Here is a 112,861-nt window from a genome sequence, read left to right as displayed (position 1 = left end):
AACTCGTCCACGCCCTCGGCCAGATCATCAGCGGCCTTCCGGACGCCTTTCCCCGCGCTGAGCCAGCTCTCCGGGTCGAATATCAGTACCCCCGCATGGGCCAGATCGTCGGCGGCGATGTTCCTCATCTCCATGATCTACAGCAACGGCTCGCAATCACTAATGGAGCATCTACGCCGACGGATGGCGGGGCCGCCTTCACTGTCAACCGACAAGGCTCGATGCAGTGGTGGTTGATGCGCGTTCGGCAACGTTGCACCCCCGCCGATGGCGAGCGCCTTGGGGACCAGACGAAGCCGCGACTTACATTGCCCCTGCTGAACAAAGAGCTCGTTCGACCAAAAGCCGATGGGTTTGCAGTTCCATCCTTCGAATGGGCATGTCTGGCCGGTATCGATGCGCTCAGAGTAGGTGGGGTAAGTGTGGACGAAGGCTCAGCCGCCTGCGGCCGTCTCCCGGGTGGGGCTGGCGCGTGGGCCGGAGCGCCAACTCCCGTGACCGCGGCTACGGAGAATCCTGTACCCACAAGAACTGTGCGGAGGCGCATATTCAGCATCCTCCTTTCAATAAGGCAGAAATGCGAGGCAAGCGATCCCCATATCGGATGTCGATGTCGTCGCCCGGGACGAATGCCACATAAATGCACCATTTATACAGCCGGTAGGATCACGAGTCAATGCCCACTGGTCCGGTCGCTACTTGACCGTAGTCCTCACCCATGTGACCGCCCCGACTGCCGGAAGTGCGGCTACACCGCCGACCTCGCGAGGCGACGAGGCCGCATGCGCCGGGTGCCGGCGTGGCGGTGTGGAGACGGTTCCCCAGCTTGCCCGCGTTCTTGCCGGGCTGCTGCTGCGTCTGAGCATCGCCGAGGGATGTGCGCTGGGCGAGGGGCCCTGCGGGTCCAGCGCGGACGTCACCCGCCGGTTCACGACGGGGGCGTACTAAATCCCATCCGGGGGTTCTGGGTGTCGCCGAGTACGTCGTCGTGGCGGACGCAGAGGAACCGCACTGTGTCATCACTCGCGTTCAGGTGTACTGAGCGGGTGGAACCCTGCCCGATCTTGCTAACGGATTTGCCAGCAACGGCTCTGGATGATCGTGGACAGCCATGGAGATCCCGGAGCCGAGGACCTTCCACGCAGGCGCCGAAGTCAGGTCCGGACGACCGTGGACGAGCTGGACCCCTCTTGTAACAGAAGGTCAGGGGTTCGATTCCCCTCGTCGGCTCTGCAACCGGAAGGCCCGAACAGGCATTACGCCGTCAGGGGTCTTCCGCTTTTCGATCTTCAACCGGTGTCTTCGGCGTCTTTGGGAGCCACCGGTGACTGTTTCCCCAGGTGAGCGCTGGATATGGCTTCGGTTGCGGCGCGCCGGTCGCCTTCCAGCAGGTGTCCGTAGATGTCCTTGGTGATCGCGATGCTCGCATGGCCGAGGACTTCGGAAACGACGTAAAGCGGGGTGCCTTGAGCCAGCATGAGCGAGGCGCCGGAGTGGCGCAGCTCGTGTGGATGCCAGTGGCCGAGGTCCGCCTTCTTGGTCAGCCGGGAGAACAGGTGCGAGAAGGTGTCGGGGTCGGACGGGTTGCCGAAAGCTGTTGGGAAGATCAGGCCGTGCTCCGTCCAGTTCTCGCCGGCCTTAAGGCGCTCCTGGTTGTGGGCGGCCTTCGGGAGTCAGGCAGAGAGGACGCGGAGTGACCGCCTGGTCTTGAGTTCGCTGATCACGATGCGGGTCTTGGCAGTGGCGTTCGGGTCACGGTTCTTGAGGCGCTTGACGGAGTGGGTGACTCGGAGGGTACGGGCGTCCAGGTCGAAGGCGTTCCACATGAGCCCGAGTGCCTCGCCACGACGCAGGCCGAAGACGAGGGCCAGGAGGACGAGCACGCCCATGCGGTGATCGGCGACAGCGTCGAGGAGCCTTTTGCCCTCCTCCACCGTGAGTGTCCGCCTTACTCGACGGGCACGCGCGGGCTCGCTTCCCCATCGGGCGGGGCGACGGCGGACGGGATAATCAGGCGGGCGGTACGCCCGGTGCGGGGGACGAGGTTCCGCTCCCAGACCGTGTCATGAGAAGCTGCGCTGATGATCCGAACTGGGAGGTAGGAGTCGATGGTGCGCAGGAAGTCGCAGCAGGATCCGCCGCCGAGCGACGCTGGGACTGCAGAGCACATGCGGAACCTGGCCGAGCTTTTCGTTGAGCACACGCGCGAGGACGGATACTCCTTCGACTGGGACCCGGCGTTCATCCATCATCTCGACAACTACTGCACCGAGTTCGCCGCCTCGAAGCCGCCTCCTGAGGTCATCCACAGCGTGATCATGGGTGCAGGGGCGTACCTGGGCGAGGTGATCGTCCGAAACAGCGACTGGACATGGGTGTACTGCACGGCCGAGAACGCCGCCGCCGTGGAGAGCCCTGAGCAGCTTCGAGGCTATCCGCACAACAAGGTCGCCAAGCGGATCCACAACGGGACCGCGCATGACCTTGAGGCGTTCTTGAAGTACGCCATGACAGGAGAGACGCCACGCGGGACCACCGCCCGCGTCATCAAGCCTTCATGGTGGCAACGGTTGAGGTCGAGAGCCTGATCGTCGTGCCATTGACGTGCCATTAAGGGCGGTGACGAGAGGGCAACCACGGTCACTTACGACCGGCCTCAGCCGCAGCTCAGCAGCTCTACGAGCCAAGATCCCTGCAATTCCCAAGCTGACAGCCCCGCTTGTGCGCGACCATGGGATGGTGAGAGCGCGAGTACGTGGGTTTCGCTGGGTCGATCTTGAGGCGGGACGGAGAATCGATGATCCGGCTCATGCCTGCGAACTCCTGGAAATGTATGTCGGTCCTCAGGGTGAGCTAGGCGAGGAACGCTTCCAACTCACCCTCTGCACCCCATCGGCCCTCACGGAGCAACTTAGACATCACCCCTTTCTCATTGGTCGGCACTGGCTCTTCGTTGCCGAACTCCATCCCGACAAGGTGACCTTGTGGCTGAGCGATCGGATTGCCGTACTGGAGGCCCTCACATGGGGTGAGCTGGCGGAGAAGATCGGCCGGATCGGAGAGTGGGAGTTCGAGGACTGCACACGCTGAGGCATGGCGATCCAGCACAGTGATGGGAGCCACCTTGGGAGCCACCCAGCCGAACGATTATGAACTCTGGCGAACTGCTGCGGATGGGGTGACATCCAGCGACCAGGTCGGCGAACGTGTCCGGACAGTCCTGAAGATCGTTGGGGGACCTTTGAACAGAAGGTCGGGGGTTCGATTCCCCTCATCGGCTCTGCAACCGGAAGGCCTGAACAGGCATTACGCCGTCAGGGGCTTTCTGTTTGTCAGGTCAATATCGAGATCTTGCTAATACCCTTGCTCACACGGTGGCTCCCAATCAGCCGTTGACGGCTTTGGCGAAGACGCCTTCGGTGCGCGGGCTTGTCACCGCGCGTCTTCGGAGTCCTCCGCGGCCCCGCCCGTAGTGAGGGCGTCGCCGAGTTCCGAACGCAGATACAGGACTGAGCGGCCGTGGCGTGCGCCGGTGAGCAGGCCGGCGGCGCGCAGAGCTCGCAGGTGCTGGTTGACGGCCGAGGTGGTGACGCCGAGGCGGCCGGCGAGCTCTGTCGACGACGCCGGCGTCTCCAGCGCCGTGAGCAGGCCCGCGCGCGTCGCGCCGAGTAGTTCGGTGAGCGCCGCGGGGGAACGGCGGGACTCCGCCTGCCAGAGTGTTCCGGCGCCGCGCGTGCCGTACATGATCAGGGGTGGCTCTTCCGGTGAGATCGGGGCGGTCACGCCCCTGCTGAAGAGCGTCGGCACCAGGGTGAGCCCTTCTCCGCCGGTGGACCGGCGGTAGCCGGTGTTGCTGACCAGGCGAACGCGTACAACGCCCTCGTCCAGGTGGACCCGCTCGTTGAGGTCGGCGAACATCGCCGCCAGACCGTGCGCGGAGATGACCTGTCCGCGGTAGATGATGTCGGCCTGCAGGACCGTCCGCATCCGCGGCCACCACGGCGCGAAGCAGGTGCGCCAGTACGTCCGCAGTGCCTCAGTGATGCGCGCGCGAACGGTTGCCGGGTCGCCCCGCAACGGTGCGGGCAGCCGCCCCGGGTGGAGGACGCGCAGGTCGTCGAGCATGCGTTCGAGGGGCACGTGTGCGACGGCGGCGAGTTCGTCGTCGATGCGGGTGAGGGGAGCGTGCGGTCGGGGTGTCAGATAGTCGGGCGACCACAGCGCGTCGTTCGTGAGGGCGTACAGCAGCGGTAGATCGAGCCTGGATCGAACGTGCTCCGTGCGCCGCAGCCAGGGCAGGTGCACGGGATAGCGTCCGGGGTCCCGGAATGTGCGCAGTGACAGTGTGAGCTCGTTGATCGGTGAGGCGGCGAAGCGCACGTCGGCGACGTCCATCCCCGCGAGCTCGTACGCGATGAGCCCACCGCTCCGGACCTCGACCATGTAGCCATACGCTACATCATTGGTTTCCACGCCCCCGGTGCGAGAGAAACGGGGCGTGATCCGAACCTTCTTCCCCGAGGACCGTGTCGGCCGCTCGCTGACTCTCAGCACGATGGCGTTCGCACTGTCCAGCGGCGTCTTCTACACCGTCAGCACGCTGTACTTCACGCTTGTCATCGGGCTCGGTGCGACGACAGTGGGCTTGGGGCTGGGCATCGCGGGCGGCGCCGGCGTGCTGGCCTCGTACGTGTCAGGGTGGCTCGCCGACCGGGTCGGCGCGCATCGCGTCCAGACGGTGGCGACGGCCCTCAACGGCCTGGCGATGCTCGCTTACACGCTCGCTTCGGACGCCGTCGCGTTCACCCTGGTCGCCTGCCTGGCCGCGCTGATGCGCTCGGCGAGTGGCACGTCGAAGCAGGCGATGCTGGCACGGTGGTACACCGGCCCGGAACGGGTGGTGGTCCGGGCCCGGATGCGCGTGGTCACGAACGTCTTCATCGGCCTGGGCACCCTGGCCGCCGCCGCGGCGCTCCTGACGGGCACCGCCGTGGCGTACCAGGTCGCGATGATCGCCTCCGGCGTCCTGCTGCTGGTGGCCACGGTGCCACTGGCACGGCTCGGATCCCGGGTGCCGGAGTTCCCGGCCAGGATGGTCGTCTCGGCGGAAGGCCAGGCGGGCGACACCCCAGCGAAGGGACCGTCACCGCTCAAGGACCGCACGTATGTGGCGAGCGTGGCGTGCAACGCCGTCGTGGCCATGCAGTTCGGCCTGCTGAACGTCGGCGTCCCTCTCTGGGTCGCCTCCACCGGCGCCCCCACCGCCATCGTGTCCGTGCTGCTCGTCCTCAACACGGTGGTCGTGGCCGTACTCCAGGTGCGTGTCTCGCGTGGCGTCCACGACGTGCGTCGCGCCGGGATCGCCGTCCGGCGCGCGTCGTGGCTGCTTGCGCTCGCATGCGTGCTGTACGCGCTGGCGGGGTACGGAAACGTGATCACCGCCTGTGTCCTGCTTCTCCTGGCGGGCCTCGCCCACGCCTTTGGCGAGATCTTGGGCGAGGCGGGCGGCTGGGGCATGGCCTTCGAACTGGCCGACCAGCGCAACGCCGGTGCCTACCAGGGCCTCAGCCAGACCGGCTACGCGATCGCTGCCATGGTCTCACCGGTGCTCGTCACCGCCACCGCCATCGAACATGGAACCGTGGGCTGGTTCGCGCTGGCCGCCCTGTTCGTCGCCGGCGGCACCGGCGCTGCGGCGGTCGCCCGAAGGCATCGCCCCAGAGCTACGTCCGTCCCGGGCGCCCCAATACCGGCTGGTACGAGCGCGAAGGCGCGCTGAGACGGGATGCTGGAATCATCCGGCGGGAGTTGAACGCTAGGACGCTCTACCGCAGTAGACGCGTAGACCTGATCTTGCTCGTAGCACCGGTTCCAGCAGTGGATATCGGCACCATGGCAGTAATGAGCTGTTGAAATGATCTCCAACGTTCAATTTCGGCCGGATGGTCCCAACACCCCTGGATGGCGGCTGCGAGTCAACCCGTCTGCGGGATTGCGGCGGCTCAGGGTTTGTTGGCGGCTGCGTACACGATCTTGATGGGTCCGCCGAGGTTGTTCCCGTTGCACATGAATACGCTTGCTAGCGGGAGACTTCTGCCGACGGTGTGAAGTGCGCGCCTTGCCCTGGCGCCGTCTGGAGCAGTGCCCATCGAACCCACCGCGGGCGCGAGCATCGCTCGATCAAGGTTAGGTGGGACGGCGTGCGGCGCCGGTTGTCTCGCGGATGATGAGCTGGTTGATGGTGCTCTCAGCGACCTCGGGCACGGGCTCGCCCCGGACGGCGGCGATGAGCCGCAGCATGGCGTCACATCCCTGTTTCTCGCGATCGACCGCGACTGTGGAGAGCGCCGGCGTGGCGAAGCGCCCCATCTCCTCGTCGTCCCAGCCGAAAACGCTGAGGTCCTGGGGTACCGTCCAGCCTCGCGACAACGCTGCCCGCACCGCGCCCATGGCCAGGAGGTCGTTGGCCGCCACTACCGCGGTGACGCCCGAGTCGGCCGGCAGGCTCGTGATCGCGTCATATCCGAACGGACCGGTCACCTTCCGCCCTGCTCGCGGCGGTCGACGCGGTCCAGGGCCTCGCCGTCTGCGAACTCGATTCCGGCCGCGCGAACGACAACCAGTCTCACAAATGAGGACTTTCAGCCCGCTGCACCCCGACGCAGATGTCTACCTGTGATGACCTCACTGGGGGTGAAGCCGATCTTCCGGTACGCGGATCCGTGGCGGCTATATGGGTCTAGGGAGAGATCCCAAGTGCCTTCATGAGGGTGCGGTTAAGGGTCTTTCGGAGAAAGCCCGGCGGAGCGTCGGGCGTTGGCTGATCATGGTGCAGAGGAGGTTTCGTGCGACGAGTGATCGCGTGCCTGTGCTTGGTGCTGCTCGTGTGCTCCTCCTGTGGCGGGGTTCATCGCGGGTCCCAGGTGGCCTCGTCTGACGGGTTTGAGCAGCGTGCTCGGGAGGTGGCGGAGCGCTGGCAGGGTTCGGCCGACGATCGTGCCTGGCGTGAAGGGTTCGTCGCGCTGGAAGTGCTGAACCCGCACGGATGGGCCCGTGTGGGTCGAATCCCGGCCTGGGTGAACAGAAGCTCGCACAACGGCGCCTGGCGGCTGGCCGCCAAGCTGCCCGCCGACTCCCCGGCTCGCGGGGACGTGCGATGGCCGGACGGCAAGGTCTCGCAGGTGCCGCTCATCACGGCGGCGCGCGCGTACGCGGAGTTCAGCAAGGCGGCGGGCCTCATCGAGGAGGAGTGCCCGGCCAAGGGATGCCGCGTGCTCCGGGTGACCGGCGCCAGACTGGGCAGGGTCCCGCTCGCGACCAGCCGCGGCACGGTCCAGGTGCCTGCCTGGCTGTTCACCGTCGAGGGAGTCGAGCAGAAGAAGGTCCACGTGGCGGTCGACCCCTCGGCCGTCACCGACCGTCCCGAACGGATGCAGGGAGGCACCGAAGAGGTGATGGCGTTCGACCTCCTCGCCGGCAAGCCTGACGAACTGCTGCTCCGCTACGGGTACGGCGCCTGCGACACCGTTCACGGGGCGCGCGCTTACGAGACCGACCAGCTCGTGGTGGTCGATATGGACGAGGAGAACTCCAGCTCTGGCGAGCCTTGCCCGGCGATTCTCAAGACGGCGACGACCACTGTCACGCTCGCCCGACCGCTCGGCGACCGCCTCGTACTTGACTCCGGTACGGGGGTGCCGGTGCTGCGGGGACTGAACAGGCGCTGACGGCCCGGTGCCCCGAGGCGCTGCCGAGAGCAGCAGCCGAGGTCGCCACGAGTAAGCCCTACTCAGAACCGCGTCCTTGTCATCGGCGCCAACCCCGTCTTCCCGCCCGAGCGGCGGCCGGCTCCCTGCGGCGGGCCGCCAAGATGGCCAGCGCCGCCAGCAGCGCGGTCACGGCCACCGACACCGCGAGCGCGGTCCACGTGGCCGTGTCGGGGTGGATCAGCGACTGACCGCGTAGCGCCTGCCACGCCGTGATGGCGAACAGCGCGGCATAGCCCAGGATGACGACCCCGGTCAGCTGGGCGCGCGTGCGTTCGCCGCGCAGCCAGCTGATCCGGGCCGCGAGGGCGGTGAGAACCAACACCGCGAGCACGAACAGCTGCATGGAGTGCAGGCTGATGAAGTGCGGGACGCGCAGGTCGCCACCCACGGTGCTCCAGTTCGTGATCGGCATGCCGTCGCCGTCGGGCACCCCCACCCCGTGCCCCCCGACCAGCGAGACCGGGTTCCCGTAAGCATCCTCGACCATCCGGGGCGTCCTCGTGGCCGACCCGACCATGAAGGACGCCAGCCCCATGCCCATGACGGCCAGCCCGATCCCGGCACGCAGGGCCCAGGTGAGTGCCATTTCACCGATTCGCTGGAACAGCAGCATGACAGCGATGAGAAGGTTCGCCCCGAACAACCCGACCACGCCGGTGGAGAAGACCACCTGTCCGATCACGTTGAACGTATCGGTGCCGGTGTTGAAGTGGCTGTAAGTGCCGCGAGCGGCCTGTACCGCGATGAAGCCGACGTCGATCAGCCCGGCGACGGCCAAGGCCGTTCCGAGGGTCCACATCGTGCGCTTTGCCTTGCGAAGCTTCGGCAGCAGCCAGGCGAGCGTCGCGCCATGGATGACGAACGACACCCCGAACTTCAACGGCTTCACCCAGATCGACTGCTGCATGAGCTCGCGACCGTCTGCGAGGAGGCCGAAGATCGCGACGACGATGAGCGCGGACATCGCCGCCACCATGATCATCAACGGTCGATGCCACGACCGCACTTCGGCGAACGAGATGGGCATCGGGTCCTCTGGCCGGCTCATGCGGCACCCGCCTGTCGCAGCAGTGCGTACGGTGTATCAAGTGTCATGCGTACAGAGTAGCTATCGCGCCTAGAAAAGCCGGGTTATTCTGCTGGTTTAGCCCACGAAGTGAACTAGTACTGCGATGAGTGGACTAGTACACTTCTCGGGAGGTAGCGACCTCACCTACGAATCGGGGGCACCCATGTCGCAGCGACCGGACCCGCCATACCAGCGGATCGTCGCGGAGATCCGTACCCGGATCCTGACCGGCGACCTAAGGCCCGGCGAGCGGATGCCGTCCATCCGGCAGATCGCTCAGCGATGGGGTGTCGCGGTCGCGACCGCGACCAAAGTGATGGCGACGCTCCGCGACGACGGGCTGGTCGAGGCGAAGGTCGGTTCCGGCACGGTGGTCAGCCTACGCGCGAGCCGGCCGCAGCCGGCCGGCCCCAGCACGCCACTGAAGCCGCGGCAGGGCGGCATCACCAAGCTGAACCGGAAGCAGGTTCTCCGTACCGCCATCACGATCGCCGACGCCGAGGGACTCGACGCCGTCTCCATGCGGCGGCTCGCGGCCGAGCTCGGTGTCGGTCCGATGTCGCTGTACCGGCACGTGGCGAACAAGGACGAACTGGTGACGCAGATGGTCGACGAAGCCTTCGGCGAACCGGATCTGCCCATCCCGGGGCCGGAGGGGTGGCGAGCCAAGCTCGAACTGATCTCCCGCAGTCAGTGGGAGCTGTGCCGGCGACACCTCTGGCTGCCGAGGGCCATCTCGTTCACTCGACCGTCGCTCGTCCCCAACATGATGGAACACACCGAGTGGACCCTGCGCGCGCTCGACGGGCTCGGGCTGCCCCTGGCGACAGGGATTCAGGAGGCGCTCACGCTGCACACACTGGTCCTCACCATCGCTCTGTCCATGGCGGATGAGGTCGAAGCGGAGCAGGAGACCGGTGTGACGCTCGACCGGTGGTGGCTGGCCCAGCGGAAGCGAACCGACGAGCTCCTCCACAGCGGACGGTTTCCACTGCTGGCCGCGATTCCAGAGGAAGCGGCGTCGGACCTGAACGGCCTGTTCGAGTACGCCCTCGCACGCCATCTCGACGGTTTCGCCGCCCTGGTGGCGGACCAAGCCCGAACGCGGTCATGAGGCCCCGATGATGGCAACGAATCCGAGTCGCGGTTAAAGCTCGTTCAGCGCTTGCATGGCGTCCCGCTCGATCCGCGCAAGGTCGTGGAGGATGGCGCCGGCTTGCTCAAGGTGCGCCGCGTCGCCGCTCTCTCCGGCCTTCGCGATCAGGTCGGCCACGGTCGTCCACAGTGCGGCGGCCTCGGCGTACAGCCGGTGACCTCTGCGCAGACGGTCATCGTCGACGAGCTCGGCGCACTCGCCGAGGAAGTCGCGGTAGAGGGCGCGGAACAGGGCGCCGCCGGTGCCGGCCTTCTCCATGAGTACGGCGGCTTGCGGCAGGTCACGCTGCGGATCGTCGGTGCGCAGCAGCCACTTGGGCACCTGGTTCGCGGCTTTTTCGATGCCGCGGTGGCCCAGGTTCGCGATGGGCGGGGCGAGGAAGGCGTCGGCGCAGGCTTTGATCGCGGGGATGATCTGGTCCTGCCAGGCTGGCGCGTGCGCCGGCAAGGTGATGGAGAACGAGCGGTTCCTGGCCGTCATCGGGCCTCGTTCGGCCCGCGCCATGGCCAGGCCGGCCCGGCTCGTACGTACGGCTCCTCCCTGCTGCGCGGTGTCCACCAGGTAGGCGTCGTGCTCGTCGTAGCCGTACATGGCGACGACGTGGCCGCCGAAGTGCACCTTGGACCGGAAGTAATCCAGGTGGAAGGAGTCGAGCTGGAGGCCGACCGGCCGACCGGCGTCGATCTGGGCGGCCACGTTCTCCCATGCCTTGCGTAGGGAGGTGGTCTCGTCGACGGACAGTGTCAGCCCGAGCCTCGCAGCCAGGTTTCTGGTGAGCTCAAAGGGCTTGACGCGCCCTCCGAGGAAGGGGAACGGCATGCCTTTGCTGTCCCAATAGATGAAGGACAGGCCCGAGCCGAGCCCGAACAGCATGGGCTCGGACAGATCAAGTCCCTCATGCCGCAGCAACACTCCCAGGGCCGTCGTCTCACAGTGCTGCGAGCCACGGTCCTTGACACCGTGCACGATGGTCATGTCGCTCTCCTCGGTAGCCGGCGATCGGCGTGTGCGGGGCCGCTGTCTGAGCGGAACGCCGGGAGCAGCATGAGGTCTCCCACTAAGGAAGAGTCAAGCCGTTCGCGGGTCCGGTGCTCGGGCCGAGAACGGCCGAAGCTGCTCACGGCGATGGCAAAAGACCCGGAGCGGTGGGCGTGCTGAACGTGCCTTCCCGGCGTACCGTGTGCCAGCGCAGCCGTACGCCCAACACCGCGGTCGCCAATGACTGGATTACCACGAGATACAGGAGCTGGCGGTAGACGAACTGCTGCAAAGGCAGCACCCACAGGGCCGAGGCGCGCTCGCCGTCCAGGCGGAGCGCGTACCAGCCGGTCAGTGCCTGTACCACGACGAACCCGGCCCACACCGCGACCACCGGCAGGGGATCGCTCACGGCCGTGCTGTAGATCGCCATGAGGTCGACGACGGGTGCGAGCAGCGGCAGCAGCACCTGGAACAGCGCCAGGTAGCCGAGGCAGCGGCGACCGAACGGGTCCTGGTCGAGTACGGCGCGCCGATGCTTCCACATCGCCTGCATGGTGCCGTAGCACCAGCGGTAGCGCTGCTTCCACAGCTGGCCGAGCGTGGTCGGGGCCTCGGTCCAGGCCAGGGCCTTCTCCTCGTAGACCACGCGCCATCCGGCCCGGCACAGTGCCATCGTGAGGTCGGTGTCCTCCGCCAGCGTGTCGGTGCTGACGCCGCCCAGGGCCACCAGCGCCGGAACGCCCCGATCGCGCCCGGTACGGTCGCCATGCAGTCGAGCTGCTCGAAGGCACGCCTGTCGAGGTTGAACCCGATGACGTACTCGATGTGCTGCCAGCGGCCGATCATGCCTCGCCGGTTGCCGACCTTGGTGTTGCCGCTCACCGCGCCGACCGTGGGGTCGGAGAGCTGGCGTACCAGGTGGCCGATCGTCGCGGGTTCGAAGACGGTGTCGCCGTCCACCATGATGAGCAACTCGTGCCCGGCCTCCGCGATGCCCGTGTTGAGCGCCGCGGGTTTGCCTCCGTTGGGCTGCCGGATCACCCGTACGTTGGGCAATCCCAGACCTGTGGCCAGCTCGGCGGTCGCGTCGGTCGAGCCGTCGTCGATGACGAGGATCTCCAACCGGCCCTGGTAGGCGGTGTCGGCCAGCGAGCGTACCGTCGCCTGGATCCCCGCCGCCTCGTTGTAGGCGGGCACGATCACCGTCACCGGCGGGGGCGCGGGCCAGGCGGGCGCGCGTCCCCTTCGCCGCTTTCCCCCTCTCGTACGGCGGGCGTGCACCCACGCGAGCACGGCGAAGAAGACCAGTCGCGCCAGCGTGAGCGCGCCCGCGGCGACGAGCACCCACAACAGCGCGTCGGTGAACCATCCGGATGCGCGCTGGGCCAGGTTCAGCGCCGAGCCGACGAACCGGTCCGCTCCGCCGGCCTGCTGCTGTGCCGACGGCATGCCGAGGGCCTTGGTCACCGTGACCGCCCGGTAGCCCTTGCCCGCGAGCTCCTTCAGGACCAGATCGACGGCCTCGACGGTCTGCCGCCTGTCGCCACCCGAGTCGTGCATCATGACGACCGCACCCCGGCCCCCGGTAGGTAGGGACGAAGTCACGATCTTCCGCGTGCCGGGGCGGCTCCAGTCCTTGGTGTCGAGATCCGCCAGCGTGACGAGGTACCCCTCGGCCGCCAGCGCCTTCATGCTCTCCCACTGCGGGCCCGTGATCGCTTCAGGAGTGGAGGAGTACGGCGGGCGGACCAGGGCGGTGTGCAGCCCGGTCGCTCCCGCCAGGGCCTTCTGCGTCAGGGACAGTTCCAGCCTGAGCCGCCAGCCGGGAACCGTCGCCAGCTCGGCGTGCGTGTAGGTATGGCTGCCCAGCTCATGGCCTTCCGCGACGATCCGCCGAGTGAGTTCGGGGTATTTCGCGACCTTCGAGCCGACAACGAAGAACGTCGCCGTGGCACCGTGCTTCTTCAGAGCGTCGAGCACCGTCGGCGTCCAAGCGGGATCCGGGCCGTCATCGAAGGTGAGAGCGATCGTCTTGTTCGGCAGGTGCGCGCTGGAGGGCTCGCTGCCTGTGAGGTTCAGCACGGGTCCGCCGCGCCGCATCTCCGCGAGCTGCGGGGAAGGGTGGTCGGTGGCGGGCGGAGCGGTGCGCGTCTCGCCGACGACGTTGGTCACGTACCCGTTGAGTACGAGGGCGCCGGCCGCCAGCAGCATGCCGATGGCCAGCAGGAACCAGTGGCCCCTCGGATCGGCCCGTTTGGCGGGAGATGGCGTGAGGGCGGGCGGTCGGGCCTGCTCAGCCGGACGCGCCCGCTGGACCGAAGCGGGATCCTGCCAGGCGGAGACCGCCGGGCGCGGCCAGACCTGCTGGTCCTGGTGGGCCCTGTCCTGGTCGGCGAGGCCGCTCATTTCTTCGGCCCCTTTGTCCGGTCCGGGTCGAGCCCCGGTGGCGTCCTGCTCTGGCCGGGCGGCAGCTCGGAGGGCTCGGCTACGGGTTCGGCTGTGGGCTCGGTGGTCGGCGCCGGTTCCGGTGCCGTGCTCGGCTTGACGCTGGGTGACGATGACGGGGTCCGTACGGTCTCCGGGTCCTTCGACCGTACGGCGGACCGGGTGCTGCTTGGAGTGGGACGCGCAGAGATGCGGGTCATCAAGGGGGTGGGCCGCTTGGTCCGGCTCGCCCGAGGCGTCGGTGAACGATCGGGCGAGGCCGTGCTGCCCATCCCGCCCTTGTGATCGCCTGGCCATCCGGTCACCGACAGCGTCGTGTTGGACAACAAGCCGCCGATGACGACCGCGAGCAGTGCGATGGCCAGCACGCTGGACGCGATCGAGCCGATCATGATCAGCCGTCGCCGGCGACCGCTCTGGTCGACGAAGACGGCTGTCGTGTGGCGATGCTCAGGAGACACATCGGGAAATGGTAGTGACCAGATGTAACTTGTGGGGAAATTGTGTGATTTGGGCAGATCGCTCAGCGGCGTCTGAGCCGTACAGCGGCGCGGAAGCCCTGGTGGAGGCGGCCGCCTTCGGTGGCGGTGACCGGGGCCATCGCCCACGGCTGGGCCGGGCCGAGCAGGGCCGCGTCCACCGCCGCGCGCATTGACGAGCCGGTCACGATCGGCCCGTGGTTCTGCAGGAGCGCGGCCCGGAACGGGAAGTCGAGCCGTTCCAGTTCCGAGGCCTGGGTCGCGTCCCCCGGAGCGGCGTACCCGATCAGCGGTGTCTGCCGGTCGGGGTCCTCTCGCCAGCTCGCCGTGACGAAGCCGATCAGGTCGGCGACGACGCCTTCGAAGTCGCGGCGCAGCGCCACCGGATCGAGGCATCGGTGGGGAGCGCCGGGCGGGCTGCCTTCGAGTGCCTGTACGTCAGGTTCAAGTCACGCGAGAGGGGATGCAGCCACCCAGACGGGATGGCGCTTACCGTCGCCTGGAGTGGGCGCGTAAGAGCTCCTAGCGGAATGATCTTCAAAGAGTGAGGACGAGGCGGCCGCGGAGCCCGCCCTTTTCGAGGCGTCCGTGGGCGCCGGCGACTTGGTCGAGGGGCATGGTCTCGGCCACGCGTAGCGTGAGGGAGCCCGCTTCGACCAGAGCGGCAAGCCTGGAAAGGAGGACGCCGTCAGCGCGAATCCAGTGGTTGAAGACCCGGATGCCGCGCAGCGGAAGCGGCGCCCCACCCGCCACCAGCGCGGCGAAGGCGCCCCCCGAGCGGACCGCGTCGAGGGCGGCCGCTCCGACCACGGCGGCGTCCAGTGCCGCGTGCACGCCCCCCGGAACAAGGGAACGGACCGCCTCGCCGAGCCGTGCCGTGCGTGGTACGAACAGTTCGGCGCCGAGCTCGCGCACGAGGGGTTCGTCGTCGGCTCCGGCGACCGCGACCACCCGGAGCCCGCGCGCGACGGCCAGTTGGATCGCGAAGCCGCCGACGGCGCCGGCCGCCCCGGTCACCAGCAGCGTCTGCCCGTGGTCCAGGTCGAGGCCGTCGAGGGCTTGTGCGGCGGTGAGACCGTTCAGGGGCAGCGTGGCCGCTTGTACGGGCGAGACGCCCGCAGGCGCGGCTGTGACCGCGTCCGCGTCGAGGACGACGTGTTCGGCCTGAGTGCCGAGCGGCACGTCCAGCCGGTCGGACAGGCCGATCACCCGCTGCCCGCGCTCCAGACCGGTGACGCCTGGGCCCGTCTGCTCGATGGTTCCGGCCACGTCCCATCCGATGCCGATCACGTCCCGTACCGGCAGCAAGCCCGCCTCGGTGAGCGCACCGGAGCGAGTGGCCAGATCGACCGGGTTGACCGTCGCGGCCTCGACCCGGATCAGGACCTGTCCTTCTGCCGCGACCGGCGTCGGCACGTCCGCGATCTGCAGAACTTCAGGCCCGCCGAAAGCGCGGACGACAACTGCGCGCATGAGATCTCTCCAAGGTTCCCAAGGGGTTTCAGGACGTGAACGACCCTACGGAGAGTTGCTCTCTAATGGGAAGTACGCACCTCGAGGTGCCTAACGTACGGACAGGAGTGCGATGACCGCCCGCACCGCCGCTCAGCAGCGTGAGCGGACGCGGAGCGCTTACGACACCTACGACAACCGGCCTTGCGAAGAGTGTCCAGGGCGTCGGCTGCGCAGTAGTCGCATAACTCTGCCGAAACCTTGACGCAACATAGGCTTCCGATCCATAGTGAGCCAGTCAACCCATAAGCGCGTCTCTGGAGGTCTTATAGCAGCCAAAAATGTTAGCGCTAACAAAATAACCTCCTTTCCGTCCCTGTCGCGATGTCGCAGGTCGGTAGGCATGTCGCTGTGCGCACGGCCGCACGGCGGCGTCCTTCGCATCTTTCGTTGGTGACCTGTGCCTGGAATATAGCGACGCCCCCTGAAAGGCAGAGGTTCAATCATGATTGTTCGGTCCCCATTACGGCGGCTTAAAAAAGTACTGCTTTCCGCGGGTGCGGCCGTCGCGCTCGCCGCCGGCCTCCTGGCCGGGGTCTCCACGCCGTCCCAGGCCGCGACGTCGCTGTCGTGTGACATCTACGCCGCCGGCGGCACCCCGTGCGTCGCGGCGCACAGTACGACCCGCGCTCTGTACGGCACCTACAACGGATCGCTCTACCAGGTGCGCCGTTCCTCGGACAACACCACCAGGAACATCGGCGTCCTCAGCGCGGGCGGCTACGCCAACGCCGCCACGCAGGACTCGTTCTGTGCGGGTACGACCTGCCTCATCACCATCATTTACGACCAGTCTGGCCGGGGTAACAACCTCACCCAGGCGCCCCCCGGCGGGTTCTCCGGCCCGGCGCCGGGCGGGTACGACAACCTCGCGAACGCGACCGCCGCGCCGACGATGATCAACGGGCACAAGGCGTACGGCGTCTACGTGGCTCCCGGCACCGGCTACCGCAACAACAACACCAATGGCGTCGCGAAGGGCGATCAGCCTGAGGGGATGTACGCGGTCTTCGACGGCACGCACTACAACGGCGGCTGCTGCTTCGACTACGGCAACGCCGAGACCAACAGCCGTGACAACGGCAACGGCACCATGGAGGCCATCTACTTCGGCAACATCAAGGTGTGGGGCTACGGCACGGGCAACGGCCCCTGGGTCATGGCCGATCTCGAGAACGGCCTGTTCTCCGGAGTTAACCCGGGTTACAACGCGAACGACCCCACCGTGAACCACCGGTATCTGACCGCCATCATCAAGGGCGAGCCGAACCACTGGTCGATCCGGGCCGGCAACGCGCAGTCGGGCAACCTGTCGACGTACTACAACGGAGCGCGCCCCAACGTCGCGGGCTACAACCCGATGAAGAAGGAAGGCGCCATCATCCTCGGGATCGGCGGCGACAACAGCCACGGCTCCGCCGGCACCTTCTATGAAGGCGTGATGACGTCCGGCTATCCGTCGGACGCCACCGAGAACGCGGTCCAGGCCGGCATCGTCGCCGCCGGATACTCGCCGTCGAGCGGCGGCAACCCCGGCGGAACGCTCACCCCCGGCTCGTCCATTTCGCTGCGCGCTACGACGTCCTGCTGCACCGACCGCTACATCCGGCACCAGAACGACCAGGTCATCACGTCGGGGATCACCTCGGCCAGCTCGTCTCTCGACAAGAGCGACGCCTCGTGGATCGTGCGCGCCGGTCTGGCCAGCGGATCGTGCGTGTCCTTCGAGTCGAGGAACTACCCCGGCGACTACCTGCGACACCAGAACTACCAGCTGTACCGGCAGCACAACGACGGCAGCTCACTGTTCGCAGCCGACGCCACCTTCTGTCCGCAGACCGGCAAGAGCGGTCAGGGCACCTCGCTCGCCTCGTACAACTTCCCGAGCCGGTTCATCCGCCACTACAGCAACATCGTCTACATCGCCAGCAATGGCGGCTCGAACACCTTCGACAGCGCCACCTCATGGGCCGACGACGTGAGCTGGATCGTCGAACAATCCTGGGCATAGATGTCGGCCATCTGAATGGAGCCGTCCCCGGTCCTTGGGGGCGGCTCCTCGCCGTTCTCCCAGACCGTCGCAGGTGAAAGTTTCGGACTTGCGGCGACGGGATGGGCGGAAATGGACGGTCACCTTCACGCTGCCGGCCGGGCATACGGTGACCGGCTCGTGGAACGGCGCCCTCACCGTCAGCGGACAGACCGTGACCATCAGAAACGTCGCCCACAACGGCACCCTCCCCCCCCCGGAGCCAGCGCCACCAACGCCGGATTCCAGGCGAGCCGCCTCAACGGCGACACCGCACTTCCGTCCGGATACACCTGCGCCTGACAACCGAGGACCTACTTACGAGACAGCCGCGCTGCCAGGATCCGAGCGCGGGCGAGCTGGACGTTGCGCGCCTGGCCGGCGGCGAACCCGGCCAGGAGCCACGGCGCCGTCAGGTCGAGCCGGTCGCTCATCCGGGTGCCGGTGCCGTCCGGTTCGAGGTCGAAGCGGTAGGCCATGCGAATGCGTCCAGGGCTCCGCACCTCGCCGTGGACGGACAGTCCGTTCGTGTGGAGGGCCACGTCGATCGCGTTGTCGTAGGTGAAGATCCGCAAAAACCGGAAACGCTCCACCGCTATGTACCGGATCACGCCGGCCTCGGAGCGGTCCACATCGCTGACGGCGACCACGAGGGGGGACAGGCCGATGTAGCTCTCCGGAGTCGTCAGGTGCTCGAACACCTTCTCCGGTGTGGCGTCCACGTGAAATTCGTGGGTCAGCACGCTGCTCGACACCTGGCCTCCCGTACCTGCGAGTTCTGTCCGAGAATTGTGGTCAGATTTCTTACCGCCGGGAAGCGCGGAATGATCACGAACGTCACCTGGGATGATCAGCACGATCACTGCCACCCCCTCAGCATCCCGGGAGCACCCTTGTCCAAGCGTCGTGGCTTGACTCTGTCCGCGGCCCTCACCGCGCTGTTCGTGTGCGTCGCCATCCCCGGTGCAGCAGCGGAACAGCAGACAGAGGATCCGACATATCCGGGGCCGGTCTACAAGACGGTCACGGACAAGAGCGGGCTGCTGTCCCTGCAGACCAATGGGCGGCCGGACGGGCGGGACATGGTCTTCCGGATCTCGGGAGCCGTCTACGCCAACATCGAGGGCAACGCCTACGATCCGCAGCTGCGCCATGGCCAGAAACTGTTCAACATCGAGGGCTACAACATCCGGCGGCTGTACCGGGCGCCCGGCACCACGCAGCTCTACCAGCTCTCCCGCGAGATCGTCTTCTACACCGACCCCGCCGACCCCACGAAGATCCTGCGGGAGTGGAAGAACCCGATCGACCAGCGCACCTACCCCGTCGTCCCGATCAACAACGACACGGTGAACTTCGGCCCGTTCAACGTCACCTCCTCCTACGTCGGCCCGCCCCTGCGGCAGATGCACGACGAGACCGAGTGGACCAGCGACATCCCGGTACGCACCGACTTCGGGGCCACGTTGGGCGAGCAGTTCGGCCTGGTGAACGGCGTCTACGCGGCCCAGGAGATGTTCGACTTCTACGTCGACGATCGCGAGGTCGCGGCCCGTACGGTCGCGGGCACCGTCCCCAAGGGCGCCATGGACACCAAGATCAGCTGGGCCAGGACGAGCCCGTGGGCGCCGTTCATGTGCCTGCCGGAGACCGGCGTCCGCGGCCAGCTGACCTACCACGCCCGCAGCTGGTCGCTGGATTCCTACCTGGACATCGAGCCGTGGCTGCGGGCGGAGGTCGACGCCGCCTACCCGCTCTTCAAGGCCGCTCCCACCGCGCCCGGCCCGAGCGAGAACTCCTGGAGCTCCTTCTACAACAAGCAGCTGGGCAAGGGCGCCACCACGTGGTCCGGCTGGTGCGCCGCCAACGGAAAGGGCTGACCTTCCGCGAGCCGCATTGCACTCTGGCAACAGCCCGGCACAGGGTGTCTGCCCCTTGGGTTCAATGCCCCAACAGCCTCACGGGACGGAATAGGCTCATGCGTGCAGTCGGGCCGGGGCGCAACGTTAGGGGAACGGGTGAGCAAGTCCTTCGTACATCTGCACGTCCACACTGAGTACAGCATGCTTGACGGGGCGGCGAAGATGAAGCCGCTGTTCAAGGAGGCCGCCCGCCTCGAGATGCCGGCGATCGCGATGTCCGATCACGGCAACATGTTCGGGGCGTACGAGTTCCAGAAGGTCGCCAAGGACAGCCCCGTCAAGCCCATCGTGGGCATCGAGGCCTACGTGGCGCCGGAGAACCGGTTCGTGAAGAAGCCGGTCTTCTGGGGGTCGCGAGCTGAGACCGGTGTGGCGGACGGCGAAGGCGGCAAGGACGTCTCCGGCGGTGGCCGGTTCACCCACATGACCATGTGGGCCAAGGACGCGAATGGACTGCGCAATCTGTTCAAGCTGTCGTCCTTGGCCTCGTTCGAGGGCTACTACTCCAAGCCCCGGATGGACCAGGACCTGATCTCCCAATACTCGAACGGCATCATCGCCACCACCGGCTGCCCGTCCGGTGCGGTGCAGACCCGGATCCGGCTCGGTCAGTACGACGAGGCGGTCAGGGTCGCCGGCGAATACCAGGAGATCTTCGGCAAGGACAACTACTTCCTGGAGCTGATGGACCACGGCATCGACATCGAGCGGGAGGTCCGGGCCGACCTGCTGCGGCTGGCCAAGCAGCTCGACATTCCGCTGCTGGTCACCAACGACAGCCACTATGTGACCGAGGACCAGGCCGACGCGCACGACAGCCTCCTGTGCGTCGGCGTGGGCAAGAACAAGGACGACCCCAACCGGTTCCGGTTCAACGGGTCGGGCTATTACCTCAAGAGCGCTGACGAGATGCGCAGGCTGTTCGCCGACCTGCCCGAAGCGTGTGACAACACGCTGCTCGTGGCCGAGATGGTGGGCGACTACAGCGATGTGTTCGCGTACGTGGACCGGATGCCCCAATATCCGGACGTCCCCGAGGGCGAGACGCAGGAGTCCTGGCTGCGCAAGGAGGTCGAACGCGGCCTGGAGATGCGTTACGGCACCCCCGTCCCGGCCGAGGTCATGGAGCGGTACGAGACCGAGATGAAGGTCATCGGCCCGCTCGGTTTCTCCTCCTACTTCCTGGTCGTCGCCGACATCTGCCGGCACGCCCGCGACAACGGCATCGCGGTGGGGCCCGGCCGTGGTAGCGCCACCGGCTCGATCGTCGCCTACGCGACGCGCATCACCGAGCTCGACCCGTTGGAGCACGGCCTGCTGTTCGAGCGGTTCCTGAACCCCGAGCGCATCAGCCCGCCCGACATCGACCTCGACTTCGACGACCGCCAGCGCGACCGCATGGTCCAGTACGTGACCCAGAAGTACGGCAGCGAGGCCACCGCGCAGGTCAACACCTTCGGCACGATCAAGGCGAAGGCCGCCGTCAAGGACGCCTCCCGCATCCTGGGCTACCCGTTCGTGATGGGCGACAAGATCACCAAGGCGATGCCGCCGGACGTCATGGGCAAGGGCGTCCCGCTGGCGGACATGTTCAACGAGGACCACCCCCGTTACGTCGAAGGCGCCGAGATCCGCGCCCTGTACGAGAACGACCAGGACGTGCGCAAGGTGATCGACACCGGCCGCGGCATCGAGGGTCTGATCCGTGGCACGGGCGTGCACGCGGCGGCGGTCATCCTGTCCTCGGCGCCCCTGCTGGACCTGATCCCCATGCACATGCGGGACAAGGACAAGGTGATCATCACCGGGTTCGACTACCCGAGCTGTGAAGACATGGGCCTGATCAAGATGGACTTCCTGGGCCTGCGCAACCTGGGCATCATCGACCACGCCATCAAGATCATCAAGCAGAACCGGGGCGTGGAGCTCGACACGCTGACGCTGCCCCTCGATGACAAGACCACGTACGAGCTGCTGGCCCGCGGCGACACCCTGGGCGTCTTCCAGCTCGACGGCGGCCCGATGCGGCAGCTGCTGCGGCTGATGGAGCCCACCCGGTTCGAGGACATCGCCGCAGTGCTCGCCCTCTACCGGCCTGGCCCGATGGCCGCCAACGCGCACACCAACTACGCGCACCGCAAGAACGCCCGCCAGGACATCGAGCCCATCCACCCCGAGCTCAAGGAAGCGCTCGAACCCATCCTCGGCCCCACCTTCCACCTGCTCGTCTACCAGGAGCAGATCATGGCCGTGGCCCGTGAGCTGGCGGGCTACACGCTGGGCGGCGCCGACCTGCTGCGCCGGGCCATGGGTAAGAAGAAGAAGGAGATCCTGGACGCCGAGTACGCCAACTTCCAGGCGGGCATGCGCGCCAACAACTACAGCGACGAGGCGATCCAGGCGCTGTGGGACGTCATGCTGCCGTTCTCCGGATACGCCTTCAACAAGTCCCACACCGCCGGATACGGTCTGGTCGCTTACTGGACCGCCTACCTGAAGGCCAACTACCCGGCCGAGTACATGGCCGCCCTGCTCACCTCAGTGGGTGACGACAAGGACAAGGCCGGCGTCTACCTTGCCGAATGCCGCAAGATGGGCATCCAGGTCCTGCCGCCGGACGTGAACGACAGCCAGCTCGACTTCGTCGCCGTCGGCGACACCCAGGTGCGCTTCGGCATGGGCGCGGTCCGTAACGTCGGGGAGAACGTGGTGGAGGGCATCGTCAAGGCCCGCGCCGAGAAGGGCCGCTACGAGCACTTCAATGACTTCCTCAGCAAGGTGCCGTTGACGGCCTGCAACAAGCGGGTCATCGAATCGCTGATCAAGGCGGGCGCGTTCGACTCGCTCGGCCACCAGCGCAAGGCCCTGCTCATGGTGCACGAGCAGGCGGTCGACTCGGTCATCGACATCAAGAAGAACGAGGCCCACGGCCAGGACTCCCTGTTCGGCGGCCCGAGCGACGACGAGGGTGAGGCGGCCTTCTCCGTCCAGATCCCCGACATGGAGTGGGACAAGAAGACGCTGCTGGACTTCGAGCGGGAGATGCTCGGCCTGTACGTGTCGGACCACCCTTTGGCGGGCACCGAGCGGCTGCTGGCCCGCAACCGGGACACCACCATCGCCGAACTGCTCGAAAGCGGCCGTGACGACCGCGGTGACGTACGGGTGTGCGGTCTCATCACCAAGGTCGACAAGCGGGTCAACAAGGCCGGCAACGTGTGGGCGATCGTCACCGTCGAGGACATGGACGCGGCCATCGAGTGCCTGTTCTTCCCCAAGAGCTACGAGCTGTACGCCCCGGAGCTGCGCGGCGACGTCGTGGTGTCGGTCGGCGGCCAGATCAACAACCGGGACGGCGCCATCAGCGTCTTCGCGCAGGATCTCACGCCGCTCGACGTGTCCGGCATCACCAGCGATTCCGGACATCCCGTCACCATCCAGGTCCGCGAGGAACGCCTCACGCAGCAAGTCGTGGAAGAGCTCCGTAACGTACTGAAGCTGCACCAGGGCAACGTGCCGCTGCGGATCAACGTGCAGCGGCTGAGCGGGAAGACCCTGGTGTGCGCTCTGCCGGAGTTCTCGGTCAACGCCGAGCCGAGCTTCGCCGCGGACGTGAAGCAGCTGTTCGGGCCGGAAGCCATCATGCTGTGACCCAACGGCGGATCGAGGTCGTCTCGACTGCGGAGCCGGCCAGGTGCCCGCGCTGCGAAGGCGAAGCGCTGCTGTCGGCGCGGGTACCGTACGGCTGGGCCAACGCCGGCGGAGGGTGGGTGCACGGCCGTACCGGGGTCGTGCTCTGCCCTGCCTGCGACGAGAACACGCCGCACGCGGCGCCGCTGATCACGTGGTTCCACGTCCACGGCAAGGCCGACCATGGGGACGAGGAGCTCGCGCTGCTGCTGGCGGCGTGGGCCCGGAACGTGTCGGTGCCCCGCTTGGACGAGCAGGCGTGGAAGGCCGAGATCGGGCGGTGGCGGCGCGGCGACCTGTAGGGCGACTCCTCGCTCGGCTACTTGCACATATATCGTTATTGCGAGCACACGATCTTCTGGCAGAACCTGTCCCCGGACGGCGGCGACCGTCCCGACGGCGAGCTGGGTGCGGTCATCGACGAGCACTTCGGCTCCTTCGACGCCTTCGCCAAGCAGCTCACCACGGCCACCGCGACCGTGCAGGGTTCGGGCTGGGGGGTGCTGGCCTGGGAGCCGCTGGGACGTCGCCTGGTGGTCGAGCAGGTCTACGACCACCACGGTAACGTCGGCATGAACACCACCCCGCTGCTGGTCTTCGACGCCTGGGAACAGGCGTACTACCTGCAGTACCGCAACGTGCGCCCGGACTACGTCGAGAAACTGTGGGACCTGATCAACTGGACCGACGTCATCGCCCGCTTCGAAGCGGTACGCGGCGCCTGACCTATGACCGCGGCGCCTGCCTGCCAGCTTGGTCCAGCGAGTCGGGCGGGCGCCGCCTGCCCCGGGACCGCCGTGGTCCCGGGCGGCGACGGCAGGCCCAAATGGAAGAATCACCTCATGGCAGAAGGTATTACGACATTTCAGGCCACCACGGATGACGGAGACGTGGTGGGGGAGATCCACGCGGAGTCCTGGAAGGTGGCCTACGACGGCTTCTTCGACCCGGCATACTTCGCCGAAGCCGTACGGAGCCGACGCGAGAAGTGGCACGACACGCTCGCCGACGGGCAAAGCACCATCCTGCTCGCCGCGCTGGACGGACGCCCGCTGACCTTCTCCTACTTCGGTCCCTCGCCGACGCGGCCAGGCGATGCGGAGATCTTCGGCTTCTACAGCCACCCGGACGGATGGGGCACCGGCAGCGCGGGCGTCCTGATCGCCGCCTCCTTGACCAGGCTGCGCGAGGAGGGCTTCGGCGGGGTGCATCTGTGGACGCTGCGCGACACACCCCAGTCACGCCGCTTCTACGCCAAGAGCGGCTTCACCGAGTCGGGTGCGGTCCGCAAGCACGATTTCGGTGACGGCAATCCGATCGAGCAGGTCGAGTACGAACTGAACTTCCGCTGATCCCGTAGGCTGTCCCCGGAGAGAGACGGCGGACGCTTGTCGGTGTCCTTGCGGGTCGCCAGGGGCCTGGAGCAGGGCGGCTCGGCGGCGGTGCGGGCGGCGCGCATCTCGGCGCGGTAGGCGGACCGTACGCGGGCGGGCATCGGGCGGCCGATCATCGGGGATCCTCCTGGGTGGGCGCGCAGCAGCCATCAGTGCACGCGTCGACTTCGGTGGCGTTGGCGGTTGAGGTCGTCAAACCGGCAGGCACGGCGCAGCAGGCATCGCCGCGCCAAGCTTCGCGGCCTTCCTTGACCGCCACGGCGGCGATGACCAGGGCGGTGATCGGGTCCGCCCAGGACCAGCCGAACAGGCTGTTGAGCGCCAGCCCCACGAGCAGCGCCCCGGACAGGTAGGTGCACAGCAGGGTCTGCTTGGAGTCGGCCACCGCCGAGGTGGAGCCGAGCTCGCGGCCGGCGCGGCGCTGGGCCGCCGACAGGAACGGCATGATCACCAGGCTGAGCGCGGCCAGGATCAGCCCGGGCGTGGAATGTTCGGCCTGTCCGGCGCCAAGCAGGGCGCGTACCGCATCGAAGGTGACGTAGGCGGCCAGCGCGAAGAAGGAGATCGCGATGACGCGCAGCGCGGCCCGTTCCCGGCGCTCGTGGTCGGTGGCGGAGAATTGCCAGGCCACCGCGGCGGCCGAGGCGACCTCGACGACGGAGTCGAGCCCGAAGCCGATCAGCGCGGCGGAGGAGGCGACGGCGCCGGCGGTGATGGCCACCGCGGCCTCGATCACGTTGTAGGTAATGGTCGCCGCGACCAGCAGCCGGATCCGGCGCTGCAGCAAGGCGCGCCGGGCCGGAGCCGGGCGGAGGCCGGGCAGGTTCGTCACGCTCACGCCCTCGACGCCTCCCCGGCCACCGGCTCCCCGGCCACCGGCTCGGCGTCCCCGCCCCCACCTCCGCTGCCATCCCCGTCGGTGTGCTCGGTGCCGTAGACGGGGCACAGGGCGATCGCGTGGCCGGTGGCGGCCAGCAGCTGCTCGGCTGAGGCCAGCAGGTCCATCAGCTCCGGCCGGGTCAGGGAGTAGAACGACTGGCGGCCCTCGGTGCGGTAATCGACCAGCCCGCAGTCACGCAGGCAGGCCAGGTGCTTGGACACGGTGGACTGGGCCAGCCCCAGCTGGGCGGTCAGGTCCACCACCCGCGCCTCCCCCCGGGTCAGGCGCTGCACGATGCGCAGCCGGGTCTCATCGGCCAGGGAGTGGAACAGCGCCGCCGCAGGGGAGATGCCGGCGGCGATATCGGTACTCACACATCTGCCGCCATCGGGATCGGCACTCACACATCGATCATCTTCAGAATCAATCGCCATATCACGATGATAGCCGGATTTCGGGATGAATGGGGGCAGGCTCAAAGAGCGCGGTCAAGGCCAGGCGCTGATCACGCCTCTCTGCGGGCGATGTCGCGCAGCGCCGCCGCGAGCCGGTCCACATCGTCGGCGGAGGTGAACAGGGCCGGGGTGACGCGTACGGCGGCGCCGCCGGTCATCCCGGTGCGGGCGACGGTGAAGATCCGGTGCCGGGTCATGAGCTCGTCGGCGATGGCCTGGTTGTCGGCTTCAGAGGTACGGCCGCGCAGTCGCAAGGCGGTGATGGCGCCGTACATGTCGGGCTCGTCCGGAGTGAGGATCTGCACGGTTGGGAGGTCGCGCAGCACGGGCTGACCACCTCGCTGCCCTGACTCCTCGCGGCGGCCGCCGTGACCGGCTTCGCCGGGGCGCTGTTCAACCCGGCGGCCCGCGCCTACCTGGCCGTCGAGGCCGGCGAGCGCAAAGTGACGGCCTTCGCCGTGTTCAACGTGTTCTACCAGGCAGGCATCCTGCTCGGTCCGCTGGCCGGCATCGCCCTGATGAGCGTCGGCTTCCCGGCCGTGTGCCTGTCCGCGGCGGCGATCTTCGCGGTGCTGGCCGTCCTGCAAGGCGTGTGGCTGCCCGCCCGGCGCCCTCCTGCGGCAGAACGCCAGCCGGTGCTGCGCGAGTGGCGCGCGGCGTTCGGGAACCGGGCGTTCGTCTCCTTCGCCGCGGCGATGATCGCCTCGTACGCGCTGTCGTACCAGATGTACCTGGCCCTGCCGCTGCAGGTGCAGCGCTTCGGCGGCGGCCAGGCGGGGGTGATGGCGCTGTACGCCCTCTCCGCGCTGCTCGGCATCGCCGGGCAGGTGCACCTGACCACCTGGTGTGCGGCGCGCTGGAGCCGCGGCCAGGCGATCAGCCGCGGTCTGGCCCTCATGGGCATCGCCTTCCTGCCGCCGGCCGCGGCGGCGCACCTGCCGCTGGCGCCGGTGTGGGCGATGCTGCCGGTGCTCGCCTGCACTCTTCTGCTCACGGTCGGCACCCTTGTGGCCTTCCCGTTCGAGATGGCCACCATCGCCGACATGGCGGGAGATCGGCTGATCGGCACCTACTACGGGATCTACAACCTGGCCTCGGGTGTGGGCATCTTGACCGGCAACCTGGTCGCCGGTGCCCTGCTCGACGCGGCTCGTACGACGCGGCTGGCCGCTCTGCCCTGGCTGCTGCTGGCCGTCGCCGGGCTCACCTCCGCTGCCGCCGTCAGACGGCTGGACCGGCGTGACCGGCTCGCCCCCGCCGGCCGGGTGGCCACCACCACCTGACCAGCGGCGTCCTAGACCAGGGAGGCCAGGGCACGGACGGCGATCCCCGTGCCGACGAGCAGGACGAGTGCGGCGGTGATCGTCGCCGTGTACGGGCGCAGCCTGGTCAGCCGGTTCGTCAGGGTGAGGCCGGCCAGGCGGCGGACGGTGAGGGCCGCGGCGAGCAGGGTCAGGGCCATGCCCAGTCCGTAACAGACGACCGTGACGATCCCGAACGCCGTGCGCCCGAGCGCCATCGCCCCCAGCAACACCACCAGAGCCGACGGGCTCGGCACCAGCCCACCCGCGATCCCCAGCCCGACCACGCCCCGCCCCGACGGAGCGAAATGTCCGTGCCCATGCCCATGCTCGTGCGCACGCCCGTGTCCGTGCGCATGCCCGTGCTCGTGCGCCTTCCCAACCGCGTGCCCGTCCGCGTCTCCGTGGTGGCTCGCGGGTCGTACGGTGGCTGAGCGGAGCAGGGCGGCGCCGATCGCCGCGATGAGCAGCCCGCTGATCACCCCGAGCCAGCCCAGCACCGCCGCCCCGGCGATCGAGGCGCTGACCGACAGCAGCACGCCCAGCACGATCACCCCGGCGGTGTGCGTCAGCGTCACCGTCGCGGCCACCGCGAGCGCGTCCCGCAGGCCGCCGTCACGCCCGGCCAGGTACGCGGCCATGACGGTCTTGCCGTGGCCGGGCAGCGCGGCATGGGCGGCACCCAGGACCAGCGACACGAGCAGGGCCAGCAGCCCGAGCGGGACCGTCAGCCGGTCGGCCCCGACCAGGCTGTTGAGGCGGTCGGCCAGCAGACCGGTGTAGCGGGTGAGCACGTCCGCACCGGGCACGCGGGCCGATGTGCCGAGGCCGCCGCTGCCCGGCTCCACCGTGAAGCGGGCCTGGCGGACGTCGAGCGGGGAGCTGAGCAGGTCCGCCGGGTACGCGTGCAGCTCACCGGACATGCTGCGGGCGGGCACACTGGACGCGCTGAGCCGGACACCGGAGCCGGCCGCCGTGATCTCCCGCCAGCCGACGGCCTCGCCGCGGTACGGGTTGGCGAACGTCAGAGTGAGCGGCCGCTCAACGCGTAGCGGGGCGGTCAGACGGCAGGTGAGCCTGCTGGTGGGCAGCCCGGCGGCACCGGGGCGGTAGGCGAAGGACGCGCTGGTGACACGCCAGGCCAGTGGCCGTTCCCCGACCTGCCCGCGCACCGCGTCGGCCAGCTCCCCGCAGGCGCGCGCCGCATAGGCATCGGGTGGCCCGGAGGTGTTCTGGCGCTGCTGCAGGGTGGGGATCTCGGCGCTGTCGATGATCGCCGTGTCCTCGATCCGGTCGAGGAACACTCTCAGACCGTCGTAGTGGTTGACGCTCAGGTTCCCCAGCGGGTGCGCGGCCAGGATCACAGCGGCGGCGACAACGCCGATCACGCCGCGCCGCCCAGTGCCGCTCGGGCCTTCGTTGGGCCGTCCGGGGAGAAGTACGGGTTGATGGACAGCGCCCTGGCCAGCTGGGCGTGGGCCGAATCGGTGCGGCCGAGGGCGCGGGAGATCTCCCCTCGGTGGTAGGCGAACAGCGCGTTCCGCCCGCCGAGCCGGTCGGCATAAGCGGCATATCGGGCGGCATCGGCGTGGTGTCCGGCCCGGTGCAGGGCCCAGCCGAGCGCGTCGGCCACGTCCACACTGTGCCGCCGCCCCCACTCCGCCCGCAGCTCTCGCACGGCGACAGCCGGTGAGCCGTGGTCCGCCTCGTACCGGCCGACGGCGAGGGAGTCCGTCACGCCGTTCGCCGCCTGCACCTTGACCTGCGCGCGAAACACCGCGTACAGCCGCCGAGCCCCGGCCCGGTCCCCGAGGTGCTGGAGCAGCTCGCCGTACTCCACGACGAAGGAGGGACTCCGCGTGACGGCGGCGGCGTAGTCGCGCCGCGCGTCGGCGAAGCGCCCGAGCGCGGCCTCGGCGCGGGCCTTGCCGGCGAGAGAGCCTGCGAGAGAGGGGGTGTGTGAGGGGTCGGCGGCCAGCGCCTCGGTGTAGGCGGCCAGGGCGGCGCGCGGGTCGCCGTCGCTCCAGGCGAGCTCCCCGAGCTGCCACACGCAGAAGGCATAGTCGGCGGGGTCGGAGGCGATCTCGCGGGCCCGTTCCAGGGCCTCGCGCGCACGGGCGCTCTGCCCGCGCAGCTGGAACAGGTGCGCGGCACGGGTGAAGGAGACCAGGTCCGGACGGCCGTCGAGCAGGTGGCGGAGCACCCGGTCGGCCTTGACGTACTGGCCGAGCTCCACGTACGCGTCGGTGAGCACGGCGTACAGCGGCCACCGATACGGCGCGGCGCGGCGCGCCCGCGTGCCCCAGCGCAGCGCGAGAGCGAAGTCGTGCCGGGCGTTGGCCAGGGCGCCCATCCCGATCACGGCGTCGATGTGCGGCAGGGAGCGCTGCAACGCCCCCTGCGCCTTTCCGTAGAAGGCCGGGTCGCCGGTACGGCGGGCCTGCTCCAGGTACGCGCCGCCGAGGTCGGCCCAGGTCCGTGTGTCGCCGGGGTGGCGGCGCAGATGGTCCTGGGCCTGATCGATGAACGCGGCCGGTTCGTACGCCGTACGCCGCGGAGGGGTGGGCGGCGGTTCGTCCCGGCGGAGCCAGGCGCCGGGGGCGAACCAGGCCAGCAGGGCGCAGCCCAGGAGCACGCAGCCCAGCAGCGGTAGCGCTTTCCGTACGCGTCTCATCGGTCCTCGGTCTAGGCGTGCACCGGCAGGCCGACGTACGGGAAGCTGCCGGTGAGGGGTGCGGTGAGGAAGACCGGGTTGTTCTCGTCGATCAGACCGGGCGCGCCCGGTCCCGCCGGCTCGCCCAGGAGCATCCGGAGGTTGACGGTGACCACGTCGTCGGTGAGGCGGCGGCCGTTGGGATAGCCCTGCTTGTCGCCTTTGAGGTAGCCGTACTTGTGTGGTTCGGCAGTGACGGTGGTGCTCATGTTGAGCCGCAACTGCTCCGTGGGCGTGAAGCCCGAGGCGTCCCGGTTGAGCAGCTGCGAGTTGAGGTCCTCCTTCAGCGGGCCGCCCCGCTTGGTGGTCAGGCCGGTGAGGTAGATCTCCTCCAAGTCCGCGCGCGGTGGGGCCGGCGCCTTGACCCCGGCCTGCCGCTCGACGGTTCTGGCCTGCTCCGGGTCCCGGGTGGACTCGACGACCAGGCCGCTGCCGGCGTCGTCCTGCGGGCGCATGCCGTTGAAGCGGTCACGCGAGGCGAACGGGATGAGCGCCTCGTTGTAGTTGGGGTTGCCCAGCCGTGACACCTGCTTGTACTCGCCGTTCAGGGATTTGCGGGCGGCCGTGGTCCAGACGCCGACGACCGGGTTGGCCGTGGGGTCGCCGCCCAAGGCCAGTTCGGACTTGGGGACCTGGATGGCGAGCGAGTCGACGTTCATCGGCACGCCGGTGGCGATCGGCGGGAACGGCATGCCGAACCTGAGCAGGTTCACCGCCTTGTTGTCGCTGAAGAAGGGATCGGCGGCCTGCCCGGTGAAGACCTTTCCGCCGCCGGGCAGGTCGAGCACGGCCTTCTGGCGCAGTCTCTGGTAGCCGGGCGTGATCAGGAGGCCCATGTCGGAAGGGCCCACGTAGCCATCCCTGATCAGGGTCTGGTCGGGCTGACCCGGCCGCAGCTTGGTCAGTGTGAAGCTCTGCTCCACCAAGGATTCGGGTCCGGCCGCCTGGCGTTCGCGCCGCAGGACCGAGGGCACCGGGAACCCCTTGTTGCGGAAGGTCCAGCGGTAGGTGATGGCCGCCTTGCCGCTGCCGGTGTTGTCGATGTGCAGGTCGTATTGGACGTTGGTGTCGAACTGGTAGGGCTTGTTGGGGATCTGGAAGGGGATGTAGTCCGCCACGATGGTGACCGTGTCGGGCTTGTCCGGGCTGGTGAAGGCGTACAGGTCGCTGGCGTCTATGACCTTGTCCTTGAACGTCCCCGGGGCGTCCCAGTGGCTGGTCGCCGTGACGGCGTCCATCGCCGGGCCGAGCAGCGCGGCGCCGGCCAGCACGGTGGTGGAGGCGGCGGCGGCCATGAGCCACGGCCGTCTGCCGATGAGGTTCAGCATCATGTCCCTCGCTTCGCGGATGGTCTCGTACGCGGTTCCGGGTGGTACGCGGCGACGGAGGGGGGCTCTCCGCCGCCGCGGGTGCCGGGCTGTTACAGGTACTGCACGACCGCGTCGAGGTTGGCGAGGTAGTCGCCCTCGTTCAGCGTGATGCCGGTGAGGTCCTTGACCGTGGTGCTGAGGTACGCGCTGACGTAGAACGGCCAGTACTTCGGCCCGACGCCGCCCTCCAGCGGGCGGGGCGTGGCCACGGTCGGCAGGAACTCGTGCAGCTTGTACGTCGCCACGAGCTGCTCGCCCTGTTCGACCCCGTCGATCGTCACGTCGGCGTGAGCACCGTCAGCGCGCAGGTGAATGTCGTGGATCGTCACCTTGTGACCGCTCTTGACGTCGTTGAGGGTGAAGCCGCCCGGGTAGTACACGCCGTTGCACGGGTCGATGTGGTCCTGCTGCCAGCCGATCGGCATGTAGACGCCCTTGTTGCGGGGCTTGGCCTCGATCGGGTCGACCCCTTCCACCATGACGCCCCGGTCATCGAGCAGTTGGACGACCTTCGCCCCGAAATCGAAGTTGGCATGCCCCTTCGGGCCGAAGTACGGCAGCTTGAAGCAGACGGCGCTGAGCTGGTCCACGGGCGGACCGCCGGGGACGCCGGGTCGCGGGGGGAAGGGGTTGGCGGCCGCGGAAAGGGCCGGTGCCGCCAGGAGCATCGCGGTGACGAGTGCGGCGGTTCGGGCGACGAGAGGGAGAGCGCGCATGCAGTGCACCTTTCATCGTGCGGAGGGTGTCTGGCTCCTGACCAGGCCAGATGCACTTACTGTAATCAATCAACTACGCACGGTAAAGGGTCTGCAAAAGAAGTCTGCCGAAGGGCATTAGCCCACAAACAGCATCAAAGGCTCATGATCCGCTGACGCTGAACGGCGCGAACCACTGACTGATCACCCGTACCTTTCCGGACGACGGCGGGATGGCGGCGACGTAAATGGCGCCGCTCTTCATGGTGACCTTGGATTTGTAGAACGCGCTGCGGCTCAGCGCCTTCCAGCCGGGCTGCGACAGCCCCAATTCCGCGGCGCCGGGGCGGGCGGTGAAAGTGTCCTGCTCGCGCATTCCGTACCAGACCACGGCACCGCCGGCCGACGTCTTGAGGGCGAAGATCTCCGGTGCGAGTTGCGGCTGGTATTTCAGATTCCACTGGCCCCGCGCCTTCTGCCGGTCGCTCCGCAGGCCGGCCACGAGCTTGCTGGTGTAGTCGCCGGCCGCGAACAACTGCTTGGCGTCCGCGTCCGCGCCGAGCGTGCTCATCAGGCGCGCGTGCCTCGTGGCCGCCTGCCGGGGTGAGACGGCGAGGCCGCCGCGCTCGTCCACGTTCAGCGCGGTGGCGTAGCCGTTGCCGTCCTTGGCGATGGCGGGTGGCCGCGTCGCGGAGGCGGAGACCACGCGCCACCCGTCGGTGGTCTGCTGGAAGATCAGTTGTGTCCAGTTCGACCCGGTCTTGTACTCGGCCAGGAACCAGTCGCCACTCGCCGGGATCGCGAACCGGGACTTATCGACTCCGGCGCGGCCTTTCCTGCGCTCGCCGAGCAGCGCGTCCATCCGGGCGTCGGCGTTGGTCAGTTGCAGAGAGAGCCCGGCTTCCGCGGCCTCCCAGCCTTTGCCCTTCGAACTCGCCTGCTTGGCCAGGCGCTCGTACCGGTCGAGAATGCTCTTGGCCTCGGAAGGGGAGACCGATGCGCCGGCCGGCAGCGGATTCGCGGTCGCGCCGCCCGCGAACGCCGGTGCTGCCGGTTCGCCGCCGCCATTGCACGCGGCGACACCGGAAAGCGCGAGAACAATGACTGAATGGCGGATCCTCATGGCAAGTCTCCGGAAAGTCGATTGCCACGAAGTACGCAGTAACCCCCGATCCAGGTTCACCGCTATTCCCAATCGGCAAGTTCACCGGGAATTGCCGCGCGGATTCGACGAAGTACGCCGGGCAAACGTGGGCAACAGCCCCCGGGGCAGGAAAAGGACGACGAGGATGAGGACGAGTGCGTAGACCGCGTACGACAGCACGCTCGGCGCGTACGTCGGCATCCCCGGCAGGTTCGCGACCCGGTCGAGCCCCTGCACGAGCAGCGTGATCGCGGTGGCGCCGACGACGGCTCCCCAGACCGTGCCCAGGCCGCCGACGACGGCCATGACGATGTACTGGATCGAGATGAGCACCGGGAACGACCCCGGCGCGACGTACCCGGTGTAGAAGCAGTAGATGCCGCCCGCCAGGCCGGCGAAGGCGGCCGACAGCGCGAACACGACGAGCTTGTAGCGGCCGACCGGGATCCCGGCGGAGGCGGCGGCGGTCTCGCTGGTGGCCAGGGCGCGCAGGGCCCGGCCGGGCCGGGAGGCGATCACGTTGTGCGTCACGAGCATCACCAGGGCCAGGCCCGCCCACGTCAGATAGGCGTACGCGGACGCGCTCTCCGCCTCGACCGAGCCGATGCCGAACCGGGGGATGGCCTGGAGCCCGATGTCACCGCCGGTGAAGTCCAGCTGCCCGGCCAGGGAGAGCAGGATCAACTGCATGGCCAGGGTGGCGAAGGCCAGGTGGTGGCCGCGCAGCCGCAGCAGCGGCGTACCGATCACGAGGGCGAACGCCGCCGCCGCGACGGGCGCGGCGATCAGCCCGGCCAGGGGCGGGACGCCGTTCAGCGCGAGCAGGGCGGCGGTGTAGGCGCCGATGGCGTAGAAGGCGCCCTGGCCCAGGGAGACCTGCCCGGCGTACCCCATCAACAGGGAGACCCCGACCGTGACCATGGCCGCCAGGCCGAGCAGGATGTACACGGCCAGCGAGCTGTCGTCCAGCACGGCGGGCAGGACGAGCGTGACGGCGGCGATCAGCAGCCCGGCGGCCGCCCGCTTCACACCGTCTCCTGGTGGATCGTCGACCGGCGGCCGGCCTGTACGACCATGACGACGAGCATGAGACCCAGGGCGACCTCCAGCTGGTGAGACCCGTAGCCGTACCCCGCCGCCATGGTCTCGGCGACGCCGAGCAGCAGCGCGCCGCCGAGCGCGACGCCGGGCCGGGTGAGCGCGCCGAACACGGCGGCGGCGAAGCCGTTGACGATGAGCGTGACGTCGGTGTCGAACGAGATGGGCCGCAGCGGCGTGACCAGCACGCCGGCGATGCCGCCGAGCAGCCCGCCCAGGGCGAAGGCCAGCAGGCCCATCAGCCGGGTGTCGATGCCGATGACGCGGGCGGCGAACGGGTTGGAGGCGCACGCGGTCAGCGCCTTGCCCAGGTAGGTGCGGCCGAAGAACAGGACGAGCAGGACGAACGTCGCCGCGGTGACGGCGATGACGAGCAGGTGCTGCGTCTGGACGCGGGCCCCGGCGATGGTCACCGAGCTGGCCAGGCCGGGGGCCGAGCGCGGCTGGTCACCCCACAGGACGATCTCGACGGCGTACGCGAGGACGCCCACGCCGAGCGTGACGATGAGCGACGACAGAGGGGTGGTGTCCCGTTTGCCGGTGGCGGCCAGACCGGTCAGCAGGCCCGCCAGAGCGGCGACCAGGACTGCGGCGACCTCGCTGACCCCGTGGGGGACCCCGAGCCCCAGCAGCGAGGAGGTGCAGAGCCCGGCGACGACGGCGAAGGTGCCCTGGGCGAAGTTGACCACCCCGGTGACCCGGTAGATGGTGACCAGCCCGCTGGCGATGAGCGCGATGGCGCACCCGACGGCCAGGCCGTTGAGCAGGTAACCGATGAACGCGCTCATGTGATCGCCCCGCCCAGGTACGCGCCGGCCACGCGCGGGTCGTCGGCCAGCTCGGCGCACTCGCCCTCGGCCACCACGCGCGCGGATTCCAAGACGTAGGCCCGCCGGCACAGCTCGAAGGCCAGCCGCGCGTTCTGCTCGATGAGCAATACCGTCAGGCCGTGCGTACGGTTGAGCTCGGCCAGGTGTTCCGCCAGCCTGGCGGTGAGCAGGGGAGCGAGCCCCAGCGACAGCTCGTCGACCACGAGCACGTCGGGCCGCGCCATCAGCGCCTGGCCGAAGGCCACCATCTGCTGTTCGCCGCCCGACAGCACGCCCGCCCGCCTGCCGGACAGCTCGGCCAGCTGAGGCAGCAGCTGGTAGACGAACGAGGGGTCGCGCTGCCGGGACCGCCAGCCGCCGAGGGCGAGATTGTCGGCGACCGACAGATCCGGGAACACCTGGCGGCCCTCGGGGATGAGCGCCAGCCTGCCGTCGATCCGCACGGTCCCGGAGGCCGGGGTGAGCAGGCCCGCCAGGGTGTTGGCCAGTGTCGACTTGCCCGCGCCGTTCGGGCCGAGCAGCGCGACCATCTCGCCGCGCCGTACCGAGAGCGTGACGTGATCGAGCGCGGTGGCCGCGCCGTACGAGACGACCAGGTCGCGGACGTCGATCATGAAGCCTGTCCGAGATAGGCGGCGAGTACGAGCGGGTCCGCGCGCACCTCGGCGGGGGAGCCGTCCGCGATGACCCGCCCGAGGTCGAGGACCACGACGCGGTCGGCGAGCCGGGTCACGAAGGCGACGTCGTGCTCGATGAGCAGGATGGTCAGCCCGCTCGCGCGCAGCTCCTCGACCAGGGCGGCGAGCCGTTCGCGCTCGCCGCCGCGCAGCCCGGAGGCGGGCTCGTCGAGCAGCAGCAGCCGGGGCCGCGCGCACAGGGCGCGGGCCAGCTGCAGCGCGCGCTGCTGGCCGATCGGGAGCTGGTCGGCGGGCCGGTCAGCCCACTCGGCCAGCCCCACCCGGTCGAGGGCGAGGTCCGCCTCGCGGGCGATCTCCCGCTCGTCGGCGCGATGCCGCGGCAGCCGCAGCGCCGCCGCGACGAACCCGGCCCGGGTACGGCTGTGCGCCCCGACCATGACGTTCTCCCTGACCGTCATGCCGCGGAACACCCGGGCGCCCTGGAAGACGATGGACATGCCGAGCCGGGCCCGGCTGTGGGGCGCCAGCCGCTCGACCCGGCGCCCGAGAAAGGCGATCTCGCCGCGGTCGGCGAGCAGGTGGCCGGTGATGAGGTTGAACAGCGTGGACTTGCCCGCGCCGTTGGGCCCGATGATCCCGCACACCTCGCCGTCCGCGACGCTCAGCGTGACGTCGTCGACGGCGTAGACGCCTCCGAAGGAGCGCGCTATCCCGGTGACCGCCAGCACCGCTACTCCGCGGCCACGGTCTTGGCGAGCTGCGCCTTGGCCCAGGGGGTGGTGATGAACTGGCCGTTCTTCACGGTGTTGACCGAGATGTACTCGGGGGAGAGCCCGGAATGGTCAGTGGGGGAGTAACGGAACCGGCCGTTCGGGGTGACCAGGTCCATGCTCTCCAGCGCCTGCTGGATCTTGGCCTTGTCGGTGCCGCCCGCCTTCTTGATCGCCTCGAACAGCAGCAGGCTGGCGCTGTAGCCGTCCTGCGCGAACTGCGGCGGCGGATAGCCGTACTTCTGCTGGTACGGCTTGGACATCTGCTCGATGACCTGCTTCTGCTTGCCGTCGGGTAACTGCTCGCCCACCACGCCGATGGCGCTCTGCACGGTCATCCCCTCGGCCGCCGCGCCCATCGGCTCCAGCCAGAGCTTGCTGGCCTGGGAGGCGGTCAGGAACAGCGGCACCTTCAGCCCCGCGGCGGCGTACTGCTTGGCGGCGGTGACGCCGGGCGCGCCGGAGCCCCAGAAGACCAGCGCCTCGGCCGCGGAGCCGCGTACATGGGTGAACAGCGGGCTGAAGTCGGAGGTCGTGGTCTCGTACGGCTCGTCCACGGCGATCTTCACGCCGTACTTCGGGGCGAGCGCGACCATGGCCTTGTGCCCGGACACGGAGTAGGCGCTCTTGGAGTCGTAGGCGACCGCGACCGTCTTGAGGCCGGTGGCCTGGAGGTACTGCAGGTAGCGCTCGGCGTACATGCTGGACAGCGCGGGGGTGACGAAGACGTACGACTTGATCGGCTCGACCTGCTCCTGGGCGGGCGCCAGCGACAGGTAGGGCATCTTGTCGCGCTGGGCCAGGGGCTCGATCGCCAGCGCCGAGTTGGAGAAGACCGGGCCGATCAGCGCGTCGATCTCGCCCTTGATCTGGTTGTAGGCCACGATGCCCTGGTCCGGCGCGGTCTTGTCGTCGCGGGCGACGAGCTCCACCTTGCGGCCCAGCAGGCCGCCGCCGTTGTTGATCTGCTCGACGGCCAGCTCGACGGCCTTCTTGTCCTCGCTGCCGAGCGGGGTGTAGTTGCCGGTCAGCGAGACGATGAGGCCCACTTTGATCGGGTCTTGAGCGCCGGATCCGCCGCCCCCGCCACCGCTGCCGCACGCGGCCGTGGCGAGAACGAGACAGGCCAAGGACGGGAGAAACCTGCGCATCAGGACCTCCAGGACCGCGAATGTGGCCCTGAATGTAGGCAGGCCCTTTACGACTGTCAATAGAGTGCCCAACATTGTGATCAGGAGGACGTTGGGCAGAATAGTGACAGTCGTTGCATAGTGGCCTAACTTTGGGCGTACTACGTACGCCTAGAGAAGGTGATCCACATGCGCACCTCACCACCTTTCCGCGCAGATCACGTCGGCAGCCTGCTCCGGCCACCCGCCCTGCTCAGCGCCCGTGAGAGCCTCACCGGCGAGGCGCTGCGCGAGGTGGAGGACGAGGCGATCCGCGAGGTCGTGCGCAGGCAGGAGGAGCTGGGCCTGCAGGCGGCGACCGATGGGGAGTTCCGCCGGGCCTCCTGGCACATGGACTTCATCTACCAGCTCGGTGGCATCGGCCAGGCCACCGGCGAGCACATCACGGTCCGCTTCCACAACGAGCAGGGCGACCTCGAGTACACCCCCGCGGCGATGCGAGTGCACGACAAGATCCGGCTGACCGAGCCGATCTTCGCCGACCACTTCACGTTCCTGCGCGACACCGTGACCACGGCGGTGCCCAAGCTGACGATCCCCTCACCCAGCATGGTCCACTACCGGGGAGGTCCCGCCTCCATCGATCCGGACGTCTATCCCGACATCGAGGAATTCTGGAGCGACCTCAGCGCCGCCTACGCCGAGCAGGTACGCGGGATCGGCGAGCTGGGCTGCACCTACCTGCAGTTCGACGACACCAGCCTGGCCTACCTGAACGACCCGGCGCAGCGGGCCGAGCTCGCCGAACGCGGCGACGACGCCGAGCACATGCACCTGCGCTACATCAAGCAGATCAACGTCGCGCTCGCGGCCAAGCCCGAGGGCATGGCGATCACCACGCACATGTGCCGCGGCAACTTCCGCTCCTCCTGGGCGGCCTCCGGAGCCTACGACTTCGTGGCCGAGGCGCTGTTCGGCGAGCTGGCGGTGGACGGGTTCTTCCTGGAGTTCGACGACGAGCGCTCGGGCGGCTTCGAGCCCCTGCGCTACGTCCCGCCGGGCAAGATGGTGGTGCTCGGCCTGGTCACCACCAAACGCGGCGAGCTGGAGTCCAAGGACGCGCTCAAGCGGCGCATCGACGAGGCCGCCAAGTTCATCGACCTGGACCAGCTCTGCCTGTCCCCGCAGTGCGGCTTCTCCTCCACCGTCGAGGGCAACGTCCTCGACGCCGACCAGCAGTTCGCCAAGCTGGCCCTGATCGCCGAGACCGCGCGGGAGGTGTGGGGCTAGGAAACCCCGGTCAGGCGCGGACGGCGCAGAGGAGGCGGTTGTTGCCGCGCTGCCAGAGCGTGCCGACCTCGGCGAAGCCCGCCGCCCGCAGGGCCTCGACGTGCTGGGACAGCAGGCCGGACTCGGTGCCGCTGTGATTCGCGCCCGCGGTCGTGCGAGCGGTACGGGCGTCGTTGAGCTCGGCGAAGGCGGGCTCGGCGGCGATCGCATCCCACCACTGCCGCCAGTCCTCGGGCCGATCGTCGGCGAACACCCGGTCGGTGTGGCGGTCGTGGACGGCGCGTTCGAGCCGGGCGATGACCGGAGTGGTGGCGTCGTCGGAGTCGAAGTGGTCGCCGTTGAGGAGCAGCCCGCCCGGCCGCAGCACGGAGACCAGGTCGGCGTACATCTTCCGGAGCTCCGGCACGGCGAGCCAGTGCAGCGCGGTGGTGCTCACCGCGACGTCGGCCGGGCGGTCGAGGGACAGCGAGTCTGTCCAGCCCGGTGTACGCAGGTCGAGGTCGACGAAGCCGAGCCGCGGGTACGCGGCCCGGCCGAGGCCGAGCAGCAGCGGGTCGGCGTCGACCGGGATCACCGTGGCCTTGGGCAGCCGCTCCAGGAGGCGGGCGGACAGCGAGCCCGGCCCGCAGCCCAGGTCGATGACCAGCGGGTCAGGGCGGCCCAGCGCCTCGACGGCGTCGATCAGCGCGGTGAAGCGCTCCTCACGGTCGGGCAGGTAGCCCTCCTGCTGCCGGTCCCAGCGCGCGATCCAGTCGAGTGCGATCTCGTGAGTGAGCACGTCGTCTCCTTGTGACCCTCGTTTAAGCTTTAGACAGTCACAAGCTAAAGCATAGGATGTAACTGGTCAAGTGGATTTCAACAGTCACACAGACGCGGTCGTCCGAGTCGCCGTGGCGGTGGTCAATGTGCTGACCCCGGGCGAGAGCCGGGGGCGGCCCTGGCCGGCGCCGCACGATCTCGCCGCCGCCGCCACGGACGTGCTCCGAACCGTCTACCCCACGCATCCCGAGGTCACCGAGGCGGAGGGCGGCGCGTACGCCGAGATCGCGGCGCGCCTGCGCGTGGTCTTCGAGGCCGTCGCGGCGGACGACATCGACACGGCGGCGACGCAGGTCAACAGCCTGCTTGAGGAGTCGCACGCCCGGCCGACGCTCCAACGGCACGACGGCGAGCCGTGGCACCTCCATTTCCACGGCACGGGCGGCACCCTGGCCGGCGACTGGGCGGCGAGTTGCGCCACCGGGCTCGCGATCGTGCTCGGCGGCGAGTTCTTCGACCGGCTCGGCGTGTGCACGGCGCCGCACTGCGACCGGGTCTATGTGGACGTGTCGCGCAACGGCACGCGCCGCTTCTGCTCCACCGCCTGCCAGAACCGGGTCAAGACCGCGGCCTTCCGGGCACGGGGGAAGACCACGTGAGCAGCTGGACCGGGCTGCCCGCGAGCAACCGGACCGAGGTGCCCGCGAGGACCGGGATTACGTGAGCAGCCGGATCGGAGCGCCCGCGAGGAACGCCTCGATGTCGGCCACGGCCTCCTGGAAGTACGTGCGGTAGTTGCCCCGGGTGACGTAGCCGAGGTGCGGCGTGGCCAGGACGTTCGGCAGCGTGCGCAGCGGGTGCTCGTCCGGAAGCGGTTCCTGGTCGAAGACGTCCAGCCCGGCGCCGGCGATACGGCCCTCCGTCAGCGCCTCGACCAGGGCGGCCTGGTCCACGATGGCCGCCCGCGAGGTGTTGACCAGGTACGCCGTACGACGCATCAGCGCCAGCTCCGGAGCGCCGATCAGCCCGCGGGTCCGGTCGCCGAGGACGAGGTGGATCGACACAATGTCCGACTCGGCCAGCAGGGCCTCCTTCGAGGCCGCGTACCGCACGCCCAGCTCGGCCGCCCGGTCGGCGGTGAGGTTGCGGCTCCAGGCGACGACGTCCATGCCGAAGGCGCGGCCGATGGCGGCCATCTGGGAGCCGATCTTGCCGAGGCCGAGCAGGCCGAGGGTGCTGCCGCGCAGGTCCAGGCCGATCGTGTGCTGCCAGGGGCCGCCCGCCCGCAGCGCGGCGGCCTCGGGGATCAGGTGGCGGGCCAGGCCCAGGATGAGGGCCCAGGTCAGCTCGGTGGGCGGCGCCGAGCTGCCGGCGGTGCCGCAGACCGTGACGCCGTGGGCGCGGGCGGCGTCGAGGTCGATGGAGGCGTTGCGCATGCCCGTCGTGATGAGCAGGCGCAGGTTCGGCAGACGGGCGAAGAGCTCGGCGGGGAACGGCGTGCGCTCCCGCATGATCACCAGGATCTCGTGGTCGTGTACGGCCCGCACCAGGTCGTCCTGCGTGGCGAAGTGCTCGCGGAAGCTCGTCGCCCGCACCGGGGACCAGTCGGCGAGGTCGAGTGCGATATCCTGGTAATCATCCAATACGGCACAGCGCAGCATAAATGCGGATATTACCGGCGCTGTCTCCGGCAGGTACAGGTGCTTACCGTCAAGCCGCTTCACCCATACTCCGCTGAATATCGGCACATGAGGGCTGAAGCGTGATGGGAGAGGACCACATCCCATGAGCAGATCCTTGGCAGTCGCCACCCTCACCACGGCAGCTCTCGTCACGGGCCTCGTAGCCCTCCCGGGCCCCGCCACCGCGAGCCCCGCCGGCGCCGCCGACCGCGGGCAACGCGTCGTCATGACCGGCCGGCAGGAGGTGCCGGGTCCAGGTGATCCGGACGGGCACGGCGCCTTCACCTACCAGGTGAAGGGCGAGACGCTCTGCTACACCATCGCCGCCGACCGCATCCTGCCCGCCACGGCCGCCCACATCCACAAGGGCAAGAAGGGCGTGGCAGGCCCGATCACCGTCACCCTGAAGACCCCGACCAAGGGTCCCGCGAAAGGCTGCATCAAGGCGGCCAAGCACCAGAGCGGCTCGAACGCCGCGCTCGTCCTGACCCAGAGCGAGCTGCACGGCATCGTCAAGTCGCCGGCCCGGTACTACGTCAACGTGCACAACGCGAAGTATCCCGACGGTGCCATCCGCGGCCAGCTCCCCGGCGGGGGCGGCGGGTCGGCGACCCGCTGACGCCGGTTCGCCGAGCCGCTGACCGACCCCTGCTCCAGCTCCCCGGTGCGATCGGGGAGCTGGAGCCCGTTCAACGGGTGGTCAGGCTTTCTGCCTCCTCGTGCAACGCCGCGATGAGGATCAGCTCCAGGTGGAGCTCGGCCAGATCGGGCGCCGCGAGGCCATCGAGGACGTGCATGGTGGGCCTCCCTCTACCAAGGACGCCCCACGAGTCACAGTGGTTTACCGGATCATTCCCTGAACCGTTCCCAGGCCGACTGCCGCGTCATGCCGAGCGAGGCGCCGATGCGCTCCCAGCTGACGTTCCTGGTGCGGAGGTGTCGTACCCAGTCGTGCAGATTGTCGTCGACCTGGACCTGCACGGCGACGATCTTGGGGAGGTGCTCGAGGATCTGGTCCTCGCTCATGGTCTCCCACATGGGCAGGCGGGGCTCGGAGGAGGGGTCGAGCCCCACCTCCTTGAGGATGTCGGCGCACAGACCCACACATTCGTTGCAGATGTGCACACCGGCCCCGGCGATGAGCTTGGCGACGTCGGCGCTGCTCTTGTGGCAGAACGAGCAGCGCAGGGTGTCCTTCCAGTCAGGCATGGCCTGACAGTAGCGCGTCAGGTGGTGCCTGACAACCCCGCGAGCGCCTGCATGATCTCCTGCCGCTCCTCGTTGATCCGGCGGCAGATCGTCACGTACGCGTTCAGTACCTTGCAGTACGCCTGCCGCGCCTCGTCGAGCTGAGCGCCGCGGATGACGATCCGCTCATGGTCGCCCTGTGCCTCGGCCTCGGCGAGCAGCGCTCGCGCCTCGTCCACGATCTCTTCCGCCCTGATCCGCGTACGGCGGAGCAGGGCGGAGCATTCATGGAGCTCTCCCAGTCGCGCTGAGGAGACGATGAACTCCGCATCGTTTACGGCCGAGCCGGTCACCCTGGGCCCGCGAAGATCGGATCCCACTCTCGCCACCTCCCCGGTCAAGGTTGCCTCACTGTAGACGCGTCATCCCGTCCCGTGGATCACCTGTCCGCGCGTGGGGGTACGGCATCCTTCCCTCGGGGGAGGTTCTCTCCTCCTGAGTGGGAAAACAGCTCCCCTGAACCCCGTTCGGTCCCGCCGGATTGTGCGGATTAGCGGCTTCACCTGCGCTTATGCGATGAGTGCGGAGAATCTTCGGTCTGGGGAAAAGGCGCGGAGGAAGAGGCGAGATCGGCCACGCGACGCCCGGTCGTCATCACATACTGAAACGACGTGACTGCGGTATGTGACGGCGGCTGAGGGGCGCGCTTGTGGCTATGGCGACATCGAACGGCGACGAGGACGCGGTGGACGTCAGCGTCATCATCCCGGCCCACAACTGCCGTGAATACCTGGACCGGTGCCTCACCGCCGCGCTGGTTCAGCGGATCAGGAAAGAGATCATCGTCGTCGACGACGGATCGACCGACGGCAGCGCCGAGCTGCTCGACCTCTACGCCACCTACCACAAGGGCAACGTCAGGGTCGTCAGCATCGCCGCCTCGGGCGGCGCCGGGCGGCCGCGCAACATCGGCATCGAGCACGCCACCGGCCGCTACGTCTTCTTCTGCGACGCCGACGACTACCTCGGCCCCGAGGCGCTCGAACGCATGGTCGCCATGGCCGACCGCAACGGCTCCGACATCGTGCTGGGCAAGGTCGTCGGGCACGGCAGGCGCGCTCCGACGTCGATGTTCCACCGCGGCGCCGAGCGGGCCGAGCTCGGTGACAGCACCGTCTACAACAGCCTGAGCTGCTTCAAGCTGTTCCGCAGGGAGATGCTGATCAGCCACGGCATCAAGTTCGGCGAGGGCATGCTGGTCGGCGAGGACATCCACTTCACCGTGCACGCCTACTGCCACGCCAAGGTGATCTCCGTGGTGGCCGACTACGACTGCTACCACCTGGTCGCCAGGTCCGACGGCAGCAGCATCATGCAGCAGCCGGGCAGCCGGGACCCGCGCGGCTGGCTCGGCATGATCCGCGGGCCGATCCAGCTCATGACCGAGCACGTCCCGCCGGGGCCGCTGCGCGACCACCTGCTCCGCCGGCACTTCAGGCTCGACGTGTTCGAGCAGCTCGGCGTGCCGTTCCTGAAGTCGGACGAGGTGCAGCGCAAGGAGATCGCGCAGGAGGTGGCCGCCCTCTGCGACAGGTGGCTGACGCCCGGCGTCTACGCCCGGCTCAGCCGGACCGACCAGCAGCGCATCGCCGCGCTCGGCGACATCCACCGCCTGGTGCGGCTGGCCCAGATCGAGGGCGCCGCCGTACGCCGCCGGTTGACCGGCCTGCGCTGGGAGGCGAACCGGCTGGTCGTGACCGGGGTGGCCGGGCTCGACGGCATGCCGGAGCACGACGGGGTCGCGCTCGTGCTGCGCGCCCGCAACGTGCGCGGGCAGGAGCTGATCGTGCCCGCCGAGCGCGACGGCGCCGCGTTCATCGCCAGTGTCGACGTGGCCGCGCTCGACTCCGGCATCTGGGACCTGCGGGTGGCCGTCGAGATGGAGGGCGTGGTCCGATACGGCCGCCTCGGCGCCGATCGTGACAGCTGTGTCACCCGGCCGGCGCCCCGGCTCATCGGCGCCGTGGTGGCGCTGCCGTACTTCACCAAGGGCAACGGCAACCTCAGCATCGACGTCGGCGGGCACCTGATGACGGTGCCGGGCCGGGCCAGGATCCATCGGACGCGCTGGACGCTCGGGCGGCGGCTGCTCATCGACGGTGAGGTCACGGTCGTGGGCGTGATCCCGGCGGCCTCGGCGATCAGCCGGCTGGTCTGGCGCGAGCGGCGTACGGGCAACGAACGGGCCGAGCGGGTGGTCGCGCTGCCGGGCGGCGGGTTCGCGGCCCGGCCCGCGATGGGCAAGTTCGCGCCGGGCATCTGGGACGCCTATCTGGAGGTCGAGCTGGGCGGGCCGCCCGCGAGGTTCCGGATCGAGACCGACGCCCAGACCGTCGCCGCGCCGCGCCGGCTGTGGGGCAGGTTGCGCGGCGGTGCCATGCTGCGCAGCGTGCGCCCGTACGCGACGTCGGGCAAGGGGCGGCTGAGCACGGTGGTGCTCAAGATGACCACCCGTACGGCCTTCCGCAGAATTCTCCGCTAATTGCCATCTATGTGCAGGTGCAAGACGATGTCCTAAAGTAGGCATGTTGCGACACCGCTTACGAAGGGCTTTGCCGTGCACGTACCCGATGGCTTCTTCGACGCGGCCGTATCCGTGTCCGCCGGCGCGGTCGCCGCCGCCGGTCTGGCGGTCTGCCTGCGCGGCGCGCGCCGCGAGCTCGACGACCGGACCGCGCCCATGGCCGGGCTGGTGGCCGCGTTCATCTTCGCCGTCCAGATGCTCAACTTCCCCGTCGCCGCGGGCACCAGCGGGCACCTGCTGGGCGGGGCGCTGGCCGCGATCCTCGTGGGGCCCTATACGGGCGTGCTCTGTATGGCCGTGGTCCTGCTGGTGCAGTGCGTGTTCTTCGCCGACGGCGGCCTCACGGCGCTGGGGATCAACATCACGATCATGGGCATCGTCACCGTGCTGGTCGGCTGGGGCGTCTTCCGGCTGGTCGCGCGGCTCGCCAAGGGCAAGGGCGGTGTGACGGTGGCCGCGTTCCTCGCCGCGCTGGTCTCCGTACCGTCGGCGGCCCTGGTGTTCTCGGCGCTGTTCTGGGTCGGCGGCACCGCGCCGATCGAGGTCTCCGCGGTGGCGGCCGCGATGGGCGGCGTGCACGTGCTGATCGGCATCGGCGAAGGCGTCATCACGGCCCTGACGGTCGGCGCGGTGCTGGCCGTGCGGCCGGACCTCGTGTACGGCGCGCGCGGGCTGACCACGCCCCTCGTGCTGAGGGGCGCCGAGGACGCGACGGTCACGGTGGGTGCCGAAGAGCCGGTCGAGCCGGTGGCCGCCCGCGGCCCGCTGCGGGCGTTCCTGCTCGGCGGCCTCGGCCTGACGCTGGTGCTGGCCGGGATCGTGTCCTTCTTCGCCTCCTCCAGCCCCGACGGCCTGGAGGCGGTCGCCGAGAACCATGGATTCCTCGACCAGGCCACCCACCACGTGTTCGGCTCGTGGGCGCTGGCCGACTACGGTGATGTGGGCGGCATCCCCGTGGGTGTCGCCGGGATCATCGGGGTCGGGCTCGTGCTGCTCATCGCCGGGGGCGTCGCCTATGCCGCTCGTGGCCGTGAGAGGGTCCGGACCTGAGGCTAGTGAACGAGAGACGGTGAGTGGCGGGTGGGCGCGGGGCACCATCATCAGCTCTACCTGGCAGGGGACTCGGTCGTGCACCGGCTCCCGCCGCAGTGCAAGCTGCTGGCCGTCGCCGCCTTCGCGATCGTGGTGGTGGCGACGCCGAGGGAGCGGTTCTGGGCCTTCGGGCTCTACGCGGTCCTGCTCGCGGGCGTCGCGGTGGCCGCCAGGGTGCCGCTGACGTACGTGCTGCGGCGGATGGTGGTCGAGCTGCCGTTCGTGCTGTTCGCCTTCCTCATCCCGGTGATCGGGCTGGGGGAGCGGACGACCGTCCTGGGCGTCTCGCTGAGCGTGGCCGGGCTCTGGGCCGGGTGGAACATCCTGGCCAAGGCCACGCTGGGGGTGGTCGCCTCGATCCTGCTCGCGGCCACCACCGAGCCGCGGGTCATCCTCATCGGTGCTCAGCGGCTGCGGCTGCCCAGCCTGCTGGTGCAGATCGCCATGTTCATGCTCCGCTACATGGACGTGATCATGGATGAGATGCGGCGGATGCGGGTCGCGCGGGAGTCTCGTGGCTTCGAAGCGCGCAATTTCCGGCACATCCCGGTGATCGCGCGCTCGGCGGGCGCCCTGTTCATCCGCTCGTACGAACGGGGTGAGCGGGTGCACCTCGCGATGCTCAGCCGCGGCTATTCAGGGCGGATGCCGATGATGGACGAAATTTCGGGATCCGTTGGGCAATGGGCTACGGCCCTCGCTCTGCCGGGCATGGCTCTGGCCGTACTAGGACTGTCAGCCGTACAAGGACTGTCACTGTGAACTCTCCGGCCGTCAACTCCCTCGAAGTGAACCGGCTCGCCTACGCCTACCCCGACGGGACGCAGGCCCTGTTCGGCGTGGACCTCACGATCCGGCGCGGCGAGCGCGTCGCGCTGCTCGGCCCCAACGGCGCCGGCAAGACCACCCTCGTCATGCACCTGAACGGCATCCTCACGGCCGGGCACGGCTCGGTGAGCGTGGCCGGCACGCCGGTGCGCAAGGACACGCTCAAGGAGATCAGGCAGCGCGTCGGCCTGGTCTTCCAGGACCCGGACGACCAGCTCTTCATGCCCACGGTCAGGGACGACGTGGCGTTCGGCCCGGCCAACTCGGGCGTGTCGGGCGCGGAGCTGGAGCGCACGGTCAAGGGCGCGCTGGAGCGGGTCGGCATGCTGGAGGTCATCGACCGGCCGCCGCACCACCTGTCGTTCGGCCAGCGCCGGCGGGTGGCCGTGGCGACCGTGCTGGCGATGGAGCCGGAGATCCTGGTGCTCGACGAGCCGTCGTCCAACCTCGACCCGGCCGCGCGCAGGGAGCTGGCCGAGGTCCTGCGCTCGCTCGACGTGACCGTGCTCATGGTCACCCACGACCTGCCGTACGCGCTGGAGCTCTGTGAACGCTCGCTGATCCTCTCCGACGGAGTGATCGTCGCGGACGGGTCCACCCGCGAGCTGCTCGCCGATACCGAGCTGCTCGCCCGCCACCGCCTGGAGCTCCCGTACGGCTTCGCCATCCCCGCGCCGGCGGAGCACGGCTGATCCAAGCAGGTCTTTTTTCTGTTTCGGGCTCCACATACGAATGATCCGAGTTTGTGCATGCCCGGTACCCGGGGATGTCGAAGTACAGTGGCTCATCGAGGAGGGGCCAAATGAAGCTGCGGCTTGCGCGACACGCCCTCGGTGATGCCGTGGTGGTGGCCGTTGAGGGTGAGCTGGACCTGTTCACGGCGCCGTTCCTCCGCGACGAGGTGCGAGACGCCATCAAGCAGGATGGCGCCTGGCTGGTGCTCGACCTCCAGCAGTTGTCGTTCATGGACTCCAGCGGGCTGTCGGTGCTGATCGAGGCATGGCGGCTGGCCACGGGAGAGGGCGGCGGCGTGTCGCTGGCCGGGCCGCAGGCCCCGGTGGCCCGCATCCTGCGCACGACCGGGCTCGACCGGCGGATCAAGGTATATTCCGATGTCGACACGGCCGTAGGTGAGATTTAGCCCACCCCGAGTAGAACTTCATTCGGTTGGCGGGTTAGGGTCCGGGATATGGACGTGAACGGATCTGCAGCAATCATCTCCGGCGGGGCCAGCGGCCTCGGCGAGGCGACGGCCCGCGAGCTCGCGGCCCACGGCGCCACGGTGGTCATCGCCGACCTCAACGAGGAACGCGGCAAGAGCATCGCCGACGAGCTCGGTGGGGTCTTCGCCCGGACCGACGTGACGGACGACGAGCAGGTACAAACGGCGGTCGACGCGGCCGTCGCCACCGGCAAGCCGCTGCGCGTCGTGGTCAACAGCGCGGGCATCGGCTGGGCCGAGCGCACCGTCAACCGTGAGGGCGCCCCGCACAACCCCGCCTCCTTCCGCAAGGTCATCGAAGTCAACCTGATCGGCACGTTCAACCTCATGCGCATCGGCGCGGCGGCCATCGCCAAGACCGAGCCGGTGGACGCCGACGGACAGCGGGGCGTGGTCATCAACACCGCCTCCGTCGCGGCGCTGGAGGGCCAGACCGGGCAGCTGGCCTACTCGGCCTCCAAGGGCGGCATCGTGGGCATGACCGTGCCCGCCGCGCGGGACCTGGCGGCCATCGGCGTACGGGTGAACACCATCTGCCCGGGGATCATCGACACCCCCATCTACGGCTTCTCGCCCAACTCCGACGAGTTCAAGGCCAAGCTGGTGGCGCCGGTGGTGTTCCCCAAGCGCATGGGACGGGCCGACGAGTTCGCGCACCTGATCAGGTCCCTGATCGAGAACGACTACATGAACGCCGAGGTCGTCCGCTTCGACGGCGGCATCCGCTTCCAGCCCAAGTGAGGTCACGTGTCTGACGAAGTGCTCGTCGAAGAGTCCGATGGCGTCGCCGTGATCACGATCAACCGGCCCGCCGCGCGCAACGCCATCAACGGCGCGGTGGCCCGCGGTATCGCGGCAGCCCTCGACGCGCTGGAGGCTCGTCCCGACATTTCCGCCTATGTTCTGACCGGAGCGGGCGGCTACTTCTCGGCGGGCATGGACCTCAAGGGCTTCCTGTCCGGCGACTTCCCGGTGGTCGAGGGCCGCGGCTTCGGCGGCCTGGCCGAGTCGTCGCCGAAGAAGCCGATCGTGGCGGCGGTCGAGGGCTATGCGCTCGCGGGGGGCTTCGAGCTCGCCCTGTCGTGCGACGTGATCGTGGCCTCGTCGGAGTCCACCTTCGGCCTGCCGGAGCCCAGACGGGGCCTTGTGGCGGGCGCGGGCGGCATCATGCGGCTGCCGCGCCGGATCCCGTACCACGTCGCCATGGAGATCGCTTTGACCGGCGATCACTACCCGGCCTCACGCCTGTACGAGCTGGGGCTGGTCAACCGGATCACTCCGGCGGGCGAGGCGCTGGACGGTGCGCTGGAGCTGGCCCGCAAGATCGCCGCCAACGCCCCGCTGGCGCTCGCGGCCACCAAGCAGGTGATCATCGAGTCGCAGGACTGGTCGCTGGAGGAGATGTTCGCCAAGCAGGGCGGCATCATCAATCCGGTGTTCAGTTCGAAGGACGCCATGGAGGGCGCGGCGGCCTTCGCCGAGAAGCGCGCCCCCCAGTGGAAGGGCGAGTAGTCCTTTTCCCGACCCCCTCCCCTTTTTGGGAGGGGGTTGCGAACTGTTGGCTTTTGAGCGTGCATGAGGCGTTTCTCGTTGTGTTTCGATCCTCGCGTGAACATGTCGATGGGGTACGCGCGGAGGTGGGTCCTCGTCTGTCTCACGGTGATGCGTGACAGCGTGCTCGCGGTTGCGGCTGGACGGGTCCGGTCGGCGTGATCGTGGTGGGCGTCGATTCCCGTAGCACCGGTCGTGTGACGGCGAGGGCACGTTTGTGGCGGTGGGCGATGGGCGGCGGATGTGTCGCTCACATGTTCGACCGACAGGTCAACTTCTGGTAGCCTAACGGTCACTGTCGGTGAAAGTCCGGGGTGGGTGGCGAGTGGTCCGGGCGTGTTGGTGGGGCGATGGCGTGGAGGTGCGGATCTCGTGTTGCGCTCGCCACTGTGGTCGCCGGCCGGTGGACTTGCTCATCCGTGTGGCGCTGGGGGTGATCGGGGATGGCTGAGGCGTTGCGGCCGATCGCTGTGCCGTTCGTGGCGACCGGGCCGTCCGGGATAGCTGTCCGTGATCGGCTCAAGGGTTTGACGGCCCGCGATGAGCAGGTGCTGCGTCGGGTGGGTGCGCATCTGGGTGTGCTGGCTTCGCGGGATCTGGCGGTGCGTTGTCGTGCTGGGCTGGAGCATTCCGCTCAGGCGTGGGCCGACCGTAAGCGGGAGCTGACACCGGAGTCGTCATCACGCTGGGCTGGGGCGATCACCAAGGCCAGCCATGATCAGTGGGCGCTGGCCCGCCGCCGCCAGCTGGCCCACCTCCACTCGCTTGAGGCGGGTATCGCGGCGATCGCGCACCGGTTGTCTCAGCCGATCGGCGCGAAGGGTTCTAAGAGGGCGCCAGGCGGTTACCGCAGCAGGCGGGAGTGGCATGCCAAGAAGCGCCGCCTGCATGTGCTGAGCGACCGGCTGGAGCGGGAGCGGGCCGACTACGAAGCCGGGCGGGTGCATATCGTGCGGGGCGGCAAGCGACTGCTCAACACCCGGCACCACCTCCAAGCCGCTCAGCTCACCGAAGCGCAGTGGCGCGAGCGGTGGCAGGCCGAGCGGTGGTTCCTGCAGGCCGATGGCGAGTCGGGCAAGCGCTACGGCAACGAAACCATCCGCCTCACCCCCGACGGCCAGGTAAGCATCAAGCTCCCGGCGCCGCTGGCTCATCTGGCCAACGCCGCCCACGGCCGCTACGTCCTGTCGGCGCGGGTGCGTTTCGCGCACCGCGGCCAGGAGTGGGCCGACCGGGTGGAAGCCAACCGGGCCGTCGCCTATCGCATCCACCTCGACATCCCCCGGGGCGGGGTGCGTGGCCGCTGGTATCTGACCGCCTCCTGGCAGCATCAACCGGCCGCAACGATCCCGCTCCAGGCGGCGCTGGCCGGCGGCGTGATCGGGGTGGACACCAACGCCGATCATCTGGCCGCCTGGCGGCTGGACGTGCACGGCAACCCGGTCGGCGACCCGCGCCGCTTCGGCTACGACCTGTCCGGCACCGCCGGGCACCGCGACGCTCAGGTCCGGCATGCTCTGACCCGGCTGCTGCACTGGGCCTGGGGGTGCGGGGTGCGCGCCATCGCGGTGGAAGACCTCGACTTCGCCGCCGAGAAGACCCGCGAGAAACACGGCCGCAACAAACGGTTCCGGCAGCTCATCTCCGGCATGCCCACCGGCAAGCTCAAAGCCCGGCTCACCAGCATGGCCCAGGCAGCCGATATCAGCGTCATCGCCGTGGACCCCGCCTATACCTCCAAGTGGGGAGCCCAGCACTGGCAGCACCCCCTGACCAGCCTCACACGCAAGACCAGCCGTCATGACGCCGCCGCCGTGGCCATCGCACGACGCGCCCAGCAGTACCCGATCCGGCGACGGACGCCACCGCCCCCACGCGACCAGAGCGATCGTATGGGGCATCGGACCGTCCAGGCCGAATCGTGTGCTGCCAGGCGTGAGGAAACCCGCCACCGCACACCGGACCACGCACACGATGCGCCGGGCCCGGATACGGCCAGAACGCGGGCAACCAGCGCACCCAACACCGTTCGGGGCGCGCCAGTGCAACTCACGTTCACTGTTCCAGGAACGGTTTCTTAGCGCGCGCATAACTTCTTCTGCGTACGGTAAAGAAGGAAAGGTCTAGCGGGAGGGGCGCATGAGCGACTATTCGAGGTCCGCGTACGAGTCGGCCAAGCGTGGCGCGGGCACCCTCCTCGCCGGCGCCCTGAGCGCGACCTTCGTCATGGTCGTGATGCTCGCCGTGATGTGGGCCGTCGAGGTCGTCGACTACACGACGAACGGCAGCCTGGATCGCGAGTTCGGCATCGTCGGCTGGGACCCGTCGGGACTCGTGGGCATCTTCTTCGCCCCGTTCCTGCATGTGGGCTTCGGGCACCTGATGGCCAACTCGCTGCCGCTGCTGATCCTGGGGTTCCTGGCGGCGTTGCGCGGGCTCGGCCGGTTCTTCGCGGCCAGCCTGCTGATCATCGTGATCGGCGGTATCGGCACCTGGTTCACCAGCCCCGACACGATCACAGTGGGCGCGAGCGGCCTGGTGTTCGGATATTTCGGGTACGTCCTGGCCCGCGGGATCTTCGACCGGCGCGTGTTCGACATCGTCATCGGGATCGGCGTGGGGATCGCCTACTACTCCATCCTTTGGGGCCTGCTGCCCAACCAGCAGGGGATCTCCTGGCAGGGCCACCTGTTCGGCCTGGTGGGCGGCATCATCGCCGCCTGGCTGCTGCGCCGCAAGCGCGAAGTGGTGTAGGACGCCGCACACCCCCTACGTGATTGGTTGGATCGACGCTTGGCCGCATCTCGACAGGCCAGACTCTTCGTAGTGGAATGATTACGCAAAGTATCCACGAAGGGAGTCTCCCCGTGTCGAACCCTCTGGCCGAAGCCAACCTCCGGGCAGCGTTCGCCGTCGTCGACGCCAACGGCAGCGGATACCTCGAGGCCGCCGACTTCGAGAGCCTCGCCGATCGGATGTGCGCCGTGATCGCGCCCGACCCGAGCTCGCCCTCGCACACGAGACTGCGGGCGGCCTACCGGGCATGGTGGGACCAGATCCGCAGCGCCGACACGGACGGGGACGGCCGGGTGAGCTGCGACGAGTATGTCGCCCTCGTGCAGGCGGGCGTGGCGGAGGATCCCCACTACTACGACAACGGTCTGAAGCCCCTCGCCGACGCGGCGTTCGACGCCATCGACGCCGACGGGAACGGCTCGATCTCGCGGGAGGAGCTCGCCCGCCTGTACATCGCGGCCGGCGAGTCCGCCGAGACGTCCAACGGCTTCTTCGACCGCGTCGACACCGACGGCGACGGGTGCATCTCCCGCGAGGAGTACACGGTTGCCTTGCAGGGCATGTACGCGCCCGGATCGGCCGATGACGCGAGCGCGTGGGTGCTGGGCGGTCGCGAAGTGGTGTAGGACGGCCGCTCACCCCGACCTCGCAGAATCGGGGGTGAAATGCTGACACGGCCTCAGACATGTAAGGGGTGTTCGTAACCCCCGCATGAGGAGGCCACCATGGGAACCGCCGGTGGATGACGACCGGAGGCACCGGTTCGAGGCCGTGTACGCCCAGACATACGAGCCGATTCTCGGCTACGCCATGCGCCGCTGTGACTCTCCCGAGGACGCGGCGGACGCGGTCGCCGAGACGTTCGCCATAGCCTGGCGCCGCGTCGACGCCCTGCCGTCCCACGCGGAGGCCAGGCTTTGGCTCTACGGCATCGCCAGGAACGTCCTGGCCAACCAGCGGCGCGGCCAGGTCAGGCGCCGGTCCAGGAGCGTGGATCTCGACGCCGACATCGCCGACCTCTACGCCCGCTCGCCCGAGGGCAGTGTCGAGCTCGGCGCGATCGCACAGGCGTTCAAGGAGCTGCACGAGGACGATCGCGAGCTGCTGTCCCTGGTCGCCTGGGAAGGGCTGGACCACGCCCAGCTCGCCAAGGTCCTCGACTGCTCGCGCAACGCCGTACGCATCCGGCTCCATCGCGCGCGCAAGCGCTTCTCCAAGGCGCTGGCCGGCGCGGGCATCTCCGTCAACCGTCTTCCCGTGGAGTCCAGATGAACGAGTTGAGCGAACTCGCCAGGGTCAGGAAGCTCGCCAGGGTCGGGGACGATCAGCTGGCCGGCCAGGCGTCCGGCGCGGGGGCCCGTGCGCTGCTGGCGGCCATCGTCGAGGAGAAGCCGGGCACGGAAGCCGCAACCGCAGCCGCAACCGACGGGCGTCGGGCGCCGAGGTCGCGCCGCGGTCGCCGCCTGCTCGTGGGGCTGGCCGCCACCGCCGCACTCGCCACCGCCGCCGTCATGGGACCCGTCCTGCTGGAGCGGAACGCGGGCACCGCCACCTCGTACGCGAACACGGCCATCGACATCGAGCTGCGGGGCGACGAGTACATCGCCAGGATCAAGGACCCGTTCGCCGACCACGCCCTGTACGCCGAGGCGTTCCAGGCGATGGGACTCGACATCGGCGTGGAGCTGATCCCCGCCTCACCCACCCGGGTGGGCGCGGTCGTGCGCTACGGATTCGCCGGCACCACCGAGGCCGACAGGCTCGGCGGCGGCCTGGAGCCGGACGGCTGCGCGCTGGGCCACGAAGGCTGCTTCCTCACCGTCACGGTGAGCAAGGGCTTCAAGGGCCGAGGCACCTTCTACCTGGGCCGCCCGGCCAGGCCCGGGGAGAAGTACCAGGCCCAGGCGGAGGCCGGCAGGAAGGGCGAGATGCTCGAAGGCTACGAGGCCGCCGGCCGGACCGTCGGCGAGGTCATGACAGAGGCGCACCGGCGCGGCCTGCGGGTGGCCTTCCAGATCATCGAGCCGAACCCGGACGGCAACGGCTACTCCATGAACCCGGCGAAGCAGTCGGCCAAGGTCGGCGACCACTGGTACGTCTGGGCCGCCGACCCCGAGCAGGCCGGCACGGTACGGCTGCTGGTCACGGAGAAAAAGCTCCCGAAGAACCCGGTAACCGGCGAGTAGCCAACGCGGTGACACGAAAGGGGCGGCCCTCCTGGGGCCCCTGCCACGACGGACCGTCCCCTTCCGCTCCACGAAGGGGGCGGCCCTCCCTCGACCCCCCGCCGCAACGGACCGTCCCCGAAGGGGGTGTCGCTCCCTGGGGGCCCGAGCCACGACGGACCGTCTCTTTCCTCCCCGGAGGGGGCAGCCCTCGCTAGGGCCCTGCCACGACGGACCGTCTTTTCCCTTCCCCGGAGGGGTCTCCCTCCCAAAGGACACCAGCCACCACAGACCGTCACAGAGGACGACACGGTCCTAAGAGCTGTGCACCCGCTCGGCCGGGGAGGAGGACAGCAGGCGATCTATCAGCGCCAGGCCGATGGCCGACAGGACGAAGGCCAGGTGGATGATCGTCTGCCACATCATCTTGCTGTCCGCGATCGTCTGGGCCTTGATGAACGTCTGCAGCAGGTGCACCGACGAGATGCCCACGATGGCCGTCGCCAGCTTGACCTTGAGGACGTTCGCGTTGACGTGGGACAGCCACTCCGGCTCGTCGGGGTGCTCGTTGAGGTTGATCCGCGAGACGAACGTCTCATAACCCCCGACGATGACCATGATGAGCAGGTTGGAGATCATCACCACGTCGATGAGGCCCAGCACCGACAGCATGACCGTGACCTCCATGTCGGTGTCACCACCGTGGAGAACGCCTTCGATCAGGTGCCAGAGCTCGACCATGAACTGCCAGACGTACACCCCCTGGGCCACGATGAGCCCCAGGTAGAGGGGGACCTGCAGCCAGCGGCTGGCGAACATCAGGTAGCCCAGGCCAGTGGGCCGCCTGCTCATACTCATCCGGTATAACCCCTGTCACATGACGATATGTCGGGCACGAGTGGGCGGAAAGGAAGATCAACCCTGGTCGCGCGTCGGCTTTTTAGGGAAGAATGTTTCCTAACTCACTGAGCCGGAGGGTTGGTCAGTTGGCGAACCTGGGATCCCTGGAACGCGCGATCATGGACGTGCTGTGGGATGCCGGTAGGCCGATGCGGGTGCGCGAGCTGCTCGCCACGCTCAACGAGGTGCGCGAACTCGCCTACACCACGGTGCAGACCGTCGCCGAACGGCTGGTGAAGAAGGGCCTGCTCGTCCGCACGCCGTACCGTAACGCCTTCAAGTACGCGGCGGCCTACTCCAGGGACGAGCACGTCACGCGGCTCATGCTGGAGGCGCTGGCGGCCAGCACCGACCGGCTGCCGGTGCTGGCGAGGTTCGCGCAGAGCGTCGAGGAGGAGGACGCCCTGGCCCTGCTGGACGAGCTGTCACGCCGGACGGGTCAAAAACGCTCGACCACGTAACCGGCGTGACGGGTCAAAGACGCTCGACCACGTAGTCGATGCAGACCGTCAGCGCCTCGACGTCGGCCGGGTCGATGGCCGGGAACATCGCGACGCGCAGCTGGTTGCGGCCGAGCTTGCGGTAGGGCTCGGTGTCGACGATGCCGTTGGCGCGCAGCGCCTTGGCCACGGCCGCCGCGTCCACGTCGTCGGAGAAGTCGATCGTGCCGACCACCTGCGAGCGGAACTCGGGAGCCGCGAACGGCGTGGTGTAGGAGGTCTTGTCAGCCCAGGTGTAGAGGCGCTGGGCGGAGTCGGCGGTGCGGGCGGTGGTCCAGGCCAGGCCGCCGTTGCCGTTCATCCAGTCGAGCTGGTCGGCCAGCAGGAACAGCGTCGCCACCGACGGGGTGTTGTAGGTCTGGTCCTTGCCGGAGTTGTCGATCGCGACCGGCAGGCTGAAGAACTCGGGCACGTAGCGGTCGGTGGCGGCGATCTCTTCGACCCTGGCCAGGGCGCGCGGCGACATGAGCGCGATCCACAGGCCGCCGTCGGAGGCGAAGCTCTTCTGCGGGGCGAAGTAGTAGACGTCGGTCTCCTCGATGGACACGGGCAGGCCGCCCGCGCCGGAGGTGGCGTCAACGAGCACCAGGGAGTCGTCGGAGCCGACCCGCTTGATCGGCATGGCGACGCCGGTCGAGGTCTCGTTGTGGGTGAGCGCGTAGACGTCGACGCCGTCCTCGGCCGCCGCGGCCGGGTAGGTGCCCACCTCGGACTTGATCACCGTCGGCTCGCCCAGCCAGGGCGCCTTCTTGGCGACGGTGGCGAACTTCGAGGAGAACTCGCCGAACGACAGGTGCTGGGACCGCTCCCGGATGAGCCCGAAGGAGGCGATGTCCCAGAACGCGGTGGTGCCGCCGTTGCCCAGCACGACCTGGTAGCCCTCGGGGAGCGAGAACAGGTCGGCGAGGCCGGCGCGTACGCGGCCGACCAGGTTCTTGACCGGCTTCTGGCGGTGCGAGGTGCCCATGACGCTCGCGCCGGAGGCGGCGAGCGCGGCCAGTTGCTCGGTGCGAACCTTCGAGGGCCCGCAGCCGAAGCGGCCGTCGACGGGCTTGATGTCAGCGGGAATCACGATGTCAGCCACCTGACCAAGGGTACTTACCCGCCGAGGTTGCCTGGACCCGGGTCCGGATGGTGAGAAAGGATGAACCATTTCCCTCGATCATTCGTTGGACCAGCAACACGGGGTGAGGTCCGGCTGGAGGAGTCCGGGTGGCCGATCTGCGGAGTGTCGTCGAAGCGTTGATTCGCCGGCCGGTGTTCTGGCGGGCCGACCCGCCACTGCCCACGGTGCTCGTGACGGGCCCTGAGGCGCTCGCCGCGGTCGAGCTGCTCGCCGAGCCCTTTCAGGACTCCGTGCCCTACGCCCACGTCAAGGAGGGCGCGTACGGGACGGTCCAGGAGCTGGTGAAGGCCCTCGCGGGGGAGCACGGCCAGCTGGGCAAGCCGGTGGGCGGGTCGCTGCTGCCGCCGCCGCGCTTCCCGCTCGCGCAGTTCGTGCTCTGGGCGAGGGAGCAGCGGGACCTGCCGCCGCCGGACGCCGCCGGGAGCTGGCCGCCGGATCCGCACTCGCACAGGGGCTACCGGGCGTTCAAGGAACGGCTCAAGGAGTGGCAGCGGAGCAGCCGCGACAGCGACCGGGGGCGCAGGACCTCGGCCGACTTCCTGGCGCGCGCCGCGACGACCTGGGTGCCGGTCGGCACGCTGGCCGTCTGGTGGTTCAACGGCCCCGCCGACCTCGTCGGCCTCGCCCCGTGGGTGCTCGGCCTGCTGGTGGCCGCGCTCGGCACCACCGGCCAGGCCTTCTTCTCGATCAGGGGGACGCTGTTCACCGGTTGGCTGCGCAAGCAGCCGTACGTACGGCGTAAGCGGTTCGAGCGGCCCACCCCGTACGCGCTGCGCCTGGCCAACGCCGACGACGACGCCATCGAGCGGTTACTGGTGCACGCGCTGATCCGGGATCTGCGCGAGGCGTACAAGAAGTGGATCATCCCGTGGCCGAGCTGGGGCAGGGGGCTGTACGCCCTGCTGCTGATCCAGGTCGTCGATCCCGACGGGGTCAACGCGCGGTTCCTGCGGCTGGTGGAGGAGACCACCAAGAAGACCGGGCTGCTGCCGCCGATGGTCGTGCTGGCGGCCGTGTCCTCCGTCCCGCCCGGACCGCCGATCGGGTCCGCGGAGCTGGACGAGCTGCCCGAGGTCGTCGGGCGGTGGCGGGCCGCGGCCCGGCTGCGCGTCCCTGACCTGCGGATCGGCATCCGGGCCACGGAGGTGCCCGCAGTCGGGTCGTACCCGCCGGTACTGCCGCGCAGGAAGCGGGCCCTGGCCTACTGGACGGCCATAGGGCTGCTGCTGGTCCTGCCGTTCGCCCTGGTCTTATGGATGCAGCGGGACAGGGCCGCGCACTGCGGCGGTCTGCAATGGGCGGAGCGCAGCGGGACCGAGTGCGTCGGCATCGTGAACGCCACCGCCGACACGCCGGACGACCTCTTCGACGGCGCCGTGAAGCAGCTGGTCAAGAAGATCGACGCGAACAACGCCTACGCCCTCGGCTCGGGACGGTATGTCAGCGTGGTCCTGTTCGGCGAGTTCTCGATCATGAAGACGGAGGCGAACGACACCCGGCTGTCGGCCGCCGTGTCGGAGCTGGAAGCGGTGGAGGAGCAGCAGCGGACCGCCAGCACCACGCCCCGGCTGCAGGTGCTGATCGCCAACGCCGGCGACAACTTCCGCCACGGCCGCCGGACGGCGCAGCTCATCACCGAGCTCGCCGCGCAGGACCCGCACGTGATGGGCGTGATCGGCCTGCCGCGCAGTGTGGAGGGCGTCAGCCAGGCGATCGAGGAGTTGCACCTGGCGAAGATCCCGATGGTGGCGACCACGGCGACGGCGGACCGGATCGGCTACGTCGGCGACTCCGCCGACGGCGAGCAGCCCGGCCAGCCGTCCCCCTACTACTTCCAGATGGGGCCGACCAACTTCCGTGAGGCGACGTTGGGCGCGCGGTTCGCCCGGCGCATGCTGCTCGCGGACGTGGACAAGCCGGTCGCGGTCATCGTCCAGGACGAATCGATCACCGACCAGTACACGAAGAACCTGGCCGACGACTTCGAGACCGCGCTGACGGCGCAGGGGATCACCGTCAAGGAGCCGAAGGACTACAACGTCGAGTCGGGCGGCATCCAGGAGGCCGCTGTGGCGGCCTGTGGCCTCAAACCGGACGTCTTCCTCTATGCCGGGCGGGCTTCGGAGTTCCTCGGCTTCCTGGCCTCGGTCGAGGGCAGCGGCTGCAAGGACGCGAAGGTGCTCGCGGGCGACGACGTCGTCAGGGCGATGGCCGAGCACGCCGGTGAGATCGCCCACATGAAGCAGATGGAGGTCTACTACGTGGCGCTGGCGCACCGGGCGGTGTGGAACCAGAGCGCCACCAAGCAGACCGCGTTCATCAGCGGCCTGCTCGCGGGCGCGCACGCGAAGTCCTCCGACGACAACCTCATCCTCACCTTCGACGCGGCCAACGTGCTCTACCAGGCGGCCAGCACCGCCTACCGGGCCGGTGCGCAGGAGGGCGGCGGCCTGCCCAGCCGGGGCGACATCCTTTACCGGCTGACCCGGCGGGTCTGGAACGGCTCCAGCGGGAAGATCGACTTCGGCTCCGCCGATCTGCACGCGCCGGTCGACAAGGCCATCGCGATCATGAAGGTGGACGTGGCGCGGGCGGGCAACCCCAAGCCGGTCGTCCGCTGCGGCTCGCTGGACGTCAGCGAGCCGCCCCCGAAGGACACCGTGTGCGCCCACCTGCCCGACACCGCCGACTATCCGATGAAAGCCCCCCAATGAAATACGGCTGCCGCGTCGGAACGCGGCAGCCGTACAAACAGAGGGGTCGAGGCGTCAGATGATGCCGACGACCTCGGAGGCGCCGGGGACGTCGCTGAGCGGACGCGACGCCGGGCCGATGTACTTGGCGCTCGGGCGGACCAGGCGGCCCGTGAGCTTCTGCTCCAGGATGTGCGCGGCCCAGCCGGCCGTACGGGCGCAGGTGAACATCGAGGTGAACATGTGCGACGGCACCTCGGCGAAGTCCAGCACCACGGCCGCCCAGTACTCGACGTTCGTGGCGAGCACCCGGTCGGGCTTGCGCGCGTGGAGTTCCTCCAGCGCGGCCTGCTCCAGAGCGGCGGCGACCTCGTAACGAGGCGCGTTGAGCTCCTTCGCGGTACGGCGCAGCACCCGCGCGCGCGGGTCCTCGGCACGGTAGACGCGATGGCCGAAGCCCATCAGCCTGCTGCCCTTGTCGAGCTCGCTCTGCACGTACTTCTTGGCGTCGCCCAGGCGCTCGACACCTTCGATCATGTGCAGCACCCGGGCCGGAGCACCGCCGTGCAGCGGGCCGGACATGGCGCCGACCGCACCGGAGAGCGCGGCCGCCACGTCGGCGCCGGTGGAGGCGATGACCCTGGCGGTGAACGTGGAGGCGTTCATGCCGTGCTCGGCGGCCGAGGTCCAGTAGGCGTCGATGGCCTTGACGTGGTTGGGGTCGGGCTCGCCACGCCAGCGGACCATGAACCGCTCGACGATGGTCTTGGCCTCGTCGACGCGGCTCTGCGGCACCATCGGCAGGCCGAGGCCGCGCGCCGACTGCGCCACGAAGGACAGCGCCATCACGGAGGCGCGCGCGAGCTGGTCGCGGGCCTCCTCGTCACTGATGTCGAGGAGCGCCTTGAAGCCGTAGGCCGGGGCCAGCATGGCCAGCGCGCTCTGTACGTCTACGCGGATGTCACCTGAGTGGACAGGAATGGGGTACGGCTCCGCCGGGGGCAGGCCCGGCTGGAACTTGTTGTCGACCAGCAGGCCCCAGACGTGCCCGAAGGGGACACGGCCGACCAACTCCTCGATGTCGACACCCCGGTAGCGAAGGGCGCCCCCTTCTTTGTCCGGTTCCGCGATCTCGGTCTCGAAAGCTACAACGCCCTCGAGGCCGGGTTTGAAGTCGGACATTCTCGGCCGCCTCCCTTTCTTGCCATGTTGCGGCAATGCCTTGATGTCGAGATACCGGCGGGTCAATTTAACCCCCTACCCGCCCGTGGTCGGTCTCCGGACCCGCCGGAACGCGAAAGCCGCTGGTAGGGAGTGTTGTGTGGGATCTGCCACCAAGCGCGCAAGAATACCGTCTCGTGGATGCCACCTCGCGCCCGCCCGCGCTGGCGGGGCTTCGCCGTACGTATGAGGGCGAGCCGCTGCTCGAAGCCGATCTCTCCGCCGATCCGATCACCCAATTCGCCACCTGGTTCCAGGAGGCGCTCACGGCCGGCCTGCCGGAACCGAACGCCATGGTGCTGGCCACGGCCTCGGCCGGCGGCCGGCCGAGCGCCAGGACCGTCCTGCTGAAGGGCTATGACGAGCAGGGGTTCGTCTTCTACACCAACTACGAGTCGCGCAAGGGCCGCGACCTCGCCGAGAACGCCCGCGCGTCGCTGCTGTTCCCCTGGCACCCGATCCGCCGCCAGGTGCGGATCGAGGGCACGGTCGTGCGGCTCTCGCACGAGGAGTCGGCCGACTACTTCAACTCCAGGCCGTACGGCTCGCGGATCGGGGCCTGGGCGTCGCGCCAGTCCGCGGTCGTGCGGTCCAGGGAGGAGCTGGACGCCCGATACGACGAGCTGGCCGCCCGGTGGCCGGAGCATCCGCCCGTGCCCGACTTCTGGGGCGGCTTCCGGGTCAGCCCGCTGGAGGTGGAGTTCTGGCAGGGGCAGCTTGACAGGATGCATGACAGGCTCCGATATCGGCGAACGCGCCCCGGATGGGTTCTGGAGAGACTTGCCCCTTAATGTGCCTTAGGTGGCAATCGGGGAGCTGGTCAAGCGTCATCTCATAGACATACGGCCGCTGGCCGTCCCCACCTACCGGCGGCTCTGGTCCGGTCAGGCCATCGCCAACATCGGCATCGGCGTGACCGTCGTCGCGGTCAGCAAGCAGGTTTGGGACCTCACTCAGTCCTCGTTCTGGGTCGGCCTGCTGGGTCTGGCCAACCTGATCCCGCTCATGGTGTTCGGGCTGTGGGGCGGGGCGTTCGCCGACGCGGTCGACCGGCGCCGGCTGCTGATCGCCAGCTCGCTCGTCTCCTGGGGCGCGACGCTCTTCATCCTGGCCCAGGCCCTCCTCGGCCTGGGCAACGTCTACCTGCTGCTGCTCGCCTCGGCCGTGAGCGCCACCGGGTTCGCCATGACCTCACCCGCCCGCGGCGCGATCATCCCGAGGATCCTGCCCGCCGAGCTGGTGCCCGCCGCCAACGCGCTCAACTCGCTGGTCTTCGGGTTGGGCGCGATCGTCGGGCCGATGATCGCGGGCGTGCTGCTGGCCTGGCAGGGCTACGCGCTGGCGTACGGGATCGACGCGCTGCTCTTCACGGCCAGCCTGTACGCCTCGATCCGGCTGCCCCAGCTGCTCCCCATGGGCGAGATCCAGCGGCCCGGCTGGCGGTCGGTGATCGACGGGCTGCGCTACATCGCGACCGGGCCGGTCCTGCTGATGTCGTTCGTCGTGGACATCATCGCGATGGTGTTCGCGCTGCCCAGGGCGCTGATCCCGCAGGCCGTGTCCGAACGCTTCGACGGCTCGCCGATCGCGCTCGGCTGGCTGTCGGCCGGCATGGCCATCGGCGCGGTGCTCGGCGCGCTCGGCTCCGGCTGGGTGGGCCGGGTACGCCGCCAGGGGGTGGCGCTGACGGTCACGATCGCGCTCTGGGGGCTCAGCGTGGCCGCGGCCGGGTTAGCCCAGCAGCTCTGGCTCATGGTCGTGCTGATGGCCGTCGGCGGCGTGGCGGACATGGTCTCGTCGGTCTGGCGGCAGTCCATCCTGCAGCTGCACGCTCCCGACGAGATGCGCGGGCGGATGCAGGGGGCGTTCATGGTGGTCGTGGCGGGCGGGCCGCGCCTGGGCGACCTGCGCGCCGGGGTGACCGCCGTGTGGTTCGGGATGACGTGGGCGTGGGTGGGCGGCGGGCTGGCGTGCGCCGTCGCGGTCCTGATCGTCGGGCTGTCGGTGCCGAGCTTCAGGAACTACCGGGCCGAGTAGCCGTCGGTGTCGTGGTCATGCGGAGGGCGGCGCCCACGCCCAGGTCAGGCGGTGTCCGCGGCCGCTTTGAGGTCGGCGAGGAAGCCCGCGTACGCCTCGTCTCTGTCGGGAGCCCGCAGCACGGCCGAGGGGTGGATGGTGGCGATCGCCAGCGCCTCGCCCAGCGGGATCGGCTCGCCGCGCTGCCTGGTCAGCCGGAACTCCGTGCCGAGCAGCGACCGCGCGGCGGTCGCGCCGAGCACCACGACCACCTGCGGATGGACCACGGCCAGCTCGGCTTCGAGCCAGGGCCGGCAGGCGTCGATCTCGGCGGCCGTCGGCTTCTGGTGGATGCGCCGCTTGCCCTTGAGCGTGAACGAGAAGTGCTTGACGGCGTTCGTCAGATAGACCTCCTCGCGCTCGATCCCCGCCTCCTCCAGCCCCCGGTCCAGGACGCGTCCGGCGGGGCCGACGAACGGCGCGCCCCGGCGGTCCTCCTGGTCACCAGGTTGCTCGCCGACCAGCATGAACCGCGCGCCGGCCGGGCCCGCGCCGAACACGGTCTGGGTCGCCTTCTTGAACAGCTCGCAGCCTTGGCACCCGCCCGCCGCCCGCCGCAGCTCGGTGAGGTCGCGCCGGTCGGGAAGGAACCGGGCCGCTCCTTTGTTGTCGTCCTTCGCCATCGTCGGTCGTTCTCCCCATAGGGTTCCGTGTGACTTCTGTGCCCGTCGCGGACGGGTCCAGTCCCCGCCATGACCGGCGTAGCATTCAGATGGGAGGAGCCTTGACCGCACACGGCCTGATCGACACCACGGAGATGTACCTCCGCACGATTTTCGAGCTCGAGGAGGAGGGCATCGTCCCGTTGCGCGCGCGCATCGCGGAGCGGCTCCAGCAGAGCGGTCCCACCGTGAGCCAGACCGTGGCCCGGATGGAGCGCGACGGCCTGGTCCGCGTCGAAGGTGACCGCCACCTGTCGATGACCGACCTCGGGCGCACCCTGGCCACGCGCGTAATGCGCAAGCACCGGCTCGCGGAGTGCCTGCTGACCGAGGTCATCGGCCTGCCCTGGGAGGACGTGCACATCGAGGCGTGCCGCTGGGAGCACGTGATGTCCGAGTCCGTGGAGACCCGGCTGGTGACGCTGCTCGACAACCCCACGGTCTGCCCGCACGGCAACCCGATCCCCGGACTGGGCGAGCTGGGCGCCAGAGAGCCCGTAGAGGGTGGCGCCAGCCTCTTGACATCCATGTCCGACCTCGCCGGACCCAGAGATATACCCGTAGTCGTGCGGCGAATTAGCGAACAAGTGCAAAGCGATCCTGCTGTGATGCTTAAACTCAAGCAAGTTGGGATACAACCCGGACGCGAGGTGACGCTCGCGGCGAGCGACGACGGTGTGCGGGTGACAGGTGACGGTGACGCGAACGACACTCTCGCGGAGCTTCCGCGTGACGTTGCCGCGCATGTTTTCGTCTCCAGGCGCTGACTCGCCCGCTACTCCTTGGTTGAATCCCTATTGGGAGGCCCTCCACTCCCGGCCGGTCGACGCTGTTGCAGGAGTGCCCGTGGTTCGCATTGCGCACATGCCCTCCCTAGGAGTGGTCTCCGGATGAAGCGTTGGGGGGATGTGTCCCAGGAAGAGGCTGATCAGCTGGCGGCCGAATCCGTTCTTGATCATGCCGAGATGGCGGTCGTCGTGACCGACCGTTTCAGCAATCTCCTCTATTGGAACCCCTTCGCCGAGAAGCTCTTCGGCCGCCCGTCCAAGTCGTCACGTGACACCTCGATGCTGTCGCTGGGCATCATGGAGAAGGACCACCCGCTCGCCATCGAGCTCACCAAGCATGTGCTCAAGGGCGGTGTGTGGGAGGGCACCTTCGACGTACGCCGGGGTGACGGCACGATCGTCTACGTCCGCGCCCAGGCCGTGCCGCTGCGCCACCCCTCGGGGTCGGTGACCGGCATCGTCGTCACCGCCCGCGAGGCGCTGCGCAGCAACGAGCGGGAGAAGGACCGCTTCGGCCTGCTGGAGCGCATCGGCGAGCGGCTGGCCGGCTCGCTGTACGTCGAGGAGACGCTCAAGCGGGTGGCCGAGATGCTCGTCCCGCAGTTCGCCGACCACTGCTTCATCGAGTTGATGGAGGGCGACCGGCTGGTCCGGCGGGTCTCGCAGCACGTCCAGGGATGGAGCCCCCCGGCCGGCACCTGGAAGCCCGTGGGCGCGGAGATCCGCTACCCCGTCGGCCACTACGCCGACACCGCGCTGCGCCGCCAGGAGACCATCCTCGTCGAGGACTTCGCCGTCAGCAGCTTTCCGTCGCCGAGCGAGAGCAGCGCCAAGCTGTGCGGCGAGGTCGGCATGACCTCCGCCATCGTGGCCCCCCTGTGCGTACGCGGTGAGACGCTCGGCCTGATGTACCTCGGGCTGTCCAACCTCACCGACCGCCGCAGCCCCCACTACGACGCCTTCGACCGCGACTTCGTCGGCGCCATCGCCACCCGGGTCGCGCTCGCGATCGACAACGCGCTGCTGTTCGAGGAGGAGCGGCACACCGCCGAGTCCTTCCAGAAGCACCTGCTGCCGCGCGCGCTGCCCCAGCTCGACGGCCTGCAGATCGCGGTGCGCTACTACCCGGCGGCGCCGCTCGCCTCCCACGGCCAGGGCATCCAGACCCAGGTCGGCGGCGACTGGTACGACGTGATCCCGCTGTCGGCCGGTCGCGTCGGCATCGTCATCGGCGACGTGGAGGGCCGGGGCGCCAAAGCCGCGGCCATCATGGGCCAGCTCAGGGCGGCGCTGCGGGCCTTCGCGCAGGACGACAAGTCACCGGCCGACATCCTGGCCAGGCTCGACGAGTGGACCCGCATCATCGCCACTCCCGAGAAGGACGACAGCGGCGCCGACATCAGCGTCCCGCCGATCGTCACCTGCCAATACCTCGTCTACGACGCCTGGTCGCGGCAGCTGTCGTTCGCCAACGCCGGGCACGCGCCGCCGTTGCTGCTCGTCGACGGCCAGTGCCTCGAGCTCGACATCGAGGAGGTCGGCCAGCCGTTGGGCGTACGCGCCAAGGGTCTGCACGCCGACCTCGTCTACAAGGAGGAGACCCGCACGCTGCCGCCCGGCGCGGCGCTGCTCCTCTACACCGACGGCCTGGTCGACCGCCGTCCCGGCCGCGACGGCCGGATGCCGAGCGACGAGGAGACGCTGGGCGTCCTCTGCGAGAAGCTGGCGAAGATGGCCGACGCCGAGGTGGAGCGGGTGGCCGACGCGGCGACCGTCGCGGTGCCCGGCGAGATCGACGACGACATGGCGATCCTGGTGGTCCGGTCGAGCGAGTCGGACCTCGACGTCGAGGAACGCACGTTCCCGGCCCAGCCGATCATGGTCGGTGAGGCGCGCCGGATGGCCTCCGAGGCGTTCGGCGGCTGGAACGTCCCCGAGGAGCGCGCCGAGCTGGCCTGCCTGCTCGTTTCCGAGGTCGTCACCAACGTCGTGCTCCACGCGGCGCACGGGAGCGTGCCCCGCAGGGAGCTGGTCGTCGAGGGGCCGCCGCTGCCGTTCGAGGAGTCGTGGGACATACCCGGCTTCGAGGACGAAGTGGTGAGCGACAAGGAGTTCACGCTGCGGCTGCGCCGGGGCGAGGAGTCGGTCTGGGTCGAGGTGTTCGACCAGGACCTTCGCCTGCCGCGGATCCGGAGCGCGGGGGAGAACGACGAGGGCGGCCGGGGCCTTTACCTGGTGGACCAACTCGCCAGGCGCTGGGGGTCGAGACCCACCAGGGAAGGCAAAGCCGTCTGGTTCGAGATTCCCACCCGTAGCCGTTGAGTGATTAGCTCGACGCCATGGACCTGGCCTTCGAGCGTCGCGGCACCGGCGCGCCGCTGATCCTCCTTCATGGCATCGGCCACCACTGGCAGGCATGGCTGCCGGTCATGGACCGTCTCGCCGCCTCCCGCACCGTCATCGCCATCGACCTGCCCGGCTTCGGTGTCTCGCCCGGCCTGCCCAAGGGCACGCCGTACACCGCGGAGTCGCTCGCCGACGCGGTCGAGTCGTTCTGCGCGCTGCTCGGCGTGCGCGAGCCGCACGTCGCGGGCAACTCGCTCGGCGGCTACATCGCGCTGGAGCTGGCCTCGCGCGGCGTCGTCCGCACCGCCACCGCGCTGTCGCCCGCGGGTTTCTGGTCGCGCCCCGAGCTGCTGTACTGCCGGTCGGTGCTGCGCGCGCTGCGGGCCACGGCCAGAACGCTGCCGCCGGAGCAGGCCATCGGGCTCGCCGAGAATGCCCTCGGCCGGGCCCTTTCAGCCGGGCTCCTGGTGGCCCATCCGTCCCGGATATCACCGACGGCGCTGATCGCCGCCACCCAGGCGCTGGGGGGTGCGCCCGGCTTCGACGAGACCCTGGAGGCGTTCGTCGGGGTGATGCCGCCCGCGCCGTCCAAGTCGCCCATCACGATCGCCTGGGGCGAGCACGACCGGCTGCTGCCACGCCGCCAGGCCGTACGCGCCGCCAGGTGGTCGGGGCAGCGGGTCAAGCTGCTCAAGGGCTGCGGTCACGTGCCGATGAGCGACGATCCTGAACTGGTGGCCCGGGTGCTGCTGGACGGCAGCGCTGCTTAGGCGGCCTCGAGGTTGGCGGCCATCTGGTTGAGCACCGCGAGGGTGGTCTGGAAGTCCTGCGTGCTCACGCCCTGGATGGCGAGCTGCCTGAACTCGCCCACGCGATCGAGGACCGCCGCGTGGGCCGTCCTGCCTTCGTCGGTGAGGGTGGTGCCGGTGATCCATCCCCTGGCGGTCAGCTCGCGCAGCGCGTCGCCGACGCCGTCGAACGCCTTCAGCGCCTCGTACGGGTCGTCGCCCTCGGCCACGGCGTTGAGCGCCTGCCATTGGCGGCGCGAGAGGTCATGGTCGTGGAGTGCGCGGGCCATCGTGCCCTCAAGGAGGGCGTGGACATGCTTGAGGAGGAAGCCGATTCGTCGGTTCATGGATGTATAATAGCAACTATATGTACTTTGACAATGAAGTAGCCGCAGTCGAGCGTGCGATGGTCGCCATCAGGCGCAGGCAGAGCAGGCGCGCGCTGGCGCGCCTGCAGGGCGCGCCGGGCCCGGAGTTCGAGGTGCTCGACGTGATCGAGTCCGCGAGCGCGCCCGCCACCGTCTCCACGGTGGCCGACGCGCTCTCGGTCGACCAGCCGAGGGCGAGCCGGCTGGTGGCGGCGGCCGTCGCGGCGGGCCTGGTCGAGCGCCGGGCGGACCAGGCCGACGGGCGCCGGGCGCTGCTCGCGCTGACCGGCGCCGGCCGGACGGCGTTGGAGCAGGCGCATCGCGGCAGGCAGGCGGCGTTCGCCGAGGCGATGGCGGGATGGTCGGAGGCGGAGCGCGCGGAGTTCGCGCGGCTCCTCACCCGCTTCGTCGAGGGGCTCCCCGGCTAGCGGAACGTCTGGCCATAGATGAGCAGCATGACGATGATGAAGACGATCATCACCCCGGCGTAGCCGACCGGCCCCAGACGCAACACGCGGCGCACGCGGTTGAGCCCCCAGGCGAACAGCAACGCCAGGAAAACCAGCAGGATCAGGCCGCCGTACATGCTGACCAGTATGCGGTGTCGGGGCGCTTCCCGCGTGGTTCACCGGCTGCTGATCTTGACATGAGCTTGCCGAGCCGAAACGCTGGGCGATCTTTGATGCCCTACCGAGGAAGACAACCGTGCACTTATTACGTGGTCATCAGTGGATCCGCGCCATGGCCGTGGCCGCTCTCGTGGTTACTCCCCTCGCCGGAGCGAATGCCCCAGCCGCAGCGGCAGACGACACGATCGTCCTGCCCCTGGAGGCCCAGCCCCAGATCGAGCGCCCCACTCTGGACGGCATCAAACGCGCGGCCGCCAACAAGCGCGGCACCCTTGAGGCGGCCGTCGAGGCGTACGTGGCCGAGACCGCCGCCACCTCACCCACGGCTTGGGCGAACCAGCCCGACGGCAGAGCAAGCATCCCAGACGTCATGGTCGACGACCTGTCAGCGGTAGAGCTGGACGACCTCGCGGCCCTCGCGCAGGACACCGGGACCGGCTTCGCCGAGACGATCGATCGGCATGGTTGGGCGCCGGCCTATCGCAAGGTCGCGGCCGAGCTGGAGGAGGCGTTCCCGGAGGAGTTCTCCGGCGCGGTCCGGGCCGAGGACGGCTCCAGCGCGTGGTTCGGTTTCAAGAACGCGATCCCCGAGCAGGCGGTCGCGCTCGCCAAGACGCTTCCCGCAGAGGTGCGGCTGGTCGGCGGGCGAGGCTTCTCGGAGGCGGAGCTGGCGGCGGCTTCGGAGAACGCGCACGTCGCCGCGATGGCGGACCCGGCGGTCGCGGGGGCGAGCACGTACTACGAGATCGAGACCGGCGTGATCCATGTCTCCGCGCAACTGCGCGAGGCGGAGACGCCGCCGGCCGAGCAGGATGCCGTACGCGCCCGGCTCGCGTCCATACGGACTCTCAGCTCGGGCATCAAGGTCGAGGTCGAGGTGTCTTCCATGCCGGCGTCGGTCCCGCAGGACGACTACCTCCGCGGTGGCGGCTACCTGACCGGATGCACCGCAGGGTTCATCCTCAAGTACATCACCAGCAGCACCAAGCGGCTCGGCACGGCCGGGCACTGCGGGACCACGGAGTTCAGCACGTACAAGAATCACAGTGCCGACGGCGGATCGACGAGCGTCATGGAAATCTGGTCCCATCAGGGGAAGTGGGGCGACATCGGGTATTACGACACCGGCGGCATGACGCCCACGCGCACCTTCTACTACGACTTCAGCAAGAAGCGCTACGCCGACTCTCGTTCAGGCATGCCGGCGGTCGGTGACACGGCATGCAAGTTCGGCAAGATCAGCGGGCGCGTCTGCACCACCGTGCGCTACCGCAACGTCTCCGTCAACAGCCTTCGACACATGGTCGTCTCGAACTCGACCGACTGCGCCGCCGGTGACAGCGGCGGCCCCTGGTACCACGGTGGCATGGCCATGGGCATCCACCAGGGCCTGATTCGCAAGTCCGGCGACATCTACCGGTGCTCGTTCACGCCGGCGTACCTGTACCAGAACAGAAAGTACGACGTCTGGCAGCGCTGACCACGGACGAAGACGCCCTCCTCGGTCGGAGGGCGTCATTCGTCGGGGTTCTAGAACCCGAAGGACCTTCCGATGATCTCCTTCATGATCTCGGTGGTGCCGCCGTAGATGGTCTGGACGCGGCTGTCGATCCACGCCTTGGCGACCGGGTACTCCATCATGTAGCCGTAGCCGCCGTGCAACTGGAGGCAGCGGTCGATGACCTTGTTCTGGAGCTCGGTGGTCCACCACTTGGCCTTGGCGGCGTCGACCACGGTCAGTTCCTTGGCGTTGAGCGCCCGGATGCACTTGTCCACGTAGTGGCGGGCGATCTCCGTCTCGGTGGCCAGCTCCGCCAGGACGAACCGCGTGTTCTGAAACGACCCGATATTTCGTCCAAAAGCCTGACGGGACTTGCAGTACTCGACGGTCTGCTCCAGCACCGTCTCCGCCGCCGCGACCGCCGCCACCGCGATGGACAGCCGCTCCTGCGGCAGGTTGTTCATGAGCTGGAAGAAGCCCTGGCCCTCTTCGGCGCCGAGCCGGTTGGCCACAGGGACGCGGACGTTCTCGAAGAACAGCTCGGCCGTGTCCTGCGCCTTCATCCCGATCTTGTCGAGGTTGCGCCCCCGCCCGAACCCCTCCATGCCCCGCTCGACGACCAGCAGCGTGGTGCCACGCGCGCCGCCCGCGGGATCGGTCTTGGCGACCACCACGACGAGGTCGGCGTTGATCCCGTTCGTGATGAACGTCTTCTGCCCGTTGACCACATAGTGATCGCCTTCGCGGACCGCGGTCGTCCTGACCCCCTGCAGGTCGCTCCCGGCGCCCGGCTCGGTCATCCCGATCGCCGTGACGAGCTCGCCACTGACGAACCCGGGCAGCCAGCGCCGCTTCTGCTCCTCATCGGTCAGATCGACGAGGTACGGCGCCATGATGTCGTTGTGCAGCCCGAACCCGAGCCCTGACGCGCCGTGCCGGATGATCTCCTCGACGATGACCGCGTTGAACCGGAAGTCGGTGACACCGGCGCCGCCGTACTCCTCGGGGACGGAGAAACCGAACAGGCCGACCTCCCCGGCCTTCTTCCACACATCACGCGGGACGATGCCGTCCTTTTCCCACTGGCCGTGGTGTGGCACGACTTCACGGGCCATGAACTCGCGCACGGTCTCCTGGAAGAGCAGGTGCTCCTCGTCGAAGAGGTCTCGCCGCATCAGTCGCCTCCAAAGGGGGGTGGTCGTGCTGGACAGAATACGATTCTGTTGCCGGTTGCGGGGGCGGACACGGGTTCATCACAAGTGCCGGTAGTTGCGGTGTTCGGTGGATATCGACCTTAAGATCGACCTTCGGCCTACTGTGTTGATCGGAGTGTGCCGTGAATCGGTGGAGTAAGGCGATCACCGCCGCATCGGTCGGCATCGCGGCGTCAGCCGCGTTCGTGGTGTTATCCACCCCGGGGTCGGCGGAGTCTTCGCTCGTCGCGAAGTATCTCTGCACGGGTGGTGTCGCCGGGTCGAGCGTGCAGCTGGAGGCCACGATCACGCCCCGGCTCACCGAGGGCGGCATGCTGGATGTCGGCTGGGCGCTGAAGTATCAGGGCACTCGCCGGTTCGGTTCGCCGGGCTTCTTCGAGGCCGGGTCGACGCTGAACCTCGAGGGCGTGGTCGACATCACCGGCGCCTGGAACGGTCAGCTCCGCCCGAAGGGCAGCAAGGACCAGGACGAACTGGTGCCCGGCGACCAGCTGGTGCTCCCCGACGGACTGTCGGACGCGGGCCTGGTGAAGCGGCCAGGCACCATCCGGGTCAGGCCGGGCGCGTTGGCTGTCAGGTTCCAGCCCGCCGAGGGCGAGGTGATGATCAACAACCACAAGAGCATCACCTACTCCAGTGGCTGGCATCGGATCAACACCGAGAAGGAGTTCGGCGACTACCTCTACGACCTGCACACGACCGACCAGCAGGGCGAGAGCGCGAAGCTGTCCTTCGTCGGCACGCAGGTCGCCTACATCGCCCGGCGGGATCGGGACCTCGGCGACGTGCGCGTGCTCCTCGACGGCGACACCGTGACCGATGGGCTGGTCAAGCCGAGCAAGGACCGCGACGGCAGCGAGATGACCGGCTCCAGGGCCCAGGAGGACCTCTGGGAGTCACCGGTGCTCGCTTACGGACCTCACACGATCGAGATCACCAACACCGAGGCCAAGGTCGCCAACGTGGACGCCTTCCGGGTGCGAACCGCCAACCTGGACGAACCGCCCATCCACGACCAGGCCACGTGCGCGCTCCAGAACGACCCCGGAGCCATCGAGGTGACGGTGCCCGGCGCCACACCCACCTCGCCGACCCCCACCTCGCCGACCCCCACCGTGACCACGCCCACCCCGACCGGTCCCACCGGCTCGCCGACCCCGGGCCCGACCACACCCACCCCCACGCTCCCGCACAACAACCCGCCGGGGACGAACGACGGCCTGGTGAGCGTGGTGCCGGGGAGCGTACACACCAGTACGAGCACGGCGACCCCCAAACCGACCACGACCAAGACCACGTACGTCAAGGCGCAGGTCCTCAAGACACCCAAGGGCGGGGTCGACTCCGGTGAGGCGCCCGAGCCGCCGGGCGGCGGGTCGTACGGGCTGATCGCGGGCGGTTCGATGCTGCTGATGGGCAGCGCCACAGGAGGGCTGCTGCTACGGCGGCGCAAGGCCGAGCACGCCGGAGGAGTTGAGTCATGACCGAGCAGAAGCCACTGCTGAACAGGGCACTTCCCGGGCTGCTGATCGCCGGGTCGCTGGGCGGGGTGGGCGCCATCATGGTCGGCCTGCTGTCGCTGGCGCCGCCCGTGGACGACGGCTCGGGTCCCGGACCGCAGGCGCAGCCGGGCGACACGGTCCAGATCCAGAACGCGGCGGGCGCCTTCGTCCTGCCACCGACCGTGGGCCCCGGCGGCAAGAACGTGCCGCTCACCCCCGCCCGCCTCGACGCGCCGCCCCCGCTGGCCGCCGCCCCGGTCGTCGCGCCGATCCCGCCGGCCAAGACCAAGGCCAAGAAGGCGGCGCCGGTCCGCATCAAGATCCCCAAGATCAAGGTCAACGCCACGATCGGCTCGGTCACCGTCGACCTCAAGGGCAACCTCACGACGCCGCCGCTGACGAAGCCCGGCCTCACGGGCTGGTACAAGTTCTCGCCGGTCCCGGGCGAGGTGGGCCCCGCGGTGATCAACGGTCACGTGAGCACAAAGAAGGGCGCGGCGGTGTTCTACCGGCTCTCCGAGGTGGCCAAGGGGGACCAGATCTACGTGTACCGGTCGGACAAAAAGGTGACGCGGTTCACGGTGAGTGGGGTCGAGCAGGTCAGCAAGTCCTCGTTCCCGACGGCCCGGGTGTACGGGAACACGAAGAACGCGCAGCTCAGGCTGATCACTTGCGGGGGCGTCTTCAACAAGACGGCCCACAGTTACACGGACAACATCATCGTGTACGCCACCCTGTCCAAGAAGAAGGGGTGAACGGCGGGCAAGTGCTTGCTTGTAGGGTTTACGCGAACTTCACAGGGACAGTTCGTATCATCGCTACCTAACCGTGACCAACGGCTGGGATTCTGGTACGCCTGTTGATACTGCGCTGAAACGGAGAAGGACAGTGCTGACCTCCAAGGCGAGGCACCGCCTCGCCCTCAAGGCATCTGGCCTGGCCTTAGCGGGTGCGGGTATCTTCTGGGTCGTGCCGGCGATGGCCGCGATGGCCACACCCGTTGAGGTGACCTATTCGTGCAACGGCACCAGCTACCCGTTCCGGATGGAACTGAAGACTCCAGCTGTGGCGATCACGCCCAGTGCCACTGTGACAGTCGCTTGGGATATCCAGCAGCCCACAGCCACCCCGAGTCAGTTGATGGCAACCGCGCAGATCACAGCCAACAGCACGGTCGTCGCTGAAGGCACCGTCAGCCCCAGCGGAAGCCCGATTCCGTCGACGCCGGTGTCTGTGGGGGCGACCGCCACTCCGTTCACGGCCGTTTCATCGGGCTCGCCGATGCCGCTGCCCACGATGGCGCTGGTGCTGAAACCGACCGCCACCGGGACGGTCGCGATCAAGGGCGGCAATTTCGCGCTGAAAGTGAACGGCACCACCTGGTACACCTGCCAGCCCGGAACCTCCGGCGGGCCGTCCATGAACCTCGTCGTCGCGACCGGAAGCACCACCCCCACGGGCACCCCGACCGGCAGCAACACCCCGAGCACCACCCCCACCCCCACGCCGACACCCACTCCCACCCCCAAGCCCACCAAGACGCACACCATCACCGTCACCAAAACGCCCCACGCGACGAAGACCACCACCAAGAGCTCCAAGACGCCCAAGGCCGGAGCCGACACAGGTGGTGGCGGTGACATGGGTCCCGACGGCAGGATGTTCGTGCTGACCGGATCCGCACTGATACTCGCCGCCGGCGTTGGAGGACTCGTGATGCGTCGCCGTTCCGCCACCAGAGGCTGATCGAGGTGGCCGGACAGTACCCCTATGGGGGCGAGCCGCCGCAGGACAGGGGCAGCACCGTACTCAGGTCGGTGCTGATCCTCGCCGCCGTGGCCGGGGTGGTGACCGTGGTGGCCGGGCTGCTGATCGTGCTCCGTTCACCCGAGGAGTACGGCCTGGCCAGCCAGCGGGACACGCTGCCCGTCACCGTGCAGCCCGACGGCAAGACGACGGGACAGCCGGCGCAGGCCCTGTTCAAGGCCGCCCCAACGGTGCCGCCGCCGCTGCCGCTGCCGGATCCGGCGCCCCCGATGCTGCCGTCCACGCCGCAGCGGATCGTGATCAAGCGGCTGGGGATCAACGCGCCGGTCGAGTCCCTCGGGCTCGCCAAGGACGGGACGATCCAGGTGCCGGCGGCCGACAACCCCAACCTGGTCGGCTGGTACCGCAACATGTCCACCCCCGGCGAAGCCGGTCCGGCCGTGATGCTCGGGCACAAGGACACCCGGACGCGCAGTGCCGTCTTCAGCCGCCTGTACGAGATCCGCAACGGCGACACCATCGAGGTCAAGCGGCAGGACCGTACGACCGCGGTGTTCACCGTCGGCGGCGTCGAGCAGGCGAGCAAGAAGACGTTCCCCACCCAGCGCGTCTACGGCAACCAGGCCAACGCCAACGCCCAGCTCCACCTCATCACCTGCGGTGGCACGTACAACCGCAGCATCGGTCATTACACCGACAACATCATCGTCTATGCGACGATGACAAGCTCCTATCGAGGCTGAACGCGGAGGCGCGTCATGGGCTGGATGGCTAAGCGGAGACTGCGTACTGGCCCGACGGCGGCGCTGCCCGCCAAACCGAGTCAGGCAGATCTCCTGCGACTGGTACGGCTGGCAGACCCGGACGCCCGCGAGGACGGCGCCGACATCGTGGCGGTGGACGTCCGGGTGCACGCCCCGGTCGAGGCCGAGCCCGAGCTGGTGGGCGGCGTGCTGGAACAGGTGTGGGCCTGCCGGGTGGTGGCGGAGGGCCCGCTGCCGTTCGACTACTTCGACCGCTACCTGGCCGAGGGGATCGCCTTCCGCCTCGGCGGGCTGGCCGTGTGCAGGGGCGAGGTGACCGATCCCGCCGACAGCGACCGTGGCGGTCCAGCGGTGATCCTTCCGGAACGTCCGACGGCGGACGACCTGCGGGCGGTGCTGAGCGCCCTCGACGGCGCCCCCAAGGCAGACATAGGTGACGAGGCCGATAGCGACGACAGCGCTACGGACACCGCGCCCGAGGACGCCACCCCTGCCGACGCCACGACCACAGAGGCCGGTACGGGTGCGACCGTCGACGCGGAAGTCGAGGCCGAAACCGAAGCTGAAGCTGACGCGCCTGCCGACACCGAGGCTGAAGCGGTCGCCGAAGTTGCCGTTGATCCAGGCGACGACATCAAGCCGGACGATTTCCTCTACACGGTCGGCGACATACGGGTCCTGGTGGTCCCGGAGAAGGGCCGTCCGCCCGCCGTACAGGAGCTCCTGCCCTTCGCCACCGAGCTGACCGCGATCGAGCTGCGCGGCGACGACCCCGAGAAGGTCGGCGCGCTCGCGCTGCGTCTGGCTGACGCGCTGAACGGGCTGATCGTGGACCGGTGGCGGTTCCGGATCGACGCGGTGGAGGACCTTCTGCCCCCGGGGTGACGGGGCGTAGAGCATCGTTCTGTTGTAGTCTCTCCCTAATAACCGAACAATGCTCGGTTTCAGGAGGCACTGTGGCAGAGGCGTACATCGTCGGGGCGGTCCGCACCCCGGTCGGCAAGAAGAAGGGCGGCCTTTCCACCGTCCACCCCACTGACCTGGCCGCTCACACGCTGAAGGCGCTGATCGACCGCACCGGCGTCGACCCCACCGCGGTGGAGGACGTCATCATGGGGTGCGTCATGCAGTTCGGCCCCCAGAGCATGGACATCGCGCGAAATGCCTGGCTCTCGGCGGGACTGCCCGAGACCACGGCCGGTGTCACCATCGACCGGCAGTGCGGCTCCTCGCAGCAGTCGATCCACTTCGCGGCGCAGGGCGTCATGTCCGGCACCCAGGACCTGGTCGTGGCGGCCGGCGTCGAGTCGATGAGCATCGTCCCCATGGGCTCGTCGATCACGGCCGCGCTGGAGAAGGGCATGCCGTTCCCGTTCGGCGACATGTGGGTTGAACGGTATGGAAAGCAGGAGATCTCGCAGTTCCGCGGCGCGGAGCTGATGTGCGAGAAATGGGGCTTGAAGCGCGACGAGCTGGAGCGGTACGCCTTCGAATCCCACCAGCGGGCCGCCAAGGCCATCGCCAACGGCTACTTCAAGGACCAGATCGCGCCCATCAACGACGTCTCCGACGACGAGGGGCCCCGCGCGGACACGACGCTGGAGAAGATGGCCGGACTGAAGACGCTCAAGGAGGACGGCCAGATCACCGCCGCCACCGCGTCGCAGATCTCCGACGGCTCGGGCGCGGTGCTGATCGCCTCGGCGCAGGCCGTGAAGGACCACGGGCTGACCCCGCGCGCCCGCATCCACCAGCTGGCGCTCATGGGTGACGACCCGGTGTACATGCTGACGGCGCCGATCCCGGCGACGCGGCGGGCACTGGACAAGGCCGGCATGTCGATCGACGACATCGCCGTCACCGAGATCAACGAGGCCTTCGCGCCGGTGCCGCTGGCCTGGATGAAGGAGCTCGGCGCCGACCCGGCCACCGTCAACCCCAACGGCGGCGCCATCGCCCTGGGCCACCCGCTGGGCGGTACGGGGGCGATCCTGATGACCAAGCTGCTGCACGAGCTGGAGCGTACGGGCGGCAGGTACGGCCTCCAGACGATGTGCGAGGGCGGCGGCCAGGCCAACGTCACCATCATCGAGCGCCTCTGACGCTGCCGGTCGGTAAAGCGACGGTGCCCCGGCCCCTCGAACGAGGGACCGGGGCACCGCGGGTTGTGTGCGGCGCGCCCATGGCGTTGGGTCGCGCGCCGCACTTACTACCATCCCGGTAGTGGACTAGCGTCCCTTGGACGGGATGCGCCTGGGCGGCGCGATGGGCCGCTGCGGCATCCTCGGCATCTGCCGGGGAACTGGCGGGGTGTCCTGTCCTGGGAGGTTCTTACCGTGTTTCTTCTTGCCTGAACGAACTCGCATGAGGAAGCTCCTTTACGTAATTCACGACGCGGCCAGGGCCGGTCGACAAGCTCAGCTGCCGCGTCTTGGACGAGGTCGGCGGGCATACACACCGCCGGGCGGGGCCGAGTGGCCGGGGTATTGGCATCCCCAACGAATCACAGGTAAAAGCGCATGTCACTGACCCTATGCGTCGCCTGGCGCGCGCCGCAACCGATTTATTCGTGCGCGTTTCGTGCGGGCCCGTCGCTCTATGCGCCCACCGACACCCGCGCGCGCCGACGCCCAAACCTCCAAGCATAGGTCGGGGCTCACTCCTCCGGACCTCAGGAATGAGCGCAGGCCGCAGGGCAGAACTTGGCCTCGGGGTAGCGCGAGGACGGCTTGTCCAGCAGGGGCTGCCGCTGTGACTTCAGGTGGTGGTCGAGGAAGGCCGCCACGTAGGTGCGGGTGAGTTCGGCGGTGCGCGCCGCCGGCAGGCCGCCGGGCAGGGGTTTGATGCCGAGGGCGTCCGACAGCAGCGGAGTGTCCGTGAAGGACTGGTGTTCGGTGCCTGTCAGCACGATCCAGCGCTTCCATCCGTAGAGCAGCTTCCAGTCGCGGTCCCACGTGGGGGCGGGACCTCCGGAGACGTGCTGCGCCGAACCCAGGAACATGAACGGCCGGGAGAACCCGCTCTTGGGAATCCGGGCGTACGCGGTGCCGTCCATGTCGATCCCGGCCCGCACTCGAGGGTCTTCGAGCATGGTCGCCATGGCGCTCGACCCACCGATCGACTGGCCGACCATGGCGATGCGGGAGCGGGATGGCGTTCGTGCGGGTCTTGCTCAGCGTGTCGTCCGGCGCGCTCGCAATCAGGGTGCCTTTCAGGAGGAGCTCCGATTCCTTGGGTGTCATGTACCGAGCCCGCTGCCCGTCGCGCTGCTTGGTCGGGTACCACAGCGTGACCTTGACCTCTCTGGCTTCGGCGTCGAGATTCCAGGGGTCGGGGCGGGAGGTGTCCTTCAGGTACAGGGCGGTGGTGCCGACCGAGTGAGGCCCGGTGGGGGCGGGCAGGGTGGCAGGCCCGGCCGGCGCGGCGGACACGGCGTCGGATCGGGGCGGCGCGGGTGCGGAGCAGGCGGACGCGGCGAGGACGGCCAGTCCCGCGGCGACTGCCAGGGTCTGTCTCATGGAGAGGTCCCTTCACTTGTGCAGCAGGGTCAGGGCCTTGGCCAGGGCGGGGTCGCGTCCGGCGGCCGTGTCCTGCGGGGTCAGGGGCACGTAGTGGTCGGGCGGCACGCCGATCCGGTCGATGACCTCGCGGTTGTGCCCCAGGTGGTGTTCGGCGGGAAAGCTCAGCAGGGTGTTGTCGGCGAGCAGGTACGCCTGAGCCGGGCCGGAGACGACACCGGTGGTCCTGGTGCCGACCAACCGGCCGATGCGCAGATCCTTGACCGCGGAGCCGAACTGCTCGCACGCCGAGGCGCAGCCGCGGTCGGTGAGTACCGTCAGTGGCAGGTTGAGCAGCCCGACGGTGTCGTCGGTTCGAGATCGTAGGCGTTGTCGTCGTCCAGCAGCTTCGAACGCACCACTTGCAGGGCGGCCAGGTCCCGCTGGAAAAGGCCGGGCTGAAGCGTCACGCTCCAGCGGCGTCCGGTGCCTTGCCGCAGGAGCCGCAGCCGGACCGGGCGCGCTTCCGGATACCGCGGGTAGAGGGCGGTGATCGCGGGAGTGGCCCGGCCGTCGATGAAGGGCGCCGATTCGTTGATCGATTCGATGATGTCGCCTGGGCGCAGCCCTGCGGCCCGTGCCGCGCCACCCAGCACGGTCGTGACGAACAGCGGCGGTACGGCGACGCCGAGGTTGCCGTCCGCCTGCGAAGCGTCCACGTTCGCCTCGAGACCCAGGCCGTAGCCGTCGTAGTAGTCCGGCGGCTGCTTGACGCCGTGGATCCAGTCGGCGTGGTCGTCGCCGAGGTCTTAGGGCGCTGTCAGCTTGGTTCGTTGAACAGATCTTGGAGGGCCTGGGCGGTGGCCGCGCGGGTGAGCCAGGTTTCGAGTTGGGCGAGGTCTGTGCAGGTGGTGATCTGGGTGTGAATGTCGTCGGGAACGTTGAAGCCGCGGGCGGCGAGCACGAGCAGCACCGATCTGGCTGCCTCTTCCGCTTTGCCCTCCGTTCGGCCCTCCGTTCGGCCCTCCGTCCGACCCTTTGTCTCGCCTTCGGCCATGCCTTCTGCTTTGCCGCGGCCGAAGTGCTCGCGGGCGAAGGGGCTGTAGACCGGCCATTTGGTGGACGCGGACTTCATGATCTCCTCCATGAGGTTGCGGATCTCGGGCGCGGACATGTTGAATGCGTATTCATAGTAATCCGGAGCGTGTTCGTCGGTCGCGTCCGGCAGCGCAGCGGTGAACGCCTCGATGACCTTGCGGTCGCGGCCGTGGACCATGACCGACAGGGCCGCCAGGTCCAGGTGAGCGGCGGCCTCTTGGGGGTCGGTTATGGCCGGGATGCCGTCCGGCCCCAGCACCCAGGGTCGCAGGCGGTATCCGGTCAGCCCGGACTCGATCGGCTGTGCGTAGTGGGTGGCGACGTTGCGGTCGGGGCAGATGACCAGGACTGAGACGTCGCAGCCCAGCATGAGCCACAGGGCGGCGGCGTAGCGGGCGAGCTGCCGGGGTGCCTTGGACTTGTCCTGCTGGATCTCCACGATGATGGCGTGGGCGGGCGTTTGCGGTGGGCCCAGCACGAGGACCAGGTCGGCCTCGATGTCGTCGGAAGGGCGGGTGTTGAAGGTGCTCGTCTCCCGCCGGATCAGCGGGGTGGCGGGCAGGTCCGCTCCCAGGAAGTCACGCAGGATCTCCACCGCCAGTTGAGGGCGGTCGGCGAACAGCTTGATGAGGGTGTCATGTCGGAGGGACGGCATGGCACTCATTGTTACAGCTCAAGTACAGAAAGTGATGGCTATTCACGTGCCTTAGGTGCGCGCATCTTCGGTATGGAGTCCCGCCGCTGGTCCGAGTTCGTGGTCAATGTCCTTGGCCGAGTTCTCGCTCGAACCCCGCCACCATGGCCCGCAACCCCGCCTCGAACCACTGGTCATAGAACGCCACCGCGGCCGCGTCGCCTTCCGCCGCCGGCCGGGTGCCCGGTGGGGTGCCGACCTGGGCCAAAGCGTGGCCTAGGACATAGACGGCTACCGACTGGATGGCGGTGAGCGCGGCCTGGCGTGGGATTCCCGCTGCCTCGAAGCGGTCCAGTAGCCCGGCCAGCAGTTCCAGGCCCAGGTCGATGTCCACCGGGTGGGTGGCCAGCAGGGGTACGGCGTGCGGATGGCCGAGCAGCATCCGCCGGTAGGAATCCGCGAACCGGGCCAGCGCCTCGGGCCACGGCGTGGCGGCGTCCAGGTCGATCACCGCCTCGGCGAACAGGTGGTCGACCGCTGCGGCGAGCACCGCGTCCCGGTTCGGCAGGTGGCGATACAGGGACATGGCCGCGACCCCGAGCCGGGTGCCGAGGCGGCGCATGGTGAGCGCGTCGAGCCCCTCGGCGTCCAGTATCTCGATGGCCGCGGCCACGATCCGTTCGCGGGTCAGGACGGCCGGGCGTCCCCTGCCGCGCCGGGGTGCGGGCTCGTTCATCCGGTCAGCGTAGCGATCAGTGTGGTGGCCAGCATGAGCAGGGACAGAGCGCCCACCACCAGGTGCTGAACGTCGATCACCACGTCATGTCCCTCCGTCGGCAGGATCTTGAGCGTCCGGCCGTACTCGCGCTGGTACGTCTCCCGTTGCGCGGCGGTGCCGGTGCCGAAGTAGGGGAGCCACCAGTTCCACAGGTGGCCGGCGACTATGACCACGCAGAGTGTGGTGGCGGCGAGCAGTGACCAGGTCTGGTGCAGTGCGACACCGGCCGCGATCAATAACGGAAATGGGTAGTTGATGCACGCCGCGAGCACGCGCTGTCCGACGTTTCCTGGCCGGAGGTCGTTCAGCGGGAACATCGGCACCCACTCGGTCACGACGAGCCAGCCGAGCCAGACGAACGGGACGATGATCGCGATGGTGGTGGTCATGGCAGCTACCTCCTGCTGATTTTGAGTACGTTGTAAGCTTACGTCGTACACAAAATAGACGCAATGGGGTTGCCGGAGATCGGGCCGCTGCGACATGCTCGGGGGATGATGGACGACCGGCGTATGGTGCGGATCTCCAAATACCTGGCCAAGCACCTGCGTCACGAACCCCAGCGGATCGGGATCGAGCTGGACGAGCACGGCTGGGTGGACGTCGACGTCTTCCTCCGGGCCGCCGCCTCCCATGGGTTCCCGATCGACCCGGCCGATCTGCAGCGGGTCGTGGCAGGCAACGACAAGCAGCGGTTCGCCCTTGAGAACCGCAGGATCCGGGCGAACCAGGGGCATTCCATCGAGGTCGACCTGGATCTGCCGGTGGCGGCGCCGCCCGCGTACCTGTACCACGGCACGGTGGCGAAGAGCCTGCCCGCGATCCGGGCCGAGGGACTGCGGCCGATGAACCGCCACCACGTCCACCTGTCGCCCGACCGCGAGACGGCGACGCGGGTGGGGGCGCGGCGGGGCAGGCCGGTGGTCCTGCCGGTGAACGCCGGGGCGATGCACGAGGCGGGACACGAGTTCCGGGTCAGCGCCAACGGGGTATGGCTCGTGGACGAGGTGCCACCGACGTATCTCGGCTTCCCCGGCTGACGGTTCGCCTACGACGGTTCGCCTACGACGGTTCCCCGACTGACGGTTCGCCTACGACGGTTCCCGACTGACGTCAGACTTTCGTCAGGGGTGGTCCTGGACGGTCGGCAGATCTTTTCCGGTCCGCCGATTTCTAGTGTCATCCCTATGAAACGCAAGCTCATCGGCATCCTGGCGGCGGCAGTGGCGCTGACCACCGCGCTGACCGCCCCCGCCACCGCCTCGGCCGAACAGGCGGAGCCGACCCCGGCCGCCATCGACGCCTACCTCGACAAGGTCATGGAGTCCACCGGGCTGCCGGGCATGTCCGTCGTGGTCACCCACAACGACCAAGTGATCCATGCCGCCGGCTACGGCCAGGGCTCCGACGGCAAGCCCGTCACCGCCGACACCCCCATGCGCGTCGCCTCCCTCAGCAAGTCGTTCACCGCCATGGCCGTGATGACGCTGGTCGATACGGGCAAGATCAAGCTGGACGAGCCCGTCGCCAAGCAGCTGCCCGGCTTCCAGCTGGCGGACCCGCGCGGCGCGGCGATCACCGTACGTCAGCTGCTCAACCAGACCTCCGGCCTGTCCGACACGACGCTCGACATCAACGCCCTGGAGGAGACCACCTCCCTCGCCCAGTACGTGGACGGGCTCAAGACCGGCGCGCTCGCCACCGACCCCGGCACCCACTGGGCGTACTGCAACGCCAACTACGATCTGGCCGCCCGCCTGGTCGAGGTCGCGAGCGGGCAGAGCTTCGACGACTACCTGAAGCAGCACGTCTTCGCCCCCCTCGGCATGGCCCACAGCGCCCTGCGGAGTGACGTGGTCCGGCCGTCGGACGGCTACAACTCGGTGTTCGGCGCTTGGCTGGCGCGCCCCGAAATGCCCGGGTTCCTCGACGGCAGCGGCTCCGGCGGGGTCATCACGACCGCCGCCGACATGGGCGCCTGGCTGGTCAGCCAGAACGGCAAGGGCAAATCGCTCGTCACCCCCCAAAGCCTGCGGACCATGCACACCTCATCCAAGGTCAGCGACTATGGCATGGGCTGGGCGCCCGACAGCGACACCAAGCTGCTCGTGCACTCCGGCAACCTGTTCACCTACACCGCCGTCGAGGCGATCTCCCCTGAGACCGGCTACGGCTTCGCGGTCATGGCCAACAGCGCGACCCTCACCGACGACACGTACGCCGTCGCCACGGGTCTCTTCGCGATGACCCAGGGGCGGACGCCGGAAGTGCCGGGTGGTGATCGGCAGACGTTCGAGCTGGTGCTGGGCCTCATCGGGCTGGCCGCCATAGGGCTGGGCATCCTGGGCGTGTGGCGGTCACGACGCTGGGCGGCCGGGCGGGCCGGGCGTCCCGGGTGGCGGATCGCGCTGCGGATGGTGCCGGTGCTGCTGCCGGCCGCGGTGCTGGCGGCGTATCCAGACCTGATCTCGTTCATCTCGAACGGGCGGACGATCACCTGGGCCCAGCTCACCTACTTCGCCGTACCGTTGACGATCACCCTGTCGGTCGCGGCGCTGGCGGGAGTGGCTACGGCGGCGATGCGGATCGTCCGGCTGCGGGAGCGCAAGGCCGACACGATTCCGCAGGTCATCCCGTCGGGGTCGATAAGGTCTGGTACGTGAGAAACGGCGCGATTCTGGCGGTGGTCGCGGGGATCAGCCTGGCCAACGGGCTGTACCTCGACGACATCCCGACCTGGCGGCAGTTGCTGTTCGCGGTCATCGCCGTGGTCGCCTACCTGCACGGCAGGCATCTTCCGGTACGCCGGGCCTGGCTGGTCCTGGGCGCGGTGGCGATACCCGGTGTCGTGGAGCTGGGGGTGAGCCTCTGGGACGGGGTGGGCGCGCTGATGGCCATGGCGCTGTTCGCGGTGCTGCCCTGGCTGGCGGGGCGCTTCCGGCGGCAGCAGGCGGAGCTGGTCGAGGCGGGCCGGCAGCGGGTCGGCCAACTGGAGCGGGAGCAGCAGTACACCGCCGAACGCGTCAAACTGCGGGAACGCGCCCGCATCGCCGCCGACATGCACGACTCGCTCGGGCACGAGCTGGCGCTGATCGCGCTGCGGGCCGGGGCCTTGGAACTGGCGGCCGACATGAACGAGACCAACCGGGAGGCGGCCGCCCAGCTGCGGGCCTCGGCGGTCACGGCGACCGACCGGCTGCGCCGTACCGTCGGGCTGCTGCGGGACTCGGGCGGCGCCCCCACGGACCCGCCGGACGAGTCGATAGAGACGCTGGTGGAACGGGCCGGGCGGGCCGGCATGGCGGTGACCCTGCACCGGGACGAGCGCTCGGCGGTACTGCCGCCGCTGCTGGACCGGGCCGCGCACCGCGTGACGCAGGAGTCCCTGACCAACGCCGCCCGGTACGCGCCCGGCGCCGAGGTCCGTGTCACCATCGAACGCCACGCCGACACGGTCGCCGTCACGGTCACCAACGCACCCTCGCTCACCGAAGCGCAGTCCACAGGTGGCGGTGGGACCGGGCTGGCGAGCCTGCGCGAACGCGTACGGCTGCTGGGCGGCACGTTGGAGGCCGGCCCTCATGGAACGGGATTCACCGTCACGGCCTGGTTGCCGTGGCCGAAAGACACAGGGGAGAGCGGATGATCCGGGTGCTGCTGGCCGACGACGAGCCCATGGTCCGGGCCGGGGTGAAGTCGATCTTGGCCACCGACGCGGGCATCGAGATCGTCGCCGAGGCCGCCGACGGCAGGGAGGCCGTCGAGCTGGCCCTGGCGCACCGCCCGGACGTGGCGATGCTCGACATCCGCATGCCCCGCCTGGACGGCCTGTCCGCCGCGGCCGAGCTGCGCGCCGCGCTTCCGGAGGTGGCGGTGGTCATGCTGACCACGTTCGACGAGCGCGAGTACGTGGCCAGGGCGCTCGCGGAAGGCGCGGGCGGCTTCCTGCTCAAGGCCGCCGACCCCCGCGAGCTGATCATCGGTGTCCGGGCGGTCGCGGGCGGCGCGGCGTACCTGTCGCCCCGCATCGCCCAGCAGGTCATCGCCGAGCTGAGCGACGGCAGGCTTTCGCGGACCACCACCGCCCGCAAACGGATGGAATCCCTCACCCCCCGCGAACGCGACGTGCTGGCCCTCATCGGCCGCGGCCTGTCCAACCAGGACATCGGCCGCGAGCTGTTCGTGTCGGAAGGCACGGTCAAGGCCCACGTCAGCGCCATCCTCCTGCGCCTGGAGGTGAACAACCGCGTCCAGGCCGCGATCATCGCCTACGAGGCGGGGCTAGTGAGCTGAATCGTCGTACGGCAGCAGGCTCGGCGCGGTGTTGTGCACCTGCTGGAAGATGACCGACGTACGGAACCCGGCGATCTCCCGCCGCTTGCTCAGCCGGTCGAGCAGGAAGGCGTGCAGATGGTCCAGGTCCTGGACCGCCACGTGCAGCAGGAAGTCGTCCCCGCCCGCCAGGACGAACACGCTCAGCACCTCAGGCTGCTCGGCCGCCGACTGCTTGAACGTCTCGATGACGGTCCTGCTCAGCGGGCGGACCTGGACCGAGACGAGCGCCTGGACGCTGCGGTTCAGTGCCGCCGGGGCGATATCGGCGTGGTAGCCGCGGATGACGCCGCGCCGGGTGAGGGCGCGGACGCGTTCCAGACAGGTGGACGGGGCGACGCCCAGCTGTCTGGCCAGTTCCCGGTTCGATTGCCGCGCATCCGTTTGAAGAAGCCGAATGATTCCCGAATCAAGTTCATCCACGGCGGCATTATGTCGCCAGAACCAGTCAAACGTTCGCCAGAAGGCTTTTCACGGCACGCATCCGGCTAATTTCTGCGGATATGTCGCAACAGATGAAGGGTCGCCTGAGTGCCGGTCAAGGCACGGCGATGTTGCTGGGCGGGGTACTCGGACCGGGCATGCTGGTGCTGCCCCAGCTGGCCGCGGAGGCCGCGGGCCCGGCGTCGATCCTGGCCTGGGTGGCCCTGCTGGCGCTGAGTGCCCCGGTGGCGATCACCTTCGCCACGCTCGGCGCCCACTACCCGAACGGCGGCGGCGTGGCGGCCTTCACCGGCCTGGCGTTCGGCGGTCGGGCCGCCGCGGTGGTCGGCTGGTGGTTCTACGGCGCCGTCCCCATCGGCATCGTGGCCGGCGCGCAGGTGGGCGCGGTATACGTCGCCGCCGCCCTGGGCGTGGACAAGACCGTCGTCGCCGCCATCCTGCTCGTCGCCGCCTTCCTCGCCAACGCCGCGGGCCTGGGCACCTCGGGACGGCTGCAGGTGGCCATGGTGCTCCTGCTGATCGCGCTCCTCGCGACGGCCGTCGTCACCGCCGCGCCGCACGCCAGTGCCGCCAACTTCACCCCGTTCGCCCCGTACGGCATGGCGGGCGTGATCTCCGCGGCCGGAGTGCTCTTCTTCGCCTTCGTCGGCTGGGAGGCCGCCACCCACCTGTCGGCGGAGATCACCGACATCAGGAGGGCCACCACGGTGACCCTGATCGTGATCTCCGTCCTCTACCTCAGCGTCTCCATCACCTCGATCGCCGTCCTGGGCCGAGCGGCGCCGCTGTCCGCCCTGCTGGCGACCGGCATCGGCGCCGCGGCCGGTCCGATCATCACCGTTGCGGCCATAGCCCTCACCTTCGGCGCCATCAACACCTACATAGCCGGCGCCGCCCGCCTGGGCGTGTCCATGGCCGGGAGTGGATCCCTGCCGCCCTGGTTCGCGAAGGGCCGAACCCCCCATCGCAGCCTGGCCCTCCTGGCGGTCCTGACCGCCGTGATCATGCTGCTGCCGGCGGACCTCGACACCCTCATGAGAGCCACCTCGGCCTGCCTGGCCGCGGTGACCACGGCAGGCGTGGCGGCGGCCGTCCGCATCCTGCCGCCGGGCAGGCCGCGCAACACGGCCATCGCGGCAACTGCCCTGTCATGCATAGCCCTGGCCTGCTGCGGCACATATCTAGCAGTACCGGCGGCACTGTCGTTGATAGCCCTGCCGGCGGCAAAGCCGTAACGACTGGAAGCCCGAAACCGGGTGCGGCGGGTGGCGGGCAACCCGCGCTTGTCGTACAAGAAAGGGAAAGAGACCCCTCACCGACCGGAAGAGGGACGCGATGACCGACTACGCAAAGGCGAGAGAGCTCGGCGAGCAGGCCCGCGAGAAGGAGTGGACCCGTCCGAGCTTCGCGAAGCAGTTGTTCCTGGGAGATCTCCGCCTGGACCTGGTCCACCCGGCCCCCACGCTGGCCGAGGAGGCGGCCAAGCGCGGAGAGGATTTCGTCAGGGCCGTCCGGCGGTACCTCGACGCGCACGTCGATCCCGCCGAGATCGAGCGGACCGCGCAGGTGCCCGACGAGGTGGTCAAGGGGCTCGGCAAGCTCGGGGCGTTCGGGATCACGATCAGCGAGGAGTACGGCGGGCTGGGCCTGCCCTACCTGTACTACTGCCGCGCGCTCATGCTTGTCGGGTCGTACTGCCCGGCGCTGGCGACGCTGCTGTCGGCGCATCAGTCGATCGGGGTGCCGCAGCCGCTCAAGCTGTTCGGCACCGAGGAGCAGAAGCGGGAGTACCTGCCGAGGTGCGCGCGCGGCGAGGTGTCGGCGTTCCTGCTGACGGAGCCGGACGTAGGTTCTGACCCGGCGCGGCTGTCCACGACCGCCGTCCGGGACGGCGACGACTACGTGCTCGACGGCGTCAAGCTGTGGACGACGAACGGCGTGGTCGCCGACCTGCTCGTGGTCATGGCCCGTACCGGCAAGAAGATCAGCGCGTTCGTGGTCGAGGCCGACTCGCCCGGCATCACGGTGAAGAGGCGCAACGCCTTCATGGGGCTCAGGGGCATCGAGAACGGTGTCACCGAGTTCGCGCAGGTCAGAGTGCCGGCCAAGAATCTCATCGGGCGTGAGGGCGAAGGGCTGAAGATCGCCCTCACCACGCTCAACACCGGGCGCCTGTCGCTGCCCGCCACCTGCGCGGGCAACGCCAAGTGGGCGGTGAAGATCGCCCGTGAGTGGGGCAACGCCCGCGTGCAGTGGGGCCGCAAGGTCGGTGAGCACGAGGCCGTCGCCACGAAGATCGCCTTCATCGCGGCCACCGCCTACGCCCTGGAGGCCGTCTGCGAGCTGACCAGCCGCATGGCCGACGACCAGCGCAACGACATCAGGATCGAGGCCGCGCTGGCCAAGCTCTACGCCTCCGAGCTGTCCTACCAGGTGCTCGACGAGCTGCTCCAGATCAGGGGCGGTCGCGGCTACGAGACCGCCGAGTCGCTGGCCGCGCGGGGCGAGCGCGGGGTCCCGGTCGAGCAGATGCTGCGCGACTCGCGGATCAACCGGATCTTCGAGGGCTCCTCCGAGATCATGCGGCTGCTGATCACCCGCGAGGCGGTCGACGCCCATCTGTCGGCGGCCGGGGAGCTCATCAACCCCGACGCCTCCAGGAAGGAACGCGCGCAGGCACTTCGGCAGGCCGGCCGCTTCTACGCCCGCTGGCTGCCGACCCTGGTCGCGGGCAGCGGCAACCTGCCCGCCGCCTACGCCGCGTTCGGGCCGCTGGCCGCCCACCTGCGCTTCGTCGAGCGGACCAGCAGGAAGCTGGCCCGGTCCACCTTCTACGGGATGTCCCGCTGGCAGGGGCGGCTCGAACACAAGCAGTCCTTCCTCGGCCGGATCATCGACATCGGGGCGGAGCTGTTCGCCATCACCGCGGTCTGCGTCAAGGCCGAGGAGGACGCCCGTGACCTGGGCCGCCGGCCGTACGAGCTGGCGGACACGTTCTGCCATCAGGCGCGGCGGCGGGCGGAGGCACTGTTCGCCAAGCTCTGGGACAACAGTGACACCCAGGACACCCGGCTGGCCCGCTACGTGCTCGAAGGCCGCTACACCTTCGTCGAGGAGGGCATTCTGGACCCGTCCATCGACGGGCCGTGGATCGGATCGCCGCAGGGCGGGGAGAGCGTGCGGAGAAAGATCCTCTGACGCGCGGTCTAGACCGGTTGTGAGGTTTCTGGCGGCCTAGTGTTTTCAAACCGAGACCAACCGGTATAGACCAGACTGAGAATAGAGGCTTACTCTGACGCAAACGCGTTGAGCTGTGACTCACGCACCGGTGGCTGGTACGGACCAGCGAGACCCGTCCGAATGAGAAGGCGGTACTTTCGGTGAACATGAAACTTGTGGGCGGTGCGGCTCTCGGCCTGGCGACCGTGCTGGTCCTGTCCAGCTGTGGCTCAGGAGGAGGCACCGGCACGAGCGGTGCGGGTGACCAGAAGTCCTCGGCCGGCGGCCCGGTGACGCTCAAGATGGTCGCCGCCGACTACGGTGACGGCCCCGGCAAGCCGAACTCCGGTGAGACGTTCTGGAAGGGCGTCGTGGACGAGTTCCAGGCGGCCAACCCGAACATCAAGGTCGAGGTCCAGGTCATCAACTGGAACGACATCGACAAGCAGGTCGCCACCATGGTCCAGAACGGCCAGGTGCCCGACATCCTGCAGACCGGCGACTACTCCGGCTTCGTCAAGGACCAGCTCCTCTACAAGGTCGACGAGGTCCTGTCGCCGAACGTCTCCAGCGACATGCTGCAGAAGTTCGCCGACTTTGGCAAGGTCGACGGCGCCGCGTACGGCATCCCGTTCGTGTCCTCCGCCCGCGCCCTGTTCTACAACAAGGACCTGTTCCAGAAGGCCGGCATCGCCGAGCCGCCCAAGACCTGGGACGAGCTCAAGGCGGACGCCGAGAAGCTGAAGAAGGCCGGCGTCAGCCAGCCCTTCGGCCTGCCGCTCGGACAGGAGGAGGCGCAGGCCGAGTCCTTCCTGTGGATGCTCGGCAACGGCGGCGGCTACAAGGACGCCTCCGGCAAGTGGGCGATCAACTCCCCGCAGAACGTCGAGACGTTCAACTACGTGAAGGGCCTGGTCAACGCCGGCCTGACCACCCCGAACCCGGGCACCAAGGACCGCAAGACGGTCTGGGAGGACTTCGGCGCCGGCAAGGTCGGCATGGTCAACGGCGGCCCGATGTCCATCCCGATCTTCGACGCGGCCGGGCTGAAGAACTACGGCGTCGCGCCGATCCCCGGCAAGTCCGGCCCGCTCGACACCACGCTCGGCGTCATGGACTGGATCATGGCGTTCAACAAGAACGGCCACGCCGCCGAGATCAAGAAGTTCTTCGACTTCTTCTACACCGGCAGCGCCGCGCAGAAGATCAGCGACACCTACAAGCTGCTGCCCGTGACCAACGGCGGCATCAAGAAGCTGTCGGGCGACGAGAAGCTCAAGCCGTTCCTCGACGCGCTGCCCAACGCCAGCTTCTACCCGTTCCAGGACCCGAAGTGGGCCGAGGTGAACCCGCAGATCAAGCAGACCATCGGCGGGGCCGTCAAGGACGACCCGGCCAAGGTGCTCGGCGAACTCCAGAAGACCGCCGACGCCGGCTGATCAGTCGGGGGCCCGTACGGCCGGCGCTTCGCGTCCAGAGCGCCGGCCGTACCGTCACGGAAGGTTCCGCATGAAAAGGTTGCGCATCCTGGAGCCCCTGGCCTGGGTCGGGCCTGCTGTTGTGCTGATCGCGGTGGTCGTGCTCTGGCCGGTCTACGAGATGATCCGCTCGTCGTTCCTGAAGATCAGCCGGTTCGGCGTGGTCCAGGGCGGGAACGGCGTGGCGAACTACGAGAAGCTGTTCGGTGAGAAGGACTTCGCGGACATCATGGTCCGCAGCGTCATCTGGGTGGTCGCGGTCGTCGCCCTCACCGTGCTGATCTCGCTGGCCCTGGCCCAGCTGTTCAACCAGCGCTTCCCCGGCCGCAAGATCGCCCGCTGGGCGCTGATCGCGCCGTGGGCGGCCTCGGTGCTGATGACGGCGATCATCTTCAAGTGGATGCTCGACCCGGAGGTCGGCGTCATCAACCAGATCAGGCTCAAGCTCGGCCTGATCGACGCGATGGGCGGCGCCTCGGCCGACCAGCTCGGCGACGCCTCGACGGCGATGCCGTGGCTGGTGTTCGTGGCGGTGTTCGTGTCGGTGCCGTTCACCACGTACGCGCTGCTGGCCGGTCTGGCGACCATCCCCAACGACGTCTACGAGGCGGCCAAAATGGACGGCGCCACCCGGCTGCGGACGTACTGGTCGATCACGCTGCCGCTGCTGCGGCCCGCCCTCACGGTCGCCGCGCTGATCAACGTCATGAACGTCTTCAACAGCTTCCCGATCATCTGGGCCATGACGCACGGTCAGCCCGGATACTCGACGGCGACCTCGACGATCCTGATGTTCATCCTCAAGGGCTCCAACATCGGCGAGTCCGCCGCCATGTCGGTCGTCAACTTCGGCATGGTGATCATCCTGACCGCGATCTTCCTCCGGGTGTCCCGCTGGAACAAGGAGGTGGCGTGATGGCCGTCAAGACGGCGCCGACGCTGTCCACCCACCACCACGCCAAGCCGCCCCGCCCCGCCGCGCGCCGCCTGCCCAGGCTCAAGACGGTGATCGTCGCGGGCAGCGCGTACGTGATCGCGTTCGTCTTCCTGTTCCCGTACCTGGTGATGCTGCTGACCTCGCTGCGTCCCCAGGAGACGCTGCGCGACGTGACGTTCTTCCCGTCGCAGTGGGAGTGGTCGAACCTGACCAACTTCTGGACCAGCGGCCTGGCCGGCAACCTCATGGTCACGCTCAAGGTGGCGGCGGGTTCCACCATTCTGGTGCTGCTGGTGGCGCTGCCGGCCGCGTACTACTCGGCCAGGCACAACTTCAGGGGGCGCACGGCGTTCCTGATCCTGGTGCTGATCACCCAGATGTTCCAGCCGACGGCCATGCTGGTCGGCATCTACCGGGAATTCTTCCAGTTCGGGCTGGTGGACTCGATCTGGTCGCTGATCCTGGTCAACGGCGGGTTCAACCTGGCGTTCGCGGTGTGGATCCTGAACGCGTACTTCTCCTCGATCCCGCGCGAGCTGGAGGAGGCGGCGTTCATCGACGGCAACGGGCGGTTCGGGGCGTTGTTCCGGATCACGCTGCCGCTGGCCATGCCCGGGGTCATCACCGCGCTGATCTTCACCTTCATCGCCGCGTGGAACGAGTTCGTGGTGGCGCTGACGCTGACCACGACACCGGCGAACCAGCCGCTGACGGTGGCGCTCAACTCGTTCATCGGCCAATACCAGGTGGACTGGCAGAACCTCTTCGCCGGCTCGGTGATCGCCACCATCCCGGTGATCATCCTGTTCGCTCTGATCGAGCGAAAGGTGGTAGGCGGCCTGACAGCGGGCTCCATCAAGTAGCCGACGAAACCAGCCACCCTCGCCCGGGCCCCTCCTCCACCGGCCCGGGCCCCTCAGCCGCCCCGCTCGCCGGTGGCGGCTGAGGCGGTTTTCAGACCACTATCCGCGACGGACCATCTTCGTCTGCTCCTCCGAGGGGATCCCTCCGAAGGAATCCCAGCCACGACGGACCGTCTTCTGCCTCTCCCCCGAAGGGGGTATCCCTCCAAAAGGACACCAGCCGCGACGGACCGTCACAGGGATCGAGACGGGCGGGTCACCGACGCTAGGCAGCAGGCACACGGGCGACGCAGAAGACCGTCTGGCCGAAGGGCGGCCGGATGAAGCGCTCGATGAGGCGCGTGGCCGGAACCACCGTCCGGTCGTAGATCTTCACGAGTCGCGGGTCCGGATAGCCCACGCCACCCCGGCGGACGGCGGCCCACCAGGCGATGCCGCCCAGGAAGTTGATCGGCTTCAGCACCTCGGGCTCCAGCCCCGCCTTGGCGACCGTCGCGCCCAGGGTCTTGGGGGTGTAGCGCTGGACGTGCCCGACCTTGCGGTCGAAGTCTCCATAAAGCTGCATGTAGCCGGGCACCCAGATGATGATCCGGCCGCCGGGCTGCGTGACCCGGGCGAGCGAACGGAGCGCCTCGGCGTCCTCCTCGATGTGCTCGAGGACGTTCATCAGCACGACCGTGTCGACCTTGTCCTCAAGCGGGATCTCGGTCGGCAGCCCGAACTGCAGCACGCTGATGTCGTCGCGCCCCTCGAAGCGCTTGCCGAGCTGCTCGACGCAGTAGGGGTCGAAGTCGCTCACCACGAGGCGGTCGAGGCGCGGCAGGAACTGCTCGGCGAAATGGCCCAGCCCGGAGCCGATCTCCAGCATCGAACGGCCGACATGCGGGGCGACCATGTCGAACTCGTACTGCCGATAGTTCTTGGCCTCGTCCCCACCCAGGTGGTTCTCCAGGGCCTCGTCACCGGCCGCCGGTTGTACTACACGGTCATACCCAGAAGACATAGTGCCGTTCCTTCGAAGGGCTCATGGATTTGTGCGAGTCTAATGCCCCAGCAGCGCCGATGGTCACCTGATGGGTCAAACGCCCTTCCCTGAACCCCCTCTGATGCGGTGAAATCTGACTCGTTCATGGACGACGACGAGGCCATCGGCCGCTCCCTCGCCGGCGACCTGTCCGCCTACGAGGCGCTGGTCGCCCGCTACAGCGCGCTCGCCCACCGCACCGCCGCCATGCTCGGGGCGGGGGACGAGGCCGAGGATGTGGTGCAGGAAGCGTTCGTCAAGGCGTTCAGGCACCTGTCGACCTTCCGCAGGGACGCCCCCTTCCGGCCGTGGCTGCTGCGGATCGTGGCCAACGAGACGCACAACCTGACCCGGTCGCGCGGGCGCAGATCCGAGCTCGCCGTACGACTCAGCGCCACGGCCGAGATCAAGGCCCCCGACGACCCCGAGGGCTCGGCCGTCGCCACGGACCGGCGCGCCCGGCTGCTGGAGGCGGTACGCCACCTGCCGGAGCGGGAACGCCAGGCCGTCGTCTGCCGGTACTTCTTACAGCTGACGGAGGCGGAAACCGCCCAGGTGCTCGACTGGCCACTCGGCACCGTCAAGTCCAGCACCCATCGCGGCCTCGCGCGGCTCAGGGAGGAGGTGGGCAATGAGCTCGCATGACCCGTTCGACGACCTGGCCGCCGAACTCACGGCCCTCGCCGACTTCCTCGACGTCCCCTACCCACCGCCGAACGACGTGGCGTCAGCCGTCCGCGCCCGCCTGGAGCCCACCCGCGACACGCCTGCGATCTCCGACACGCCTGCGACTCGCGAGACTTCCGCGACTCCTGACGCGCCTGAGCCCTCCGACACGCCTGCGACGCCAGAGGCGGCCCCTGAGGCGCCTCCTGAGGCGCCCGATGTGCCCGGCGCCAGGCGGCATCCCCCGGCGCCGGGTCGGCGGGACGATGAGCGGCGGCCTCCGGCGCAACGCAGGCGGCGGGCGAGATGGCGGATCGTGACGGCCATCATCCTGGCCGTCATAGCCATCACCGCCGCCACCCCGCAGGGCCGCGCCGCCGTGCGCGCGATCCTCCACTACGCCGGCATCGAGCTACGCCTGGGGGAGTCCACCCCCGAGCCGGTCACCACCCCCACGCCCCTGCCGGGCGAGCACGCGGTGGCCCCGGCGGACCTGTCCACCCAGGTGCGGTTCCCCGTCAAGACCCCCACCGCGCTGGGCACTCCCCAGCGCGCGACGGTGAGCGACAACGGCCGGGTGGCGTCGATGTTCTGGCAGGGCGGCATCCGGCTGGACCAGTTCGACGGCACGCTCAGCCCGTACTTCTTCAAGAGCGTGGGCCCACCCTGGCCCGAGGACGTCCCGGTTGGAGGCGTCACCGCCTGGTGGCTCGGCGGCGAGCATCCGCTCGGTTACCTCAAGCGCCAGGACGGCACGTCTGTCCCACTGCGCCAGGCCCAGGCCACTCTCATCTGGCAGTCCGGCACAGTCGGCTACCGCCTGGAAGGAGCCGGCACCAAGGAGCGCGCCGCCGAGATAGCCGCCACGCTGCTCCAGTAGCCGCCCCACACGGCCTCACCCCGGCAGAGACAGTCACTCCGGCAGGGCCAGCCAGTCGTCGATCTCCTTCAGCAGCTCCTTGCGGACCCCCTCGGGCGCCGTGGACGCCCTGATCGACTGCCGCGCCAGCTCGGCGATCTCCTCATCGCGAAAGCCATAGACCTCCCGCGCCAGCTCGTACTGCCGCAACAACCGCGCCCCGAACAGCAACGGATCGTCGGCCCCCAGCGCGATCGGCACCCCCGCCTCGAACAGCCTGCGCAACGGCACGTCCGCCACCCGCTCGGCGACGCCCAGGCCCACGTTCGAGGTCGGGCACACCTCGCAGCAGATCTGCCGCTCGGCCAGCCGCTCCATCAGCCACGGGTCCTCCGCCGCCCGCACCCCGTGTCCGACGCGGTCCGCGTGCAGGTCGTCCACGCACTGTGCGACGCTGCGCGGCCCGAGCAGCTCACCCCCATGAGGTACGGCCAGCAGCCCCGCGCGCTTGGCGATGCGGAAGGCCCGCTCGAACTCCCTGGCCGCGCCGCGCCGCTCGTCGTTCGACAACCCGAATCCGACGACCCCCTTGCCCTGGTATTGGACCGCGAGCCTGGCCAGCGTGTTCGCGTCGAGCGGGTGCTTGGTGCGGTTGGCCGCCACGACCACCGCGATCCCGATGTCGGCCAGGACGGCGGCCTGGGCGGCGGCGTCCAGCATGAGCTCCAGCGTCGCTGTCAACCCGCCGAACCGTGGCGCGAACCCCGACGGGTCCACCTGGATCTCCAGCCACCGCGACCCGGCCGCCGCCTCGTCCTCGGCCGTCTCCCGCACCAGGCGGTAGACGTGCTCCGGCCGCCACAGCACCGACCTGGCGATGTCGTACAGGCGCTGGAACCTGAACCACCCACGCTCATCGGTGGCGCGCAGCTGGGGCGGCCAATCCTGCTCCAGCGCGTCGGGCAGGTGCAGGCCCTGCTCGCGAGCCAGTTCGATCAGCGTCGAATGCCGCATCGAGCCGGTGAAGTGCAGGTGCAGGTGAGCCTTGGGAAGCTGGTCAAGCGGGCGTGGCATTTCCATATCTTGCCACTCAACCTGTATGCCCGTTCGTGCGTTGGGAGGGGCGAAAGGGGACCCCTGCTCATGACGGATGAAGACGAAACGGCATTCGACGAGTTCCTTGCCGCCCGCAGTACCTCGTTGCTTCGCACCGCGATCCTGGTCTGCGGAGCCACCCACCACGACGCCGAGGACCTGGTCCAGCACGCTCTGGAGAAGGTCTACCGGCACTGGCCCCGGATCCGGCACGACAACCCCGAGGCGTACGCGCGCAAGGTCCTCGTCAACGCGGCGATCAGCCGGGCTCGGCGGCGGCGCGTCGTGCAGGAGATCACCTTCGCCCGCCCGCCCGACACCGCCGCGAAATCGCCCGACCTGGACCTGCGCGACACGCTCATCGAGGAGTTGCGCAGGCTGCCGCCGAAGATGCGGGCCGTGATCGTCCTGCGCTACTGGGAGGACCAGTCGGAGTCGGCCACCGCGTCGCTGCTCGGCTGCTCGCTCGGCACGGTGAAGAGCCAGGCGGCCCGGGGCCTCGCCAAGATCCGCGAACGCATGACCGTCGCAGAAGGAGCGATCCGATGAAGACCGAAGAAGAAGCCATCGCCGACGCCATGGCCGCGCACGTCGCCGGCGTGCACCCCGGGCCGACGCTCGGCAGGGATGTGCGCCGCCGTCACCGCGCGCGCGTGCTCAGATTCCGTACGGCCGGCGCCGCCCTCGCCACCGCCCTGGTCGCCGTGACCGTGCCGGCACTGATCAACTCGGGGGAGCCCCCCAAGGCCCAGCACGCGGCCACCGGCCAGGACCAGGCCGTGATGGACTTGGTGGTCGTCCCGGACGTCGTCGGCAAGCCCGTCGCCGAGGCGGTCCAGACGCTGAAGCAGGCGGGACTGGTCGTGGAGGATCCGGAGACGGCCACCGACACGGGTTCGGTACGCGTCCAGGCCCCCGCCGCCGGTCAGGAAGTGACGATGGGGACGAACGTCCAGCTCACCGTCGGCCGGGAACCCTCGGTACCGCAGGATCTCGGTGATCTGGGCGACGGCAGGAAGCTCGGCGGCATCCACGTCGGCTACCTGCCCGACGGGCTCGAATGGGGTAAATGGTCGGGCAAGAACGGCTTCGGCAAAACCAGCTACACCACCACTTTCGTCGAGCCTGGGCAGCCAGAGGGCTACTACGCCGTTCAGGTCGTCGTGTTCGCGGGTGAGGCGACCAAGCAGGTCGCGCAGCGGTTGGTGAGGTTCTCTGAAGAGGGCGCTAAAACTGTTGATATCAGGGGCAAGGAGGCTTACCTCGCGGATGTCACCGAAGGCGGAGAAGTCGCCTCCGACACCACCGACAACTCTGAGGGTTCCACGAGCACCATTGGCTGGACGCTGCGCAAGGGGCTGGCGGTCGAGGTGTTTATCAGCCCGGACTATGCGAAAAAGGTCGACGCGGCGGTCGAATTGAAGAAGATCGCCGAAGGGATCGAACCCGTCAAGTGATCAGGGGGTACGGGTGAGATCAGACCGGGGATCTACCGTGCATGAGGCCTGAGGGCGGGACCGGCGGACAGGCGCTGCGCGCGATGCTGGCGTTCCTCGCACTCGGGGTCACCGTTTCGATCATCTATGGGCTGTTCTCTTCGGGTTTCGGGCGTCTCCATCGCACGCCGGTGGGGGCGCCTCCGCCGATTCAGGCTCGGCCGGCTCAGACCCAGCCGGCTCCGGCCGCGCCGGGCCGGGCGGGGCCCGTTCGGGGCCGGACCGTCAGCGCTGCCATGGCGGCGCCCCGGATCGCGGTGGTCTCGCATGACTTCTGGCTCACCTACCTGCCTGCCGGGTTCGATCGCGCCGACGGGGGAGTGATCGAACCCGACCAGGGTGCCTGGGCCAGATTCGCCCCTGAGAGGGGGCCGGGAGCTCGGGACGGGTTCGTCGAGGTGCGGGTCGAGCACGGCGCCGCGGCGGCCGACTGGGCCACCTACCAGCGGCGGACGACGCTACGGATGCCCAGGGACACCATCATCCGCGGCAGGCCCGCCCTGGTCGGCAGGCATCCCGGCGGCGGCCTGATGATCGTCTGGCTGGAGCGTCCGGGCACCGGAGCGTGGATCAGGGTCGGCGAATCCCTGAGCGAGGAACTGCTCCGTGTTGCCGCCTCGGTCAAGGCTCCTGTAGGAGACTAGGGGCCTTTTCTGCGGTTTCCACTCCAAGTCATGGGGGGTTGATGCGACGCCTGGCAGCGGTGTCCCTCGTGTTCGTACTCACCGCGTGCGGCAGCGCCGCCACGCCGGAGGCGAACACAGCCACGCCGGAACCGAGCCGGGCGAGGTCGACGATCATCTCTCTGACCTGCGGGTCCGGGGATCTCGGCATCGGTCACCTGCCCGCGGGGGTGGAGCGGGCGGGCTCGTTCTCGCAGGTCAAGTCACTGCGCGAGCGGCTCAAGGTGAAGGGCGTGCGGTGGCGCAGGAACGACGAGGAGTTGCTCGTCGCCGTGGTGTGCGGGGTGCGGGGCGCCGAGCGGTTCGCCTCGCTGGTCAGCAGGTCGAGCCTGGGCGCGTACAACGGCAAGCCCGCCCTGCGCTGGCGTACGCGGGGCGGGCTGAGCAACTTCATGTGGCTGGAACGGCCGGGCACCGCGGTCTACATCGGCGCCACGCCCGGACTGGCCCGCGAGATCGAGGAGGTGGCCGCGGCGGTCGGCTGACACGGCCGCGGCCCGGTCATCCGGCCTCTGCGGTTGGCTGGCGCGGCGCGATCAGGGGGCCTCTGCGGTCGGCTGACGCGGCGCGGTCAGTGGGCTTCGGCGAGGAGCTTGGCGAGGCGGCTGACGCCCTCTGCCAGGTCGTCATCCCCCAGGGCGTACGAAAGGCGGAAATATCCGGGCGTCCCGAACGCCTCGCCCGGAACCACCGCCACCTCCGCCTCCTTCAGGATCAGCTCGGCCAGCTCGGCCGACGACTGCGGCCGCCGGCCGCGCAGCTCCTTGCCGAGCAGCTCCTTGACCGAGGGATAGGCGTAGAACGCCCCCTTCGGCTCCGGGCAGAACACGCCGGGGATCTCGTTGAGCAGCCGGACCATCGCCTGACGACGCCGGTCGAACGCCTCGCGCATCTCCGCCACGGCCGACAGGTCGCCGGAGACGGCGGCCAGGGCGGCCATCTGGGCCACGTTCGAGACGTTGGACGTGGCGTGCGACTGGAGGTTCGTCGCGGCCTTGACCACGTCGGACGGGCCGATCAGCCAGCCCACCCGCCAGCCCGTCATGGCGTACGTCTTGGCCACGCCGTTGACGATGACGACCCGGTCGGCCAGCTCGGGAACGGCCGTGGCGATGCTGGTGAACTCCGCTCCGCCGTACACGAGATGCTCGTAGATCTCGTCGGTGACGATCCAGAGGCCGTTGTCGGCGGCCCAGCGGCCGATCGCCTCCGTCTGCTCGCGCGAGTAGACGGCGCCCGTCGGGTTGGACGGCGAGACGAACAGCAGGACCTTGGTGCGCTCCGTGCGGGCCGCCTCGAGCTGCTCGACGCTCGCGAGGTAGCCGGTCGTCTCGTCAGTGACGACGTCGACCTGGACGCCGCCGGCCAGCTTGATCGCCTCGGGGTAGGTCGTCCAGTACGGGGCCACGACCAGGACCTCGTCGCCCGGGTCGAGCAGGGTCGCGAACGCCTCATAGACGGCCTGCTTGCCCCCGTTGGTGACCAGGACCTGAGACGCCTCGACCTCGTAGCCCGAGTCGCGCAGCGTCTTGGCGGCGATCGCCTGCTTGAGCTCCGGCAGGCCGCCGGCCGGGGTGTACTTGTGGAAGCGGGGATCGCGCGCCGCCGCGACCGCCGCCTCGACGATGTAATCCGGTGTCGGGAAGTCGGGCTCTCCGGCGCCGAAACCGATGACGGGGCGGCCGGCCGCCTTTATCGCCTTCGCCTTCGCGTCCACGGCCAGCGTGGCGGACTCGGAAATCGCGGAAATTCGAGCGGATATGCGAGGTCGGGTGGACATGGGTCCATGCTGCCACGCGGGCCGTGACCTGGGCGATCGGGTTTGGTTCGACGTAAGGGGCATTCCCCCGATACACTTTCGCCTGGTCGTGCCGCCGCATGTCGACGTGCGGTTCGGTCCAGGCAGTGAGCTGATCAGGGTAGTGTGGTTGGCGACATAGGGCACTGGCGCAATTGGTAGCGCACCGGTCTCCAAAACCGGCGGTTGGGGGTTCGAGTCCCTCGTGCCCTGCGAGTGCGGTCCGCGCAATGGCGTGTAAGCGCGCCGCATACTGCGTTGGATACGACAGATTCAGGTGAGGACTGTGGCGATCGACACGCGCGGCGAGACCGCAGGCAAGCCTAGTGGCGAGAAGAAGACCCGCACCTCGCCGGCCCTTTTCTACCGGCAGGTAGTCACCGAGCTGCGTAAGGTCATCTGGCCGACACGCAAGGATCTCATCACTTACACCACGGTCGTTCTGGTATTCGTTCTGATCATGGTTGCGATCGTGTACGGGCTCGACAGCGCGCTCGGCTGGGCCGTTCTCCGCGTCTTCGGTGGAGCCTGATCCAGACACCGACGGCGTCGCCCGACGGAGTCGCCATTCGATTCGACGAAAGAGGAAAAGCCACCGTGTCCGAATCTTCAGTGCCGGCGAACGAGTCCCACGAGGAGTGGGACGGCGAGCCGGAAGAGGCCGCTGAGGCCACTGAGGAGACCGTCGACGAGCTCGACGCCGACGTCGCGGACAGCGACGAGAGCGACGAGGACGAGGTCGCCGACGAGGCTCCCGCAGTCGACGAAGACGGTGACATCCTGCCTGACGTCGACCCGGTCGAGGAGTTCAAACGCTCGCTCCGGGGCCAGCTCGGTGAGTGGTATGTGATCCACTCCTACGCCGGCTACGAAAACCGCGTGAAGTCCAACATCGAGAGCCGCAACGTGTCTCTCAACATGGAGGACTACATCTACCAGGTCGAGGTGCCGACGCACACCGTCCAGGAGTTCAAGAGCGGTAAGAAGGTGCCGGTCAAGGAGCGCGTACTGCCCGGCTACGTGCTGGTGCGCATGGAGCTGACCGACGAGTCCTGGGCCGCCGTGCGTAACACGCCCGGTGTGACCGGCTTCGTGGGCCTGTCCAACAAGCCGAGCCCGCTCAACCTCGACGAGGTGGCCAAGCTGCTGGCGCCCGAGCCGACCGAGGAAGCCAAGAAGTCCTCGGCCAAGACCAGCACCGGCCCGACCGTCGAGTTCGAGATCGGCGAGTCCGTGACGGTCATGGACGGCCCGTTCGCCACCCTGCCCGCCTCGGTCAGCGAGATCAGCCCCGAGTCGCAGAAGCTCAAGGTGCTCGTCTCGATCTTCGGCCGCGAGACCCCGGTCGAGCTGTCGTTCAACCAGGTCTCGAAGATCTAAGACGATCACGTAAGCTGATATGTCGTCCCCACGCGCGTAGACGGGGACCCCTGTGTTCTGGGGTTCCCGCGCCCGTGGGGGTTTGCAACACCATTCTCAGGACCCGGAGAAGGATCATGCCTCCAAAGAAGAAGATCGCGGCCTTGGTGAAGGTCCAGCTGCCCGCTGGCCAGGCCACGCCCGCTCCGCCCGTCGGTACCGCGCTCGGTCCCCACGGCGTCAACATCATGGACTTCGTCAAGCAGTACAACGCTGCCACGGAGGCCCAGCGGGGCAACATCATCCCCGTTGAGATCACCATTTTCGAAGACCGCAGCTTCACCTTCATCACGAAGACGCCCCCGGCGCCGGAGCTGATCAAGAAGGCTCTGGGCCTCGACAAGGGCAGCGCGGTCCCGCACAAGGAGAAGGTCGGCAAGCTCAGCCGCGAGCAGCTCCGCAGCATCGCTGAGACCAAGATGCCCGACCTCAACGCCAACGACATCGCGGCGGCCGAGAAGATCATCGCCGGCACCGCCCGGTCGATGGGCATCACCGTCGCCGACTAACACTTCCCCATCCGCGGGAGGGCCGTTCCCCGGCCCGCACCGCGATCCGTGGGAGAGCCGGTTTCCCGGCTCGTACCCACACCGATCAGTGGGAGGGCCGGCACCCGGCCCGCACACCACAAGGAGACAGAAATGAAGCGCAGCAAGGCGCACAAGGACGCGACGGCCAAGGTCGATCACGACAAGCTCTACGCGCCCGTCGAGGCCGCGAAGCTGGCCAAGCAGACGTCCGTCACCAAGTTCGACGCCACTGTCGAGGTGGCGCTGCGACTGGGCGTCGACCCTCGCAAGGCCGACCAGATCGTGCGCGGCACGGTCAACCTCCCGCACGGCACCGGCAAGACCGCCCGGGTCCTGGTCTTCGCGACCGGTGACCGTGCCGAGGCGGCCCGCGAGGCGGGCGCCGACATCATCGGCGCCGACGAGCTCATCGACGAGATCGCCAAGGGCAACCGGCTCAGCGAGTTCGACGCCGTGGTCGCCACCCCTGACCTCATGGGCAAGGTCGGCCGTCTGGGCCGCGTTCTCGGCCCGCGTGGCCTCATGCCCAACCCGAAGACCGGCACCGTGACGCCCGACGTCGCCAAGGCCGTGACGGAGATCAAGGGCGGCAAGATCGAGTTCCGTACGGACCGGCAGGCCAACCTGCACTTCATCATCGGCAAGACGTCGTTCGACGAGCGCCAGCTCATCGAGAACTACGCCGCCGCCCTCGACGAGGTGCTCCGTCTCAAGCCGTCGGCCGCCAAGGGTCGTTACCTGAAGAAGGTCACCTTCTCCACGACCATGGGCCCCGGCGTCCCGGTCGACCCCAACGCCACCCGCGGCCTGACTGCCGAGCTGGACGCGTAGCGAAAAGGCCACTCTTCTGGCACTTCTTCGCACCACACAGCCCTCGCCGATTCCGGCGGGGGCTGTTGTGTGTTCGGGGGGCGCCTTGTGCGCATGGCGGCCCATAGGCGTCCGCGTCGCAGACCCTCACCCGCCATAGACCCCCAGCGATCGACGCCCGCGTCACAGACCTCCGCGTCACGGGCGCCCGCCGCTGTGGGCGCGGCGGCCCCCCAACGGGGGCTGTGGCGCGGCTTCGCGGCGGCTCCGGTGCGGCGTGCGCTCTGCTGGGACGGGTCTTGGGGGTGCGCGTCTGCGAGCTCTATCTCGTACGGCGACCCTCGGACTCCGGGTGACGCGTGACCCACCTGGTGCCGTACGCGAAAAAAGAAGTGCCGTACACAAAAGAAAGATCAGAGCGGCTCACACGACAGAAGCCGAGGCAGAGAGTGTGGCGCGCGGCCAGGGGACGCGGGTCGGGGAAGACCCTGGGTTTTCCCTGAAAAGTCAGGGGAATACGCCATCACCGGGACACCGACACGTAGGGTTCAAATCATGCTGAAGCGCAGAATTTCCCTCGCTACCGCCGCGGCCGGTGCCGCCCTGGTCGCGGTCGCGGTTGCCGGTTGTGGAACGACCGCGCAGCCAATCCAGGTCAAGCTGGCGGCGTCCGAAGTGCTGACGCAGGCCGCGCAGAAGACCGCGGAGGTCACCAGCTACACCGTTGACGCCGTCGTCAACGTCAAGCAATCCCAGGAGGGGAACGGCAAGGTGCAGGGGCGGATGCTCTACCAGAGCAAGCCGCAGCTGGCCGTCGACCTCACCCTCGACACCCTCGACATGGACGGTAAGGGTCTGCCCGGTGGGGCGCGAGCCGTGCTCCAGGGCGACGCCGTCTACGTCAAGGTCGAGGCGCTCAAGGAGCTCGTCGGGGCGACGAAGCCGTGGATCAAGGTGCCGCTGACCAATGTCGGCGCTCCGGATCAGGTCAAGACGTACCTCGACCAGATCCAGCAGTTCGACCTGGCGGCCGTCACCAAGATGGTGACCGCGTCGCAGGACGTCAAGGCGGCCGGCACCGAGAGTGTCGGCGGCGTGGACACCACCCACTACAGCGGGACGTTCCCGGTCGACGCGGCGGTGCAGCAGCTGCCGGCCGACAAGCAGGAAGCCGCCCGCTCGGGCCTGGCCGAGCTCAAGGACATCAAGTTCGACATCTGGGTCGGCAGTGACGGCCTGCCTCGCAAGCTCGCGCTGAACGGTGCCAAGGAAGGCGCCACGCTCGACGCGACCCTGCTGTTCAAGGGGTTCAACGAGGCCGTCAACATCCAGACGCCGCCCGCCGACCAGATCGGCGAGCTGCCGAAGGGCACGACCAACTAACCGGGTGCGGCGCTGAAGAGCGTCGCCGACTGAGAGCGATTTGGAAACTCGGCGGCCAGGACGTACTCTGGTCGTTGCCGAAGACCGCCGGTTGTCGTCAGGTTCTTCAAGACCTGACGACCGAAGGATCCACAGTCTGTGGACGGCCCGCGCAGGTGTGATACGAGTTTCCTACACGGAGTGATCCGTGTGTGAGCCCCGTGTGCGCCCTGCGCCCGGGGCCGTTCTCATTTCTGGGCCTTCACCGGTGGCACATCTGGAAGGAGGCCCATGGCGAGGGCGGATAAGGCGACAGCAGTTGCCGAGCTCAGGAGCGAGTTCGAAGGCAGCGCTGCCGCCGTTCTGACCGAGTACCGCGGTCTCACCGTCGCCCAGCTCAAGCAGCTGCGCGTCTCTCTCGGTGAGAATGCGAAGTTCGCCGTGGCGAAGAACACCCTGACTAAGATTGCGGCCAATGAGGCCGGTTTCGCGGGTCTTGACGACCTGCTCGCCGGTCCGACCGCGATCGCCTTCGTCAACGGCGACGTTGTCGAGGCGGCCAAGGGTCTGCGTGACTTCGCCAAGGCCAATCCCCTTCTGGTGATCAAGGGCGGCGTCCTTGATGGCAAGATGCTGGACGCAACCGAGATCACCAGGCTCGCTGACCTCGAGTCCCGCGAGGTTCTCCTCGCGAAGCTGGCCGGCGCGATGAAGGCGAAGCAGAGTGCTGCTGCCGCCATGTTCGCCGCGCTGCCCACCAACATGGCCCAGCTGGCCGACGCCCTTCGCGCCAAGCGCGAAGAGGCGGGCGAGTAATACGGGGATTGCCGCAAACCCCGCGGTCCCGTTCCTAGTTATCGCAAGATCCATACGGAGGAAACCATCATGGCGAAGCTCAGCACCGACGAGCTGCTCGACGCGTTCAAGGAGATGACCCTCCTCGAGCTTTCCGAGTTCGTGAAGCAGTTCGAGGAAGTGTTCGACGTCAAGGCCGCCGCCCCCGTCGCGGTTGCCGCTGCCCCCGCCGCCGGTGGTGGCGAGGCCGCCGCCGTTGAGGAGCAGGACGAGTTCGACGTCATCCTCGAGGCTGCCGGCGACAAGAAGATCCAGGTCATCAAGGAGATCCGCGCCCTGACGTCCCTGGGCCTCAAGGAGGCCAAGGACCTGGTCGACGGCGCTCCCAAGAACGTCTTCGACGGCAAGGTCAACAAGGAGCAGGCGGAGAAGGCCAAGGCTGCCCTCGAGGGCGCCGGCGCTTCCGTCACCGTGAAGTAACACTTTCGAGGCATATCGCTCGAAGAGCATTACCGAATCGCCGGTTCCGGCGTTTCACCCCAGAAGGGGCGGCTGCACCCAGGTGCCGGGTGTGCCGCCTCTTTTGCGTTTTTGCGTGCCCGGTTGTTGCCGCTTTTGCGCACCCTTTTGTGTGTCCGGCTGTTACCGCCGTACAGAGCTCACGAGATTCTCATGGTCGTCTCATCGCGTGGCGAGAGGTGGTGCTTAGCGTTCGAGTGTGTTCAAGGATGTGCGTGTCAGAGATCGATGGGCGTTGGCCGGGCTGCTCGCCGCCACCGCGGTGCTCTACATATGGGGGCTGAACGCCTCCGGATGGGCGAACGCGTTCTACTCGGCTGCCGTACAAGCGGGCACCCAGAGCTGGAAGGCGTTCTTCTTCGGGTCGTCCGACGCGGCCAATGCCATCACCGTGGACAAGACGCCCGCCTCGTTGTGGCCGATGGAGCTCAGCGCCAGGATCTTCGGGCTGAGCTCATGGAGCATTCTCGTGCCCCAGGCGCTCATGGGCGTGGCGACCGTGGGCGTGGTCTATGCCGCCGTACGCCGCCGCTTCCCCGCGTGGGCCGCGTTGATCGGCGGGGCGGTGATGGCGATTACGCCGGTGGCGGTGCTGATGTTCCGCTTCAACAACCCGGACGCGCTGCTGGTGCTGCTGCTGACCGTCGCGGGTTACTGCGTGGTGCGGGCCCAGGAGAAGGCGGGGACGCGGTGGCTGGTGCTGGCGGGGGCGTGCATCGGGTTCGCGTTCCTGGCCAAGATGCTGCAGGCGTTCGTGGTGCTGCCGGGGTTCGCGCTCGTCTACCTGATCACGGCTCCGACCACGGTGGGGCGGCGGCTCTGGCAGCTCGTGCTGGCGGGTGTGGCCATGGTGGTGTCGGCCGGCTGGTGGCTGGTGGCCGTGGCGCTGGTGCCCGCCGCCGACCGGCCGTACATCGGCGGCTCCCAGACGAACAGCGTCCTGGAACTCGCGCTCGGCTACAACGGCATCGGCCGGTTGAACGGCGGCGACTACGGAGGGCTCGGCAACCTCAATCAGCAGGCCGGCTGGTGGCGGATGTTCGACACCGAGGCGGGCGGGCAGATCTCGTGGCTGCTTCCGGCGGCGCTGGTGCTCCTGGTGGCCGTGGTCTGGCTGACGCGGTCGGCGCCGCGGACGGATCCCGTACGGGCTCAGGCGGCGGTGTGGGGGAGCTGGCTGGTGATCACCGGGCTGATCTTCAGCCTGATGCAGGGAATCTTCCACGCGTACTACACGGTGGCACTGGCTCCGGCGATCGCGGTGCTGGGGGGTTCGGGGGTGGCGCTGCTCTGGGAGCGCCGGGCGAACCGGGCGCTCGCGCTGGCCGCGGCTGTGACGGCTGGGTGGGGGTACGTCCTGCTGTCGCGTAGTTCGGAGTGGAATTCCTGGTTGGGGCCGATCGTGCTCGTCGGCGGGTTGGCGGCGGCTGTGGGTCTACTGATCGTCGGTCGTCAGGGGGAGGGGCGGGTGGGTGTGCCGTCCGGGGAACCTGGGGGCGTGGCGGTCGCGGGACTTGCGGGCGTGTCGTCTGAGGTCTCTGTGGGCGCGCCGGTCGCCGGTGGGCGGTCTGAGGAGCTTGGGAGCGTGGCGGTCGCGGGACTTAGGGGCGAGCCGTCTGAGAAGTCTGCGGGCGTGCCGGTCGCGGCGCGTGGTTGGTGGTCGCGGCGGTTGCCGGGGATTGTCGCCGTCGTGGCGGTCGTGGTGTGTCTGGCCGGGCCGGCCGCGTACGCACTGGACACCGCCACATCCGCGCATACCGGCGCGATCCCCACGGCGGGCCCCTCTACGGGAGGGTTCGGCGGACCTGGCGGGTTCCGGCGTGGCGGCGGCCCTGCGGCCATGGGACCGGGCGGGTTCGGGGGCTTCGGTGGGTTTGGTGGTGGCCAGCCGGGCGGTACCGGTGGTACTGGGCGGCCTGGCGGTACCGGCGGTCAGCCGGGCGGAACGGGTGGTACCGGAGCCGATGGGTTCGCTCGTGGCGGGCGGGGAGGCGGTGGGATGGGCGGGCTGCTGCAGTCCGTCACCCCCAGCGCCGAGCTGACCGCCCTTCTGAAGAGCAACGCCACCGCCTACAGCTGGGTCGCCGCGACCGTCGGCTCGAACAACGCCGCCGGATACCAGCTCGCCACGGGCCAGCCGGTGATGGCGGTGGGCGGCTTCAACGGGACCGATCCCGCGCCGACACTCACCCAGTTCAAGCAGTACGTGGCCGAGGGAAAGATCCACTACTTCATCGGTGGCGGAATGGGCGGCGGCATGCGCGGCGGGGCCAGCACGGGTGGCAGCAGTGACGCGGCCGAGATCGCCGCGTGGGTCCAGGAGACGTACACGGCCGCCACAGTCGGCAACGCCACGATCTACGACCTCACCGCCGCCAAGTGACCGTACGACCTCAGCGTCGGCGAGTCCCCGGGTGGTTTTGTCACACGACCGTCTCGATCCCCGTGACGGTCTGCGGTGGCTGAGGTCCTTGAGGAGGGATACCCCCTCCGGGGGAGCGGAAGGAACCGGTCCGTCGCGGTTGGGAACCCTTAGGAGGGCCTCTTTGAGGAGCGGAAAGGGACCGCCCGTGGGTTCCCATCGGCGGATGCACCCTTCGGGGAGCGGAAGAGGACGGTCCGTGGGATTGAGGTGTCCATCGGGGGAGGCCCTCTCCGGGGGAGCGGAAGCGGACCGTCCGTGGTGGTGGGGTGCCCTTGGGGGAGGGCTTCTCCGGGGGAGCGGAAGAGATCGGTCCGTCGTGGGAGAGGACCCTGCGGAGGGGCCCCTGGGGTGGAAGAGGCCGATCCATCGTGGCGAAGGGCCCTATGGGGCGCTTCGGGGGAGCGGGGGACGGATGCCCGGCGAACCGTTCGTGGACAGCGCGCTAGGCGGCGCGGACGCGGGCGATGGCGCTGGTGTCCATGTAGTCGCGCGCATGGACGATCAGACCGTCCCTGACCCGTAGGATCAGCAGGCCCGGCACCGTCAGCTCCTGGTCGGCCACCGTGACCACCGCCTCGTGCTCCGCCACGACCACCTCCGGGTCCGTGGCCTGGCGGATGACCACGTCACGGATCTCCTTGACCAGGGCCTTCATGGAGCCCCACATCATCGTGTACCCCGCCCGGACCTCCTCCCGGCCCTTGAACGCCGGCAGCCCGCCGAACGGGAACTCGTGCAGGCCGTCCTCGGCGTAGAGATCGGCCAGTTCGTCGGCCGACTTGTGGAGCATCGCGGCGTGGTAGGCGGCGACGAGATCGGTGATGGACATGAGAGCTCCCATTTCGCTCAACGGGCGTTGACTCAACGAGCGTAGAGTGAAATAAGGCGAACGGTCAACGCCTGTAGAGTGAGCGACGGTTGCCAAAAGGGAGGGGCGGCGTGACCGAACGGGCGGAGCGGCGGCGCAGGACCGAGCAGCGGATCCTGGGAGCGGCCCGGAAACTCTTCGCCGACCTGGGATTCGAGCGCACCACGATCCGCGCGGTGGCCAAGGCGGCTCAGGTCGATCCCGCGCTGGTCATGCAGTACTTCGGCAGCAAGCAGGACCTGTTCAGCGCGGCTGTGACCGTGGCCCCGGCGCCGGTGGCCCAGGATGAGGCCGAGGAGTTGGACGCCGACGACTTGGTCGAGCAGCTGCTCGGGAGCCTCGGTGTCAAGATGGGGGAGTTGCCGCAGAGCTCCCTGGCCATGATGCGATCCATGCTCACCCACCCTGAGGCGGGTGCGTCGGCGCGGGCCGTACTGAGTCGTCAGATCCACCAGGTCGGCGAGTTGATCCCCGGCGGCGATGCGCGACTGCGGGCGGCGCTGATGACGACGATCATGCTGGGCGTGACCGTGGGCCACCAGCTGCTCGAACTCGACGAGCTACGCGAAGCATCTCAAGCGGACATCGCACGGGTCCTCCGCCCGGCCCTGAGGGCGATCGCCCACCCCCACGCCGAATAGGGACCGCGACGCCCGCTGCTGGACTCCGTGTCTCATAACCGGCCAGTAACAAGTTATTGGAACTGGTTCCAATTCCCTCGTGCGCCGCTACGGTGATGGCAGCCGTGTGGTTGAAGTCACGTTACTCTGTGCGCATGGAGGGTGACCCGTGGGCGTCGAAGTCGTGGTCGACGGGCTGACCAAGTCGTTCGGTCGGCAGGTCATCTGGGAGGACGTCTCGCTCACCCTGCCCGCGGGCGAGATCTCGGTGCTGCTCGGCCCCTCCGGCACCGGCAAGTCGGTCTTCCTCAAGACCCTGGTCGGGCTGCTCAGGCCGGACCGCGGCCACATCTGGATCGACGGCTACGACCTGGCCAACTGCAACGAGAGCAAGCTGTACGAGCTGCGCCGCCTGTTCGGTGTGCTGTTCCAGGACGGTGCGCTGTTCGGTTCGCTCAGCCTGTACGACAACATCGCCTTCCCGCTGCGCGAGCACACCAAGAAGAGCGAGTCGCAGATCCGGCAGATCGTGCTGGAGAAGATGGAGCTCGTCGGCCTGCTCGGCGCCGAGACCAAGCTGCCGGGCGAGATCTCCGGCGGCATGCGCAAGCGGGCCGGGCTGGCCAGGGCGCTGGTGCTCGATCCCGAGATCATCCTGTTCGACGAGCCCGACTCGGGTCTCGACCCGGTACGGACCGCCTATCTCAACCAGCTCATCGTCGACCTGAACGCCGAGATCGAGGCGACCTTCCTGATCGTCACCCACGACATCAACACCGCCCGTACGGTGCCCGACGACATCGGGCTGCTGTTCAGGCGCGAGTTGATCATGTTCGGGCCGCGCGAGATGTTGCTGTCGAGCGACGAGCCGGTGGTCCGGCAGTTCCTCAATGCCAGGAAGCACGGCCCGATCGGCATGTCGGAGGAGAAGGACGTCTCCGAACTGGAGGCCGAGGCGCAGCTGGGCCACGACCCCGGCTCGCTGCCGCCGATCCCGCCGCAGCTGATGCCCAGCGGCAACGGGCTCCGCCGTACGCAGCGGCCGCCCGGCACCTGGCTGGCGGCCAACGGGGTCATCCCGCCCCAGGGCTCCTTCGTGGACGACCGGGGGCGCAACTGGCTGGAAGAGTACCCGCGCCTGATCAACGCCCACCTCAACGGAGTCCGGTAGGTCGCAGCTCCGGTAAGCCCTGGTCCTGCTCCAACCGCTCGAGTGACAGTAGGCCCCGGCCCTGGTCCCAAGACGCCGGTCTCGCGCTGATGGGTCTGATGGTCGCCCAGGTAATCGGGGGTGGGCCGCAGCCGGTCTGGACCGGCCCGCCGCCAGACCGGTCAAGAGCCGACTGGCGGGTCAAGCGCGCGGCACGGACCAAGCACCTCAGACCCGGGCGTCCGCCAGGCGGGCCGAGAAGACGCTTTCCCGGACCTCGGTGCCCCGAAAGGCCGTAACGCCGCTCCGCGCCTCCAGCGGGCCTCAGAAGGCCGCCTGAAGGGCGTTCGCCAGACGCTCGGCTCGCCGGGGAGGCGGGGAAGGCGGGGAGACGGGAGAGGCGGGGAGGCGGCGACATGCCCGCCCGGCAAGAGTGGGGTCCTATGTCGCCTCTGTCGTTTCCCGGGCTCCAGAAGCGGCCGGCGGGTTATCATCCGGCAACCAAGCCGGGAGGTGAGCAGACGTGGACGAGCCGGTCCGGCCACCCCGCGTCCTGACCGGCGTACTCCTGCTGCTGGTGGTGCTGCTCGGCGCCGCCGTGGTGTTCCTTCGCGGGCAGGACCTGGCCGAACAGGCCAGGGCGGACGATAGGCGGGCCGCGCTGGAGGCGGCGGGCGCGCACGCGGTCAATCTGATCTCGCTCGACTACAAGACCGTCGACGCCGACATGGGGCGCATCCTGGCCACCTCCACCGGAGTGGCCAAGGAGGAGTATGAGGCGAACGCGGCGAAGCTCAAGTCCACCACGCTGGAGAACAAGGTCGTGCAGCACGGCGTGCTCAGGGCCACGGGGCTGGTGTCGATGACGGAGCTGACCGCGAGGGTGCTTGTCGTGGCCGATGTGGAGATCCGCTGGGAGGGTTCCAAGACGCCCAAGCAGGAGCGGTTCTACCGCTGGTCGATGGACGTGACCAAGGCGAAGGGAGTCTGGCTGGTGTCGAGGGCGGTGCAGGTGGTGTGAGGGCGGTCACGATCGCGCTGCTGGTCCTGGTGCTCGGGCTCGGCACCGCGTCAGGGGTGTTCTGGTACGACGCCCACGCCCTGCGCGCGGACGAGGAGGCGGGGCGCCAGGCCATGGCCGCGGCCCGTACGGTGGCGCCGGACCTGCTGTCGTACGACTATCGGACGGTCGAGCAGGACCTGGCCCGGGCCGCCGAGCACACCACGGGCGAGCTCGCCAAGCACTACAAGGCCCTGTCGGCCGGCCTGGCCGCCAAGGCCAAGGCGGAGAAGACGGTCCAGACGGCGGCCGTCGCCGACGCGGGCGTGGAGCGCGCAGAAGATGATCGAGTTGAGGTTCTGTTGTTCGTGAACACGGGTACGGTCAGGGAGATCCCCGGCAAGGCCGAACCACAGCAACAGGTCAGCCAGAACCGGGCCAGGCTCGTCATGGTCCGGCAAGATTCCCGCTGGTTGGTGGCCGAGCTGTCGACCTTGATCGGTACTGCCTGAGCCATCGGGCGCGTCCCGGGGGTCAATTGTTACCAAAAAAAGGGTTTAGCGAAGCCCAAGTAGCGGGTACCTGAGTCTCAGCTACACCGGTTGTCGGCATGGGTTCGACCCTCGGTGTGACGGAGCGTTAACCGTCCCCGTTCGCGGGTATCGTCTTGGGCCTGACGGTAGGCGTCCGATCACGCAGGGGAGAAAACCCAGCGTCCGGCCCCTAGGTCGGCGGAAAGTCGGGCTTACGGGCTTGACGTTTCCGCTCGAACGGGCGATGCTGCGACCAACGTGGAGCATGCAGCGAGAGTGAAGTGGACAGGCGTGTGCCGTTCGGCTACACTGCCCCTTTGCGCTGCCCTTTGACGACCCGCTCCGCTTGCTCACGTTGCGAGGTTGTCTGGCGTGCGTGTAGTCAGTCCGCCGCGAGCCCTCGGAAGGACATCTGTTGGCAGCCTCGCGCAACGCCTCCGCCGTACCCGCTGGTCCC

Annotated in this window: 115 protein-coding genes, 1 tRNA gene and 4 pseudogenes (1 of these 120 cut by a window edge); 72 read left to right on the top strand and 48 right to left on the bottom strand. The window is 68.7% G+C overall.

The features are described 5' to 3' along the window. On the bottom strand, positions 1–128 hold the beginning of the coding sequence (locus LDL49_RS25795) for a sugar transferase (RefSeq protein WP_225294194.1). The gene continues 1,852 nt to the left of window position 1, outside the view; the window shows 128 of its 1,980 coding nt (coding positions 1–128); it begins with the start codon at positions 126–128; its stop codon lies off the left edge, out of view. A gap of 679 nt (positions 129–807) precedes the next feature. On the opposite strand from LDL49_RS25795, the gene LDL49_RS25790 reads away from it, so the two are divergent. After that, entirely contained in the window at positions 808–948 is a 141-nt protein-coding gene (locus tag LDL49_RS25790) for a hypothetical protein (RefSeq protein WP_225294192.1), read from the top strand. Positions 949–1,289: 341 nt separating this feature from the next. On the opposite strand, the pseudogene LDL49_RS59285 reads toward LDL49_RS25790, so the two are convergent. Further along, positions 1,290–1,619 (bottom strand): annotated as a pseudogene (locus LDL49_RS59285) (tyrosine-type recombinase/integrase); the annotation flags it as partial. 54 nt (positions 1,620–1,673) lie between these two features. Further along, positions 1,674–1,934 carry a site-specific integrase gene (locus tag LDL49_RS59280; RefSeq protein WP_372470427.1) on the bottom strand — a complete coding sequence of 87 codons (261 nt, stop codon included), beginning with the start codon at positions 1,932–1,934 and terminating at the stop codon, positions 1,674–1,676. 234 nt (positions 1,935–2,168) lie between these two features. On the opposite strand from LDL49_RS59280, the gene LDL49_RS25780 reads away from it, so the two are divergent. Together LDL49_RS25780 and LDL49_RS25775 are read left to right on the top strand one after the other, a co-directional pair. Next, entirely contained in the window at positions 2,169–2,588 is a 420-nt protein-coding gene (locus LDL49_RS25780; RefSeq protein WP_225294190.1) for a hypothetical protein, read from the top strand. Positions 2,589–2,736: 148 nt separating this feature from the next. Beyond that, a complete protein-coding gene (locus tag LDL49_RS25775) occupies positions 2,737–3,090 on the top strand; it encodes an Imm8 family immunity protein (protein ID WP_225294614.1) in 354 nt (117 codons plus the stop codon). A 342-nt stretch (positions 3,091–3,432) separates the two neighbouring features. Here the strand turns inward: LDL49_RS25775 and LDL49_RS25770 are convergent, their stop codons facing one another. Next, positions 3,433–4,443 (bottom strand): ArsR/SmtB family transcription factor, encoded by a 1,011-nt coding sequence (locus LDL49_RS25770; protein ID WP_225294189.1) that lies wholly within the window; start codon positions 4,441–4,443, stop codon positions 3,433–3,435. Positions 4,444–4,498: 55 nt separating this feature from the next. Here LDL49_RS25770 and LDL49_RS25765 point away from each other — a divergent pair, with 55 nt between their 5' ends. After that, entirely contained in the window at positions 4,499–5,779 is a 1,281-nt protein-coding gene (locus tag LDL49_RS25765) for an MFS transporter (RefSeq protein ID WP_225294187.1), read from the top strand. 407 nt (positions 5,780–6,186) lie between these two features. Here the strand turns inward: LDL49_RS25765 and LDL49_RS25760 are convergent, their stop codons facing one another. Continuing rightward, a complete protein-coding gene (locus LDL49_RS25760) occupies positions 6,187–6,633 on the bottom strand; it encodes a substrate-binding domain-containing protein (RefSeq protein WP_372470435.1) in 447 nt (148 codons plus the stop codon). Between the two features lie 212 nt (positions 6,634–6,845). Between LDL49_RS25760 and LDL49_RS25755 the strand changes: the two genes are divergently transcribed. Further along, on the top strand, positions 6,846–7,727 hold the full coding sequence (locus LDL49_RS25755; RefSeq protein ID WP_225294183.1) for a hypothetical protein: 882 nt from the start codon (positions 6,846–6,848) through the stop codon (positions 7,725–7,727). Between the two features lie 79 nt (positions 7,728–7,806). On the opposite strand, the gene LDL49_RS25750 is transcribed toward LDL49_RS25755, so the two are convergent. After that, positions 7,807–8,817 (bottom strand): hypothetical protein, encoded by a 1,011-nt coding sequence (locus LDL49_RS25750; RefSeq protein WP_225294180.1) that lies wholly within the window; start codon positions 8,815–8,817, stop codon positions 7,807–7,809. A gap of 184 nt (positions 8,818–9,001) precedes the next feature. On the opposite strand from LDL49_RS25750, the gene LDL49_RS25745 reads away from it, so the two are divergent. Next, entirely contained in the window at positions 9,002–9,952 is a 951-nt protein-coding gene (locus LDL49_RS25745) for a GntR family transcriptional regulator (RefSeq protein WP_225294178.1), read from the top strand. A 33-nt stretch (positions 9,953–9,985) separates the two neighbouring features. On the opposite strand, the gene LDL49_RS25740 is transcribed toward LDL49_RS25745, so the two are convergent. From LDL49_RS25740 to LDL49_RS25720, 6 genes and pseudogenes are all read right to left on the bottom strand, one after another. Beyond that, positions 9,986–10,969, bottom strand: a complete 984-nt coding sequence (locus LDL49_RS25740; RefSeq protein WP_225294175.1) for a BtrH N-terminal domain-containing protein — start codon at positions 10,967–10,969, stop codon at positions 9,986–9,988. A 142-nt stretch (positions 10,970–11,111) separates the two neighbouring features. Then, the gene (locus LDL49_RS59865; RefSeq protein WP_504854017.1) at positions 11,112–11,648 is read right to left on the bottom strand and encodes a glycosyltransferase family 2 protein; all 537 of its coding nucleotides are present in this window, start codon (positions 11,646–11,648) and stop codon (positions 11,112–11,114) included. 131 nt (positions 11,649–11,779) lie between these two features. Beyond that, a pseudogene (locus LDL49_RS25735) lies at positions 11,780–13,075 on the bottom strand (polysaccharide deacetylase family protein); the annotation flags it as partial. A gap of 302 nt (positions 13,076–13,377) precedes the next feature. Next, complete coding sequence (locus tag LDL49_RS25730) at positions 13,378–13,881, bottom strand: hypothetical protein (protein WP_225294173.1); 504 nt, start codon at positions 13,879–13,881, stop codon at positions 13,378–13,380. Between the two features lie 62 nt (positions 13,882–13,943). Then, the gene (locus LDL49_RS25725; RefSeq protein WP_225294171.1) at positions 13,944–14,282 is read right to left on the bottom strand and encodes a class II aldolase/adducin family protein; all 339 of its coding nucleotides are present in this window, start codon (positions 14,280–14,282) and stop codon (positions 13,944–13,946) included. Positions 14,283–14,436: 154 nt separating this feature from the next. After that, positions 14,437–15,372 (bottom strand): NADP-dependent oxidoreductase, encoded by a 936-nt coding sequence (locus LDL49_RS25720; RefSeq protein WP_225294169.1) that lies wholly within the window; start codon positions 15,370–15,372, stop codon positions 14,437–14,439. A 484-nt stretch (positions 15,373–15,856) separates the two neighbouring features. Between LDL49_RS25720 and LDL49_RS25715 the strand changes: the two genes are divergently transcribed. Both LDL49_RS25715 and LDL49_RS57115 read left to right on the top strand, forming a co-directional pair. Beyond that, on the top strand, positions 15,857–17,422 hold the full coding sequence (locus LDL49_RS25715; RefSeq protein ID WP_225294167.1) for an alpha-L-arabinofuranosidase B: 1,566 nt from the start codon (positions 15,857–15,859) through the stop codon (positions 17,420–17,422). A gap of 73 nt (positions 17,423–17,495) precedes the next feature. Continuing rightward, a pseudogene (locus LDL49_RS57115) lies at positions 17,496–17,597 on the top strand (hypothetical protein); the annotation flags it as partial. Positions 17,598–17,754: 157 nt separating this feature from the next. Here LDL49_RS57115 and LDL49_RS25705 read toward each other — a convergent pair. Then, positions 17,755–18,195, bottom strand: coding sequence for an SRPBCC family protein (locus tag LDL49_RS25705; RefSeq protein WP_225294165.1), 441 nt, complete (start codon positions 18,193–18,195; stop codon positions 17,755–17,757). Between the two features lie 156 nt (positions 18,196–18,351). Between LDL49_RS25705 and LDL49_RS25700 the strand changes: the two genes are divergently transcribed. From LDL49_RS25700 to LDL49_RS25680, 5 genes are all read left to right on the top strand, one after another. Further along, a complete protein-coding gene (locus LDL49_RS25700; RefSeq protein WP_225294163.1) occupies positions 18,352–19,320 on the top strand; it encodes a DUF1838 family protein in 969 nt (322 codons plus the stop codon). 138 nt (positions 19,321–19,458) lie between these two features. After that, positions 19,459–23,013, top strand: a complete 3,555-nt coding sequence (gene dnaE, locus LDL49_RS25695) for a DNA polymerase III subunit alpha (RefSeq protein WP_225294161.1) — start codon at positions 19,459–19,461, stop codon at positions 23,011–23,013. Further along, positions 23,010–23,354, top strand: a complete 345-nt coding sequence (locus LDL49_RS25690) for a DUF6300 family protein (RefSeq protein ID WP_225294159.1) — start codon at positions 23,010–23,012, stop codon at positions 23,352–23,354. Before dnaE ends, LDL49_RS25690 begins: the two co-directional genes overlap by 4 nt. Positions 23,355–23,375: 21 nt before the next feature. Then, entirely contained in the window at positions 23,376–23,777 is a 402-nt protein-coding gene (locus LDL49_RS25685; protein ID WP_225294157.1) for a superoxide dismutase, read from the top strand. 117 nt (positions 23,778–23,894) lie between these two features. Beyond that, positions 23,895–24,404, top strand: coding sequence for a GNAT family N-acetyltransferase (locus LDL49_RS25680; RefSeq protein ID WP_225294155.1), 510 nt, complete (start codon positions 23,895–23,897; stop codon positions 24,402–24,404). Positions 24,405–24,558: 154 nt separating this feature from the next. Here LDL49_RS25680 and LDL49_RS25675 read toward each other — a convergent pair whose 3' ends face one another. The 3 genes from LDL49_RS25675 to LDL49_RS25665 form a co-directional block, all read right to left on the bottom strand. Further along, complete coding sequence (locus tag LDL49_RS25675) at positions 24,559–25,284, bottom strand: cation efflux transmembrane domain-containing protein (protein WP_225294153.1); 726 nt, start codon at positions 25,282–25,284, stop codon at positions 24,559–24,561. Next, a complete protein-coding gene (locus LDL49_RS25670) occupies positions 25,281–25,676 on the bottom strand; it encodes an ArsR/SmtB family transcription factor (protein WP_372470434.1) in 396 nt (131 codons plus the stop codon). Before LDL49_RS25670 ends, LDL49_RS25675 begins: the two co-directional genes overlap by 4 nt. A 155-nt stretch (positions 25,677–25,831) precedes the next feature. After that, positions 25,832–26,107, bottom strand: coding sequence for an aminotransferase class V-fold PLP-dependent enzyme (locus LDL49_RS25665; protein ID WP_225294149.1), 276 nt, complete (start codon positions 26,105–26,107; stop codon positions 25,832–25,834). Positions 26,108–26,143: 36 nt separating this feature from the next. Here LDL49_RS25665 and LDL49_RS25660 point away from each other — a divergent pair. Next, a pseudogene (locus LDL49_RS25660) lies at positions 26,144–27,064 on the top strand (MFS transporter); the annotation flags it as partial. An 11-nt stretch (positions 27,065–27,075) separates the two neighbouring features. Here LDL49_RS25660 and LDL49_RS25655 read toward each other — a convergent pair. The 10 genes from LDL49_RS25655 to LDL49_RS25610 form a co-directional block, all read right to left on the bottom strand. Next, on the bottom strand, positions 27,076–28,470 hold the full coding sequence (locus LDL49_RS25655) for a High-affinity nickel-transporter (protein WP_225294145.1): 1,395 nt from the start codon (positions 28,468–28,470) through the stop codon (positions 27,076–27,078). Further along, entirely contained in the window at positions 28,467–29,756 is a 1,290-nt protein-coding gene (locus LDL49_RS25650) for a tetratricopeptide repeat protein (protein ID WP_225294143.1), read from the bottom strand. Before LDL49_RS25650 ends, LDL49_RS25655 begins: the two co-directional genes overlap by 4 nt. Positions 29,757–29,767: 11 nt before the next feature. Continuing rightward, complete coding sequence (locus tag LDL49_RS25645) at positions 29,768–31,126, bottom strand: DUF4331 domain-containing protein (protein ID WP_225294141.1); 1,359 nt, start codon at positions 31,124–31,126, stop codon at positions 29,768–29,770. 89 nt (positions 31,127–31,215) lie between these two features. Next, on the bottom strand, positions 31,216–31,881 hold the full coding sequence (locus LDL49_RS25640; protein ID WP_225294139.1) for a hypothetical protein: 666 nt from the start codon (positions 31,879–31,881) through the stop codon (positions 31,216–31,218). Positions 31,882–32,023: 142 nt separating this feature from the next. Next, the gene (locus LDL49_RS25635) at positions 32,024–33,043 is read right to left on the bottom strand and encodes a DUF8094 domain-containing protein (RefSeq protein WP_225294137.1); all 1,020 of its coding nucleotides are present in this window, start codon (positions 33,041–33,043) and stop codon (positions 32,024–32,026) included. Positions 33,044–33,064: 21 nt separating this feature from the next. Beyond that, entirely contained in the window at positions 33,065–34,033 is a 969-nt protein-coding gene (locus tag LDL49_RS25630) for a branched-chain amino acid ABC transporter permease (RefSeq protein WP_225294135.1), read from the bottom strand. Then, complete coding sequence (locus LDL49_RS25625) at positions 34,030–34,890, bottom strand: branched-chain amino acid ABC transporter permease (RefSeq protein ID WP_225294133.1); 861 nt, start codon at positions 34,888–34,890, stop codon at positions 34,030–34,032. Before LDL49_RS25625 ends, LDL49_RS25630 begins: the two co-directional genes overlap by 4 nt. Next, on the bottom strand, positions 34,887–35,546 hold the full coding sequence (locus tag LDL49_RS25620) for an ABC transporter ATP-binding protein (RefSeq protein WP_225294130.1): 660 nt from the start codon (positions 35,544–35,546) through the stop codon (positions 34,887–34,889). Before LDL49_RS25620 ends, LDL49_RS25625 begins: the two co-directional genes overlap by 4 nt. Further along, the gene (locus tag LDL49_RS25615; protein WP_225294128.1) at positions 35,543–36,298 is read right to left on the bottom strand and encodes an ABC transporter ATP-binding protein; all 756 of its coding nucleotides are present in this window, start codon (positions 36,296–36,298) and stop codon (positions 35,543–35,545) included. The genes LDL49_RS25620 and LDL49_RS25615 overlap by 4 nt, the downstream gene beginning before the upstream one ends. Before the next feature lie 2 nt (positions 36,299–36,300). Further along, complete coding sequence (locus LDL49_RS25610; RefSeq protein ID WP_225294126.1) at positions 36,301–37,491, bottom strand: ABC transporter substrate-binding protein; 1,191 nt, start codon at positions 37,489–37,491, stop codon at positions 36,301–36,303. Positions 37,492–37,659: 168 nt separating this feature from the next. Here LDL49_RS25610 and LDL49_RS25605 point away from each other — a divergent pair, with 168 nt between their 5' ends. Beyond that, positions 37,660–38,760 carry a 5-methyltetrahydropteroyltriglutamate--homocysteine S-methyltransferase gene (locus LDL49_RS25605; RefSeq protein ID WP_225294124.1) on the top strand — a complete coding sequence of 367 codons (1,101 nt, stop codon included), beginning with the start codon at positions 37,660–37,662 and terminating at the stop codon, positions 38,758–38,760. Between the two features lie 10 nt (positions 38,761–38,770). Here LDL49_RS25605 and LDL49_RS25600 read toward each other — a convergent pair whose 3' ends face one another. Next, positions 38,771–39,538: a class I SAM-dependent methyltransferase gene (locus tag LDL49_RS25600; RefSeq protein WP_225294122.1), complete on the bottom strand. Its 768-nt coding sequence runs from the start codon at positions 39,536–39,538 to the stop codon at positions 38,771–38,773. A gap of 70 nt (positions 39,539–39,608) precedes the next feature. On the opposite strand from LDL49_RS25600, the gene LDL49_RS25595 reads away from it, so the two are divergent. Then, positions 39,609–40,178 (top strand): CGNR zinc finger domain-containing protein, encoded by a 570-nt coding sequence (locus tag LDL49_RS25595; RefSeq protein ID WP_225294121.1) that lies wholly within the window; start codon positions 39,609–39,611, stop codon positions 40,176–40,178. A gap of 57 nt (positions 40,179–40,235) precedes the next feature. On the opposite strand, the gene LDL49_RS25590 is transcribed toward LDL49_RS25595, so the two are convergent. Continuing rightward, positions 40,236–41,162: a D-2-hydroxyacid dehydrogenase family protein gene (locus LDL49_RS25590; RefSeq protein ID WP_225294118.1), complete on the bottom strand. Its 927-nt coding sequence runs from the start codon at positions 41,160–41,162 to the stop codon at positions 40,236–40,238. Between the two features lie 142 nt (positions 41,163–41,304). Here LDL49_RS25590 and LDL49_RS25585 point away from each other — a divergent pair, with 142 nt between their 5' ends. Further along, positions 41,305–41,820: a CHRD domain-containing protein gene (locus tag LDL49_RS25585; RefSeq protein ID WP_225294116.1), complete on the top strand. Its 516-nt coding sequence runs from the start codon at positions 41,305–41,307 to the stop codon at positions 41,818–41,820. A 230-nt stretch (positions 41,821–42,050) separates the two neighbouring features. On the opposite strand, the gene LDL49_RS59270 is transcribed toward LDL49_RS25585, so the two are convergent. After that, complete coding sequence (locus LDL49_RS59270) at positions 42,051–42,410, bottom strand: ClpX C4-type zinc finger protein (protein ID WP_372470426.1); 360 nt, start codon at positions 42,408–42,410, stop codon at positions 42,051–42,053. A gap of 17 nt (positions 42,411–42,427) precedes the next feature. Further along, positions 42,428–42,769 carry a hypothetical protein gene (locus LDL49_RS25575; RefSeq protein WP_225294115.1) on the bottom strand — a complete coding sequence of 114 codons (342 nt, stop codon included), beginning with the start codon at positions 42,767–42,769 and terminating at the stop codon, positions 42,428–42,430. A 335-nt stretch (positions 42,770–43,104) separates the two neighbouring features. On the opposite strand from LDL49_RS25575, the gene LDL49_RS25570 reads away from it, so the two are divergent. The 12 genes from LDL49_RS25570 (at position 43,105) to LDL49_RS25515 (ending at position 54,648) form a co-directional block, all read left to right on the top strand. Next, the gene (locus tag LDL49_RS25570) at positions 43,105–44,931 is read left to right on the top strand and encodes a glycosyltransferase family 2 protein (RefSeq protein ID WP_225294113.1); all 1,827 of its coding nucleotides are present in this window, start codon (positions 43,105–43,107) and stop codon (positions 44,929–44,931) included. A gap of 75 nt (positions 44,932–45,006) precedes the next feature. Further along, entirely contained in the window at positions 45,007–46,023 is a 1,017-nt protein-coding gene (locus LDL49_RS58470; RefSeq protein ID WP_225294111.1) for an energy-coupling factor ABC transporter permease, read from the top strand. A 30-nt stretch (positions 46,024–46,053) separates the two neighbouring features. Next, positions 46,054–46,827 (top strand): cobalt ECF transporter T component CbiQ, encoded by a 774-nt coding sequence (gene cbiQ, locus LDL49_RS25560; protein WP_225294109.1) that lies wholly within the window; start codon positions 46,054–46,056, stop codon positions 46,825–46,827. After that, complete coding sequence (locus tag LDL49_RS25555; RefSeq protein ID WP_225294107.1) at positions 46,824–47,585, top strand: energy-coupling factor ABC transporter ATP-binding protein; 762 nt, start codon at positions 46,824–46,826, stop codon at positions 47,583–47,585. Before cbiQ ends, LDL49_RS25555 begins: the two co-directional genes overlap by 4 nt. Positions 47,586–47,695: 110 nt before the next feature. Continuing rightward, positions 47,696–48,034, top strand: a complete 339-nt coding sequence (locus LDL49_RS25550) for an STAS domain-containing protein (RefSeq protein WP_225294105.1) — start codon at positions 47,696–47,698, stop codon at positions 48,032–48,034. A gap of 48 nt (positions 48,035–48,082) precedes the next feature. Further along, on the top strand, positions 48,083–48,856 hold the full coding sequence (locus LDL49_RS25545) for an SDR family NAD(P)-dependent oxidoreductase (RefSeq protein WP_225294103.1): 774 nt from the start codon (positions 48,083–48,085) through the stop codon (positions 48,854–48,856). A 6-nt stretch (positions 48,857–48,862) separates the two neighbouring features. Continuing rightward, positions 48,863–49,627: a crotonase/enoyl-CoA hydratase family protein gene (locus LDL49_RS25540; protein ID WP_225294101.1), complete on the top strand. Its 765-nt coding sequence runs from the start codon at positions 48,863–48,865 to the stop codon at positions 49,625–49,627. Between the two features lie 482 nt (positions 49,628–50,109). Beyond that, positions 50,110–51,747, top strand: coding sequence for a transposase (locus tag LDL49_RS25535; RefSeq protein ID WP_225294099.1), 1,638 nt, complete (start codon positions 50,110–50,112; stop codon positions 51,745–51,747). A 58-nt stretch (positions 51,748–51,805) separates the two neighbouring features. After that, entirely contained in the window at positions 51,806–52,420 is a 615-nt protein-coding gene (locus LDL49_RS25530) for a rhomboid family intramembrane serine protease (protein ID WP_225294098.1), read from the top strand. Between the two features lie 113 nt (positions 52,421–52,533). Then, positions 52,534–53,088 carry an EF-hand domain-containing protein gene (locus LDL49_RS25525; RefSeq protein ID WP_225294096.1) on the top strand — a complete coding sequence of 185 codons (555 nt, stop codon included), beginning with the start codon at positions 52,534–52,536 and terminating at the stop codon, positions 53,086–53,088. Between the two features lie 112 nt (positions 53,089–53,200). Beyond that, the gene (locus tag LDL49_RS25520) at positions 53,201–53,734 is read left to right on the top strand and encodes an RNA polymerase sigma factor (RefSeq protein WP_225294095.1); all 534 of its coding nucleotides are present in this window, start codon (positions 53,201–53,203) and stop codon (positions 53,732–53,734) included. Beyond that, entirely contained in the window at positions 53,731–54,648 is a 918-nt protein-coding gene (locus tag LDL49_RS25515; protein ID WP_225294093.1) for a hypothetical protein, read from the top strand. The genes LDL49_RS25520 and LDL49_RS25515 overlap by 4 nt, the downstream gene beginning before the upstream one ends. A 294-nt stretch (positions 54,649–54,942) precedes the next feature. Here LDL49_RS25515 and LDL49_RS25510 read toward each other — a convergent pair whose 3' ends face one another. Continuing rightward, positions 54,943–55,479: a TIGR00645 family protein gene (locus tag LDL49_RS25510; RefSeq protein ID WP_225294091.1), complete on the bottom strand. Its 537-nt coding sequence runs from the start codon at positions 55,477–55,479 to the stop codon at positions 54,943–54,945. Positions 55,480–55,613: 134 nt separating this feature from the next. Between LDL49_RS25510 and LDL49_RS25505 the strand changes: the two genes are divergently transcribed. Then, complete coding sequence (locus LDL49_RS25505) at positions 55,614–55,988, top strand: BlaI/MecI/CopY family transcriptional regulator (protein WP_225294089.1); 375 nt, start codon at positions 55,614–55,616, stop codon at positions 55,986–55,988. A 13-nt stretch (positions 55,989–56,001) separates the two neighbouring features. On the opposite strand, the gene serC is transcribed toward LDL49_RS25505, so the two are convergent. Next, a complete protein-coding gene (serC, locus tag LDL49_RS25500; RefSeq protein WP_225294087.1) occupies positions 56,002–57,111 on the bottom strand; it encodes a phosphoserine transaminase in 1,110 nt (369 codons plus the stop codon). A gap of 128 nt (positions 57,112–57,239) precedes the next feature. Between serC and LDL49_RS25495 the strand changes: the two genes are divergently transcribed. Then, a complete protein-coding gene (locus tag LDL49_RS25495; RefSeq protein ID WP_225294085.1) occupies positions 57,240–59,867 on the top strand; it encodes an ABC transporter substrate-binding protein in 2,628 nt (875 codons plus the stop codon). A 54-nt stretch (positions 59,868–59,921) separates the two neighbouring features. Here LDL49_RS25495 and LDL49_RS25490 read toward each other — a convergent pair whose 3' ends face one another. Then, a complete protein-coding gene (locus LDL49_RS25490) occupies positions 59,922–61,028 on the bottom strand; it encodes a citrate synthase 2 (protein WP_225294084.1) in 1,107 nt (368 codons plus the stop codon). 176 nt (positions 61,029–61,204) lie between these two features. Between LDL49_RS25490 and pdxH the strand changes: the two genes are divergently transcribed. Together pdxH and LDL49_RS25480 are read left to right on the top strand one after the other, a co-directional pair. Then, positions 61,205–61,858: a pyridoxamine 5'-phosphate oxidase gene (gene pdxH, locus LDL49_RS25485; protein WP_225294082.1), complete on the top strand. Its 654-nt coding sequence runs from the start codon at positions 61,205–61,207 to the stop codon at positions 61,856–61,858. Positions 61,859–61,868: 10 nt separating this feature from the next. Continuing rightward, positions 61,869–63,104: an MFS transporter gene (locus LDL49_RS25480; protein WP_225294080.1), complete on the top strand. Its 1,236-nt coding sequence runs from the start codon at positions 61,869–61,871 to the stop codon at positions 63,102–63,104. A gap of 44 nt (positions 63,105–63,148) precedes the next feature. Here the strand turns inward: LDL49_RS25480 and LDL49_RS25475 are convergent, their stop codons facing one another. Further along, a complete protein-coding gene (locus tag LDL49_RS25475) occupies positions 63,149–63,766 on the bottom strand; it encodes a UdgX family uracil-DNA binding protein (protein ID WP_225294078.1) in 618 nt (205 codons plus the stop codon). 101 nt (positions 63,767–63,867) lie between these two features. On the opposite strand from LDL49_RS25475, the gene LDL49_RS25470 reads away from it, so the two are divergent. From LDL49_RS25470 to LDL49_RS25460, 3 genes are all read left to right on the top strand, one after another. After that, complete coding sequence (locus LDL49_RS25470) at positions 63,868–64,572, top strand: iron-dependent transcriptional repressor DtxR (RefSeq protein ID WP_225294076.1); 705 nt, start codon at positions 63,868–63,870, stop codon at positions 64,570–64,572. A gap of 123 nt (positions 64,573–64,695) precedes the next feature. Then, entirely contained in the window at positions 64,696–66,915 is a 2,220-nt protein-coding gene (locus LDL49_RS25465) for an ATP-binding SpoIIE family protein phosphatase (protein ID WP_225294074.1), read from the top strand. A gap of 17 nt (positions 66,916–66,932) precedes the next feature. Further along, on the top strand, positions 66,933–67,709 hold the full coding sequence (locus LDL49_RS25460; protein ID WP_225294072.1) for an alpha/beta fold hydrolase: 777 nt from the start codon (positions 66,933–66,935) through the stop codon (positions 67,707–67,709). Here the strand turns inward: LDL49_RS25460 and LDL49_RS25455 are convergent. Next, on the bottom strand, positions 67,706–68,074 hold the full coding sequence (locus LDL49_RS25455) for a winged helix DNA-binding protein (protein WP_225294070.1): 369 nt from the start codon (positions 68,072–68,074) through the stop codon (positions 67,706–67,708). The genes LDL49_RS25460 and LDL49_RS25455 overlap by 4 nt on opposite strands. 20 nt (positions 68,075–68,094) lie before the next feature. Between LDL49_RS25455 and LDL49_RS25450 the strand changes: the two genes are divergently transcribed. Then, positions 68,095–68,523, top strand: coding sequence for a MarR family winged helix-turn-helix transcriptional regulator (locus LDL49_RS25450; protein ID WP_225294068.1), 429 nt, complete (start codon positions 68,095–68,097; stop codon positions 68,521–68,523). Here LDL49_RS25450 and LDL49_RS25445 read toward each other — a convergent pair. Continuing rightward, positions 68,520–68,681 (bottom strand): hypothetical protein, encoded by a 162-nt coding sequence (locus LDL49_RS25445; RefSeq protein ID WP_225294066.1) that lies wholly within the window; start codon positions 68,679–68,681, stop codon positions 68,520–68,522. The genes LDL49_RS25450 and LDL49_RS25445 overlap by 4 nt on opposite strands. 119 nt (positions 68,682–68,800) lie before the next feature. Between LDL49_RS25445 and LDL49_RS25440 the strand changes: the two genes are divergently transcribed. Further along, complete coding sequence (locus LDL49_RS25440; RefSeq protein ID WP_225294065.1) at positions 68,801–70,204, top strand: S1 family peptidase; 1,404 nt, start codon at positions 68,801–68,803, stop codon at positions 70,202–70,204. Between the two features lie 50 nt (positions 70,205–70,254). Here the strand turns inward: LDL49_RS25440 and LDL49_RS25435 are convergent, their stop codons facing one another. Further along, positions 70,255–71,400 (bottom strand): acyl-CoA dehydrogenase family protein, encoded by a 1,146-nt coding sequence (locus LDL49_RS25435; protein WP_225294062.1) that lies wholly within the window; start codon positions 71,398–71,400, stop codon positions 70,255–70,257. Between the two features lie 161 nt (positions 71,401–71,561). Here LDL49_RS25435 and LDL49_RS25430 point away from each other — a divergent pair, with 161 nt between their 5' ends. From LDL49_RS25430 to LDL49_RS25405, 6 genes are all read left to right on the top strand, one after another. Further along, on the top strand, positions 71,562–72,923 hold the full coding sequence (locus LDL49_RS25430; protein ID WP_225294060.1) for a hypothetical protein: 1,362 nt from the start codon (positions 71,562–71,564) through the stop codon (positions 72,921–72,923). Further along, positions 72,920–73,696 (top strand): class F sortase, encoded by a 777-nt coding sequence (locus tag LDL49_RS25425; RefSeq protein WP_225294058.1) that lies wholly within the window; start codon positions 72,920–72,922, stop codon positions 73,694–73,696. Before LDL49_RS25430 ends, LDL49_RS25425 begins: the two co-directional genes overlap by 4 nt. A gap of 133 nt (positions 73,697–73,829) precedes the next feature. Further along, positions 73,830–74,687, top strand: a complete 858-nt coding sequence (locus LDL49_RS25420) for a hypothetical protein (RefSeq protein WP_225294056.1) — start codon at positions 73,830–73,832, stop codon at positions 74,685–74,687. 5 nt (positions 74,688–74,692) lie between these two features. Continuing rightward, entirely contained in the window at positions 74,693–75,451 is a 759-nt protein-coding gene (locus LDL49_RS58465) for a class F sortase (RefSeq protein WP_225294054.1), read from the top strand. A gap of 24 nt (positions 75,452–75,475) precedes the next feature. Next, the gene (locus LDL49_RS25410) at positions 75,476–76,357 is read left to right on the top strand and encodes a hypothetical protein (protein WP_225294052.1); all 882 of its coding nucleotides are present in this window, start codon (positions 75,476–75,478) and stop codon (positions 76,355–76,357) included. Between the two features lie 71 nt (positions 76,358–76,428). After that, positions 76,429–77,574 (top strand): acetyl-CoA C-acetyltransferase, encoded by a 1,146-nt coding sequence (locus LDL49_RS25405; protein WP_225294050.1) that lies wholly within the window; start codon positions 76,429–76,431, stop codon positions 77,572–77,574. A 569-nt stretch (positions 77,575–78,143) separates the two neighbouring features. Here LDL49_RS25405 and LDL49_RS25400 read toward each other — a convergent pair. The 6 genes from LDL49_RS25400 to LDL49_RS25375 form a co-directional block, all read right to left on the bottom strand. Further along, a complete protein-coding gene (locus LDL49_RS25400; RefSeq protein ID WP_225294048.1) occupies positions 78,144–78,563 on the bottom strand; it encodes a hypothetical protein in 420 nt (139 codons plus the stop codon). Positions 78,564–79,002: 439 nt separating this feature from the next. After that, entirely contained in the window at positions 79,003–79,311 is a 309-nt protein-coding gene (locus LDL49_RS25395; protein ID WP_263655525.1) for a S41 family peptidase, read from the bottom strand. Further along, the gene (locus tag LDL49_RS25390) at positions 79,308–79,688 is read right to left on the bottom strand and encodes a S41 family peptidase (protein WP_225294046.1); all 381 of its coding nucleotides are present in this window, start codon (positions 79,686–79,688) and stop codon (positions 79,308–79,310) included. The genes LDL49_RS25395 and LDL49_RS25390 overlap by 4 nt, the downstream gene beginning before the upstream one ends. A 101-nt stretch (positions 79,689–79,789) precedes the next feature. Further along, a complete protein-coding gene (locus LDL49_RS25385) occupies positions 79,790–80,722 on the bottom strand; it encodes an RpnC/YadD family protein (protein ID WP_225294044.1) in 933 nt (310 codons plus the stop codon). Positions 80,723–80,825: 103 nt separating this feature from the next. Further along, positions 80,826–81,437, bottom strand: a complete 612-nt coding sequence (locus LDL49_RS25380) for a TetR/AcrR family transcriptional regulator (protein ID WP_225294043.1) — start codon at positions 81,435–81,437, stop codon at positions 80,826–80,828. Then, the gene (locus LDL49_RS25375) at positions 81,434–81,868 is read right to left on the bottom strand and encodes a hypothetical protein (protein WP_225294041.1); all 435 of its coding nucleotides are present in this window, start codon (positions 81,866–81,868) and stop codon (positions 81,434–81,436) included. Before LDL49_RS25375 ends, LDL49_RS25380 begins: the two co-directional genes overlap by 4 nt. 63 nt (positions 81,869–81,931) lie before the next feature. Here LDL49_RS25375 and LDL49_RS25370 point away from each other — a divergent pair, with 63 nt between their 5' ends. The 4 genes from LDL49_RS25370 (at position 81,932) to LDL49_RS25355 (ending at position 85,772) form a co-directional block, all read left to right on the top strand. Continuing rightward, positions 81,932–82,519 (top strand): RNA 2'-phosphotransferase, encoded by a 588-nt coding sequence (locus LDL49_RS25370; protein ID WP_443689884.1) that lies wholly within the window; start codon positions 81,932–81,934, stop codon positions 82,517–82,519. Between the two features lie 147 nt (positions 82,520–82,666). Next, positions 82,667–84,142 carry a serine hydrolase domain-containing protein gene (locus tag LDL49_RS25365; protein ID WP_225294039.1) on the top strand — a complete coding sequence of 492 codons (1,476 nt, stop codon included), beginning with the start codon at positions 82,667–82,669 and terminating at the stop codon, positions 84,140–84,142. After that, entirely contained in the window at positions 84,139–85,125 is a 987-nt protein-coding gene (locus LDL49_RS25360; RefSeq protein ID WP_225294037.1) for a sensor histidine kinase, read from the top strand. The genes LDL49_RS25365 and LDL49_RS25360 overlap by 4 nt, the downstream gene beginning before the upstream one ends. Then, positions 85,122–85,772 carry a response regulator gene (locus tag LDL49_RS25355; protein ID WP_225294035.1) on the top strand — a complete coding sequence of 217 codons (651 nt, stop codon included), beginning with the start codon at positions 85,122–85,124 and terminating at the stop codon, positions 85,770–85,772. Before LDL49_RS25360 ends, LDL49_RS25355 begins: the two co-directional genes overlap by 4 nt. Here the strand turns inward: LDL49_RS25355 and LDL49_RS25350 are convergent. After that, positions 85,761–86,234 carry an Lrp/AsnC family transcriptional regulator gene (locus LDL49_RS25350; RefSeq protein WP_225294033.1) on the bottom strand — a complete coding sequence of 158 codons (474 nt, stop codon included), beginning with the start codon at positions 86,232–86,234 and terminating at the stop codon, positions 85,761–85,763. The genes LDL49_RS25355 and LDL49_RS25350 overlap by 12 nt on opposite strands. A 92-nt stretch (positions 86,235–86,326) precedes the next feature. On the opposite strand from LDL49_RS25350, the gene LDL49_RS25345 reads away from it, so the two are divergent. The 5 genes from LDL49_RS25345 to LDL49_RS25325 all read left to right on the top strand — a co-directional run bounded on the left by LDL49_RS25345 (position 86,327) and on the right by LDL49_RS25325 (position 92,752). Next, positions 86,327–87,490, top strand: coding sequence for an APC family permease (locus tag LDL49_RS25345; RefSeq protein WP_225294031.1), 1,164 nt, complete (start codon positions 86,327–86,329; stop codon positions 87,488–87,490). A 100-nt stretch (positions 87,491–87,590) separates the two neighbouring features. Beyond that, positions 87,591–89,453 carry an acyl-CoA dehydrogenase family protein gene (locus tag LDL49_RS25340; RefSeq protein WP_225294029.1) on the top strand — a complete coding sequence of 621 codons (1,863 nt, stop codon included), beginning with the start codon at positions 87,591–87,593 and terminating at the stop codon, positions 89,451–89,453. Positions 89,454–89,641: 188 nt separating this feature from the next. Further along, the gene (locus tag LDL49_RS25335) at positions 89,642–90,913 is read left to right on the top strand and encodes an extracellular solute-binding protein (protein WP_225294027.1); all 1,272 of its coding nucleotides are present in this window, start codon (positions 89,642–89,644) and stop codon (positions 90,911–90,913) included. 70 nt (positions 90,914–90,983) lie between these two features. Then, the gene (locus LDL49_RS25330; protein WP_225294025.1) at positions 90,984–91,868 is read left to right on the top strand and encodes a carbohydrate ABC transporter permease; all 885 of its coding nucleotides are present in this window, start codon (positions 90,984–90,986) and stop codon (positions 91,866–91,868) included. Beyond that, entirely contained in the window at positions 91,868–92,752 is an 885-nt protein-coding gene (locus LDL49_RS25325) for a carbohydrate ABC transporter permease (RefSeq protein ID WP_225294023.1), read from the top strand. The genes LDL49_RS25330 and LDL49_RS25325 overlap by 1 nt, the downstream gene beginning before the upstream one ends. A gap of 265 nt (positions 92,753–93,017) precedes the next feature. Here LDL49_RS25325 and LDL49_RS25320 read toward each other — a convergent pair whose 3' ends face one another. Continuing rightward, positions 93,018–93,755: a class I SAM-dependent methyltransferase gene (locus tag LDL49_RS25320; RefSeq protein WP_225294021.1), complete on the bottom strand. Its 738-nt coding sequence runs from the start codon at positions 93,753–93,755 to the stop codon at positions 93,018–93,020. A gap of 108 nt (positions 93,756–93,863) precedes the next feature. On the opposite strand from LDL49_RS25320, the gene LDL49_RS25315 reads away from it, so the two are divergent. After that, positions 93,864–94,421 (top strand): RNA polymerase sigma factor, encoded by a 558-nt coding sequence (locus LDL49_RS25315; RefSeq protein WP_225294018.1) that lies wholly within the window; start codon positions 93,864–93,866, stop codon positions 94,419–94,421. Continuing rightward, entirely contained in the window at positions 94,408–95,322 is a 915-nt protein-coding gene (locus LDL49_RS25310) for a hypothetical protein (RefSeq protein WP_225294016.1), read from the top strand. Before LDL49_RS25315 ends, LDL49_RS25310 begins: the two co-directional genes overlap by 14 nt. Positions 95,323–95,355: 33 nt before the next feature. On the opposite strand, the gene LDL49_RS25305 is transcribed toward LDL49_RS25310, so the two are convergent. After that, on the bottom strand, positions 95,356–96,375 hold the full coding sequence (locus LDL49_RS25305) for an adenosine deaminase (RefSeq protein ID WP_225294014.1): 1,020 nt from the start codon (positions 96,373–96,375) through the stop codon (positions 95,356–95,358). 69 nt (positions 96,376–96,444) lie between these two features. Here LDL49_RS25305 and LDL49_RS25300 point away from each other — a divergent pair, with 69 nt between their 5' ends. From LDL49_RS25300 to LDL49_RS25285, 4 genes are read left to right on the top strand one after another with little or no spacing between them, the layout of a single operon-like run. Next, positions 96,445–96,945 carry a SigE family RNA polymerase sigma factor gene (locus tag LDL49_RS25300; protein WP_225294012.1) on the top strand — a complete coding sequence of 167 codons (501 nt, stop codon included), beginning with the start codon at positions 96,445–96,447 and terminating at the stop codon, positions 96,943–96,945. Positions 96,946–96,974: 29 nt separating this feature from the next. Next, a complete protein-coding gene (locus LDL49_RS25295; RefSeq protein ID WP_225294010.1) occupies positions 96,975–97,853 on the top strand; it encodes a PASTA domain-containing protein in 879 nt (292 codons plus the stop codon). Positions 97,854–97,894: 41 nt separating this feature from the next. Continuing rightward, positions 97,895–98,536 (top strand): hypothetical protein, encoded by a 642-nt coding sequence (locus tag LDL49_RS25290; RefSeq protein ID WP_225294008.1) that lies wholly within the window; start codon positions 97,895–97,897, stop codon positions 98,534–98,536. 41 nt (positions 98,537–98,577) lie between these two features. Continuing rightward, positions 98,578–99,060 (top strand): hypothetical protein, encoded by a 483-nt coding sequence (locus LDL49_RS25285; protein WP_225294006.1) that lies wholly within the window; start codon positions 98,578–98,580, stop codon positions 99,058–99,060. 86 nt (positions 99,061–99,146) lie between these two features. Here the strand turns inward: LDL49_RS25285 and LDL49_RS25280 are convergent, their stop codons facing one another. Beyond that, on the bottom strand, positions 99,147–100,355 hold the full coding sequence (locus LDL49_RS25280) for a pyridoxal phosphate-dependent aminotransferase (protein ID WP_225294004.1): 1,209 nt from the start codon (positions 100,353–100,355) through the stop codon (positions 99,147–99,149). Positions 100,356–100,513: 158 nt separating this feature from the next. Here LDL49_RS25280 and LDL49_RS25275 point away from each other — a divergent pair. The 9 genes from LDL49_RS25275 (at position 100,514) to LDL49_RS57095 (ending at position 108,191) form a co-directional block, all read left to right on the top strand. Next, positions 100,514–100,586, top strand: a tRNA-Trp gene (locus tag LDL49_RS25275). Positions 100,587–100,659: 73 nt separating this feature from the next. Next, positions 100,660–100,905 (top strand): preprotein translocase subunit SecE, encoded by a 246-nt coding sequence (gene secE, locus LDL49_RS25270; protein ID WP_225294001.1) that lies wholly within the window; start codon positions 100,660–100,662, stop codon positions 100,903–100,905. 65 nt (positions 100,906–100,970) lie between these two features. Further along, entirely contained in the window at positions 100,971–101,753 is a 783-nt protein-coding gene (nusG, locus tag LDL49_RS25265; RefSeq protein ID WP_225293999.1) for a transcription termination/antitermination protein NusG, read from the top strand. Between the two features lie 116 nt (positions 101,754–101,869). After that, a complete protein-coding gene (gene rplK / locus LDL49_RS25260; RefSeq protein WP_225293997.1) occupies positions 101,870–102,301 on the top strand; it encodes a 50S ribosomal protein L11 in 432 nt (143 codons plus the stop codon). Positions 102,302–102,433: 132 nt separating this feature from the next. Next, complete coding sequence (gene rplA, locus LDL49_RS25255; protein WP_225293995.1) at positions 102,434–103,153, top strand: 50S ribosomal protein L1; 720 nt, start codon at positions 102,434–102,436, stop codon at positions 103,151–103,153. A 534-nt stretch (positions 103,154–103,687) separates the two neighbouring features. After that, on the top strand, positions 103,688–104,515 hold the full coding sequence (locus LDL49_RS25250) for an SCO4651 family lipoprotein (protein WP_225293993.1): 828 nt from the start codon (positions 103,688–103,690) through the stop codon (positions 104,513–104,515). Positions 104,516–104,785: 270 nt separating this feature from the next. Further along, positions 104,786–105,310, top strand: a complete 525-nt coding sequence (gene rplJ / locus LDL49_RS25245; protein ID WP_225293991.1) for a 50S ribosomal protein L10 — start codon at positions 104,786–104,788, stop codon at positions 105,308–105,310. A 69-nt stretch (positions 105,311–105,379) separates the two neighbouring features. Continuing rightward, positions 105,380–105,769, top strand: coding sequence for a 50S ribosomal protein L7/L12 (gene rplL, locus LDL49_RS25240; RefSeq protein ID WP_225293990.1), 390 nt, complete (start codon positions 105,380–105,382; stop codon positions 105,767–105,769). A 238-nt stretch (positions 105,770–106,007) separates the two neighbouring features. After that, positions 106,008–108,191: an ArnT family glycosyltransferase gene (locus tag LDL49_RS57095; protein ID WP_308016188.1), complete on the top strand. Its 2,184-nt coding sequence runs from the start codon at positions 106,008–106,010 to the stop codon at positions 108,189–108,191. A 484-nt stretch (positions 108,192–108,675) separates the two neighbouring features. Here the strand turns inward: LDL49_RS57095 and LDL49_RS25230 are convergent, their stop codons facing one another. Further along, on the bottom strand, positions 108,676–109,062 hold the full coding sequence (locus LDL49_RS25230) for a nuclear transport factor 2 family protein (RefSeq protein ID WP_225293989.1): 387 nt from the start codon (positions 109,060–109,062) through the stop codon (positions 108,676–108,678). Positions 109,063–109,172: 110 nt separating this feature from the next. Here LDL49_RS25230 and LDL49_RS25225 point away from each other — a divergent pair, with 110 nt between their 5' ends. The 4 genes from LDL49_RS25225 to LDL49_RS25210 all read left to right on the top strand — a co-directional run bounded on the left by LDL49_RS25225 (position 109,173) and on the right by LDL49_RS25210 (position 112,383). Beyond that, complete coding sequence (locus tag LDL49_RS25225; RefSeq protein ID WP_225293988.1) at positions 109,173–109,742, top strand: TetR/AcrR family transcriptional regulator; 570 nt, start codon at positions 109,173–109,175, stop codon at positions 109,740–109,742. A 148-nt stretch (positions 109,743–109,890) separates the two neighbouring features. Next, positions 109,891–110,892 (top strand): ABC transporter ATP-binding protein, encoded by a 1,002-nt coding sequence (locus LDL49_RS25220; RefSeq protein WP_225293987.1) that lies wholly within the window; start codon positions 109,891–109,893, stop codon positions 110,890–110,892. Between the two features lie 502 nt (positions 110,893–111,394). Beyond that, positions 111,395–111,892: an Rv1363c family protein gene (locus LDL49_RS25215; protein ID WP_225293986.1), complete on the top strand. Its 498-nt coding sequence runs from the start codon at positions 111,395–111,397 to the stop codon at positions 111,890–111,892. Further along, positions 111,889–112,383, top strand: coding sequence for an Rv1363c family protein (locus LDL49_RS25210; protein ID WP_225293985.1), 495 nt, complete (start codon positions 111,889–111,891; stop codon positions 112,381–112,383). Before LDL49_RS25215 ends, LDL49_RS25210 begins: the two co-directional genes overlap by 4 nt. The last annotated feature ends 478 nt before the right edge of the window (positions 112,384–112,861 follow it).

Origin of the sequence: Nonomuraea aurantiaca (assembly GCF_020215705.1) — a bacterium.
Taxonomy (GTDB): domain Bacteria; phylum Actinomycetota; class Actinomycetes; order Streptosporangiales; family Streptosporangiaceae; genus Nonomuraea; species Nonomuraea aurantiaca.
Note: the sequence above shows the minus strand (reverse complement) of the source record. Positions and strands in the feature narration are given on the sequence as shown.

What these genes read in the sequence shown, in the direction of transcription:
- LDL49_RS25780 (WP_225294190.1), top strand. Translation starts at nt 2,169, where the DNA reads ATGCGGAACCTGGCCGAGCTTTTCGTTGAGCACACGCGCGAGGACGGA.
- LDL49_RS25775 (WP_225294614.1), top strand. Translation starts at nt 2,737, where the DNA reads ATGGTGAGAGCGCGAGTACGTGGGTTTCGCTGGGTCGATCTTGAGGCG.
- LDL49_RS25770 (WP_225294189.1), bottom strand. Translation starts at nt 4,443, where the DNA reads ATGGTCGAGGTCCGGAGCGGTGGGCTCATCGCGTACGAGCTCGCGGGG.
- LDL49_RS25750 (WP_225294180.1), bottom strand. Translation starts at nt 8,817, where the DNA reads ATGAGCCGGCCAGAGGACCCGATGCCCATCTCGTTCGCCGAAGTGCGG.
- LDL49_RS25745 (WP_225294178.1), top strand. Translation starts at nt 9,002, where the DNA reads ATGTCGCAGCGACCGGACCCGCCATACCAGCGGATCGTCGCGGAGATC.
- LDL49_RS25740 (WP_225294175.1), bottom strand. Translation starts at nt 10,969, where the DNA reads ATGACCATCGTGCACGGTGTCAAGGACCGTGGCTCGCAGCACTGTGAG.
- LDL49_RS59865 (WP_504854017.1), bottom strand. Translation starts at nt 11,648, where the DNA reads ATGGCACTGTGCCGGGCCGGATGGCGCGTGGTCTACGAGGAGAAGGCC.
- LDL49_RS25720 (WP_225294169.1), bottom strand. Translation starts at nt 15,372, where the DNA reads ATGCGCGCAGTTGTCGTCCGCGCTTTCGGCGGGCCTGAAGTTCTGCAG.
- LDL49_RS25715 (WP_225294167.1), top strand. Translation starts at nt 15,857, where the DNA reads ATGATTGTTCGGTCCCCATTACGGCGGCTTAAAAAAGTACTGCTTTCC.
- LDL49_RS25680 (WP_225294155.1), top strand. Translation starts at nt 23,895, where the DNA reads ATGGCAGAAGGTATTACGACATTTCAGGCCACCACGGATGACGGAGAC.
- LDL49_RS25650 (WP_225294143.1), bottom strand. Translation starts at nt 29,756, where the DNA reads ATGAGACGCGTACGGAAAGCGCTACCGCTGCTGGGCTGCGTGCTCCTG.
- LDL49_RS25645 (WP_225294141.1), bottom strand. Translation starts at nt 31,126, where the DNA reads ATGATGCTGAACCTCATCGGCAGACGGCCGTGGCTCATGGCCGCCGCC.
- LDL49_RS25640 (WP_225294139.1), bottom strand. Translation starts at nt 31,881, where the DNA reads ATGCGCGCTCTCCCTCTCGTCGCCCGAACCGCCGCACTCGTCACCGCG.
- LDL49_RS25625 (WP_225294133.1), bottom strand. Translation starts at nt 34,890, where the DNA reads ATGAGCGCGTTCATCGGTTACCTGCTCAACGGCCTGGCCGTCGGGTGC.
- LDL49_RS25620 (WP_225294130.1), bottom strand. Translation starts at nt 35,546, where the DNA reads ATGATCGACGTCCGCGACCTGGTCGTCTCGTACGGCGCGGCCACCGCG.
- LDL49_RS25610 (WP_225294126.1), bottom strand. Translation starts at nt 37,491, where the DNA reads ATGCGCAGGTTTCTCCCGTCCTTGGCCTGTCTCGTTCTCGCCACGGCC.
- LDL49_RS25605 (WP_225294124.1), top strand. Translation starts at nt 37,660, where the DNA reads ATGCGCACCTCACCACCTTTCCGCGCAGATCACGTCGGCAGCCTGCTC.
- LDL49_RS25585 (WP_225294116.1), top strand. Translation starts at nt 41,305, where the DNA reads ATGAGCAGATCCTTGGCAGTCGCCACCCTCACCACGGCAGCTCTCGTC.
- LDL49_RS59270 (WP_372470426.1), bottom strand. Translation starts at nt 42,410, where the DNA reads ATGCCTGACTGGAAGGACACCCTGCGCTGCTCGTTCTGCCACAAGAGC.
- LDL49_RS25570 (WP_225294113.1), top strand. Translation starts at nt 43,105, where the DNA reads ATGGCGACATCGAACGGCGACGAGGACGCGGTGGACGTCAGCGTCATC.
- LDL49_RS25550 (WP_225294105.1), top strand. Translation starts at nt 47,696, where the DNA reads ATGAAGCTGCGGCTTGCGCGACACGCCCTCGGTGATGCCGTGGTGGTG.
- LDL49_RS25545 (WP_225294103.1), top strand. Translation starts at nt 48,083, where the DNA reads ATGGACGTGAACGGATCTGCAGCAATCATCTCCGGCGGGGCCAGCGGC.
- LDL49_RS25535 (WP_225294099.1), top strand. Translation starts at nt 50,110, where the DNA reads ATGGCTGAGGCGTTGCGGCCGATCGCTGTGCCGTTCGTGGCGACCGGG.
- LDL49_RS25530 (WP_225294098.1), top strand. Translation starts at nt 51,806, where the DNA reads ATGAGCGACTATTCGAGGTCCGCGTACGAGTCGGCCAAGCGTGGCGCG.
- LDL49_RS25515 (WP_225294093.1), top strand. Translation starts at nt 53,731, where the DNA reads ATGAACGAGTTGAGCGAACTCGCCAGGGTCAGGAAGCTCGCCAGGGTC.
- LDL49_RS25510 (WP_225294091.1), bottom strand. Translation starts at nt 55,479, where the DNA reads ATGAGCAGGCGGCCCACTGGCCTGGGCTACCTGATGTTCGCCAGCCGC.
- LDL49_RS25490 (WP_225294084.1), bottom strand. Translation starts at nt 61,028, where the DNA reads ATGTCCGACTTCAAACCCGGCCTCGAGGGCGTTGTAGCTTTCGAGACC.
- LDL49_RS25475 (WP_225294078.1), bottom strand. Translation starts at nt 63,766, where the DNA reads ATGGCGAAGGACGACAACAAAGGAGCGGCCCGGTTCCTTCCCGACCGG.
- LDL49_RS25465 (WP_225294074.1), top strand. Translation starts at nt 64,696, where the DNA reads ATGAAGCGTTGGGGGGATGTGTCCCAGGAAGAGGCTGATCAGCTGGCG.
- LDL49_RS25460 (WP_225294072.1), top strand. Translation starts at nt 66,933, where the DNA reads ATGGACCTGGCCTTCGAGCGTCGCGGCACCGGCGCGCCGCTGATCCTC.
- LDL49_RS25455 (WP_225294070.1), bottom strand. Translation starts at nt 68,074, where the DNA reads ATGAACCGACGAATCGGCTTCCTCCTCAAGCATGTCCACGCCCTCCTT.
- LDL49_RS25450 (WP_225294068.1), top strand. Translation starts at nt 68,095, where the DNA reads ATGTACTTTGACAATGAAGTAGCCGCAGTCGAGCGTGCGATGGTCGCC.
- LDL49_RS25445 (WP_225294066.1), bottom strand. Translation starts at nt 68,681, where the DNA reads ATGTACGGCGGCCTGATCCTGCTGGTTTTCCTGGCGTTGCTGTTCGCC.
- LDL49_RS25435 (WP_225294062.1), bottom strand. Translation starts at nt 71,400, where the DNA reads ATGCGGCGAGACCTCTTCGACGAGGAGCACCTGCTCTTCCAGGAGACC.
- LDL49_RS25425 (WP_225294058.1), top strand. Translation starts at nt 72,920, where the DNA reads ATGACCGAGCAGAAGCCACTGCTGAACAGGGCACTTCCCGGGCTGCTG.
- LDL49_RS25410 (WP_225294052.1), top strand. Translation starts at nt 75,476, where the DNA reads ATGGCTAAGCGGAGACTGCGTACTGGCCCGACGGCGGCGCTGCCCGCC.
- LDL49_RS25400 (WP_225294048.1), bottom strand. Translation starts at nt 78,563, where the DNA reads ATGCTCGAAGACCCTCGAGTGCGGGCCGGGATCGACATGGACGGCACC.
- LDL49_RS25385 (WP_225294044.1), bottom strand. Translation starts at nt 80,722, where the DNA reads ATGCCGTCCCTCCGACATGACACCCTCATCAAGCTGTTCGCCGACCGC.
- LDL49_RS25380 (WP_225294043.1), bottom strand. Translation starts at nt 81,437, where the DNA reads ATGAACGAGCCCGCACCCCGGCGCGGCAGGGGACGCCCGGCCGTCCTG.
- LDL49_RS25375 (WP_225294041.1), bottom strand. Translation starts at nt 81,868, where the DNA reads ATGACCACCACCATCGCGATCATCGTCCCGTTCGTCTGGCTCGGCTGG.
- LDL49_RS25370 (WP_443689884.1), top strand. Translation starts at nt 81,932, where the DNA reads ATGGGGTTGCCGGAGATCGGGCCGCTGCGACATGCTCGGGGGATGATG.
- LDL49_RS25365 (WP_225294039.1), top strand. Translation starts at nt 82,667, where the DNA reads ATGAAACGCAAGCTCATCGGCATCCTGGCGGCGGCAGTGGCGCTGACC.
- LDL49_RS25355 (WP_225294035.1), top strand. Translation starts at nt 85,122, where the DNA reads ATGATCCGGGTGCTGCTGGCCGACGACGAGCCCATGGTCCGGGCCGGG.
- LDL49_RS25345 (WP_225294031.1), top strand. Translation starts at nt 86,327, where the DNA reads ATGAAGGGTCGCCTGAGTGCCGGTCAAGGCACGGCGATGTTGCTGGGC.
- LDL49_RS25340 (WP_225294029.1), top strand. Translation starts at nt 87,591, where the DNA reads ATGACCGACTACGCAAAGGCGAGAGAGCTCGGCGAGCAGGCCCGCGAG.
- LDL49_RS25335 (WP_225294027.1), top strand. Translation starts at nt 89,642, where the DNA reads ATGAAACTTGTGGGCGGTGCGGCTCTCGGCCTGGCGACCGTGCTGGTC.
- LDL49_RS25330 (WP_225294025.1), top strand. Translation starts at nt 90,984, where the DNA reads ATGAAAAGGTTGCGCATCCTGGAGCCCCTGGCCTGGGTCGGGCCTGCT.
- LDL49_RS25325 (WP_225294023.1), top strand. Translation starts at nt 91,868, where the DNA reads ATGGCCGTCAAGACGGCGCCGACGCTGTCCACCCACCACCACGCCAAG.
- LDL49_RS25320 (WP_225294021.1), bottom strand. Translation starts at nt 93,755, where the DNA reads ATGTCTTCTGGGTATGACCGTGTAGTACAACCGGCGGCCGGTGACGAG.
- LDL49_RS25310 (WP_225294016.1), top strand. Translation starts at nt 94,408, where the DNA reads ATGAGCTCGCATGACCCGTTCGACGACCTGGCCGCCGAACTCACGGCC.
- LDL49_RS25305 (WP_225294014.1), bottom strand. Translation starts at nt 96,375, where the DNA reads ATGCCACGCCCGCTTGACCAGCTTCCCAAGGCTCACCTGCACCTGCAC.
- LDL49_RS25300 (WP_225294012.1), top strand. Translation starts at nt 96,445, where the DNA reads ATGACGGATGAAGACGAAACGGCATTCGACGAGTTCCTTGCCGCCCGC.
- LDL49_RS25295 (WP_225294010.1), top strand. Translation starts at nt 96,975, where the DNA reads ATGGCCGCGCACGTCGCCGGCGTGCACCCCGGGCCGACGCTCGGCAGG.
- LDL49_RS25290 (WP_225294008.1), top strand. Translation starts at nt 97,895, where the DNA reads ATGAGGCCTGAGGGCGGGACCGGCGGACAGGCGCTGCGCGCGATGCTG.
- LDL49_RS25285 (WP_225294006.1), top strand. Translation starts at nt 98,578, where the DNA reads ATGCGACGCCTGGCAGCGGTGTCCCTCGTGTTCGTACTCACCGCGTGC.
- LDL49_RS25280 (WP_225294004.1), bottom strand. Translation starts at nt 100,355, where the DNA reads ATGTCCACCCGACCTCGCATATCCGCTCGAATTTCCGCGATTTCCGAG.
- rplK (WP_225293997.1), top strand. Translation starts at nt 101,870, where the DNA reads ATGCCTCCAAAGAAGAAGATCGCGGCCTTGGTGAAGGTCCAGCTGCCC.
- rplA (WP_225293995.1), top strand. Translation starts at nt 102,434, where the DNA reads ATGAAGCGCAGCAAGGCGCACAAGGACGCGACGGCCAAGGTCGATCAC.
- LDL49_RS25250 (WP_225293993.1), top strand. Translation starts at nt 103,688, where the DNA reads ATGCTGAAGCGCAGAATTTCCCTCGCTACCGCCGCGGCCGGTGCCGCC.
- rplJ (WP_225293991.1), top strand. Translation starts at nt 104,786, where the DNA reads ATGGCGAGGGCGGATAAGGCGACAGCAGTTGCCGAGCTCAGGAGCGAG.
- rplL (WP_225293990.1), top strand. Translation starts at nt 105,380, where the DNA reads ATGGCGAAGCTCAGCACCGACGAGCTGCTCGACGCGTTCAAGGAGATG.
- LDL49_RS25230 (WP_225293989.1), bottom strand. Translation starts at nt 109,062, where the DNA reads ATGTCCATCACCGATCTCGTCGCCGCCTACCACGCCGCGATGCTCCAC.